Source organism: Janthinobacterium sp. CG3, from assembly GCF_000344615.1.
In the GTDB taxonomy this organism is placed as follows: Bacteria; Pseudomonadota; Gammaproteobacteria; order Burkholderiales; family Burkholderiaceae_D; genus Janthinobacterium.
The window spans coordinates 843,072-957,938 of sequence record NZ_KB467824.1 but is presented as its reverse complement, the minus strand read 5'-3'; the positions used below and the strand labels follow the sequence as shown (position 1 = coordinate 957,938).

Sequence of the window (114,867 nt, the reverse complement as noted above, 5' to 3'; positions counted from 1 at the left end):
CGGATCGTCGACGTCGCCGCCATCCGCGCCGAAGTGGCGGCGTCCGGCGCCGGTCCACTGTGGTGATACTTGCCAATAAAGCCGTTTCCACCGGCTTATTTCACGCTTTGTCCGGCGACCATGCGCGGTACAATTGCTTTTATACGGCCAAGGTGGTTAAAATTTCAAAAGTACAACAATTAGCGGCCTCTAGGGCGGAACATCAATGAAAATACCTGCTGCCCCCCTGATGCCGGCCCTGTGCTGCGCGCTGCTCGGCGCGTGCGCCGGCCCATCGCTGCCGACCTCCCCCAGCCACATCAGCGAAGCGCCGCAAGCGGCCGGCGCCATCCCCGAGACGGTCCAGCAAAGCACCGCCCTGCGCCCGCCCGCCCCCGCCGCCAAGCTGGAAACCTACAGCGTGACGGTGCACAAGGTGCCGGTGCAGTCGCTGCTGTTCGCGCTGGCGCGCGACGCCGGCATGAACGTCGACATCCACCCCGGCATCGACGGCAGCGTCACGCTGAACGCGCTCAACCAGACCCTGCCGCAATTGCTGACGCGCATCTCCCGGCAAGTCGACATGCGCTATGAAATCGACGGCAAGAACCTGACGGTGCTGCCCGACACCGCCGTCTGGCGCCATTACAAGGTCGATTACGTCAACATCGCGCGCAGCACCAACAGCAGCGTCAACATCGCCACCCAGATTTCCACCGCCGGCGGCGGCTCCAGCGCCGGCGGCGGCGCCGGCGCGGCGGCCAACAGCGGCGGCGCCGGCTCGGCCGGCGGCAACAACAATTCGACGACCTCGGTGCTCAACAAGTCGGAAAACAATTTTTGGTACAGCCTGGAGCGCAATATCCGCGACCTGCTGCGCGAAACCACGCTGGGCGACCCGCTGACGGACCCGCTGGCGCAAATGGCCCAGAGCGGCGCCGGCCAGGGCCAATACCAGAGCCAGTACCAGAGCAGCCAAAACAACCCGAACAACCAGAACCAGGGCCAGAACCCGCTCCAGGGCGGACAGCAGAACCAGGGCCAATACGCGCAGAACCCGCCGGCCGGCGGCCCGAACGCCGTCCAGGGCGGCCAGGGCCAACAGCCGGGCGACGCCTCCGCCGCGCTGAAGATGGCCAACAAGGGCAGCCCGTCGTCGGTGGTGGTCAACGTCGAGGGCGGCCTGATCGCCGTGCGCGCCACCGGCCGCCAGCACGAGAAGATCCAGGAATTCATGGACATCGTGCTCAGCAGCGCCAAGCGCCAGGTCTTGATCGAAGCGACCATCATCGAGGTGCGCCTGAGCGACCAGTACCAGCAGGGCATCAACTGGTCGCGCCTGCGCGGCCCGGACAGCGGCCTGAGCGTGACGCAAAAGCAGGTCGGCAACACCGCGCTGCTGTCGGCCGTCACGCCCGGCGCCACGCCGGGCTTGCTGGTGCTCGACTACCTGAATCCGACCAGCCGCCTGGGCAACATCGCCGCCACCATCCAACTGCTCGAATCGTTCGGCAAGGTAAAGGTCCTGTCGAGTCCGAAAATCAGCGTGCTCAACAACCAGACGGCGCTGCTCAAGGTGGTCGACAACCAGGTCTTTTTCACCATCAAGGTGACGCCGGCGGTGTACGGCCTGAACAACGTCATCACCACCCCGGCCACCTACGAGTCGCGCCTGGAGACGGTGCCGGTCGGCTTCGTCATGAGCGTGACCCCGCAGATCGCCGACAGCGACGAGGTAACGCTGAACGTGCGCCCGACCATCACGCGCATCGTCGGCTACGTGCAAGACCCGAACCCGGAACTGGCCCGCGGTAGCACGCCGGTGGTCAGCAAGGTGCCGGTGATCCAGGCGCGCGAGCTGGAGTCGATCATGAAGGTCAGCAGCGGCCAGGTGGCGGTGATGGGCGGCCTGATGCAGGATTCGGTCGACAACAACAAGGACAGCGTGCCGGGCGTCGGCAGGATTCCCATTTTGGGCGACCTGTTTTCGTACCGTAACGAAAGCAGCAGCAAGACCGAGCTGGTGATTTTCATCCGCCCGGTCGTCGTCAAGGACGCCAGCATCAACGGCGACTACAAGGACTACCGCTATCTGCTGCCGAGCGCGGCGCCGGCCCAGCCCGCGCCCCGGACAGCCCCGGCCGCGCAGGCCTATCCCGCCGTGAGGGCAGACGGAACATGAGCCTACTGATGCAGGCGTTGAAGAAGGCCGAGCGCGCCAAACAGAATAGCGCGCACGAGGACGAGCTGGAAAAGCCGTCCGAGGCGTACGACCAGATCCTCTCGCTGTCGCCGCGCGAGCGGCAGGACGCGCCGGCCGCCGCGCCGACGGCGCTGGCGCTGGAGCCGGTCGACGGCTTGAGCCTGGCGCCGCTGGGCACGGCCGCGGCGGCGGCCGAAGCGCCGTCCTTCGCCGGCCCCGCGGCGCAGGCGCGGTTCGCCGCGCCTGCGCCGGACGCGCCGCGCCCGGCCGCCGCCTTCGAGGCGCCGCGCCAGGAGAGCGCCCGCGCCAAGCCCGAGCCGCCGCCGCGCCCGCGCGCGACGCCGCGCGCCAAGCCGGCCGCCGCCGCGCCCGCGCCGATGTCGGTCGATCCGGCGACGCTGCGCCTGGCGGGGCTGTGCACCGTGCTGGCGCTGGTGCTCGGCGGCTTCGGCTACTGGTACTGGCACGCCACCAACGGCGGCGCCGGCGCCAACCTGCCGATGGTGCCGATGCCGCTGACGGAAGCGCCGGCCGCGCCTGTCGGCGCGCCGGCGGCGCCCCAGGGCGCCGCCGCGTACCCGATTACGCCGGACGGCGCGCCCGCCGGCGACGGCGCCCCCGGCGCCGTGCCGGTCTACCCGGCCTACCAGGGCGCCCCGCCCAACCCGGCCACCCCGTCCAGCCCGCAGCCGCCGCCCGGCTACGAGCCGGGCGCGCGCGAACGCATCGAACAGCAGGCCTTGGCCATGGAACAGCAGCAACAGCAGCAGCAACAGCAGCAGCAACAGCAGCAGCAGGCGCCGCAGCGGCCACCAGCGCAACGGCCAGCGCCGCCGCAGGCCGCGGCGGCGCTGGCGCCGTCCGACGGCGCCGACATCCGCGTGCTGCGCACCGACGTGGCGCCGCAAATCAATCCGGCGCTGGAGGGCGCCTACCAGGCGTTCAACAGCGGCGACACCGGCAACGCCCGCCAGCGCTACGACGCGGTGCTGCGGCAGGAGCCGAACAACCGCGACGCCCTGCTCGGCATGGCCGCCGTCGCGGTGCGCGAAGGCCAGGGGCCGCAGGCCGGCGCGCTGTACCTGCGCCTGCTGGAACTGGACCCCAACGACGGCGAGGCGCTGGCCGGCCTGATCGCGCTGCGCCAGGGCGACCCGGTGCAGGGCGAGTCGCGCCTGAAGGCGATTTTGCAGCGCGCCCCCGACGCCGGCCCGGTGCTGTTCGCGCTAGGCAACCTGTACGCCAAGCAAAGCCGCTGGAGCGACGCCCAGCAATTGTTTTTCCGCGCCTACAACAGCACGCCCGACAACGCCGACTACGCCTTCAACCTGGCCGTCGGCCTGGACCGCTTGAACCAGGCCAAGTTGGCGCTGACCTATTACCAACGCGCGCTGGCGCTGGCGCAGAACGCCCCCGGCAGCTTCGACCGCGCCGCGGTGCGCCGGCGCATGCGCGAACTGGCCGGCGCCGGCGCCCGCGCCACCACCGAATAAGAGCGTCATGGCAGAACAAGCAAAACTCCCGCTCGGCAAGCAGCTGATCCAAAAAGGCGTCATCAGCGAGGACCAGCTGCGCATCGCGCTGATCGAGCAAAAACGCACCCCCGAGCCGCTCGGGCGCCTGCTCATCACGCTCGGTTTCGTTACCGAAGCCACCGTGCGCGAGGCGCTCAGCGAAAACCTGCACCAGCAAAGCGCCGACCTGAGCAGCCTGGTGGTCGACGCCATCGCCCTCAAGTTGATCCCCAAGGAAGTGGCCAAGCGCTACCGCGTGTTCCCCATCGTCTACGAGCGCGACAAGGACAACCTGATCCTGGCCATGGCCGACACCAGCAACATCGTCGCCCTCGACCAGATCAGCGCGATGCTGGTCAAGGGCATCAGCATCACGCCGCTGCTGGTCAACGACTCCGACATCTCGCGCGCCATCGACCAGTACTACGGCTTCGAGCTGTCGATCGACGGCATCCTGCTGGAGATCGAGACCGGCGAGGTCAACTACCAGAGCATGGGCGCGGTGTCGGACGAGTACAGCCAGCCGATGGTGCGCCTGATCGACGCGCTGCTGGCCGACGCGGTGCAAAACGGCGCCTCCGACATCCATTTCGAGCCGGAGCAGTCGTTCCTGCGCATCCGCTACCGCATCGACGGCATCCTGCGGCAAATCCGCAGCCTGCACAAATCGTACTGGCCGGCCATGGTGGTGCGCCTGAAAGTGGTCAGCAATATGAACATCGCCGAGTCGCGCGCGCCGCAGGACGGGCGCATCTCGATCAAGTTCTCCGGCCGGCAGATCGATTTCCGCGCCTCGGCCCAGCCCACCACGCACGGCGAAAACTTCGTGCTGCGCGTGCTCGACCGCCAGAAGGGCCTGGTGCCGCTGGACGCGCTGGGCCTGGCCGACGCCGAACTGGCCCGCCTGAAGCTGATGATCGCCCGCCCCGACGGCGTGATCCTGGTGACGGGGCCGACCGGCAGCGGCAAGACCACCACGCTGTACTCGATCCTCAACCACATCAACACCGAGAGCGTCAACATCATGACGCTGGAAGACCCGGTCGAGTACCCGATGACGATGATACGCCAGACCTCGATCAACGAGTCGGCCAAGATGGGCTTCGCCGACGGCATCCGCTCGATGATGCGGCAAGACCCGGACGTGATCCTGGTCGGCGAGGTGCGCGACAAGGAAACGGCGGAGATGGCCTTCGCCGCCGCCATGACCGGGCACCAGGTCTACACCACCTTGCACACCAACTCGGCGATCGGCTCGATCTCGCGCCTGCTCGACATCGGCATCCTGCCCGACGTCATGGCCGGCAACATCATCGGCATCGTCGCGCAGCGCCTGGTGCGCCGCCTGTGCCCGCACTGCCGCACGGCGCACACCGCCGACGCCGTCGAGCGGCGCCTGCTCGGGCTGGCGCCGCAGCGCGACGAGCATGCCACATCCGGCGACGCCGACGCCGACGCCGGCGCCGTGACGATCTACCGCGCCCAGGGCTGCGAGCGCTGCGCCCACCAGGGCTACAAGGGCCGCATGGCGCTCATCGAGCTGCTGAAGATGACGCCCGAACTCGACGAAATGGTGGCGCGGCGCGCCTCGTCGCGCGAGCTGAAGAACGCCGCCCGCGCCGCCGGCTTCCACGCGCTGGTCGACGACGGCGTGCGCCGCGTGCGCGAGGGCGCCACCACGCTCGACGAGGTGGCGCGCGTGGTCGACCTGACCGACCGGCTGGCCTGATGGCGCAATACGCCTACCGCGCAATGGACCCGGCCGGCCAGATGGTGCCGGGGGTGATGGACGCGAGCAACGTGCCCGACCTGGAACTGCGCCTGCACCGCATGCAGTTGGACTTGATCGACTTCAAGCTCAGCAGCCAGCAACTGGTGCTGCTGGGCGCGCGCGTGGTGCGCCGCGCCGACCTGATCAACTTTTGCTTCCACATGGAGCAGTTGACCGGCGCCGGCGTGCCCATCCTGGAGGGCTTGAACGATTTGCGCGACAGCACCGACCACCCGCGCCTGCGCGAAGTCATCACCGAACTGGTCGAGGGCATCGAGGGCGGCCTGAGCCTGTCGGCGGCGCTGGCGGTGCATCCGGACATTTTCGACAACACCTTCACCAGCCTGATCACCGCCGGCGAGCACAGCGGCAAGATCGCCGAGGTCTTCAAGAACCTGTCGGAGAGCCTGAAGTGGCAGGACGAGCTGGCCGCGCAAAGCAAGAAGATCGTCATGTACCCGGCCGTGGTCGGCCTGGTCGTGGTCGCCGTCACCTTCTTCCTGATGATCTACCTGGTGCCGCAGCTGACCGCCTTCATCAAGAACATGGGCGGCGCGCTGCCCTTCCACACGCGCGCGCTGATCGTCGTCTCGAACGTCTTCATCGACTACTGGTATCTGCTGCTGGCGCTGCCGGTGGCGGCCTGGTTCGGCGCCCGCGCCTGGATCGCCCGCAGCGAGGCGGCGGCCTTCGCCTTCGACGGCATGAAGCTGCGCGTCTGGCTGGTCGGGCCGGTGCTGCACAAGATCATCCTGGCGCGCTTCGCCACCTTTTTCGCGCTGATGTACGCCTCCGGCATCACCATCCTCGACTGCATCCGCCTGTCCGAGGGCATCGTCGGCAACCGCGTCGTGGCCGCCGGCCTGCGCCGCGCCGCGCAACTGATCTCGGAGGGGCAGGGGGTGACGGCGGCGTTCCAGAACACCGGCATCTTCCCGCCGCTGGTGATCCGCATGCTCAAGGTCGGCGAGGCCACCGGCTCGCTCGACACGGCGCTGCGCAACGTCAGCTATTTCTACAACCGCGAGGTCAAGGACATGATCGAGAAGGTGCAGGCGATGATAGAGCCGGCCATGACGGTGGTCCTGGGGCTGCTGCTGGGCTGGATCATGCTGTCGGTGCTGGGACCGATCTACGATACGATCAGCAAGATCAAAACCTGAGGACCGGCCTTGTTGCGCACCCAATTATTCTACGTCACCAACGACCAGCTGTGCGCCTACGACTGGCAGCGCGGCCACTTGTCGGGCGGCCAGTGCTTCGGCGCCGACGCCGCCGGCGTGGCCGCCTTCGCGCGCTACCTGGCGGAGCGGGCGGCGCTGCCGGCCTACCTGCTCACCGACCTGATCGAAGAGGATTTCCAGCGCCAGTTGCTGCCGCACGTGGGCGGGCGCGCCGGCCGCGGCCTGCTGCAGCGCCGCCTGACCCAGCTCTACCGCGACACGCCCTACCGCGCCGCCACCGTGCAGGGCCGCGAAAGCGCCGGCCGGCGCGACGACCGGGTGCTGTTTTGCGCGCTGACCAACCCGTCCCTGCTGCAACCCTGGGTCGACGCGCTGGAACAGCGCAAGGTGCCGCTGGCGGGGATTTACTCGAGCAGCCTGCTCAGCGCGGCGCTGGTGGGCGCGCTGGCGCTGACCCAGCCGCACATCCTGCTGGTGACGTTCCAGTCGGGCGGCCTGCGCCAGAGCTATTTCCAGAACGGCCAGCTGCGCTTTAGCCGCCTGACCCCGGCCATCGACCGCGACGGCGTCGCCGTCGACGTTGCCGGCGAAACCGAGAAGACCCGCCAGTTCCTGGTCAGCACGCGCATGCTCGAACGCGGCGAGGTGCTGCACAGCGTCGTCGTGGCGCCGGCGCCGCAGGTGGCGCGGCTGCAGCCGCTGTGCCGCAACGCCCCCGAGACCGAGTTCCGTTTCGTGACGATGGAACGGGCCTGCGCCAAATTGCACCTGGCCGAGGTGCCGGCGCTGGCCGACCCGCTGCTGTTGTCGGTGCTGGGACGGCGCCGCCCCCCCAGCCATTACGCGCTGGGCCAGCGCGCCCGCTTCTACCAGTTGCTGCTGGCGCGCCTCGGCCTGTTCGCCGGCAGCGCGGCGATCGCCGTGTTTTGCCTGGTCTGGCTGGCGGCGAACATCTGGGGCATCGTCGACGCCGCCCGCTCCCAGGCGGCGCTGGCGGCCGAGGCGCAATCGTACGAGCAGCGCTACGACGCCATCATGGCGTCGCTGCCGCCGCAGGTCGACAAGACCCAGAACATGAAGGCGGCGGTGCTGATCGAGCGCATGGTGACGAGCCGCGCGCCGGGTCCGCAAACGATGTTGGCCATGCTCAGCGCGGCGCTGGAGGGCGTGCCCGACGTCAGCCTGGTGCAACTCGACTGGAAGGTGCGCCTGCCGGAGAACCGCGCCGGCTCGGCGCAGCCGCGCGCCGACAACGCCGCCGCGGCGCCGGTGTCGTCGCTGCTGATCGGGCTGCCGGCGATGCCGCCGCAAAGCCTGCACGTCGAGGCCGAGGTGCTGCTGGCGCAAAACAACTACCGCGCCGCGCTTGACAGCATCAACCGCCTGACCGCCGAGCTGGCGCGCCAGCCGCGCCTGACCGTCGAGCTCGAGCAGACCCCGCTGGACGTGCGCCCGAGCGTCAAGCTGGCCGGCAAGGCCGCCACCACGGCGGCCGACAGCAAGGTCAAGTTCACCCTCAACCTGAGTTGGATACCATGAGCGCCCTTCCGTCCGGCATGCCGCCGGCCGCGCCCGCGGCCGGCAAGAAAACCATCCGCACGGTCGCGCTGCCGCTGTGGATGAACGAGCTGGCGCTGATCCGCCTGGCCCTGCTGTGCTTTGCCACCGCGCTCAGCGTCGGCAGCCTGCTGGTGCTCGTCAGCAGCTGGTACCTGAACCAGCGCGGCGCGGCGCTGGCGCGCACCCAGCAGTTGCGCAACGTCGCCTACGACAAGTTCGCCCACGTCGAGAACGAGAAGCTGGAAATCCGCGACTACCAGCCGCAGTTCCTGGCGCTGCGCGAGCGCGGCCTGATCGGCGAGGAAAAGCGCCTCGAATGGATCGACGCGATCCGCCAGATCCAGGAGCGGCGCAAGCTGCTGCCGATCAGCTACGAGATCGACGTGCAGCAACCGTTCCGCCTCGAAGCCCAGGCCGCCATGGGCGATTACAGCCTGCGGGGCAGCCGCATGGACCTGCACATGGACCTGCTGCACGAAATGGACCTGTTCGACTTCCTGCACGAACTCAAGCAGCGCAACTATTACACGATGCAGGATTGCTCGATCAAGCGCAGCGCCACGGCGGCCAACGGCGCGCTGGCGTCGACGCTGTCGGCCGACTGCACGCTGTACTGGCTGACCCTGGCCACGGCCGCGCCCGCGCCGGCCGCGCGGAGCCGGCCATGACGGCGCCGCGCCTGCGGGCGCGCCTGTCGCTGTCGCTGTCGCTGGCGCTGGCGTGCGGCGCCGCGCAGGCGGCCAGCGCGCCGCTCGGACGCCTGTTCGCCACCCCGGCCGAGCGCGCCCAGCTCGACGCCCGCCGCGACGGCCATGCCGGCGCCGGCGCGCCGGCCGCCGCGCCGGCGCCGCCCGCCGCCGCCGTCGAAAGCGCGCCGGCGCCGGCGCCGGCGCCCACCACGCTCGACGGCGTGGTGCGGCGCAGCGGCGGCAAGTCCACCGTCTGGCTCAACCAGATGCCGCAAAGGGAAGCGGACGACCGCCTTGGAGCGGACCCGGCGGCCGCCGCGCTGTCGCTGCAACTGCCGTCCGGCCAAACCGTGATCCTCAAGCCGGGCCAAAGCTACAACCCGACCGAGGGCACGGTGCGGGAAAGCCATGCGCAGTAAGGCCTTGCGCCAGCGCGCACGTCCGGCGCGCCAGCGCGGCGCCGCGCTGTTGCTGCTGCTCAGCGTGCTCGGCCTGGGCCTGGCGACGCTGTTGATCAACGCGCTGGGCAACAACACCCAGCAGGCGGCGCGCGAACGGCGCACGCTGGCCACGCTGGCGCGCGCCAACGACGCCCTGGTCGGCTTCGCCGCCACCTATGGCAGGCTGCCGCGGCCGGCCCGCTCGGCGCTGGACGGGCGCGAAAACCTGCTCGACTGCGAAGGCGAGCAGGACTGCGCCGGCTTCCTGCCCTGGGTCACGCTGGCCGTCGACGGCGCCGACAGCTGGGGCAAGCTGCTGCGCTACAGCGTCGCGCCGGGGCTCACCCGGGCGCCGGTGCAAAGCGGCGTGGTGATGGTTGGCAAAACCGTGCGCGCGCGCACCCCCGACGGCAAGTTCTATTACCTTGGCGGTCAGAGCGTCTGCGCCCCGCGCACGCCCTGCCTGCCCTTCGTGCTGTTGTCCAGCGGCCGCAACAATCTCGGCACCGGCGTCACCGGCGTGGCCCAGGCCAACGCCGCGCGCGGCAACGTCGACGAACTCGCCAACCAGGCGGCCAGCGCCCATTTCATCGCCCGCGTCAGCAGCGCCGATCCGGCCCAGCCGGGCGGCGAATTCGACGACATCGTCACCTGGGTGCCGCTGCAACGGCTGTACCAGCGCATGCGCGCGGCCCGCAACCTGCCATGAACACTATGTCTACGCCATTACAACGCGGCTTCAGCCTGGTCGAACTGTCGATCGTCCTGGTCATCGTCGGCCTGATGATAGGCGGCTTGATCACGCCGCTGGCGATGCAACTGGAACAGCGCAAGGGCAACGAGACCCGCGCCACGCTCGAGGCGGCCAACGAGGCGCTGGTCGGCTACGCTCTGCGTTACGGCAATCTGCCCTGCCCGGCCGTCTCGGCCAGCAACGGCCTGGAGGACCGCCGCGGCACGCGCTGCGGCAAGCGCGACGGCTTCCTACCCTGGGTCACGCTGGGCGTGGGCAAGAGCGACAGCTGGGCCAATTTGTTGCGCTACAGCGTCACGCCGGCCTTCAGCGACAGCGCCGTGCGCTTCACGCTGAACACGCGGCGCGACATCAGCGTCATGACGCGCGACGGCACCGGCCGGCCGATGCCGGCCACCGCGCCCAACGACATCCCGGCGGTCGTCATGTCGCACGGTAAAAACGGCTTCGGCGCCAGCGGCGAACAGGGCGTGCGCGTGGCCGTCGCGCCGGCCAGCAACGGCGACGAGCGCATCAACGCCGGCGCCGGCACCGCCTTCGTCAGCCGCCCGCTGAGCGAGGACGGCAACGCGCCGGGCGGCGAGTTCGACGACATCGTGCTGTGGCTCTCGCCGAACATCCTGTTCAACCGGATGGTGGCGGCGCAGCGCCTGCCGCAATGATGCTGCGACCGACCCTGACCATTGCCGCCTACACGCTGCTGGAGGCGCTGCGCAACCGCCTGCTATGGCTGCTGTTGCTGGCGGCGCTGGCCGGCGTCGGCCTGGCCGGCTTCCTGCACGAGCTGGCGCTGACCGAGGGCCGCGAGGTACAGGCGGCGCTACTGGCGGCCGCGCTGCGGCTGGCGGCGGTGTTCCTGGTCGCCACCTTCGTCGTCACCAGCGTGGTGCGCGAGGCCGACGACAAGGGCCTCGACATGCTGCTGGCGCTGCCCATGCCGCGCGCCGCCTACCTGTTCGGCAAGCTGGCCGGCTTCGCCGCGCTGGCGCTGCTGCCGGCGCTGCTGTTCGGCGCCCTCAGCCTGCTGTTCGCGGCGCCGGCGCAAAGCGCGCTGTGGGGCCTGTCGCTGCTGTGCGAGCTGTGGATCGTCGCCGCCTTCAGCCTGTTGTGCGCGCTCAGCTTCAGCCAGGCGCTGCCGGCGCTGGCCGGCGTCGCCGGCTTCTACCTGCTGGCGCGCGTGATCGGCGCGCTGCAACTGCTGGGCCACGGCCAGGGCGGCGCGCGCTCGCACGGCCAGCGCGCCATCGGCGCCGGTCTCGACCTGGTGGCCGCCGTGCTGCCGGCGCTGGATCGCTACACCCGCACCGAATGGCTGCTGTACGGCAGCGGCGACGCCGCCACCCTGCTCGCCATCGCCGCGCACAGCGCGATCTACCTGGCCCTGCTGGCGGCGGCCGCGCTGTTCGACTTGTACCGCAAGAGCCTCTGATGGCCGTGAAACCGGTCGCCGCGGTGCCGCCGGCGGTGCGCTGGGCGCTGGCGCTGGCGCTGGCGCTGCAACTGCTGTGGCACGCCGCGCAGCAGCCGGCAGCGCCGGCGCCGCCGGCGCTGCCGCCGGCGCCGGCGCCGGCCGCGCTGCGCCTGGCCAGCCTGGGCGAGCCGGAGGCGCTGTCGAAGGCGCTACTGCTGTACCTGCAAGCCTACGACGACCAGGACGGGCGCAGCCTGAGCCTGAACCAGCTCGACTACGCGCGCCTGGAAGGCTGGCTGGAGGCTGCGCTGGCGCTCGACCCGCGCGGCCAGTACCCGCTGCTGCTGGCCAGCCAGGTGTACGCGGCGGCGCCCGACCCGGCGCGGGTGCGGCGCATGCTGGCCTTCGTCGAGCGCCGCTTCGGCGACGACCCCGACCGGCGCTGGCCGTGGCTGGCGCACGCGGCGCTGGTGGCGCGCCACCGCTTGCACGACCTGCCGCTGGCGCGCCGCTACGCCGCCGCGCTGCGCCTGCGCGCCACCGGCGCCGGCGTGCCGGCCTGGGCGCGCCAGTTGGAAGTGTTCATCGCCGAGGACATGAACGAGTTCGACAGCGCGAAGGCGCTCATCGGCGGCCTACTGCAAAGCGGCCACGTCAGCGACCCGCGCGAGCTGGCATTCCTGGAGCGGCGCCTGCAGGATATTGCCGCCCGTCAAAAAGAAACGCGCGCGCGCCCATAACGCGCCGATTTGCTTTAAAATTGCAAGTTAATTGTGCAGTTACTGCAATATGTATTGTCGTATTATAAAGGAACCATTATGCCCGCCCTCCGCCACCGACAGCAAGGCTTCACCCTGGTTGAAATCGCCATCGTGTTGGTCATCATCGGCCTGCTGCTGGGCGGCGTGTTAAAAGGCCAGGGCCTGATCGACAGCGCCAAGGTAAAGAACATCATCCAGCAGTCGAACGCGCTGTCGGCGGCGGTGAACGCCTACCAGGACAAATTCCGCGCCCTGCCCGGCGACGACATCCAGGCCACCAGCCATGTGCCGAACGCGGCCGGCAACGGCAACGGCGACGGCCAGATCGGCGACGGCCAGCCGCGCGAATTCGCGCTGGCGCCGCAACACCTGGCGCTGGGCGGCTTCATCACCGGCTCCTACAACGGCTCGACCCAGTTCATGACCAGCTCCCAGGGCGGCGCGGTGTACCTGTACAACGACGAAGTGGGCGGGCGCTCGGGCAACGGCATCCGCTTCGACAACCTGCCGGAATCGTTCGCCGAGCAGATCGACAGCAAGCTCGACGACGGCGTCGCCACCACCGGCTCGGTACGCGCCAAGGCGCCCTACGGCAACACCGGCGCCATCATCACCCGCACCGCCGTATTTTTCTAGCGCGGCGTCGCCCAAGGGCGTGTCGTATTGTCGGGTTACGCCCGCTGGGCTTACCCGAGCTACCAAACCTTCCCGCAGCCCTTCACAGCGCCGTCGCGCCACGTCGCTTCGCTTGAAAATAAATAGTACGGGCGTGCGTTTCCATGGTTTAGAATAGACCCACCACGACAGGGCCCAAGCCCGAGGGAGACGAGATGTTTGAGGAATTCATGGGCACCAAGCCCGTGTCGGAGCGGCAGAAATTCGATATCGCGGCGCTGACCGTGTATTTGCGGCGGCACGTGGCCGGCTACCCCGGCGGCGAGCCGACGGTGGAACAGTTCAAGGGCGGCCAGTCGAACCCGACCTTCAAGCTCAGCGTCGCCGGCCAGCACTACGTGCTGCGCACCAAGCCCGGCCCTGCCGCCAAGCTGCTGGCGTCGGCGCACGCGATCGACCGCGAGTTCCGCGTCATGGACGCGCTCAACAAGGCCGGCTTCCCGGCCGCGCGCCAGTACGCGCTGTGTCTCGACGAAGGCGTCATCGGGCGCGCCTTTTACATCATGGAATTCGTCGAGGGCCGGGTGCTGTGGGACCAGGCCCTGCCCGGCATGACGCCAGCCGAGCGCGGCGCCATCTATGACGAACTCAACCGCGTGATCGCGCAGCTGCACACGGTCGACTACGCGGCCATCGGCCTGGCCGACTTCGGCAAGCCGGGCAATTACTTCCAGCGCCAGATCGAGCGCTGGACGCGCCAGTACCAGGCCTCCGCGACCGAGGACATCGCGCCGATGAACCAGCTGATGGCCTGGCTGCCGGCGCACATTCCGCCGGGCGAGGACACCAGCATCGTGCATGGCGACTTCCGCCTCGACAACATCATCTTCCATCCGACCGAGCCGCGCGTGCTGGCCGTGCTGGACTGGGAACTGTCGACGCTGGGGCACCCGTTCGCCGACTTCTCCTACCACTGCATGAGCTGGCACATCGAACCGGGCCAGTTCCGCGGCATCGCCGGACTCGACTTGGCGGCGCTGGGCATCCCGTCGCAGCAGGAATACATCCGCCGGTACGCCGAGCGCACCGGCAAGACCATCCGCCTGGAGGATTTCAACTTTTATCTGGCCTTTAATATGTTCCGCCTGGCCAGCATCATGCAGGGCATCATGAAACGTTACGTCGACGGCACGGCCGCCAGCGCACAGGCGCTGGAGTCGGGCAAGATGGCGCGACCCATGGCCGAACTGGGCTGGGCCTACGCCGGCGGCAAACCAATCTAACCAGGGGAAACAGATGAATTTCGACTATTCCGAGCGTTGCCAGAGCTTGCGGCACAAGTTGCTGCAATTTATGGAGCAGCACATCTACCCGAACGAAGCCGCCTTCAAACAGGAAGTCGACCGCAACGGCGTGGAAAAAGGCAACCGCTGGATTCCGACCGAGCTGATCGAGCGCCTGAAACCGCTGGCGCGCGAACAGGGGCTGTGGAACCTGTTCCTGCCGCAGTCGGCGCGCGCGCCGGAAGGGCTGTCCAACCTCGACTACGCGCCGCTGTGCGAGATCATGGGCCGGGTCGGGTGGGCGCCGGAGGTGTTCAACTGCGCCGCGCCCGACACCGGCAACATGGAAACCATCGAACGCTACGGCTCCGAGGAGCATAAGCACACCTGGCTGGAACCGCTGCTGCGCGGTGAGTTCCGTTCGGCCTTCGCCATGACCGAGCCGGGCGTGGCCTCGTCCGACGCGACCAATATTGAAACCCGCATCGAGCGCGACGGCGACGACTACGTGATCAACGGGCGCAAATGGTGGATTTCCGGCGCCGGCGACCCGCGCTGCAAAATCTTCATCACCATGGGCAAGACCGACTTCGGCGCGGCGCGCCACCAGCAGCAGTCGATGATACTGGTACCGGCCGACACGCCCGGCATCACGATCCTGCGCCCGCTGCCGGTGTTCGGCTACGACGACGCGCCCCACGGCCACTGCGAAATCCTGTTCGAGAACGTGCGCGTGCCGGCCTCCAACTTGTTGCTGGGCGAAGGGCGCGGCTTTGAAATCGCCCAGGGCCGGCTGGGGCCGGGGCGCATCCACCACTGCATGCGCGCCATCGGCGTGGCCGAGCGCGCGCTGGAACTGATGTGCCTGCGCCTGAACCGCCGCGTCGCCTTCGGCAAGAAGCTGTCGGAGCAAGGCGTGTGGCGCGAGCGCATCGCCGAGTCGCGCATCCAGATCGACACGGCGCGCCTGCTGACGCTGAAGACGGCGTCGCTGATGGACACCGTCGGCAACAAGCACGCGCAGGCGGAGATCGCGATGATCAAGGTGCTGGCGCCGAACGTCGCGCAGCAGGTGCTGGACTGGTCGATCCAGGCGCACGGCGCGGCCGGCGTATCGGACGACTTCCCGCTGGCCGCGCAATGGGCCGGCAACCGCACGCTGCGCCTGGCCGACGGCCCGGACGAGGTGCACCGCAACGCCATCGCCAAGCTGGAACTGGCCAGGCACGGCACGCTGGCGGAAGACCTGGGCCTGCCGATTACGCGCAGCTAGTTCCACAAGCAAACCGACGGCGCAAGGCCGGGGTCAGACCTGAAGGTCTGACCCCGCGATTTGGCGCCGGTTTGAAGCGCGTTTCTCCCCCCCTTATTTCACTTCTAGGCGGGTGGAATATGCTTCATACCGATAAGGTGCCGAGTTTGCATATCTCTTGGGCGGAGTGTGGAAGAACATCGTTTTTCAGTCCGGGACGCTCTTGGTGTCAGCACTGAAAAACGATGTGTATAACGATATGGCCCAACCCCAGCGCGTGCAGTGGGTAGTTACGGATAGCGGCGCATCAGGAACTCGGCCACGCAGACCGGCTTGTCGCCGCCCTCGCGCTCGATCGCCACGCCCCAGTCGATCTGCGCGCCGTCGGCCAGGTCGTGCACCGCCAGGATCGACAGGCGCGCCCGCAGGCGGCTGCCGACCGGCACCGGCGCCGGGAAGCGCACCTTGTTCAAGCCGTAGTTGATGGCCATGCCGACGTCCACCAGCCGCAGCGCGTTTTGCAGCATCGCCGGCACCATCGCCAGCGTCAAAAAGCCGTGCGCGACGGTGGTGCCGTAGGGCGACTCGCGTTGGCAGCGCTCGACGTCGACGTGGATCCACTGGTGGTCGTTGGTGGCGTCGGCGAAGCCGTTGATGCGCTCCTGGGTGATCTCGACCCACTCCGACAGCGCCACCTCCTGCCCGACCAGCGCCTTGGTGTCGGCCAGGTTGGCGATCTCACGCATCGCCAACCTCCGCGGCCGCGCCCGGACGGCGCCGGAACATGCCCATGCCCTCGATGGTCGCCACCACCTCGCCGTGCTGGTTAGTCGCCTGCCACAGCGACACCACCACGCCGCGGTCCGGCTTCGACGCCGACGGCCGCACTTCCTTGGTGATGTAGGCAACGCTCAGCGTGTCGCCGCCGCGCACCGGCTTGATCCAGCGCACGCAATCCAAGCCGGGCGAACCCATGCTCGACGAGCCGCCCAGCACGCCGTCGACGACCATCCGCATCATCATGCTGCAGGTGTGCCAGCCGCTGGCGATGACGCCGCCGAAGATCGACTGCGCCGCCGCCTCGTGGTCGATGTGGAAGGGTTGCGGATCGAACTGGGCGGCGAAGACGATGATTTCCTCCTCCGTCACCAAGCGGCTGCCCATGTCGAGCTGCTGGCCGACGAAAAAATCCTCGAAATACATGTAGTTCGTGCCTGCCATATGCTGTCCCTTGTGCGCTTACGCGGTCTGTTTAAAACCCGGCTGGGCGATGAAGCGCTCCAGGTGGTGGTCGCTGTCGCCCAGGGTCAACTCTATCATCGTCAGACGCTTGAAGTGGTGCGCGGCCGGCAGCTCGTTGGTCACGCCGATGCCGCCGTGCAGCTGCACCGCCTGCTGGCCGACGAACTTGGCCGCCTGGCCGACCCGGACCTTGGCCGCCGACACCGTGCGGCGGCGCTCCTCGGCGTCGCTGGAGCCGACTTTGCCGGCCGCCAGCATCGCCATCGAACGGGCCTGTTCCAGGTGGATGAACATGTCGGCCATGCGGTGCTGCAGCGCCTGGAACTTGCCGATCGGCGCGCCGAACTGGGTGCGCGTCTTCAGGTATTCCAGCGTCGCCGCGAAGATCGCGTCCATCGCTCCGACCGCCTCGGCGCACAGCAGTGTGGCGCCGTAGTCGGCCGCCGCGTCGAGGATGTCCCAGCCGGCGCCAGCCGCGCCCAGCAGGCTGGCCGCCGGCAGCCACACCTGCGTGAAGGTGATGCTGGCGGCGCGCTGGCCGTCGATGGTGCGGTAGTCGCGCACGCCGACGCCGGCGCTGTCGGCCGGCACCACGAACAGGGAGATGCCGGCGCTGTCGCGCTGTTCGCCGCCGCTGCGCGCCGAAACGATCAGCGCGCCCGCCTGCGCGCCGTGCAGCACCACGCTCTTGGCGCCGTCGAGCAGGTAACCTTCGCCGGACGGCGTGGCGCGGGTGCGAATGTCGAACAAGTCGTGGCGCGCCTGCTTCTCGCCCAGCGCGCAGGCCAGCTTCAGTTCGCCGGCGGCAACTTGCTGCAGCAGCGCGTCGTGGCCGCCGCCCAGGCGCAGGAACTCGGCGCCCAGCACGGTCGCCAGGTAGGGCTCGACCACCAGGCCGCGGCCCAGTTCCTGCATCACCACCAGCATGTCGACGGCGCTGCCGTTGAAGCCGCCCTGCGCCTCCGGCACCGGCAGCGCCGTCATGCCCAGCTCGGCCAGCGTGGCCCAGGCGGCGTCGGACACGCCGGCCTCGGAATGGATGATCTTGTTACGCGCCTCGAAACTGTAGTCTTTGTCGACCCAGCGACGCAGGGCGTCGGCGAACTGCCGCTGCTCTTCTTTGAAGGTGAAATCCATGTCGTCTCCTCACAGGCCCAGAATCATCTGGGTGATGATGTTTTTTTGAATCTCGTTCGAGCCGCCGTAGATCGAGGTCTTGCGATAATTGAAGTAGTAGCCGGCCAGCGGCGCGGCGGCGTCGTCGCCGGCGGCGCTGTGCCCGGCGCGGCCCTCCAGATACGCCGGATCGAAGGGCAAGGCGTCGGGACCGAGCGCCTCGACCATCAACTCGGTCAATTGCTGCTGGATTTCCGAGCCGCGCACCTTGAGCATCGACGCCTGCGGACCCGGCGCCTGGTTCTCCTGGGCGATCACGCGCAGCACCGTCATCTCCAGCGCCATCAGCTCGATCTCCAGCGTGGCGACCTTGGCCGCGAACAGCGCGTCGTCGAGCAAGGGTTCGCCGCGCTTGTGGTGCTGCGTCGCCAGGCGCTTGAGGAACAGCAGCTCGCGGCGCGAACGGCCTACGGCGGCGATGCCGGTGCGCTCGTGGCCGAGCAGGTATTTGGCGTAGGTCCAGCCGCGGTTTTCCTGGCCGACCAGGTTCTGCACCGGCACCCGGACGTCATCGAAGAACACCTCGTTGACCTCGTGGTCCTCGTCGAGCATGATGATCGGGCGCACCGTGATGCCGGGCGTCTTCATGTCGATGAGCAGGAAGGATATGCCCTCCTGCTTGCGCACGCCGCTGTCGGTGCGCACCAGGCAGAAAATCATGTCGGCGTGCTGGCCCAGCGTGGTCCAGGTCTTCTGGCCGTTGACGATGTAGTCGTCGCCCTGGCGCTCGGCGGTGGTGTTTAGCGACGCCAGGTCGGAGCCGGCGCCCGGCTCCGAATAACCCTGGCACCACCAGTCGTCGCAATGGAGGATGCGCGGCAGGTAATGGGCTTTCTGCGCCTCGTTGCCGAAGGCCATGATCACGGGCGCCACCATGTTGACGCCGAACGGCAGGATGGGCGGCGTGCCGGCGCGGGCGCACTCGTCTTCCCAGATATGCCGCTGCACCGCGTTCCAGCCGGTGCCGCCGTGCTCAACCGGCCAGCCGGGCGCGGCCCAACCCTGTTTGGCGACAATCTTATGCCAGCGCACGATGTCGTCCTTCGACAGGCGCAGATGGTGGCGCACCTTTTGCTGCAGCTCGGCCGGCAAATGGGCGTCGAGGAAAGCGCGCGCGCTGGCGCGGAACGCCGTATCCTCGGCGGTATAGTTCAAATCCATGCTGTCTCCTTGTCGGAACCTCGAAAAACCCGATGGTGGCGCAATGTCGAGGCCATCTTTGTTATCGGCACTTAAAAAAGCACGACCGTTCACAATGATTGTACCGCATAAATTCAAGCTGTTTTACACCCCGGCGTTAAATTCATCAAAACCAAGGGCATAAGCCCGGGGCCAGACCTGAAGGTCCGAGCCCGGGGTTATGCATTGGGATGATTTTCAGCGTAGCGGCCCGCTAGGCTACCGGCGGATTCAACCCCGCCTTCGGGCGCTGGCGGGCTTAGCGTGTCGGCGCGGCGGCCAGCTTGAGGGATGGAAGCGCCAGCGCCGCGCTAGCGCTGACGCTGTAGCGGCCGATGCTGCCGTAGTTGGTATACCCGGTTTTCAGCGGATCGCCGACGCCGGCGCCGGTGACGCTGACGTAGTAGGTGCCCGGCAGGGCGAGGTTGACGCTCAGGCTGGCGTCGAGGCCGTCGACCGGGTTGGCGCTGGCCAGCAGCCGGCCGGCGCCGTCGTACACCTGCAGCAGGATGTCGACGTTGCTGCCGAGCGCGGCGCCGGCCGCCTTCAGGGTCAGCATGCCGGCACCGGCGACGAAGCGGAACATGTCGACGTCGCCCGGCACGCCGACGAGACCGCCAAAGTTCAGGTTCGACAGGCCGTTGGCGTTGACGCCGGTTAGCGTGGTGGCCAGCGCCGGCGCGCCGCCGTGGTCGTCGACGCGCGCTTTCAGACCCTGGCGCGCCATCACCGCATAGGCGTCTTCCTTGTTGTCGGCGCCCAGGTACTGGCCCTTCGACCACTGGGTCAGGTTCTTATAGTAGCCGACGCCCATGATGGGCGCCCAGCCGGTCTGGCCGTCGCCGTGGCCGGTGTAGTAGGCGGTGGCGGCCGTACCCTGGTGGCGCAGGCCCAGCGTGTGGCCGGCCTCGTGCGAGACGCATTCGGCGATCGGCTTTTCGCTGTTCGCCAGGTTGTTCGGGAAGCAGAACGCCGGCGCGGCGTTGGCGGCGAAAGCGGCGAACGAATTCAGGTAGGCGTAGCCGCCGGCGCTACTCGTTTGCGGCGTCACCAGGACGGTCGCGCCGATCTTGCCGGCGACGACGGCCGGCGCCTCGGTGGTGACGTCGACATCGAAGGCGGCGAAGTCTTCCGCCACGCGCTGCCACACTTTTTGAATCAGCAGGCGTTCGGCGGTGCTGTAGGTGGCGGCCACTTTGTCGAGGTCGAACCCCGGATTCGCGTCCTGCCCGTTGAAGTCGATAAACAGCACGCGCGTCGAGTCGGGCTTGGTATGCAGCTTGAAGGTCTGGTCGAGCGGGAACGGGGTGCTGGCGGCCGTCGCGGTGCCGGTGGCGGCGGTGGTCGCCTCGGCGGTGGCGCCGCCGGCGGTGGCGCCGACGCCCTCGTCGATGTGGACGATGCGGCCCTTGCGGTCCAGGTGCACGCTGGCGTCGCTCAGCAGCAGTTGGCTCAGCGAGGCGGCCGTCATGCCGTACCAGTTGGCCACCGGCGCCAGGTCGGCGCCCAGCAGGTCGATGGCGCGCTGGCCCGACGAGAATTCGGCCAGGCGGATGCGGGCGAACGGCGCATTCTCGGTCGCGCCGTCGGCGCTGACCGGCACGAAGTCGGCCGGCATTTCCATTGTTTCGTAGGCCGCCGGTTCGGCCTTGCGCTGCGCCTGCGGCCCGGCTACCGGCTCGGCGGCGGCGAGGCGTTTCGGCCCGGCCGCGTTCAGCCTGCCGAACGGCGACAGCGGAAACACCGACGGCGCGGCCAGCGCCGGCGCCACTGCGCCTGGGGTAGCTGCGCCCGGCTGCGCGCTGGCCGCCACCGGCGCGGCGGCGCGGGCCGGGTCCCGCGGCAGCGCCAGCGCGGCAATGCCTACCCCGGCCAGTATCGCCACGGCGGCGATGGCGTAGGCGCCGTTGCGCAGGCGGCGTTGCTGCGTTGGCTTGTGCGGCTGATGCTGTTTCATGATGCTGTCTCCACTGGGAGGGCGAACCCGACCTACGAACATACTTAATTGAGCGGTATCAGGTTCCTGCTACCTCCTTGCCTTCCAGCAAGTTCCATCGCCACAAGTATTGTCTACGTATTGCCGAGAGTCAAGTTTTTTCCGCCGCCGGGCGCCGCCGCAGGCACCCTATTTCAACGAAAAAAAGCCCGCTGCGAAGAGCGGGCTGAATCTATAATCTTGGAGGAAAATAGAGGAGACAGATGCATTATGCTGCGGCGCGACATATAAAACCACTTTATTTCCATGATGATAGAGATAAAATTTGGTGATATCTCCGCAGGTAAAGACTCCGCGCCCGGGTAGACGAATGGCTTATTTCGGACGGTAGATTGCGCAGAGCTTATTGCCGTCCGGGTCACGAACATAGGCCAGGTGCATGGCCCCCATGGCGCCGTCACGCAGGCCCGGCGGGTCTTCAATCGACTGGCCGCCATGCGCGACCGCAGTGTCGTGAAATTGCTGCACTTGTTCGGGCGAGCTGCATTTGAAGCCTATCGTGCCGCCGTTCGCACACGTCGCCGCTTCCCCGTCGATCGGCTCGCTGATGCAAAAAGTACTGCCGTCGTGCCGGTAGAAGAGGCGCTTGTGACCGGAATCTGCTTGATTACGGAATGGCTCGCCCGCCCCGAACGTTGCGAGGACGGCGTCATAAAAATGCTTTGCCTGTTCGATGTCGTTCGAACCAATCATTACATGACTGAACATCATATCTCCTTGTATCCGTGGGATTACCAAGCCAAATGATAATATAAATGAGGCATTTAGACACGACAGTCCGCTTCGGCCGACTAGCGCCCAGTGCCCCCGGAGAGCTGGAACCGCCACAACTTGACACAGCGCAAGCCGCGCGCCGCCCACTACCGGCTACGGCATGGCCGGCTCGCGGCGAGATTTTCACCCGCAAGAGTGCGCCCATGCCGCGCGCATAAAAAAAGCCCGCTACGGAGAGCGGGCTGAATCTATTTTCTTGGAGGAGAATAGAGGAGACAGATGCAGTATGCTGCGCCGTGACATATAAATCCAATTTATATGCATGATGTCACCGATAAGCCTGATGAATATCTTGGCGCGGCCGCGCGTCAACGTTGGGCGGGCGGCACTTCGCGCAGCTTGGCCAGCAGTTCGCCATGCACGGCGGCGTCAACCGGCCGGTGCTTGCGCACGGTGGCGGCCGGGTCCGCGCCGAGATAGTTGTTGCCCTTCCAGTTGTGCGCCGGCCGGACCGGGCGCGCAATGAAACCACCGCCGCAGTTCGGGCAGACGTTGTGCAAGACGGTGTCGACGCAGGAGACGCAAAACGTGCACTCATAAGTGCAAATGCGCGCCTCCGCCGAGGCTGGAGGTAGATCGATGTCGCAGTGCTCGCAGCTTGGTCTGAGTTCCAGCATGGTGATGGCTCCTTGAAAATGGTGGGAAAGCCCCGATCGGCTGTATCGAGGCACCCAGGTATTCTAGGGCGACCGCGAGTTGGCGCAAATGACAGTAATAAGATTATTCCTGCCAAACCGCCCGACGGATCAGCGCGGCGCCGCCGCCATGCCGTCGCGCAGCATCGCCTTGATGCCGCGCAAGCCCTGGCGGATGCGCGCCTCGTTCTCGATCAGCGCGAAACGCACGTAGTCGTCGCCGTATTCGCCGAAGCCGATACCGGGCGAGACGCAGACCTTGGCCTCGGCCAGCAGGCGCTTGGCGAACTCCAGCGAGCCAAGGTGGCGGTAAGCCTCGGGGATCAGCGCCCAGATATACATCGACGCCTTCGGCTTCTCAACCGGCCAGCCGGCCTCGATCAAGCCCTTCACCAGCACGTCGCGGCGGCTCTGGTACTGCGCGCAGATGTCGCTGACGCCGCTTTGGTCGCCCTCCAGCGCGGCGATCGCGGCCACCTGCACAGGCGTAAAGCTGCCGTAGTCGTGGTAACTCTTGATGCGCGCCAACGCCGCCACCAGTTCGCTGTTGCCGACCATGAAGCCGATGCGCCAGCCGGCCATGTTATAGCTTTTCGACAGCGTGAAAAACTCGACGGCGACGTCGCGCGCGCCCGGCACCTGCATGATCGACGGCGCCTTCCAGCCGTCGAAGGTGATGTCGGCGTAGGCCAGGTCGTGCACCACCAGGATGTCGTGCTGCTTGGCCAGCGCGACGACGCGCTCGAAAAACTCCAGCTCGACGCACTGCGCGGTCGGATTCGACGGGAAACCCAGCACCATCATCTTCGGCTTCGGATAGCTTTCGCGGATCGCCCGTTCCAACTCGGCGAAGAAATCCACGCCCGGACTCATGCGCACCGAACGGATGTCGGCGCCGGCGATGACCGCGCCCCAGATATGGATAGGGTAGCTCGGGTTCGGCACCAGCACCGTGTCGCCGCGGTCCAGCGTGGCCAACATCAAATGCGCCAGGCCCTCTTTCGAGCCGATGGTGACGATCGCCTCGGCGTCGGGGTCGATGTCGACGTCGTAGCGCTTCTTGTACCAATGCGAGATGGCCCGGCGCAGCCGCGGAATGCCCTTCGACGCCGAATAACCGTGGGTGTCGGGGCGCTTGGCCGTTTCAACCAGTTTGTCGACGATGTGGGACGGCGTGGCGCCGTCGGGATTGCCCATCGACATATCGATAATATCCTCGCCACGGCGGCGCGCCGCCATCTTCAGCTCGGCGGTGATATTGAAAACGTAAGGGGGAAGGCGATTGATGCGCGAAAAGCTGCGCGGAGTTGGGGATTGTGTCATGAAAAAGCTCTACGTAAGCGCCCGGAACCGTCCGAGCGACGTGGCGCAATGAGTGCGCCTGACTTATCGTAATGGAAGCTGGCGAAAAAAACAATCCCCGATTGAGCGCGTCGCGGGGCGTTCGGCGCAAGGAAGAATACGTCGCTGGAAAACAGTGTTAACCGCAACCGGCGGCGGCGCCGACGGCGAAAAAAAGCCCCGTACGATGCACGGGGCCCTTGGCCGATGGCAAGTCGCTGGCGTTACTTGGAGGCGGCCGGTTCCGGCACGTAAGGCAGCACCCGCGAGGCCAGCCGGGTATCCGTCTTGATCAAGCCCACTTCGTCGGCGAGGATGCGCACCGCTTCGTTGAGCAGCACGTCCTTGGCGCTTTTGGCCGCCTTTTCGGCGTCCAGCTCGGCCGTCAGCGCCCGTTCGTCGCCCTGCAGGCCGTCGTCGGTATGCATCGCGCCCTTCATGGCGGCGATCTGGCGCGCGGTTTTGGCCGAGGTCTTGATGTTCAAGGCCTTGTTGAGCGCGTCTTTCGGGTCCGGCAGCACCGTCAGGTCGTCGCTCGCGGCGGCGGCCAACAGGCGCCGTTCACGGGTTTTCGAACGCGCCTCCTGGCTGTCGCGCTCCTTGCGGCGCACCGTTTCGTTGAGCGAGATCAGGTTTTCCTTGCGCAATTTGGCGACCAGGGCGAGGTCTTCCTGCAAATACTGGAAGTCCTTGTCCTTCGACACGCGCGCCTCGTGCTTACGTTCGAGCAAGGGCACGATATCCTTCAAGTCGCCGGCCGGCACGAACAGCGCCGGCTTGATCGAGGTCCACGGCAACGCGTTGTCGTAGCTCGACTCGCCGAAGTTCTCGCTGTCGGACATGGCCGGCAGCTTGATGTCGGGCGTGACGCCGCGCAACTGCGTGGTGCCGCCGTTGATGCGGAAGAACTGCGCGATCGTCATCTTCAGCTCGCCGAAGCGGGCCTTCTCGTTGCCGCCGAAGCGGTCCAGGTTGATCAGCGTTTGCACCGTGCCTTTGCCGAAGCTGGCCTCGCCGATGATCACGCCGCGGCCGTAATCCTGCAGCGCGGCGGCGAAGATTTCCGACGCCGACGCCGAGCCGCGGTTGATCAGCACGCCCACCGGGCCGTCCCAGGCCAGGCCGGCGTTGGTGTCGCTCTCAATGTCGACCTTGCCCTCGGCGTTACGCTGCTGCACCACCGGCCCCTTGTCGATGAACAGGCCGGTCAGCTCGACCGCCTCGTTGAGCGAACCGCCGCCGTTGTTGCGCAAGTCGATCAGCACGTTGTCGACCTTGTCCTTCTTCAACTCGCCGAGCAGGCGCGCAACGTCGCGGGTGGCGCTCTTGTAATCCTTGTCGCCCTTGCGGCGCGCCTCGAAGTCCTGGTAGAAGGTCGGCAGGGAGATCACGCCGACGCGGCGCTTGACGCCGTTGTCCTTGACCTCGATCACGGTCTTCTTGGCGGCCTGCTCCTCCATGCTGATTTTCTTGCGCACCAGCGCGACGGTGGCGTGCTTGGCGTCGGGACCGGCGTCGGCCGGCAGCACGTCGAGGCGCACCACCGAGTCCTTGGCGCCGCGGATCTGCGTGACGACGTCGTCGATGCGCCAGCCCAGCACCTCGGTGAACGGCCCGCTTTCCCCCTGGCCGACGCCGACGATGCGATCGCCAACCTTCAGCTTGCCCGACAGGCCGGCCGGACTGCCGGGCACGATTTCGCGCACCACCGTGTATTCGTCGCGCGTTTGCAGCACCGCGCCGATACCCTCGAGCGACAGGCGCATGGCGATGTCGAAATTGTCCGACGCCCTCGGGCCGAGGTAGTTGGTGTGCGGCTCGATCGACATCGCGTAGGCGTTCATGAAGATCTGGAACACGTCTTCATTGTTGAGCTTGCGCGAGCGGCTGGTGTAGCTCTCGTAGCGCTTGTCGAGCGTCTCGCGGATCGCCTTGTCGTCCTTGCCGGCCAGCTTCAGGCGCAGCCAGTCGTTCTTGACGCGCTTGCGCCACAGTTCGCGGGCCTCGTCGTCGCCCTTCGGCCAGGCGGCTTTTTCGCGGTCGTACTGGTAGCTTTCGTCGACGGTGAAATCGAATTTGCTTTTCAGCAGCTCGCGGGCGAAGCCGATGCGCTCGTCGAAGCGCTGCTGGTACAGATTGTAGATGGCGAACGGCACCGCCAGGTTTTCACCGGTGATGGCGTCGTCGAGCTTGGAGCGCACGCCGGCGAACTGGTCGAGGTCGGCCTGCACGAAAAACAGTTTTTCGGCGTCGAGCGACTTGAAGTAACGGTCGAAGATCTTCTCCGACATGGCGTCGTCGAGCGGGGTGGCCTTGTAATGGTAGCGCGACATCACCCGCGAGGCCCACAGGGCGGCCTGGGTTTGCTGCGCCTGCGGCTTCATGGTGGGCGCCGCGATCTTTTCCGACTGGGCCGCGCCGGCCTGCGCTGACATTGCCACCGCCAGGACGACCAGCATCATTTGCTTCTTCATCGGCTTCTCCGAAAAGTGATATACGATTTACCGGCGCCGCGGCGTTGCCGCGGCCGCCGTTGAAACTGGGGCTGCGCCCGCGATCCGAGCACAATTCTACAGTATACGGCAGGGCAAAAGTCTGCCTTGCGGACCAAGTTTGCGCGAACAAGCTTAAGCCCTCGTTAAGGCGCGCGTTTTAACCGGCCGGCGTGGCGCCGCGTTCAGCCGGCGTAGAAGCAGCGGCCGCAAGCCTGGCGGTAGCGCTCGTTGCCGCCGATGCTGATCTGTTCGCCAACCTTGATGCGCTTGCCGTGTTCGTCGACGCGGATGTTCATCGTCGCCTTCTTGCCGCAGGTGCAGATGTTCTTCAGCTCCTCGATGTCGTCGGCCAACGCCAGCAGATAGGCCGAGCCGGGAAACGGCTCGCCCATGAAGTCGCTGCGCAAGCCGTAGCAGATCACCGGCACGCCCTTGACCTGCGCCAGCTGGTGCAGTTGCTGCGCTTGGCGCGTAGCGAGGAATTGCGCCTCGTCGACCAGCACGCAGGCGACCTTCGGGAGGTCGGCCAGGAAGTCGGTGTCGGCGTCGAACACGTCGACCTCGCGCTGCGGACCCAGGCGCGAGGTGACCCGGCCGACGCCGTAGCGGCTGTCGATCGCCGCCGTGTACAGGCGCACCGCCTGGCCCTGCTCTTCGTAATTGTGCGCCACTTGCAGCAGCGCCGTCGATTTGCCGGCGTTCATCGCCGAATATCTGAAATAAAGTTTCGCCATGTTGCCGACCTCTTGCTTGTCTTTCCGAGAGGGCGATTATAAATCGCGGCGGCGCCGCCGCGGCGCTTTAAAACCAAATGCCAGTTCTGGGGTCAGACCTTCTCGCCTTGGCGCCGACGGCCTGCCCCCCCTCGGCGAAAAGCGCATATGTATAAGCGTAAACATTCGTTCCCGCCGCGCGCCGCCGGGCCTAAGATCCGCCTTTTCAAAGGAAGCCGCCGCCGGGCACGAGCCGGCCGCGCCGTTCCACAGCCCAGGAGTTCGTATGCATGCCCACCCTACCCCCGCCCCCGCGCTATTCGGTCTGATCGGCAACACGCCGCTGGTCGAAGTCACCAGGCTCGACACCGGCCTGTGCCAATTGTTCCTGAAGCTGGAGTCGCACAACCCGGGCGGCTCCATCAAGGACCGCGTCGGCCTGTCCATCATCGAGGCGGCCGAGGCCGACGGCAGTCTGCGCCCCGGCGGCGTGATCGTCGAGGCGACCGCCGGCAACACCGGCCTCGGCCTGGCGCTGGTCGGCCTGCTGAAGGGCTACCGCGTGCTGCTGGTGGTGCCCGACAAGATGTCGACCGAGAAGGTGCTGCACTTGAAGGCGCTCGGCGCCGAGGTGCGCAGCACCCGCTCCGACGTCGCCAAGGGCCATCCCGAGTATTACCAGGACTACGCGGCGCGCCTGGCGGCCGAGCTGCCCGGCGCCTTCTTCGCCGACCAGTTCAACAATCCGGCCAATCCGCGCGCCCACGAAACCACGACCGCGCCGGAAATCTGGCAGCAGACCCAGCATGAACTCGACGCCATCGTCGTCGGGGTCGGCTCGTCCGGCACGCTGACCGGCTTGAGCAATTACTTCAAGACGGTGCAGCCGGACCTGGAATTCGTGCTGGCCGACCCGGCCGGCTCTATCCTCGCCGAATACGTCGACACCGGCCGCGTCGCCGACACCAGCGGCGCCTGGGCGGTGGAAGGCATCGGCGAGGACTTCATCCCCGCCATCGCCGACCTGAGCCGGGTGCGCAAGGCCTACACCATCAGCGACCAGGAAAGCTTCGACCAGGCCCGCGCGCTGCTGCGCGCCGAGGGCATCCTGGGCGGCTCGTCGACCGGCACGCTGCTGGCGGCGGCGCTGAAGTACTGCCGCGAGCAAACCACGCCGAAGCGCGTCGTCACCTTCGTTTGCGACACCGGCACGCGCTACCTGTCGAAGCTCTACAACGACGGCTGGATGCGCGACCAGGGCTTGTTGCGGCGCGCCCCGCTGGGCGACCTGCGCGACCTGATCGGCCGCCGCTACGACGAGGGCGAGGTGGTCGCCGTGGCGCCGTCCGACACCCTGCTGACGGCCTTCAACCGCATGCGCAGCGCCGACCTGGCGCAGTTGCCGGTGCTCGACGCCGGCCGCCTGGCCGGCATCATCGACGAGTCCGACCTGCTGCTACAGGTGGCGCGGCGGCCCGGCCATTTCGCCGCCCTGGTGGGCGCCAGCATGACCACCCAGCTGGAAACGCTGCGCCCGGACGCCGGCATCGACGCCCTGCGCGCCACGCTGGACCGCGGTTTGACCGCCGTGGTCGCCGACGAGCAGCGCTTCTACGGCCTGATCACCCGTTTCGACCTTCTCAACCACTTACGCAGGACACTATCTTGAGCCATACACCCACCCCAAGCGCGCGCCAGTCCCGGCTGGCGACCCGCGTCATCCACGCCGGCCAGTCGCCCGACCCGAGCACCGGCGCCATCATGCCGCCGATTTACGCCACCTCGACCTACGTGCAAGAAAGCCCGGGCGTGCACAAGGGCCTCGACTATGGCCGCTCGCACAACCCGACCCGTTGGGCGCTGGAACGCTGCGTCGCCGACCTCGAAGGCGGCGCCCAGGCGTTCGCCTTCGCCTCCGGGCTGGCGGCCATTGCGACGGTGCTGGAGCTGGCCGACGCCGGTGCCCACATCATCGCCGGCGACGACATGTACGGCGGCACCTACCGCCTGTTCGAGCGGGTGCGCCGGCGCAGCGCCGGCCTCGACTTCAGCTACGTCGACTTGACCAAGCCGGAGCTGCTGCTGGCTGCGATCCGCCCGAACACCCGCATGGTCTGGGTCGAAACGCCGACCAACCCGATGCTCAAGCTGGCCGACCTGCGCGCCATCGCCGCCATCTGCCGCGAGCGCGGCATCATCGCCGTGGCCGACAACACCTTCGCCAGCCCGATCGTGCAGCGGCCGCTGGAGTCGGGCTTCGACATCGTGGTCCACTCGACGACGAAATACCTGAACGGCCATTCCGACATCATCGGCGGCATCGCCATCGTCGGCGCCGAGCAGCGCCAGGCCGAATGGCGCGAGCAGCTGGGCTTCCTGCAAAATTCGGTGGGGGCGATCGCCGGCCCGTTCGACAGCTTCCTGGCGCTGCGCGGCGTGAAAACGCTGGCGATCCGCATGGAGCGCCATTGCGCCAGCGCGCTCGCACTGGCGCAATGGCTGGAGGCGCAACCGCAGGTCAAGCGGGTGCACTACCCGGGCCTGGCCTCGCACCCGCAGCACGCACTGGCCAAGCGGCAGATGGACGGCTTCGGCGGCATTATCTCGGTCGAGCTGGCGACCGACCTGGCCGGCGCCCGCCGCTTCCTCGAACGCTGCCAGGTGTTCGCGCTGGCCGAAAGCTTGGGCGGCGTGGAAAGCCTGATCGAGCATCCGGCCCTGATGACGCACGCCAGCATCCCGGCGCCGCAGCGCGCCGCGCTGGGCATCGGCGACGCGCTGGTGCGTTTGTCGGTCGGCATCGAGGCGCTGGAGGATTTGCGCTACGACCTGCAAACCGCGCTCGAGGCGATTTGAGGCGCTTGGCGTTGAGATAGTCACACCAGGAGGACCCGCGGTCGCCCCCCCGGGGTGTGGCCCTCATGCCGCCGCGTTAACTTTCCGTAGGTCGGATTAGATTCTATGGTCCGAGTCAAGGCTTTACTGTCACAAGCAACGGATCAAAGCTCGATTTCCCCTTCGACATCGTGAAAGCGATGCGAAGGTTTTTCCAGCGCTGCCGGCGCGCGCGTCTTAAAACGTCAATCTAGTCGGAAAATCATCTTCCGCACAGGCCCGCTTGCCGTTGTTGACACTTTCACCAATTCGGTGGAAAGTGATGCAACGCAAGTTTCATTGCGGGTCAGGGGGCGGATAATGAAAACGATACTATTTCTGTCGGCCGGCGCGTTGCTGGCGCTGCCCGCCCGCGACCGCCTGCTCAACCAACAGCGGCGTCGTCGGCGGCCGCCCGCTGCTCACGCTGGAGACCGGGCGCCGGCCGAGGGCGACTGCTTGGTCTACCTGCACAAGCGCCACGCGGCGCTGCGCAAGGTGAAGCGCGACGGTACGCACCGGGCCATCGTCGAGGCCATCATGCAGCGCGACGCGCGATAGGGCCGGCGTGCGCTCGCCCCTGCCACCGTGGTTTTGCGAACTGGGCAACAGCGCCATGGGGCGCCGCTTCGCCGTCCTGATCCTGCTGTTCAGCTCGGTGGTGACGCTGCTGTCCACCGCCCTGCAACTGGGCATCGACTACCGCCACGACGTCGGCGACATCCGCCGCCGACTCGAGCAGATCGAGTCCAACTATGCCGACAGCCTGGCGTCGAGCCTGGAGAACACCAACAGCAAGGACGTGCGATCGCAGTTGCAGGGCGCGATGCGCCTGCCCGACATGCAATACCTCGAGGTCTACGCGGAGCGAGAGCAGCTGGTGGCGACGGCCGGCCGGCCCAGGCGGGACGGCGTCATCAGCCATGAATTCACGCTGCGGTTCAGCCACGGCGGGCGCCAGGTGCGCATCGGCACGGTGCGCGCGGTGGCCAACCTGGACGGCGTCTACCGGCGCCTGCAGGACAAGGTCGTGCTCATCCTGGTGGCGCAAACGGTCAAGACCTTCCTGGTGTCGCTGTTCATCCTGCTGCTGTTCCAATACCTGGTCGGGCGCCACCTGAAGCGCATCGCCGCCTATTCCGACCGTCTGTTCGCGGTGCCGACGGCTCTGGTGCCGGCGCCGCTGGCGCTGGCCCGGCGCGGCGGCGCCGACGACGAACTGGACCAGATGGTGGCGGCGTTGAACGCCATGCGCGAACGCCTCGACCTGACCGTGCAGGGGCTGCAGGAGAGCGAATTCCGCTGGAAGTTCGCGCTCGAGGGCGCCGGCGACGGCGTCTGGGACTGGCGCCTGAGCACCGGCGACGTGATGTATTCGCTGCGCTGGAAGGACATGCTGGGCTACCAGGACGGCGACTTGGCCAACCATATCGACACCTACACCAGGCTGGCGCACCCGGACGACCTGAAGCGGGCGCGCGTGCTGCTCGACGCCAATTTCACCGGCCTGGCCGACACCTACAGCATCGAGCAGCGCATGCTGTGCAAGGACGGCAGCTGGAAGTGGGTGATGGCGCGCGGCATGGTGGTGGAAAAGGACGGCGCCGGCCACGCCACCCGCATGATCGGCACCCACACCGACGTCAGCGCGCGCCGCTGCGCCGAGGACGCGGTGCAGGCGCTGCTGGTGCAAACCGAGCACGCGCGCGCGGCGCTGCGCGCGGCCAACGCCGCCATGGAGGCGCAGGTGCGCGAGCGCACCGCCCAGCTGGAGCTGGCCAACAAGGAGCTCGAGGCGTTCTCGTACTCGGTCTCGCACGACCTGCGCAGCCCGCTGCGCGGCATCGACGGCTGGAGCCTGGCGCTGCTGGAGGACTACGGCGAACACCTCGACGCCACCGGCCGCCAGTACCTGGAGCGGGTGCGCGGCGAGTCGCAGCGCATGGGCCAGCTGATCGACGACATGCTGCAATTCTCGCGCTTGGGCCGCGCCGCGATGACGCTGCACCAGGTCGACCTGACGGCGATGGCGCGGCAGCTGGTCGAGCGCATCGCCGAGCGCGAGCCCGGGCGCGCCTTCACCTTCGACATCGAGGACGCGCTGGGCGCCTGCGGCGACTGGCGCCTGCTCGAGGTGGTACTGGGCAACCTGCTGGAGAACGCCGTCAAGTTCAGCGCCGGGCGCCAGCTGGCGCACATCAGCGTCGGCCGCGCCAGCGTGGTGGCGCCGGGCGCGGCGGGCGCGGCGCCGGCGTTTTTCGTGCGCGACAACGGCGCCGGCTTCGACATGCTATACGCGCAAAAACTCTTCGGCGTGTTCCAGCGCCTGCACCAGGCCAGCGAGTTCCCCGGCACCGGCATCGGCCTGGCGACGGTGCAGCGCATCGTCCAGCGCCACGGCGGCACGGTCTGGGGCGTGGCCGCCGTCGGCGGCGGCGCCACTTTTTACTTCACCCTGAAAGAGTCGCCATGAGCGCCAAAGCGATCCTGCTGATCGAGGACAACGCCGGCGACGTCGGCCCGGCCGAGCGCGCCCTCAAGAACAGCGACGTCACCAACCCGCCGGTGGCCGGCGACGGCCAGGAGGGGCTGGACTACCTGTTCTGCGAGGGCGTGCACGGCGGGCGCCGCGGTCGACTTCCACCAGTTCGCCGACGTGATGGGCCAGCTCGGCCTATACTGGCTGGCAATCAACGAAAGCCCGAACGGAGCTTGAAACGATGACGACACCCCTTGCCGTGCTGCTGGTCGAAGACTGCGTCAGCGACGCCGAATTGATCCTGCGCTGCCTGCGCCGCGCCGATTTCGAGCCGGAGTGCGAGCGCGTCGAAAGCGAGCCGCAACTGCTGGCGGCGCTGCGCCGGCGCAGCTGGGACGTGGTGCTGTCGGACTTCAACCTGCCCGGCTTTAGCGCCAGCGCGGCGCTGGCGCGCATGCGCGGGCTGGGCCTGGACCTGCCGTTCATCGTCGTCTCGGGCAACATCGGCGAGGAAACCGCGGTGGCGCTGATGAAATCCGGCGCGCACGACTACGTGATGAAGGCCGACCTGGCCCGCCTGGCGCCGGCGGTCAAGCGCGAAATCAACGAGGCGGCGCAGCGGCGCGAGCACCGCCGCGCCGCCGACGCGCTGCGCCAGAGCGAGGAGCGGTGGAGTTTCGCGCTCGAGGGCGCCGGCTACGGCGTCTGGGACTGGGACGTCGACAGCGGCCAGGTGCTGTTTTCGGAGTGCTGGATGGCCATGCACGGCTTCGCCGCCGGCGAAATCGAGGCCAGCATGGCCGGGCGCGAACGGCTGATCCACCCGGACGACCTGGCGCGGGTGCGGGAGGCGCTGCGCGAGCATTTGAACGGCACCACGCGGCGCTACAAGAACGAGCACCGCGCGCTGTGCAAGGACGGCAGCTGGAAATGGGTGCTCGACAACGGCATGATCGTCAGCCGCGACCCCAACGGCGCGCCGCTGCGCATGATCTGCACCCACGTCGACCTGTCGGATCGCAAGCGCGCCGAGGACGCGCTGCGCGAACTCAACGAACAGCTCGAGAGCCGGGTCGACGAGCGCACCCGCGAACTGCGCCAGGCGATGGCGCAAATCATCGAATCGGAGAAGCTGGCCTCGCTGGGCGCGCTGGTGGCGGGCGTGTCGCACGAATTGAACACGCCGATCGGCAACATGGTACTGGCCGCCTCGGCGCTGGGCGACCAGTTGCGCGATATCGGCTACGCGGTCGACGCCGGCAAGCTGACCCGCTCCGGCATGGCGCAACTGCTGGCCGAGTGCCGCGACGCCAGCGACATCATCGTGCGCAACGGCAACCGCGCCAGCGACCTGATCGACAGCTTCAAGCGCGTCTCGGTGGACCAGACCAGCCAGCGCCGGCGCCGCTTCGACCTGCGCACCACGGTGCAGGACAGCCTGAACGCGCTGGGCGCGGTGACGCGCCGGGCCAAGGCGACGGTCGAGCTGCGCATCCCCGACGGCATCGAGATGGACAGCTTCCCCGGCCACCTGGAGCAAATCGTCAACAACATCATCATGAATTCGATCACCCACGGCTTCGAGGGCAAGAGCGGCGGGCGCATCGAACTGGCCGCCAGCGTGCAGGACGGCGTGATCGAGCTGCACTACCGCGACGACGGCCAAGGCATCGCCCGCGCGCTGCAGCACAAGGTGTTCGAACCGTTCTACACCACCAAGCTGGGCCAGGGCGGCTCCGGGCTGGGGCTGTCGATCGTGCACAACCTGGTGCAGGCAATCTTCAAGGGCCGGCTGCGGCTGGAAAGCGACAGCGGCCAGGGCGTGCAATTGTTTTTCACCTTCCCGGCGGTGACGCCGCAGTAGCGCCGCCGCGCAATGCAACGCCGACGTGTCTGTGCGCCTGTCGCCCGTGGCGGCGGCATGCCGACAGCCGATGGCCATCGTCGCCACTTCGGCGGGGTCGCGCGCGCCACTGAACGGCATGGGGGGCCGCCCCCGGCGCGGCGCCCGCGCCTTGGCTCAGGAGGCGTCGACCAGCACCGCGATGCGTTCGTTGAGGGCGGCGTTTTGCGTCCTCAGCTCGGCCACGCGCTCTTGAAGCTGCGCCACTTCGGCGCGCAGCCGCTCCAACTCGGTCGGCGCGGCGCGCTCGTCCGCGTCGCCCTGCCCCGGCTCAACGCCTTCCTTGGGCGCCTTCGGCGGGCGCGCCGCGGCCCGCTGTTCGCGGATTTCCTTGGCCGCCTGTTGCAACTGCTTCCTGCCGCCGGCCACCGCGGCGACCTGCTCGGCCTGCGGCAACGACGCCACCGTGGCCGCCGCGTTGATCGAGATGGTGCCCGAACGCACCGCCTCGACCAGTTCCGGCGTCGCCGCCTTCTGGATCTTTTCAATCTGGCCGATCTGGTTGCTGCTCAGGCGCGCCGCCCTGGCGATGTCTTCGCGCGTGCTCAAAGGCGGCGTATCGTCCCACGGCGGGCCGGCGCCGTCGTCGGCCGCCGGCGCCGGCGCCACGGTCTTCGCCGCCACGATGTCCTTCTTGCGCAGCGCCAGCACGCCGCGCTGGAAGTCGGACACGCTGCGGCGCGCCAGGTGGTTGTCGATCATCCACAGCATGACGTCGTCGAGCGACGCGAAGCCGATGTTTTGCACCGTCTTGTAGGTAATGTTGTGCTTGCGGCAAATCGCGTAGCGGTTGTGGCCGTCGATCAGCACGTCGTTCCACAGTACCAGCGCGTCGCGGCAGCCCTCGGCCAGCAGGCTGCGTTCCAGCGCCGTGTACTCGCTGTCGGTGAGCGGGTCGATGAACGAGCGCAGCGTTTCGTTGATTGTAATATCCATAATTATCCTTAGTAATGCGGGCGGCGGGCGGGCGGCGCGCGCCACGCGGCGGCGCCGCCCGTTGTCGCGCCGCCCGAATGCTACACCATCGCGGCCGCCGGCCCGCTGCCGGCGGCGCTAAAAAAATCGCATTTTTGTGCATAATTCCCGCGCCCGCGGCTATACTCGTTCCTGTTGTAAATACAACTACCAGGAAACTCGAACAAGCTACGTCGTTTGATCGGCAACGGCCCGGCCACGGCGCGGCGGGCGCCTTATTGATTGCAGCGTGAAACTATCATGAGTCATATTCGAACCTGCGCACGGCGCGCTATCCGGGCGGCCAAGCGGCCGTGCGGACCAGGCGGGCATTGATTGCGCGCCTGACAGGGGCGCGCGCGCCGCGCGCCGCGCCGCCCCGACGGGCGCCGCCGCCGGCGCCCTGGCGGGCGCTGCTGCGGGTCTGTCTGTGCGGCTGCTTGTGGGCCGGCGCGGCGCGCGCCAGCCCGGCGGCGGCGCCCGAGTGGCCCGGCGCGCCCGCTGACGCCACCGCCGCCACGCTGCGGCGCGCCGCGCCGACCGTGCTGGCGCAGTTGGCCGAGCCGGCCCGGCCGGCGCCCGCCGCCAGCGAGCCAATCGCCGTGCTGTTCCCGGACATCGGCGAACCCTACCGCAAGGTCTTCACCGAAATCATCGAGGGCATCGAGGAGCACGCCCGCGTCGCCGTGCGCAGCTATCCGGTCGGCGCCAACGCCGACGCCGCCGAATTGCAGGCGGCGCTGAAGCGCCACGGCAGCCGCGTCGTCATTGCGCTCGGGCGCCAGGGCGTGAAGGCGGCCGGCGCGCTCGACGCCGGCATCGGCGTGGTGGTCGGCGGCGTCAGCTCGGTGCCCGAACCGGAACGCCTGACCGGTATCAGCCTGACGCCCGACCCGGCGCTGCTGTTCACCCAGCTGCGCGCGCTGCTGCCCGAGGTGCGCCGCGTCATCGTGGTCTACAACCCGCAGCACAACGAGGCGCTGCTCAAGCTGGCGCGCGAGGCCGCCCGCGCCCAAGGCTTGGAGCTGGCCGCGCTGGAGGCGCGCGACCTGGCCGGCGCGGCGCGCCTGTACGACAGCGCGCTGGCGGGCGCCGACGGCCGCCGCGACGCGCTCTGGCTGCCGCAGGACCCGACCACCGTCGACGAGGCCACCATCTTGCCGATCGTGCTGAAGCAGTCGTGGAGCCGCAACGTGGCGATTTTCTCCAGCAGCTTCCTGCACGTCAAGAAGGGCGCGCTGTTCGCGCTGTACCCGAACCACGCCGAACTGGGCCGCGGACTGGCCCGGCTGGCCATCGCCATGCTCGGCGCCGAGCCGCCCAGGCGCGGCGTGCTGCCGCTGCGCGAGGTGCGCGGCGCCATCAACCTGCGCACCGCCGGCCATTTGGGACTGAGCATCGGCGCCGGCCAGCAGCGCGGCTTCGACTTCGTCTTCCAGGAACCGTGAGGCGGAAACCACAGCCCCTGGCGGGCGCGGCAATAATTGCTTTCCGGCACGCCAAAGTTCTTTTCAATTTGCCAAGAGCAAGCTTATACTACTACCGGTACTCGATGGCCCCGTCCACCGCTCTCCGCACTTGCGTCCCAGGGACCCCACCAGACCGCTAATGAACAAGAATCCGACCTTCGCCGCCGCCGTTGCGCGCGCCCTGCTGTATTTACCGCTGCTGCTGCTGGCGCCGGGCTGGTGCGCCGGTTCCACCGGCCTGCCCGGCGGCGCCGCGGCGCGCAGCCTGCAAATCGAGCTTCCGGGCGGCGCCGGCCAGGGCGCCGGGCTGCCGGCGTTCGCCCCGCTGCCCGCCCTGCCCGGCGTGTTCGACCCGGCCCAGGCGCCGGCGTTCGGCCCGGCCGCCTTCAAGCCGGTCACGCTGGCCCAGCTCGAGGACCAGTTGCGCCGGCCCGAGCTGCAGGCTTCGATCGGCAAGGGCGGCAGCATCGCGGTGCTGTACCCGAACGTCGACGAGCCCTTCCGCAGCGCCTTCGTCGGCATGATCCAGGGCATCGAGGAACGCACCAAGCTGCGCGTGCGCAGCTACGCGCTGGAGCCGAAGGTCGACGCCGCCGAGCTGAACGCCACCCTCAAGCACAACGGCACCCGCGTCGTCATCGCGCTGGGGCGGCAGGGCTTGAACGCGGCCGCCACGCTGGACCGCGAGATCACGGTGCTGGTCGGCGGCGTGCTGCTGCTGTCGGACAGCGACAACGTCGCCGGCATCAGCCTCACGCCCGACCCGGCGCTGCTGTTCGCGCGCCTGCGCGCGCTGCTGCCGGAGCTGCGCCGCGTGGTGGTGGTCTACAACCCGAAAAAGAGCGACTGGCTGATCAAGCTGGGGCGCGAGGCCGCCCGCGCCCAGGGCCTGGAGCTGTCGGCCCACGTCGCCGGCGACCTGGCCGAGGCGGCGCGCCTGTACACCGGCCTGATCGGCGCCGCCGACAACCGCCGCGACGCCGTCTGGCTGCCGCACGACACCACCACCGTCGAGGAAACCACGATTTTGCCGCTGGTGTTGCGCGAATCGTGGAACAGCGGCGTGCCGATTTTTTCCAGCAACGTGCTGCACGTGAAAAAAGGCGCGCTGTTCGCGATGATGCCCAACAACGTGGAACTGGGCCGCACGCTGGCCAGCTCAGCGCTGGGGGTGATCGCCGGCGACGGCCGCCGCCGCAGCGTGGTGCCGCTGCGCGAGCTGCACTCGGCGATCAACCTGCGCACCGCCAACCATATCGGCCTGAACCTGGGCCAGCAGCAACAGCGCAACTTCGACGTCGTCTTCCCCCAACCCTGACGCCCGATGCCGCTGCCGTTCAACCTCCGATGTAAGCATCGATTTCCGAGCCCGGCACCTATGTTGCAACAATATTTACGCCGTACCGGCTTCCGGCGCCAGCTGACCGTCATCGTCTCGGCCGCCATCATTTGCCTGGCGCTGTTTTCCTCGCTGATGAACTCGTGGGAGGCGAGCGCGCGCATGCGCGACTATTTCGTCGAGCAGGGCCAGCGCGTGGCCGAGAATCTGGCGCGCCAGAGCACGCTGGCGCTGCTGTTCCATTCGGCCGAGAACGCCCGCGAGGTGGTCGCCGCCACCCTCGCCTTCCCCGACGTCGAGGGCTTGCAAATCAGCGACACGCGCCAGCGCGTGGTGCTGGCGCAGGCCAAGCCGGGCGCGCTGTTTTCCGCCGCGGCGCGCGCCGCGCCCGGGCGCGCCCGCCTGGTCGGCGAAACCGCCGACGCCTGGCTGTTCGGCGCCCCGGTCTACGGCGGCCAAGCCGAGGCCTCGCCGTTCGAGTTGCAGGAGCGCGACGCCCAATTGATCGGTTACGTCCACGTGCAGGTCGGCAAGGGCACGCTGAAGCGCCTGACCTGGTCGCTGTTGCTGGGCAACCTGGCCATCACGCTGTCTTTCGCGGTGATCCTGCTGGTGTTGCTGCGCCTGCTGACGCGCCACCTGATCGGCCCGCTCAACGCGCTCTCGGCGCTGATGCGCCGCGCCCAGTCCGGCCAGTCCGGCATGCGCGCCGCGCCGGAGGGGCCGCGCGACCTGATCGAAATGGCGTCCGCCTTCAACCAGATGATGAGCGTGCTGGAACAGCGCGAGGCCGAGTTGAAGGACTCGCGCGACGCCGCCGTCAGCATGGCCCAGGTCAAGGCGCAGTTCGCCGCCACCGTCAGCCACGAGGTGCGCACCCCGCTCAACGGCGTCGTCGGCATGCTCGACTTGCTCAAGGAAATGGGTTTGAACCGGCGCCAGCAGGAATGCGTCGACGTCGCCTGGACCTCGTCGCGCACCTTGATCGAGCTGATCAACAACATCCTCGATTTTTCCAAAATGGAGGCCGGCAAGGTCACGCTGGAGGAGGCCGACTTCGACCTGCGCACGCTGGTCGAGGAAGCCATCGAGCTGGTGGCCCGCCAGGCCCAGCAAAAAGACCTCGGCCTGGGCTACCTGTTCGAACCGGGCGTGCCCGAGCGCGTGCGCGGCGACTCGCTGCGGCTGCGGCAAATCCTCATCAACCTGCTCGGCAACGCCGTCAAGTTCACCGAGCGCGGCGAAGTGGCCGTGCTGATCGGGCTTGACGCCGACGCCGCCCACGGTTGCGGCTTGCGCTTCGCGGTGCGCGACAGCGGCATCGGCATCAGCCCGCAAGCCCAGCAGCACCTGTTCGAATCGTTCGTCCAGCCCGACCCGTCGACCACCCGGCGCTACGGCGGCACCGGCCTGGGCCTGGCGATCTGCAAGCAACTGGTGGGCCTGCTGGGCGGCGAGATCGGCCTGCACAGCGCGCCCGGCGCCGGCACCACCTTCACCTTCACGGTGCGCTGCCAGCCGGCCGCCGACGCGGCGCCGGCGCCGGCGCCGTTGGCCGCGCTGGCCGGGCTGCGCGTGCTGCTGGTCGAGCGCAGCGAAATCGTCCGCGACTTCGTCCAGCTGACGCTGGCGCAGCAGGGCGTGCCCTGCTTCGCCAGCAACTGCCCCCAGGCGGCGCTGGCCGAACTGCTGGCGGCGGCGCGCGCCGGCGAGCCCTACCACGTGCTCGTCGTCGAGGCCGGCCCGGACGGCGACGGCGCCGCGCTGGCGCGGCGCATCGACGCCGCCGTGCCGGCGCCGCAACTGCTGGTGCTGGGCGGCTACGGCGCCGCCGCCGCCGACGGCCACGCCACGCTGAACAAACCGCTGCGCCAGCGCCGCCTGCTGGGCGCGCTGGCCGAGCTGCTGGCCGGCCCGCCCGCCGCCGACCCGCTGGCCGCGGCGGCGCCGGCCGACGCCGCGCCGGCGCAATTTCGCGTGCTGGTGGCCGAGGACAACCGCACCAACCGCATGGTCGCCGGCGGTATGCTGGCGATGAACGGCTGCGTCTGCGAATTCGCCGCCGACGGGCGCGAGGCGGTCGAGGCGGCCCAGCGCGGCCGCTTCGACCTGATCCTGATGGATTGCAGTATGCCGGAAATGGACGGCTACGAGGCCACCGCCCGCATCCGCGCCGCCGAACAAGCGCTGGGCCGGCGCACGCCGCTGCTGGCGATGACGGCCAACACCCAGCGCGGCGACGCCGAGAAATGCCTGGCCGCCGGCATGGACGACTACCTGGCCAAGCCGATCACGCTGGCCGAACTGCGCCAAAAACTCGACAAATGGCTGCCGCGCGGCCAGGCGGCCGCCGCCGCGCCGGCGCACGCTGAAGACGACGCCGCCGGCGCCGACGCCCCGGCCGGCGCCGGCCCGGTCGACCGCGCCGTCTTCGACAAGCTGCGCGAGCTCCTCGGCGCCGCCCTGCCGCAGGCGGTCGAGCCGTTCCTGGAAGACGCGCCGGGCTACCTGCTGGAACTGGAGCGCGCGGTGCGCGACGGCGACGGCGAGTCCGCCCGCGCCAGCGCGCACGCCCTCAAGGGCGCCTCCGGCAACCTGGGCGCGGCGACACTGGCGCAACTGGCCGGCCAGGCCGAGCAACTGGCGATCGGCCGGCGCGGCGGCCACATCGCCCCGCTGCTGGCGCCGCTGCGCGCCGCCTACGACGAGGTGGCCACCTTCCTGGCGCTGGAAATGGCGGCGCAGTTGCACGACGCCGCCGCCGCGCCCGAGGAGCAGGCGCTGGTGCTGATCGTCGACGACGACCGCAGCACCCGCAGCACGCTGCGCCACACGCTGCAGCGCAACGGCTTCCGCGTCGAAGAGGCCGCCGACGGCGCCCAGGCGCTGGCGCTGCTGGCGCACTTCCAGCCGGACGTCATCCTGATGGACGCGGTGATGCCGGTGATGGACGGCTTCAGCGCCTGCGCGCGCATGCAGGCGCTGCCGGGCGGCAGCGCGGTGCCGGTGTTGATGATCACGGCGCTGCAAGACAACGCCTCGGTCGAGCGCGCCTTCGCCGCCGGCGCCAGCGACTACATCCCGAAACCGATCCACTACGCCGTGCTGTCGCAGCGGGTGCGCCGCATCATCGAGGCCAACCGCGCCGAGAAGCGCATCCGCCACCTGGCCTACAACGACGTGCTGACCGGGCTGCCCAACCGCACGCTGTTCTTCGAACTGCTGGCCGGCGGCATCGCCCAGGCCGGCGCCGCCGACGCCCAGCTGGCGGTGCTGTTCCTCGACCTGGACCGCTTCAAATACGTCAACGACAACCTCGGCCACGACGTCGGCGACCGCCTGCTGGTGGCGGTGGCGCAGCGCGTGCGCCGCTGCGTGCGCGCCGGCGACACCGTGGCGCGCCTGGGCGGCGACGAGTTCACCGTGGTGCTGGGCGAGATCGACGGCCCGGCCGCGGCGGCCGCGACGGCGCAGCACATCGTGCGCGCGCTGGCGGCGCCGTACCAGATCGACGGCCACGACATCTTCGTCACCAGCAGCATCGGCATCGCCCTGTATCCGCGCGACGGCGGCGACGTCGCCACGCTGGTCAAGCACGCCGACAGCGCCATGTACCGCGCCAAGAAGACCAACACCGGCTTCCAGTTTTACGAAGCGTCGATGGCGCAATTGATCTCCGAGCACGTGCGCCTGGAGAGCGACCTGCGCCACGCGCTCGAAAACCGCCAGTTGCAGGTCTACTACCAGCCCCAGGCCAGGCTGGCCGACGGGCGCGTGATCGGCATGGAGGCGCTGGTGCGCTGGCCGCACCCGACCCGCGGCATGGTCTCGCCGGTCGAGTTCATCGCGCTGGCCGAGGAAACCGGCTTGATCAATCCGCTCGGCGACTGGGTGCTGCGCACCGCCTGCGCCCAGTTGCAGCAATGGATCACCGAGGGCCTGCCGCCGATGCGCGTGGCGGTCAACCTGTCGGTGCGCCAGTTGCTGCAGAAGGACTTCGCCGCCTCGGTCGAGGCGGCGCTGGCCGACACCGGCCTGGCGCCGCACCTGCTGGAGCTGGAAATCACCGAAAGCACGCTGATGGAATACGCGCAGGACACCTTGATGGCGCTGCACCGCCTGCGCGCGCTCGGCGTGCGCCTGTCGATCGACGACTTCGGCACCGGCTACTCCTCGCTGTCCTACCTGAAGCGCTTCCCGGTCGACATCATCAAGATCGACCGCTCCTTCGTGCGCGACCTGCCGCAGGACGCCGACGACGCCGCCATCGTCGCCGCCATCATCGCGCTGGCGCACAGCCTGCGCCTGGAGGTCGTGGCCGAGGGCGTGGAGACGGCGGCGCAGCTGCGCTTCCTTCAGGAGAACCGCTGCGACATACTGCAGGGCTATTACCTGAGTCCGGCGGTACCGGCCGCGCAGTTCGCCCAATTGGTACGCCAGCGCGCCCCGACGCCGCTGCTGGCCTGAACCCGCTGCTAAGCCCGGCCGCTGTGGCGCGCGCCGCCCGGCGGCCTGTTCGACGCATTCGCCGTCGCGCCAATTGAGCGCCGTCAAAGGTCGCGCGGAAAACCCGCGGACGTGGCAGTTTCAGCCAAGCTTCATCAAAGGAACACTCGGACATTGGCAAAAATCTGGCTACACTGATGGCATGAATCGTAGTCTAGCAAAGCGCCTTTTTCCTGGTTCGGGCCGCGGGCGCGTCGCCGACGCTGCACCGCGGCTTGGACGCCGATGAGCGAACCGGTGGCCGTTGCCGCCCCGGTTCTTCCCTGCCACAAGGAACCCTGTCTATGAAATACGCTGCCACCCTCACCGCCGACGCCGGCGGCTACGTCGTCACCTTCCGCGACATTCCCGAGGCCATGACCCAGGGCGACGACCACGCCGAAGCGATGTTCATGGCCCGCGAGATACTCTGCGAGGCGATCCGCGTCTATTTCGACGAAAAGCGGCCGGTGCCGCTGCCCTCGCCGCCGCGCAAGGGCGAGCGCCTGGTGGACCTGCCGATCAGCGTCGCCGCCAAGGTACTGCTGCTCAACGAAATGCTGACGCAGGCGGTGACGACGTCGGAGCTGGCGCGGCGCCTCGACACCAACCGCCAGGAAGTGAACCGCCTGATCAATCCGGCGCACGCGACCAAAATCGACCGCATCGAAGAGGCCATGAAGGCGCTGGGGCGGCAACTGGACGTCGTCGCCGCCTAGGCTGCCGGGCCGCCGATCGCGGTGTACCCGTAAAAGCCGCCGAGGTAGGTCGACTTGCGCACCGCCGTTGCCGGCGCGAACTCGTTTTCGCCGCCCGCCCCCGCCACGCCCGCGGCCGCGGCGCCAGCTGCACGCGGTGTCGAAACCCTAGAAATCGTGGCTCATGCCCATCACCCAGCCGGTTGGGCTGGCGCCCGGGCCGGCGGCCGCCGAATTCAAGCCGTTGGTGCCGAAGCGGTAGTTCGCCCTGGCTTCGTTGGCGATGCGGGTGGCGTAGGCATACAGTTGCGTGCGTTTCGACAGATTATGCTCGTAACCGAGCACATACGTCGTCGCCCCCGACCGCGGCCCCTTGACGAGTCGCGCACCGTCGCTGCCGACCTGGGTGGTGGCGCCGTCCGGCGCCGATCCGCGGCCGTCGCCGGCGGCGCCGTATTTGGCCGAGAGCACGCCGGCGCCGACCTTGTAGCCGAGCGAGACGGTCCAGTAGTCGCGCGTGACGTCGCCGCTGGCCAGCTGGTAGCTGAGGCGCGTCACGCCGCCCGCCACGTCGACGACGCCGAAGTCGTACTTGGCGCCGAGGCGGTAGGCCATGTCGTGGCGGCCCGGCAGGAAGTTGTCGTGGCGCCCGAGCCCGGCGCCAAGCTTGAGCTTGCCCCGGCTGTACGAGGCGGCCGCGGTCAAGGCCGTCTTGCCGCCGTGCTGCTCGTCCTCCAGGCCGTACTGCAGTTCGCCCTTGAAGCCGTTGACGGTGGGCGAGTCGTAGCGCAGCGAATTGACCTGGGTGCGGGTGAAGCCACCGCCGCCGCCGCCGAGCGTGGCGATGGTGGCGTCGTTGCCGATGCCGGTGCCCTTGTAGCGGTCGGTGTATTCGCCCATGCCTTTGAAGACGTCGTCAAAAAAGCCCAGCCGCAGCCTGCCCCAGCCGCCCTCCAGGCCGACGAAGGTGTCGCGTCCGGCCAGCGTGCCGCTGCCAGAGTCGACGCCGACCGAGGCCTCGATCTGGTAGATGGCCTTCAAACCGTCGCCCAGCGCCTCGACGCCGCGAAAGCCCAGCCGCGAGGAATTGCTCGACAAGCGGGTCACGTCGCCGGAGGTGGCGCCGGTCGGCTTGCTGAAGCTGATATGCTCGACGTCGACGTTCAGGCGGCCGTAGACCTGCACGCTCGATTGCGCTTGCGCGCCCTGTACGCAGAGCGCGGATACGGCCAGGACGGACGCTGCCGCCGCCAGATTCTTCTTGTTCATTTTCCATCTCTCCATTCGGGCGATCAGGTCGCCCGTGTTGTTGTAGTGAAACCGATGCGCTGTTGAGCGCCCGGCCGACATCCCGTCGGTGCCGCCGGCCCGGCCGCGCCGATGCGGCGGACGGGTCGGCGGCGTGTGGCAGCTTGGCACCCGACTTGAGCGCAGTCTAGAACGGATTTTTTGGAATAGCGAGCGGCGGCGGCCGCGCCGGACGCCGTTTCTTGCAAGCCGCTGTCAACTACCTTTCAGTCAGCTTTCACTGGCGCGGGCGGCGCGCCGGCGCGGCGTGCCCTTCGCCTGTATAAAGGGATCAGCCAAGCGATCGGGACGACATGCCAGCGTTGCCGCTGGCGCGCGGTGTCCGCGCCGCGACCGTGCGGGCGCGCCGCTTGCGCAGCCAGATCAGCAGTCCGGTCACGCTAAGCATTGCCACCAGCGCGCCCATCACCGAGATCATGATGCGCCCGGGCATACCGATGATGCGCCCCGAATGCAGTGGAAACTGGGCCTGCAGGAAAATGTCGCCGGCGCTGCCGGTGCCGGGGACGCTGGCGCCGGCGGCGCTGCCGTCCTTGCCGTCGAAATACAGCCAGTTGTTGCCCAGGCCGCCGTCGCCATGGTCGTTGCCGGCCTCGAAGAAGCCGACGCCGTACAGGCCGAACGCCGACGAGTAGAACACGCCGCCGGCCGGCAGCGTCCAGCCGCGCCGCCGCGCCTCGGCCCGCGCCAGCGCCATCACCTGCTCGCGGCTCACTTGCGCCTCGATCGGCCGCTCCGGCGGCTGCTGCTGGCGGCTGTCGAAGGCGCTTGGCGTCAACGTCGACAACGCCTCGACCAGCGGGCGCATCACCTGGCGGTTCAGGTTCATCGACACCGACGTCACCGCCAACAGCAGCAGCAACAGCCAGACCCAGACGGCGCCGGAGCGGTGCAGGTCGAAATTGAGCTTGTGGCCGCCCTGGCGCCAGCGGAAGGCGAACGACTTGCGCCAGCTGCGCCAGTTCGGAAACGACAGCCACAGCGCGATCAGGCAATCGGCCACCCAGACCACGGCGATGATACCCATCAGCCAGACGCCCAATTCGATACCCCAGCCCTCGGGAATATGCATCGTGTAGTGCAACTTGTACAGGAAGGGCAGCAGGTTTTCGCGGTTCAGGCCGATCTCGCCCCACAGGCGCCGGCCCTGCTCCCGGCCGGTGACCGGGTCGAGCGCGATCTGGTTGAAGCCCAGCTCGAACGGTTTGCCGGTGGCCGGGTCGATGCGGCCCTCGACCTGCAGCAGCGAGGTGTGGCCCGGCTCGACCGCGGTCAGCACGTAGCCGACGCGCACGCGCGGGTCGGCCCGCTCGACCTGGCGCGCCAGGTCGACGCCGAACATTTGCGCCCCGGCGTCGCCGGCGCTGCGGGCGTCGAACAGTTGCGGGTTGAGCCAGGCGTCAAGCTCGTGGTCCCAGGAGATCACCGCGCCGGTGGCGCCGGCGATGAACAGGAAAATCGCCGCCGCCAGCCCGAACCAGCGGTGCAGCAGGACCAGCACGGGCCGCAATGGAGTCAGCGCCGCCATGTCAGTACTGCCAGCTCAAGGTGGCGCTGGCGTTGCGCGGCGCCGCGTAGTACGAGGCCGCCCAGTACAGGCTGTTGATGTAGCGCTTGTCGGTGACGTTGTTGGCGTTCAGCGCCAGGCTCAGCTTGCGGTCGATCTCGTAGCGCGCCATCAGCCCCAGCACGGCGTAGGCGCCCTGGCGCGTGACGACGCCGGGCTGCTCCTGCTTGCGCTCGATCGCGCTCTGCCAGTTCAGCGTGGCGCCGACCTTCAGCGGCGTGAAAAACGGGACGCGGTAGGTGCTCGACAGGCGCAGCATTTTGCGCGGCAGATAGGTCTTGGCGGCGGCGCCGTCATTGTCCTCGATCGACAAGCGGGTGTAGCCGGCGCTGCTCTGCCAACCTTTTGCCAGCTCGCCCGACATCTCCAGGTCGACGCCGCGCGACTCGGCCTTGATGCCGCGGTAGTAAGCCCTGGCGCCGATGACGCCGGCCTGCTCGGCGGCGTTGCTCTGCCTGGTCTGGAAGACGGCGCCGGACAGGTTCAGCTTGCGCTCGAACAGCTCGCCCTTCAGGCCCAATTCGGCGGTGCTCCCCATGACCGGGGCCAGCGTCTTGCCGGCGATGTCGACTTCGCTTTGCGGGTTGAAGATTTCGGTGTAACTGGCGTAGGCGGAGGCGTTGTTGCCGATGTCCAGCACGGCGCCCAGATACGGCGTGGTCTTGCTGGCCGACTTGGCATGGTTCGCCGCGTACGCCGTGCCGCGCGATTCGGCCTTGGTCGCGTTGACGCCGGTGAGCAGTTTCACGTCGTCGCCCAGGTTGAAGCGCGCCGCGACATAGGCGCCGCGGCGCTTGTCCTCGACTTCGCTGCCGTCGCTGGAGGCGTTGAACAGCGGTTCGGGATAGCCGCCGCCGAGCGCCTGCCGCTCGCTCAACGGCGCGCCGATGACGCCGTAGTGCGAGACGTCGTCCAGCGTCGAGCGCGACAGGCTGGCGCCGACGCTCAGGTCGTGGCGCCGCCCGGCCAGCGCAAACTGCCCGGTCGCCGACACGTCGAGCAGGCTCTGGCGGACATGCGCGGCGTAGCGCGACGGATAGGCGAACAGGCCGGTGCCGCTGGCCCTGTCCGGCGTGCCGTAGACGTAAAACAGCTGGGAGTTCGACGTCGCGGTGTTGTGGGCCAGGCTGCCCCTGGCGCTCCAGCCCTTGTCGAACTGGTGGCTGAGCTCGGCGAAGGTGGCGCCGGTTTCGGTCCGCCAGTTCGACCACTCGGCCGAGGTGCTGGCCGAGACCGGATACCGGGTCGGGCTGCCGTCGCTGTAGTACATCGGCAGCGCGCCCCACAAGTTGCCGACCGGTTTGTTTGTCTGGTGGCTGTGGCCGACGCTGAGCAGGGTGCGCGGCGCCAGACGGGCCTCGACGATGCCGTAGGCGACGGCCTTGTCCATCGAATACCGGTCGAGGTAGGAGTCGTTGCTTTGCCTGGCCAGCACCGCCCGCGCGCTGACGCTGCCGCTGGCGTTCAACGGCGCCGACACGTCGGCCTCGACGCGGCGCTTGTTCCAGGAACCCAGCGTTAGGCTGGCCGACGCCATCAATTGCGCGCTGGGGCGCTTGCGGATGAAGTTGACGGTGGCCGACGGGTTGCCGGTGGCCGACATCAGCCCGTTGGCGCCGCGCACCACGTCGACGCGCTGGTACAGCAGCGTGTCGACGTCGCCATTCAGGTTGCCGAACACGGCGGGCAGGCCGACGCCGTCGTACTGGAAATTGGTGATGTCAAAGCCGCGCGAGGTGAAATAGGCGCGGTCCGTTTCAAACTGCTCCACCGTGACGCCTGTGGTGTTGAGCAACACCTCGCTGACGTTGCTGAGCTTGAAATCGTCCATCTTCGCGCGCGTGACGACCGATACCGACTGCGGCGTTTCGCGCAGCGTCAGTTCCAACTTGGCGGCGGACGCGCTGCGGCGCGCCGCGTAGCCCGGTTCCGACGCCCCGGTAACGGTCACCACCGGCATCGTCAGCGGCGCGCCGCCGCCCTCTTCCGGCGCGGCGGCCAGCGCCATGCCGGACTGGCTCAGCGCCAGCGCCAGCGCGAGGGGATGCCGGCGCAATGCGCTGCGACGGTAGGGCGGGACGGACAAAGGGATACGGCGGGACATGTTGCGGCTCCTGAAGCGTGAAAAATCCGTCACTGGCTGGGAACCGCACCTGGCTTGTTTTACGGGAAATGTGCACCACCCAATAGGTAAATGCGAATCACTCTCATTATACTCATTGCAACGGTGGGCGACAATCATCAACTACACCAACGACCCGCCGCCGCACCGGGCCAACGCGCGAATTCGGCCCGGCCAACGCTGCGCCGGTCCCGCGCCCCATCAGCGTATAGTATCGAAAACACCAAAAACCCCTCCCCCGCCGACGCGGCGCGGACAGGAAAATAAACGCACACACGCTGGAGTAAACAATATGAAATGGGAAGGCAATCGTGAAAGCGACAACGTCGAAGACCGCCGCGGCGAAGGCGGCGGTGGCGGTGGCGGTGGCGGTGGCTTCGGCTTCGGCGGGCGCTCCATCGGCATCGGCACCATCGTCATCGCCCTGGTCGGCTCGTACGTGCTCGGCGTCAGCCCGCTCACCATACTCAATATGCTCAGCGGTGGCGGCGGCTCGGTCAGCACCGGACAGCAAGCGCCGTCGCACGCGCCGCCGGCCAACGACAACGTGGCGAAATTCGTCTCGACCGTGCTGGCCGACACCGAAGACACCTGGACCGAGCTGTTCCGCTCCCAGGGCGGCAACTACGTCAAACCCAAGCTGGTGCTGTTCTCGGGCAGCACGCCGACCGCCTGCGGCGCCGGTCAAAGCGCCAGCGGGCCGTTCTACTGCCCCGGCGACCAGAAAGTCTACATCGACCTGAGTTTCTTCAAACTGATGCAAGAGCGTTTCAAAGTCACCGGCGAATTCGCCGAAGCCTACGTCATCGCCCATGAAGTCGGCCACCACGTGCAAAACCTGATGGGCGTCAGCGGCAAGGTCGACCAGGCGCGCCAGCGCTCGTCGGAAAGCCAGGCCAATGCGATGTCGGTGCGGCTGGAGTTACAGGCCGATTGCTTCGCCGGCGTGTGGGCCTTCCATGCGAACCAGGCGCGCAGCATCCTTGAAAATGGCGATGTCGAAACCGCGCTCAACGCCGCCACCGCCATCGGCGACGACGCCTTGCAACGGCAGTCGCAGGGCCACGTGGTGCCGGACTCGTTTACCCACGGCACCTCGGCGCAGCGCGTGCGCTGGTTTAGCAAGGGCATCGAGAGCGGACAGATCGCGCAGTGCAACACTTTCGAGGCGCGCCAGCTGTAGCATGTCGCCTGTTTTTCCACACGCAACCCACATTCAAACATGACGCCAAGCTTGAACACCGCCGTGACCGGAGCGATCCAGGTTCGCTCCGCCGAAAAGGAGGATTTCCCGGCGTGGCAGCCATTGTGGCTAAGCTATAACGCGATGTATGGACGCCATGGCGAGACGGCCCTGTCCCCCGAAATAACGCAGACAAGCTGGACCCGGTGTTTCGATGCAGGTATCGCCGGCAAGCTCATTGAGGAAATCCATGCGCGCGCGAACACCGCCGGCTGCGGCAGGGTCTACTGGCAAACCAACCCTGGCAACACATCCGCGGTGAAGGTGTACGACAAGATTGCTCAAAGATCGGAGTTTATCGTATATCGGAAGACGCTGTAGGAAGCGCACATGCACCGTTACTCGGACTGCGTTTTCGCCATTCCGGACTTTATTACAAAGGCAGAGTCCGCGGAATTGATCGCCCTCGCCGAGACGCGGGGATTCGAGGCGGCATTGGTGCGAACACAGTTGGTGCTGAAACCGATGGCGAACGTGCGCAACAACCAGCGGCTCGTCTGTGAATTGCCCGCATGGCGGGAGCGGCTTTGGACTCGCCTTGCCGCCACGGAGCTACCCGTACTGGATGGCGGCGCCACGGCAGTCGGCCTACCGGCGCAACTGCGCTTTTACAAATACAAGCCGGGCCAGCGCTTCAAGATGCACAAGGACGGCCCCTGGTCCGAAGGCGGCCTTGCCAGCAAATTGACATTGCTTGTCTACCTGAACGACACATTTTCCGGCGGCGCGACCGACTTCCGGGATTTCATTGTCCGGCCCGCCACCGGCATGGCCTTGCTCTTCATCCATGACACCTGGCACGAGGGTGAACAAGTAAGCTCGGGCACGAAGTACGTGCTCCGATCTGACGTGCTGTATACAACGGGCGACGCCGCCCCCTGAAAAAGCCGGGTGCTAGATAGCGCGGTCCCGGACTACTTCGGCGTTCTTTTCTTTTTCCGCGGGGTGGCGGCAGCCCCCAGCCATGCCTCGGCCCAGGCGCTGCTCATTTGCCGGACATTCTTCGCCGCTTCCCGCTTCACCGCCGCGGTGGCCTGCGCTCTGGCCGACCCTGCGGCACGATTTGCCGCGCTAAGGAACACGCTCATAAACGGATTTTTCATCTCGCACCTGTTATGGAATGAATAATTCATCCACTGTACGGTCCGGCAATAAGGGCGACTGTTCGCTGGCTAACGGATGGCAACGACACCCTGGGGGCAAGCGAGCGCTGTTGACAGCTATCAAGCTCAGGCAGGCGGAGCGGCGCGCGCGGCGTCCTCGCTGGCTTCCAGGCGCTCCTTGAGCCCGATGAAGTTACGCATAGGCTGCAGGGCGGTCGGGCCTTCCTCAGCCGGCGAAGCCGTCCGCCACCAGCGCGCGCAGCCAGCGGCCGCCCTCATCCAGGTTATAGCGGCGGTGCCAGAACATATTGGTCTGCAGCGTCGGCAGGCGCAGTGGCGATTTCACATACTCGAGCTGGAACGCCGCGGCGGCGCGCTCGGCCAGCTTTTGTGGCACGGTCGCCACCAAGTCGGTGCTGCCAACGATATAGGGTACGGCGGCAAAATTCGGCACGCTGAAGCTGCTGCCGGGCGCAATGCCGGCGTCGGCCAGTGCCTGATTGATGCCGTCGTAGGGACTTTCCATGGAGGTGACCAGCAGATGGCGCGCCGCGCCCAGGCGCTCGACCGTCAGCGCCCCCTCGCCGAGCGGGTGGCCACGACGGAACATGCACACATAATCCTGGCGAAACAGGCGGCGCTGGTACAGCACGGCCGGGGCGTCGTCGAAGGCGCCAATGGCCAGGTCGACCCGGCCCGCTTCCATCTCGACCCGCAGGTCAACCAGGCCGGCCCGTACCGAGACAATATCGACATGCGGGGCCGCCGCCGTGCAGGCGGCGATCAGCAGTGGCATGAAATACATCTCGCCGGCGTCGGTCATGGCAATGCTGAAACGGCGCCGGCTGGTGGCCGGCTCGAACGGCTCGTCGGGGTTGAACGCCTGTTCCACATGCGCGAGCGCCGCGGCGACCGGTCCGGCCATGCGCTCGGCGTAGGGCGTGGGCTGCATGCCGCTCGTGGTACGTACAAACAACTCGTCGCCGGTACTGCGGCGCAGCCGCGCCAGCGCGTTGCTGACCGCCGACTGCGTCAACCGCAGGCGCTTGGCGGCAGCGGAAATCTGGCGTTCGCGGAACACTTCGTGAAACACCACCAGCAAGTTCAAATCCAAGTCGCGCAGCTGCATGCCACCTCCATTTACATTATGAATAGTCATAATTTTTGTATTTATATCGTAAAAATAGCGCCGCTGCACTACATTGTTCATATACCGACCTCCAGGAGACAGCATGAGCCCTTCTTTCGAACACCCCGGCTACCAGTCCGGCTTCGGCAACGAGTTTGCCACCGAAGCCCTGCCCGGCGCCCTGCCCGCGCATCAGAATTCGCCGCAGCGCGCGCCGTACGGCCTGTATGCCGAGCAACTGTCCGGCACCGCCTTCACCGCCCCGCGCGCACACAACCGGCGCAGCTGGCTGTACCGCATCCGCCCGGCGGCGATGCACCAACCGTTCCGCCAGATCGGCAACGGCCGCATTGTCAGCCGTTTCGATGACGTCGCCGCGCCGCCAAACCAGCTGCGCTGGGACCCGCTGCCCATGCCGCAGGCGCCCGTCGACTTCATCGACAGCTGGGTGACGATGGCCGGCAACGGCTCGCACGCGCAGCAAAGCGGCTGCGCCATCCATCTGTACGCGGCCAACCAGTCAATGGACAAGCGCTACTTCTACAACGCCGACGGCGAGCTACTGATCGTGCCGCAACAGGGGCGGCTACGCATCGCCACCGAACTCGGCGTGCTCGACGTGGCGCCGCGGGAAATCGCCGTGGTGCCGCGCGGCGTGCGCTTCCAGGTCAGCCTGCCGGATGGCGAGGCGCGCGGTTACATTTGCGAAAACTACGGCGCGCTGCTGCGCCTGCCCGACATGGGCCCGATCGGCTCGAACGGCCTGGCCAACCCGCGCGACTTTCTGACGCCACGCGCCTCTTACGAGGACCGCGAAGGCGATTTTGAACTGGTCGCCAAGTTCGGCGGCAACCTGTGGTCGGCCGCCATCGCGCATTCGCCGCTGGACGTGGTGGCATGGCATGGCAACTATGCGCCGTACAAGTACGATTTGCGCCACTTCAACACCATCGGCTCGATCAGCTACGACCATCCGGACCCGTCCATCTTCCTGGTGCTGCAGGCGCCGTCGGACACGCCGGGCGTGGACACGCTGGACTTCGTCATCTTCCCGCCGCGCTGGCTGGCCGCCGAACACACCTTCCGTCCGCCCTGGTTCCACCGCAACGTCGCCAGCGAATTCATGGGCTTGATCGAAGGCGAGTACGACGCCAAGTCCAGCGGATTCCGCCCGGGCGGCGCCAGCCTGCACAACTGCATGAGCGGGCATGGACCGGACGCGCCGACCTTCGACAAGGCCAGCGCGAGCGACACCAGCGTGCCGCACAAGGTGGATGCGACCATGGCCTTCATGTTCGAGACGCGCGACGTGATCTGCCCGACCGCCCACGCCTTGGCCTCGCCGCAACTGCAGCCCGACTACTACCAGTGCTGGATGGGCTTCACCAAGCATTTCAATGGCACCGTGTAGTCGTCATATCTAACATGACTTGCGTTTGCCAAGCGGGATGCCGGCGACGCGGTCCGACCCTCGGGGTCTGCCCCCCAGTGTGACGCCCTTGGTTTCGACTAATGCACTCCGACCGCGTACCGCATCGGATTATGAGTCGGGTCGATAACAACTATGAGCACCAGCTGAGATTGCTCGCCATTCCGACCACCAGGCGCAGCACGGTCCCTACATTGCGCTGTGCACAATCCGCGGCGTTGGCGCTACTGTCGCTGGCCACCGCGCCGATCTTCTCGGCGCTGCCGATTTTCTGGGCCATTCCAAGCGCGCAGTTGCCGCCATCGGCGTGCGCTGCGGGGATTGCCATGATCAGCAGTGTCGGCATTACCAGCGACATTGTCGCGCCGTGGGTAATCGGCCAAATCAAGGTCGCCACCGGCAGCATGGACAACCCCTTGTACATACTTAGCGCCTTGCTGGTGCCGAGCGCCGTGGCGCTACTTGGCGGAATACGCCGCGCCAGTGCCTGGGCCTTCGTGTCGAATGCCCCTGAATACCTGGTGCCGAAAACCATCACGCGATGCCGACATACCTTGCCGTCTTTTACTGGTGCCGCCATTTTTGCCAAACCCCTTGCCAATTTTTGCCAACCGATAGGGTGATTTAACCTGTTTTGATCTGGCATAAGCCAAGCGTATAGGCGTAAAAAAACCCGCCTTCCCCGTGAGAACTGGAAAAGGCGGGCTTTACTCTTTACTGGACTTCGTCCAAATGTTCGTTGGTGCCCGGGACCGGAATCGAACCGGTACGCCCTTACGGACACGAGATTTTAAGTCTCGGGTGTCTACCAGTTTCACCACCCGGGCAACGAGGCAAGATTCTAGCACAGGTTGCGGGAACGCTACCATAGCAATCGGCCTGCCGGTCGGTGCTACAGACCGGAAAGAGAAGCTGCGACTCGAACGCTTATAGCAGCGGCGCCAAGGCGAGAAGCTCAGCCCCTTAAGCGTGCGCCGCGGGCTTGCGGCGCCCTACTCGCTGCCATGGCTGTTGGCCGCCGCGGCGGCCTTGGCGTCGCCCGCCGAGCCGGCGCCGTTGAAGTACAGGTTGAGCAGGACGGCGGCGAGCGCGGCCAGCAGGATACCGCTGTGCAGCAGCGGCGACAGCACCTTTGGCATGTGCTGGGCATAGTTTTCGGCAACCAGCGGCACCATGCCGAAGCCGATCGACAGCGCGACGATGAACAGGTTGTTGCGCTTGCCTTGATAGTCGACGCCGGCCAGGATGCGGATGCCGGTCGCGGCAACCATGCCGAACATCACCAGCCCGGCGCCGCCCAGCACGAACGAGGGGATCGCCTCAGCCGTTTGGGCAATTTTCGGCAGCACGCCCATCACCACCAGGATCGCCCCGGCGGCCACGCAGACCCAGCGGCTGCGCACGCCGGTGACGCCGACCAGGCCGACGTTTTGCGAGAACGAGGTATAGGGGAAGGTGTTGAAGACGCCGCCGAGCAGCGTGCCCAGGCCGTCGGCGCGCAGGCCGCGGCTAATGTCGTCGCGTCCCACCGGCTTGCCGGTCATCTCGCCGAGCGCGAGGAACATGCCGAGCGATTCGATCATGACCACCACCATCACCAGGCTCATGGTAAGAACCGCGACCAGATCAAAAGTCGGCCAGCCGAACTGGAACGGCGTGACGATGGCGAAGGTTTTGGCGCCCGCCACCTTGGCAAAGTCGACCTTGCCCAGCGCGAAGGCCAGCGCGGTGCCGGCGGCGATGCCCACCAGCACAGAGATGTTGGACAGGAAGCCGCGGCCATATTTGGCCACCAGCAGGATCACCGCCAGCACGAACAGCGCGATGCCCAGGTGGTCGAGCGCGCCGTAGGCCGGGTTCGCCACCATCGGCGCCGCGCCGGCCGGCACGGGCGTGCCGGCCGCGTTGGCCGCCGCCACCATGGCGAGGTGGGCCGGATCGACGATTTTGGCCATGGCCGGCGGGCCGCCCATCGCCCAGTTGACGCCAACGCGCATCAGCGACACGCCGATGACGGTGATGATGGTGCCCGTCACCACCGGCGGAAACAGGCCGAGGATGCGGCCAATCAAGGGGGCGATCAGCATCGAAACGACGCCGGCGCCGATCACCGCGCCGAAGATGCCACTCAGGCCCAGTTCCGGGTTGCCGGCCATTGCCAGCATCGGGCTGACCGAGGCGAACGTCACCCCCATCATCACCGGCAGGCGGATGCCGAACAGCTTGCCCAGGCCGAGCGACTGGATCAGCGTGACCAGGCCGCAGCAGAACAGGTCGGCGCTGATCAGCGCGGCCACTTGCTCCGGCGCCAGTTTGAGCGCGCGCCCGACGATCAGCGGCACGGCGATGGCGCCGGCGTACATCACCAGCACGTGCTGCAGGCCGAGGGTCAGCAGTTTTCCCGGCGGCAGCATTTCATCGACCGGCGACGGGACGGGCGCGGCACCGTCCGGCGCGGCGGGGGGTGTGGCCAAGTGCAGTTTCATCACGGCAGGCTCCTTGAGTTAACGATCAACGTTGATACGTGGTTCACAAGCATGATTCGCGCCAGCACCCGCCCGCCCCCGGCGTCGCGGGAAACGCGCGTGGCGCGCGGCTGCGCGCACCATTGACGGACGGCAGGCGCCAAGCCTGCCCCGCGCCTGCCACTCTTTGGTGCTCGCCCTGCCGACATCGGCCAACCCCGGCGCTGGGCGGAAAGGCGTCACTGAGTCTTTCCTAGTGTAACGTCATCCGTTCGCCTCCACTGATGTGATTTATCCACACCGGCGGCGTGCCGCCGTACCCGGCGATGTTGCCGCCGCCGTCAATCCGCATATAGGGGATTTGGCGCCACGTAGGCTTTCACCGAGTGCGTCAGCGCCCCGCGCGGCGCGATTTGGTTGAGGTCGATCGCGCCGGCCACGTCGATGCCGTCGAAATTCCAGGCGAACTCGCGATCGCCGGAGACGAATCGGACGACCTCGCCGCCGGTCACGTTGACCCAGCGGGTGTCCTGGCCGACCCGGACGGTGCGGGTGGCGGCCGACAGCGGCGCCGGCTCCCCGAGCAAATCGGTACGCACGGCCGCCTGGGCCGCGCCGGCGCCGGCGCTCGACAGCAGCAACGCCACGACGGATGAAAGTAGCAATCTAGGTTTCATACAACCCCCTTGGTAACACACTATGGATTGCCGGCGCGCTGGCGCGGGCCGGCGCCGAACTACAGTTTTTAGACGCGGCCGCGCTTTCGTTGGTTCCGGCGCCGGGCCACCCCTGCGCGCCCGGCTCAGCCGCTCGGCGCCATCGAGCGGTCCAGCGACAGCGCCATGTACTGGTAGCTGTTGGACAGGCCCTGCACCAGAATGTCGACGTATTTCGGCTCGGCCCGCCTGCCGATCAGCGAGCAAATGATCTCCAGCGCCTCCCACGGGTGGGTGTCGTCGTACTGGGCGTGCAGCCGCAGCCAGCGCGTGGCCGGCCGCCGCAGTTCCGGCGCGAACGAATTTTCATAGGCGTCGGACGAGCAGATCAGGTTGGCCCACTCGCCGGTCGCGCCCTCGATGGCCAGGTTGGTGACCGCCATGCTGGTCGCCAGCGAAGCGCGCTCGCAGCTGTGCCAGCACCAGTGGTTCAGCGCCTGGCTTTCCACCGGCGCCTGGCTGTCGAACAGGTCGCGCATGCTGATGCCGCAGGCCTTGGCCCACTCGACCCAGTGGTCGGCGTGGTTTTGCTCGACCCGTATATTGCGCATCAGGTAGCGGCGCGCCATGTTTTCCCCGGCCGAGCGGCCATACTGGATCTTGCACAGGTTGACCGCCATGTACTGCGGGAACTGCTCGATGACCGGCCAGCCGCCGACCAGGAAATTATAGGTGGCCTGGGCCGGCAGGCTGGCCTCGCGCATCCGCGCGAACAACTCGTGCGCCACCACCTTGTTCTTCGCCGGCGCCGTGGCCAGCACCATGTCCTGCGCCCATGCAGGATAACTGTTCAAGTCCATCAGCGGACCACTGCGTTGAAACTGTTCATACATAGCGACGCTCCTGTGATTCCACCCGGCAATTGCCCGGCGACGAATAAATATTGGACCAGCCCGCGCGCCGCAGGTTCCACCACGGTGGCGCGGCGTCAATGGATGATTTGGCTCAGCAATAGCGACACTGCCCGGCGCCAGGGGGAACGTCTGCGCCGCATCGGCGGTCTACCGTTGGCGCACCTACGTCGCGTCGACCGTCGTGCAGCCCCGTGAGGAACACATGATCAGCCCAAGAGATTTTCCATCCGTTGCCTTTTCGCTCAACGCGGCCGGCCGCATCACCAGCTGGAACAGCGCCTGCCAACGCCTGCTGGGCTATACCGACGCCGACATTTTGCTGCGGCCGCTGGCCAGTATCCTGCCCGACGTCGACCCGCGCGCCTGCGGCGGCTATCTGGCGGCGGCGCGCAGCCACAGCAAGAGCGTGGAAACGAGCATCGTCGTCGCCGACGGCCAGCGCTGCCCGTTCAACCTGACGCTGGCGCCGCAGTCCGGCAAGGGCGGCAAGTTCCACAGTTTCTGCGTCATCGTCACGCCGGCCGCGCCCTGCGGCGAGGAGTCGGAACACGACCTGATCGGCCGCACCCCGCTCAAGGAGATGGTCGATTTCCTGGCCGGCACCTTCCATGTGGTCAACCAGAGCGGCCGCCTCGTCATGTGGAACAAGCGCGTCGAGCAGGCCAGCCAGCGCAGCGCCGAGGAGCTGCTGACCTTCGACGTGCTCAAGCTGTTCAGCGACGCCGACCGCGGCGCCGTCGCCGAAAAGCTCCAGGCCGTCTTCGAGCACGACGGCGACGAGGCGGTCGAGGCCAGCCTGGTGGCCAGGGACGGCAGCAGCCGGCCGTATCTGTTCTCCGGCTCGCGCTTCAAGGTCGGCGAGCGCCACTACCTGTGCGGCATGGGCCTGGACATTTCCGAACTGCGCCGGCAGCAGGAACAGTTGCGCCTGCGCGAGCGCGCGCTGCACGCCAGCGGCAACGGCATCGTCATCACGCGCTGCGCCGGGCGCGACAATCCGATCGAGTACGTCAACCTGGCGTTCGAGCGCATCACCGGCTACGCCGCCGCCGAGGTGATCGGGCGCGACCCGCGCTTCATGACCGCGCCCGGCCTGGACGAGGCCGAACGCAACACGCTGCGCCTGGCCGTCGCCGCGCGCGAGGAAAGCCATGTGATCTTCCGCAACCAGCGCAAGGACGGCGAGCTGTTCTGGAACGACCTGACCATCACGCCGGTACTCGACGAGCAAGGCAGGGCCACCCATTTCATCGGCGTCGTCAACGACGTCACCGCCAATATACACCGCACCTCGCACCTGGAGCACGCGCTGAACCACGACCTGCTAACCGGCCTGGCCACCCGCAGCCTGCTGTGGGACCGGCTCGACAAGGCCCTGCACCTGGCGCAGCGCAACAAGACCCTGGTGGCGACGGTGCTGGTCGACCTGGACAACTTCAAGGACATCAACGACACCCTCGGCCACGACGCCGGCGACGAGGTGCTGCGGGTGGTGGCGCGGCGCCTGCAGTCGTCGGTGCGCGACACCGACACGGTGGCGCGCCTGGGCGGCGACGAGTTCGTGCTGGTGCTCGACAACCAGCCGTCGCTGCGCTTCACGCTGCGCATGATCGAACGGCTGCGCCACGACATGGCCAAGGCCGCGCTGGTGTGCGGCAAGCAAATCGAGATCGGCACCAGCATGGGCGTGAGCATCTTCCCGCACGACGGTTCCACCGTGCTGGAGCTGATCCAGGCGGCCGACGTGGCGATGTACCACGCCAAGGCGGCCGGGCGCAATGACGTGCATTTTTTTTCGGCCGAGATGAAGCTCACCAGCGAGGCCAAGAACAAGCTGGAGGCGAGCATGCGCATCGCCATCGACAGGGACGAGATGTTCCTGGTATTGCAGCCGCGCATCTGCCTAAAAACCGGCGCGATCCTCGGCGCCGAGGCGCTGCTGCGCTGGCGCCACCCGGAACAGGGCGTCCTGCTGCCGGAGGCCTTCCTGACCGAGGCGGAGGAAAACGGCCTCATCGTTCCGCTCGGCGAATGGGTGTTCGACTCCATTTGCACGATCCTGCAGCGCCTGAACGCGCTGGGCTACCAGCAACTGGTGCTGTCGATGAACGTGTCGTTCCGCGAGCTGAGCCAGAAAAACTTCGCCACCCTGATCGGCAAGAAGCTGCACGACTCGCACCTGCCGCCGGGCATGTTCGAACTGGAAATCAAGGAAGCCTATTTGCTGCGCAATCCGCAACTGGCCAAGGAAGTGTTCGAGGAAATCAGAAAGATGGGCATCAAGCTGACCATCGACGACTTCGGCGCCGGCGTGTCGAGCCTGAGCAACCTGCAGAAGCTGACCATCAACCACCTGAAGATACCGAAATCGTTCATCGCCAGTATCACCGAGCACGGCCTCGACGGCGTGATGGCGAAAACCATGATCGGCATCGGCCACAACATGAGCATCGACGTCATTGCCGAAGGCGTTGAAACGAGCAGCCAGCTAAATTTCTTGAAAGCCAACAATTGCGACGAAATGCAGGGAAACTACTTTAGCGAGCCGGTCAGCCTGGCCTCGTTCGAGCAAATGCTGGGCAACGCCGCCAAGTGAAGGATTTCCGTAGGTCTCTGGCCCGCTCGCCCCGATCGGCAGCGCCTTCTGTGCGATTCGTGCTCTTCGGCTCATGATTGACGACCCACGTTTCCTTCACACGAGGAGTGGTCCCATGCTGGGCGCACCAAAAAAACGCCCCGGGCTGGCGGCCAGGGGCTGTCCGATCGCGCCGTTTGCCGCGCTCTCCCAGCGCGGCGAAGGTTTAATGCGCGGCGGCGGTGGCCGCGCCGATCCCGGTTTCCGAGCGCATTTCCTGCGCCTCGTAGCCGGCCCGGTCCAGGCGCGCGCGCGGACTCTTGTCGAGGATCGAGAACAGCCAGATGCCGACGAAGCCGGCGCTCATCGAAAACAGCGCCGGCGAGGCGTACGGGAACAAGGCCTCGGCGTTGCCGAACACGTCGACCCACACCGATTTCGACACCACCGTCAGAGCGACCGCCGTGCCCAGCCCCAGGAAGCCGCCGATGGTGGCGCCGCGGGTGGTGCAGTCCTTCCACAATACCGACATGAACAGTACCGGGAAGTTGGCCGAGGCGGCGATGGCGAAGGCCAGCGAGACCATGAAGGCGATGTTCTGCTTCTCGAACAGGATGCCCAAGGCGACGGCGATGACGCCCAGCGCGATGGTGGTCAGGCGCGAGACCCGCAATTCGTTGGCGCTGGTGGCCTTGCCCTTCTTGAAGACGGTCGCGTACAAGTCGTGCGACACGGCCGAGGCGCCGGACAGCGTCAAGCCCGCCACCACCGCCAGGATCGTCGCGAACGCCACCGCCGAAATGAAGCCGAGGAAGACGTCGCCGCCAACCGCCTTGGCCAGGTGGATCGCCGCCATGTTGTTACCGCCCAGCAGTTTGCCGGCGGCGTCCTTGAACTCGGGATTGGTGCTCACCAGGACGATGGCGCCGAAGCCGATGATGAAGGTCAGTATGTAGAAATAGGCGATCCAGGTGGTGGCCCAGAACACCGACTTACGCGCCTCTTTCGCGCTCGGGACGGTGAAGAAGCGCATCAGGATGTGCGGCAGGCCGGCGGTGCCGAACATCAGCGCCATGCCGAAGGAAATCGCCGAAACCGGGTCCTTGATGAAGGTCCCCGGCCCCATGATGGCCTCGCCCTTGGCGTGGATCTCGACCGACTTGGCGAACAGCGCCTCGGGACTGAAATTGAACTGCGACAGCACCACGAAGGCCATGAAAGAGGCGCCGGCCAACAGCATCACGGCTTTGATGATTTGCACCCAGGTGGTGGCGGTCATACCGCCGAACAGCACGTAGACCATCATCAGCGAACCCACCAACACCACCGCGATCCAGTATTCCAGGCCAAACAGCAGCTTGATCAACTGGCCGGCGCCGACCATCTGGGCGATCAGGTAAAACGCCACCACCACCAGCGTACCGGAGGCCGAGAAGATGCGGATCGGCGCCTGTTTGAAGCGGTAGGCGGCGACGTCGGCGAAGGTGAAGCGGCCCAGGTTGCGCAGGCGTTCGGCCATCAGAAAAGTGATCACCGGCCAGCCGACCAGGAAGCCGATCGCGTAGATCAGGCCGTCGTAGCCGTTTAGGAAAACGGCGGCGGAAATACCCAGGAAGGACGCCGCCGACATATAGTCGCCGGCGATCGCCAGGCCGTTCTGGAAACCGGTGATGCCACCGCCGGCGGTATAGAAGTCGGAGGCCGACTTGGTCTTGCCGGCGGCCCATTTGGTGACGAATAGGGTGAACACGACGAAGGCGCCGAACATCAGGATGGCGGTCCAGTTGGTGGCCTGCTTCTCGGCCTGGCCGAGGTCGGCGCCGGCCGCGACGGCGGCGCCGGCCGCGCAGGACAAGGCCAGCGCGACGAGTGGGGTGTTCAGATGCTTCATGCCGCGGCCCGCAGGCGGATGGCGGCGGTCAGCTCGTCGTAGGCGCCGTTGGCGCGACGCACGTAGACGCCGGTGACGACGACCGTGAAAACGATCACGAACAAGCCGATCGGCATGCCCCAGGTCATCACGCCGGCGCCTGTTTTTGCGCTCAACAATTCCTTGTTGAAGGCGATCAGCAGGATAAAACCGTAGTACACCGCCATCATCGCCCACGTCAGCGTCCAGCCGAAAGTGGACCGCGCCGACACCAGCTTGCGGTAATTCGGATCGGCCTTGATTTTTTGCACCATATCGTCCTGCATACTTGTCTCCTTGATTTTTATGTGGCCCCGTGAGGTTGAAACCAGCGTAACGCCGCTGGCTTACCCGCCCCTTACGCGGCGCAAAAAAATCAAGGAGCCGCGCAATCGATGCCGCGTAAAAAAACCAACGGCATACAGTCCTTGCCGTTGGTTCTTTTGACGTTCGCAGCGCCCGGACGCCAACTGCCACTAGGCGCTCAGCGCCCCCTTAATCTGCTGCAGCGACAGCGGGTCGTCAATCACGCTCAGGTCGCCCGGATCGCGCCCTTCGCAGATCGCCTGGATCGAACGGCGCAGCAATTTACCCGAGCGCGTCTTCGGCAACTGGGCAACGAAGTACACCCGCGCCGGCCGCGCCAGCGCGCCCAATTGCCGGTCCACCACGGCCATGATGTCGCGCTCCAGCGCCAGCCGCCCCTGCGGCGTGGCGGCCTGCTCGGCGTGCTTCAAAATCGCGAAGGCGACCGCCACCTGGCCCTTGAGTTTGTCCTCGACGCCGACCACCGCCACCTCCGACACGTTGGCGTGGCTGGACAGCGACTCCTCGATTTCGCGCGTGCCGAGGCGGTGTCCGGCGACGTTGATGACGTCGTCGGTGCGGCCCAGGATGAAGTAGTAACCGTCGGCGTCGCGCACGCCCCAGTCGAAGGTCGAATACACCTGCCGGCCCTCGAAGGTCGACCAGTAGGTAGCGACGAAGCGCGCGTCGTCGCCGTACACGGTCTGCATGCAGCCGGGCGGCAGCGGCCCGTCGATCACCACCACGCCCTTCTCGTTGGCGCCGCACTCCGCGCCGGTGGACTCGTTGAGCAGCTTCACCTTGTAGCCGTACATCGCCACGCCCGGACTACCCAGGCGGGTCGGCTTGTCCTCCACGCCCTTGGCGATCGACAGGATCGGCCAGCCGGTTTCGGTCTGCCAGTAGTTGTCGATGATGGGCACGCCCAACTCGTCCGAAATCCACTGCGAAGTGGTTTCGTCGAGCGGCTCGCCGGCCAGGTACAGCGCCTTCAGCGACGACAGGTCGTGCTTGCGCATGAACTCGACCGGCTGCTTGCGCAGCACCCGGATCGCGGTTGGCGCCGAGAACATGCGCGCCACCCGGTATTTCTCGACGATGCCCCACCAGACGCCGGCGTCCGGGCTCAGCGGCGTGCCCTCGTACATGATGGTGGCCATGCCGGCGATCAGCGGACCGTAGACGATGTAGGAGTGCCCCACCACCCAGCCGATGTCGGAGGTGGCGAAGAAGGTGTCGCCCGGCTTGCCGCAGAAGTTGTACTTCATCGACGACGCCAGCGCCACCGCGTAGCCGCCGACGTCGCGCTGCACGCCCTTCGGCTTGCCGGTGGTGCCGGAGGTATACAGAATGTAGGACGGCTCGTTCGACTCCAGCCAGGTCACCGGCACGCGCGCGTCGATGTGCCGCGCGCGCAGCGCGGCGTAGTCGACGTCGCGTCCGGCCACCAGCGCCATCGGCGCCAGGCCGCGGTCGACCAGCAGCACCTTGGCCGGCTTGGACGCGGACAGGCCGATGGCTTCGTCCAGCAGGTGCTTGTACGGAATCGCCTTGCCGCCGCGCGAGCCGGCGTCGGCCGAGACGATCAGCACCGGCTTGGCGTCGTCGATGCGGCTGGCCAGGCTGTTGGCGGCGAAGCCGCCGAACACCACCGAGTGGACCGCGCCGATGCGGGCGCAGGCCAGCATGGCGAAGGCCGCCTCGGCGATCATCGGCAGATAGATCAGCACGCGGTCGCCGCGGCCCACGCCCAGCGCCAGCATGACGGCGGCGCAGCGCTCCACCTCGGCCTGCAGCTGGGTAAATGAATAGGTTTTTTCGCAGTTGGTTTCGCTCGAAATGGCGATCAGCGCGGCCTTGTCGCCCTGCGTGGCGGCCCAGCGGTCGACCGCGTTGTGGCACAGGTTGGTGTGGCCGCCGACGAACCATTTGGCGAATGGCGGGCGCGAATGGTCGAGCACTTGCGAAAACGGGGTGTTCCAGTCGACCAGCTTCGATTCTTCTTGCCAGAACAGCTCAGGCGCATTGATCGATTGCTGATAGAAGTCGGCGAAATTCATATCTCCTCCGTTGGTCATACGAATATGGGGGGACTGCACAAGGGCCGCGAACGCCCACTCGAACCAAGGGCATACCCCGGGGGGGGGCAGACCTTCCCGCCTTGGCGCGAGGGGTCTGACCCCAGCTCGATGTCTTTGGTTTTTGAGGTTCGCGGCAGCTAGAAGCCGCAGCGTCTTAGAACGAATCGCCGGGCACGCGCACCCAGCCTTCCATCAGCACGCGGGCGCTGCGGCTCATGATGGCCTTGGTCACGCTCCATTGGCCGTCGACCTGGCTCGCCTCCGCCCCCACCCGCAAGGTGCCGGACGGGTGGCCGAAGCGCACTTCGTTGCGCGCGCCGCCGCCGGCGGCCAGGTTGACCAGCGTGCCGGGAATGGCCGCGGCGGCGCCGATGGCGACGGCGGCCGTGCCCATCATGGCGTGGTGCAGCTTACCCATCGACAGCGCGCGCACCAGCAGGTCGGCGTCGCCGGCGCCGACCCGCTTGCCGCTGGAGGACACGTAATCGGCCGGCGCGGCGACGAAGGCGACCTTCGGCGTGTGCTGGCGCGTGGCCGCGTCGTCGACGTGCTGGATCAGGCCCATGCGCACGGCGCCGTGGGCGCGGATCGTCTCGAACAGGGCCAGCGCCTTGGCGTCGCCGTTGATGGCGTCCTGCAGTTCGGTGCCGGTGTAGCCGAGCGCCGCCGCGTTGACGAAAATGGTCGGGATGCCGGCGTTGATCATGGTGACCATGAACGCGCCCACGCCCGGCACCTCAAGGTGGTCGACCAGATTACCGGTCGGGAACATCGCGCCGCCCCCGCCCTCCTCCTCGGCCGCCGGGTCGAGGAATTCCAGCTTCACTTCGGCGGCCGGAAAGGTCACGCCGTCGAGTTCAAAGTCGCCGGTTTCCTGCACCTCGCCGCCGCTGACCGGCACGTGCGCGATGATGGTCTTGCCGATATTGGCCTGCCAGATCCGCACCGTCGCGATACCGTCGCGGGGAATCCGCGCGGCGTCGACCAGACCGCCGCTGATGGCGAAGGCGCCGACGGCGGCCGACAAGTTGCCGCAGTTGCCGCTCCAGTCGACGCAGGCCTTGTCGATGGCGACCTGGCCGAACAGGTAGTCGACGTCGTGCCCTTCCCTGGCGCTGCTCGACAGGATCACCGTCTTGCTGGTGCTCGACGTCGCCGCGCCCATGCCGTCGATCTGCTTGCCGTACGGGTCGGGGCTGCCGATCACCCGCAGCAGCAGCGCGTCGCGCGCCGCGCCCGCCACCTGCGCGGCCGCGGGCAGGTCCTGCAGGCGGAAGAAGACGCCCTTGCTGGTGCCGCCACGCATAAAGGTGGCGGGGATTTTGATTTGCGCTTGGTAGCTCATCTTAGGCCGCCTTGGTGGAGTCGAGGAAGTCCTGGGCGAAGCGTTGCAGCACGCCGCCGGCCTCGTAGATCGACACCTCCTCGGCGGTGTCGAGGCGGCAGATCACCGGCACGTCCACCCGTTCGCCGCCCTTGCGGTTGATAACCAGCGTCAGCGTGGAACGCGGCGTGCGTTCGCCGACCACGTCGAAGGTCTCGCTGCCGTCGATGCGCAGGGTGTTGCGGTTGACGCCGGGCAGGAACTCCAGCGGCAGCACGCCCATGCCGACCAGGTTGGTGCGGTGGATACGCTCGAAGCCTTCGGCCGCGATGGCCTCCACGCCGGCCAGGCGCACGCCCTTGGCGGCCCAGTCGCGCGAGGAACCCTGGCCGTAGTCGGCGCCGGCGATGACGATCAGCGGCTGCTTGCGCTCCATGTAGGTTTCAATGGCTTCCCACATGCGCGTGACGGTGCCTTCCGGCTCGATGCGCGCCAGCGAACCGGCTTTCACCTTGCCGCCCTCCAGCACCATTTCGTTCTTCAGCGTCGGATTGGCGAAGGTGGCGCGCTGGGCCGTCAGGTGGTCGCCGCGGTGCGTCGCGTAGGAATTGAAGTCCTCCTCCGGCAGGCCCATTTTCGCCAGATACTCGCCGGCGGCGCTGTCGAGCATGATGGCGTTCGACGGCGACAGGTGGTCGGTGGTGATGTTGTCGCCCAACACCGCCAGCGGACGCATACCCTTGAGCGGACGGGCGCCGGCCAGCGCGCCCTCCCAGTACGGCGGACGGCGGATGTAGGTGGTCTGCGCGCGCCAGTCGTACAGCGGGCTAACCGCCTCGCCGTCGTCGGCCTGCTTGGCGAACATCGGAATGTAGACCTTGCGGAACTGCTCCGGCTTGACGCTGGCGGCGACGATGGCGTCGATTTCCTCGTCGCTCGGCCAGATGTCCTTCAAGGTCACCGCGTGGCCGTCGGCGTCGATGCCCAGCACGTCCTTCTCGATGTCGAAGCGGATCGTGCCGGCGATGGCGTAGGCCACCACCAGCGGCGGCGACGCCAGGAAGGCTTGCTTGGCGTAGGGATGGATGCGGCCGTCGAAGTTGCGGTTACCGGACAGGACGGCGGTGGCGTACAGGTCGCGCTCCACCACCTCCTTCTGGATCAGCGGGTCGAGCGCGCCGGACATGCCGTTGCACGAGGTGCAGGCGAAGCCGACCACGCCGAAGCCGAGCTGCTCCAGCTCCGGCAGCAGGTTCGCTTCCCGCAGATACAATTCCACGGTTTTCGAACCGGGCGCCAGCGAGCTTTTCACCCAAGGCTTGCGGCTCAGGCCGCGGCGGTTGGCGTTGCGGGCGATCAGGCCGGCGGCGATCATGTTGCGCGGGTTGTTGGTGTTGGTGCAACTGGTGATGGCGGCGATGATGACGGCGCCGTCGGGCATCTTGCCCGGCTCGTTCTCGACCACGCCGCTGATGCCGCGCGCGGCCAGTTCGGAGGTCGGCACGCGGCTGTGCGGGTTCGACGGGCCGGCGATGTTGCGCACCACCGAGGACAGGTCGAACGTCAGCACGCGCTCGTACTCGGCGCCCTTCAGCGTGTCGGCCCACAAGCCCGTTTCGCGGGCGTACAGCTCGACCAGCTTGACCAGTTCGTCGTCGCGGCCGGTCAGCTTCAGGTACTTGATGGTCTGCTCGTCGATATAGAACATCGCCGCGGTCGAACCGAACTCCGGCGCCATGTTGGAAATGGTGGCGCGGTCGCCCAAGGTCAGGTGGGCGGCTCCCTCGCCGAAGAATTCAAGGTAGGACGAGACCACCTTTTGCTTGCGCAGGAACTCGGTCAGCGCCAGCACGGTGTCGGTGGCGGTAATGCCCGGCTGCGGTTTGCCGCTCAACTCCACGCCGATGATGTCGGGCAGGCGCATCCAGGAGGCCCGCCCCAGCATCACGCTTTCGGCCTCCAGGCCGCCGACGCCGATGGCCAGCACGCCCAGCGCGTCGACCATCGGCGTGTGCGAGTCGGTGCCAACGAGCGTGTCCGGGAAAGCCACGCCGTCTTGCACCTGCACCACCGGCGACATGCGCTCCAGGTTGATCTGGTGCAGGATGCCGTTACCCGGCGGGATCACGTCGACGTTCTTGAACGCCTTCTTGGTCCAGTTGATGAAGTCGAAGCGGTCCTCGTTGCGCCGGTCTTCGATGGCGCGGTTCTTGTCGAAGGCGGCCGGGTCGAAGCCGCCGCACTCCACCGCCAGCGAGTGGTCCACCACCAGCTGGGTCGGCACCACCGGGTTGACCAGCGCCGGGTCGCCGCCCTGCAGGGCGATGGCGTCGCGCAGGCCGGCCAGGTCGACCAGCGCGGTCTGGCCGAGGATGTCGTGGCAGACCACGCGGGCCGGGAACCACGGGAAGTCGAGGTCGCGGCGGCGTTCGATGAACTGCGACAGCGACGCGTTCAGCGTCTCCGGCGAGCAGCGCCGCACCAGGTTTTCGGCCAGCACGCGCGAGGTGTAGGGCAGCTTGTCGTAGGCGCCGGGCGCGATCGCGTCGACGGCGGCGCGCGTGTCGAAGTAATCGAGCTTGGTGCCGGGCAGGGCTTTGCGGTGCAGGGTGTTCATCATGGACGCTCCTGGATCGGTACGAATGCCAGCTCTTCCGGGCCGACGTAGTTGGCGCTCGGGCGGATGATCTTGTTGTCGATGCGCTGCTCGACGATGTGGGCGGCCCAGCCGGAGGTGCGCGAGATCACGAACAGCGGCGTGAACATCGCCGTCGGCACGCCCATCATGTGGTAGGACACGGCCGAGAACCAGTCCAGGTTCGGGAACATCTTCTTGACGTCCCACATGACGGTTTCGAGACGCTCGGCGATGTCGAACATCTTCGTCGAACCGGCTTCCCGCGACAGCTCGCGCGCCACTTCCTTGATAACCACGTTGCGCGGGTCGGAGATCGTGTAGACCGGGTGGCCGAAGCCGATCACCACTTCCTTGTTGGCGACGCGCTCGCGGATGTCGGCTTCGGCCTCGTCGGGGTTCTCGTAGCGCTTCTGGATTTCAAACGCCGCCTCGTTGGCGCCGCCGTGCTTCGGTCCGCGCAGCGCGCCGATGGCGCCGGTGATGGCCGAGTGGATGTCCGAACCCGTGCCGGCGATGACGCGGCCGGTAAAGGTGGAGGCGTTGAACTCGTGCTCGGCGTACAGGATCAGCGAGGTGTGCATCGCCTTTTCCCAGGATTTGGACGGTTTGACGCCGTGCAGCAGGTGCAGGAAATGGCCGCCGATCGACTCGTCGTCGGTCTCGACGTCGATGCGCTTGCCGTTGTGGCTGAAGTGGTACCAGTACAGCAGCATCGAGCCGAACGAGGCCATCAGACGGTCGGCGATGTCGCGCGCGCCCGGCGCGTTGTGGTCGTCCTTTTCCGGCAGCGCGCAGCCCAGCACCGACACGCCGGTGCGCATCACGTCCATCGGGTGCGAGGCGGCGGGCAGCGCCTCCAGCGCCGCCTTGACCGACAGCGGCAAGCCGCGCAGCGACTTCAGCTTGGCCTTGTAGCCGGCCAGTTCGGCGACGCCGGGCAGCTTGCCGTGCACCAGCAGGTAGGCGACTTCCTCGAACTCGCAGGTGGTGGCGACGTCCAGGATGTCGTAGCCGCGGTAGTGCAAATCGTTGCCGGTCTTGCCGACCGAGCACAGCGCGGTGTTACCGGCGGTCACGCCCGACAGCGCGACGGATTTTTTGGGCTTGAAGGGTGCTGCTGCTTGTTGTCCACTCATGGTGCTCTCCAGATGTTTATCGTGTTGATTACTTCTTCTGCGCGGCGAACAGCGCGTCGAGCTTTTGCTCGAAGGTGTGATAGTCGATGCGTTCGTACAGTTCCATGCGCGTCTGCATGGTGTCGACCACGTTCTGCTGGGTGCCGTCGCGGCGGATCGCCGTATAGACGTTCTCGGCCGCCTTGTTCATCGCGCGGAAGGCCGACAGCGGGTACAGCACCAGGCCGACGTCGGCGCCCTTCAGCTCATCGGTGGTAAACAGCGGGGTCGCGCCGAACTCGGTGATATTGGCCAGCACCGGCACCTTGACGGCTTTGGCGAACTGCGAATACATGGCCAGGTCGGTGATCGCCTCGGGGAAGATCATGTCGGCGCCGGCTTCGACGCAGGCGATGGCGCGCTCCAGCGCCGCCTCCAGGCCCTCGACGGCCAGCGCGTCGGTGCGCGCCATGATGACGAAGTTCTCGTCGGTGCGGGCGTCGACGGCGGCCTTGATGCGGTCGACCATTTCCTGCTTGCTGACGATCTCCTTGCCCGGACGATGGCCGCAGCGCTTGGCGCCGACCTGGTCTTCGATGTGCATGGCGGCGGCGCCGAACTTGATCATCGACTTGACGGTGCGGGCGACGTTGAAGGCCGACGAGCCGAAGCCGGTGTCGGCGTCGACCAGCAGCGGCAGGTCGCACACGTCGGTAATGCGGCGCACGTCGGTGAGCACGTCGTCCAGGCTGGAAATGCCCAGGTCCGGCAGGCCGAGCGAGCCGGCGGCGACGCCGCCGCCCGACAAATAGATGGCCTTGAAGCCGGCGCGCTTGGCCAGCAAAGCGTGGTTGGCGTTGATTGCGCCGACCACCTGCAATGGGGATTCCTCTTGTACTGCCTTGCGAAAGGCGGCGCCTGCGGAGTATTGGCTCATGTATTCATCCTTTGCTTGCATGGTTGCGTTGATAAGTATTGAGTATGGTATTGCAAGCGCCGTGCCAAGGAGGCCGCGCGGCCCGTACCGCGCGCCGTTTCTGAACAAATTGGCCGCATAATCAAAGGGTTAACATTGCAAGAGGAAATATGGCCGAATTCTCACCAGGCATCATATTTTACTGTAACGTTCCATATTTTGTTTCACGGTGAAACGATGCAACGCCGCATGCACCACGAGTGGAACGCGGCCCACACAGTAAACCAGCGGCGCCACCCCAGCTCGTGCCCTTGGCTATATGCTCCCCCGCCCTCAAAACGGAGTCGACATGGCAAACATCTACATCGGCATTTCCGGCTGGCGCTACCCGCCGTGGCGCGGCGCGTTCTACCCTGCCGGGCTGGCCCAGGCGCGCGAACTGGAATACGCGTCGCGCGCGCTGCCCAGTATCGAACTGAACGGCTCGTTCTACGCGCTGCAGCGGCCGCAGAGCTACGCCGCCTGGTACGCGGCGACGCCGCCGGGTTTCGTCTTCAGCCACAAGGGCAACCGTTTTATCACGCACGTCAAGCGCCTGCGCGACATCGACGGCCCGCTGGCCAACGTGTTCGCCTCCGGCGTATTCAATCTGCGCGGCAAGCTGGGACCCTTCCTGTGGCAGTTCCCGCCCAGCTTTCGCTACGACGCGGCGCTGGTCGAAGAGTTTTTCAGCCTGCTGCCGCACGACAGCGAACAGGCGCTGGAACTGGCGCGGCGTTGCGAGCCGCGCATGCGCGAACGCAGCGAGCTGAGCATCGACCAGAAACGCCCGCTGCGGCACGCCATGGAAATTCGCCACGCCAGCTTTGAAGACGCCTCCTTCGTCGCCCTGCTGCGCAAATACCGCGTGGCGCTGGTGGTCGCCGACACGGCCGGCAAGTGGCCCTACTGCGAGGACGTTACGGCGGACTTCATGTATCTGCGCCTGCACGGCGACAAGGAACTGTACGCCAGCGGCTACACGGACGAGGCCTTGGAGCGCTGGGCCGCCCGTATCGCCGTCTGGAGCAAAGGCGCTGAGCCGGCGGACGCGCGCAAGATCGCCGACGCCAAGCCGCCCAAGCGCGCCAGCCGCGACATCTACTGTTATTTCGACAATGACATCAAGGTCAAGGCACCGTTCGACGCCGCGCGCTTGATAGAGAAATTGATTCAACTTGGCGTAATGCCGGCAACCGCGGCGCGATCACTGGACGATTTCTAGAAGCTGACTTTTGTAAGAAAAAAAGATGTGGCACGCGCGATAAATTGCTTTCAAGTAGCGGCCAGCCAACACTCGGCCCGCGCCCCGGCGAAGTGTTGCTAGAATACCTTTCCAAATTACTATTTGCAGCATCTCCACCGATTAAAAGGAAGCCAATGCCAACAGCCGCTCCGAAAAAAACCGCCGCCGAGGCCGACGCGCCGCGCATCCACGCCGCCGGCAAGCCGCGCAAGCTGGTCACGCGTGCCGACTCGATCGATTTCCGCGACATCATGTACGTCGCCACGCTGGTCGAGGTACCGTTGCGGCGCGAACTGGAGCAGTACCAGCGCGCGCTGGTACCCATCCTCGACCAAGGCAGCGAAGGCGCCTGCACCGGCTTCGGCCTGGCGACGGTGGCGCACTACCTGCTGTGCACGCGGCGCGACAGCGCCGACCTCGGCGCGGTCAGCCCGCAGATGTTCTACGACATGGCGCGCCGCTACGACGAGTGGGCCGGCGTCGACTATGAGGGATCGAGCTGCCGTGGGGCGATCAAGGGCTGGTACAAGCACGGCGTCTGCGCCGAACCCTTGTGGAGCCGCGCCCCCGGCAAGCAAATCGGCGTGCTCAGCGACGCCATCGTGCGCGACGCCGCCGCGCGCCCGCTCGGCGCCTACCGGCGCGTGAACCATAAAAACCTGGTCGACATGCACGCCGCCATCACCGAGGTGGGCGTGCTGTACGCCAGCGCCAGCGTGCACAAGGGCTGGCAGCAGGTCCAGGCCGACGGCCTCATCGAGCACGACCCGGTGATGATCGGCGGCCACGCCTTCGCCATCGTCGCCTACGACGAGCACGGCTTCTGGATCCAAAATTCCTGGGGGCCGGACTGGGGCCGGCAGGGCTTCGGGCGCATCTCCTACGCCGACTGGCTGCAGAACGGCAGCGACGTCTGGGTGGCCCGGCTGGGCGTGCCGGTCCTGCTGCCGAGCGGCCTGCCGCGGGACGGCCTGGCGGCGGTCGGCGCGGTGCGCGCCAAGTCCTTCCTGTACAGCGAAATCCGGCCGCACGTGGTGGCCATCAAGAACGACGGCCAACTCAACGAGCACGGCGAGATCGCCACCTCGGCCGCGATGGTGCGCCAGATCCTGCAGCAGGATTTCCCGCGCATCACCGCCGGCTGGAAAAAGAAACGCCTGGTGCTGTACGCCCACGGCGGCCTGACCGGCCAGGACGCGGCGCTGCAACACCTCGCCGAATACCGCAAGGCCCTGCTCGACGCCGAATGCTACCCGCTGGCTTTTATCTGGCGCACCGACTACTGGACCACGCTGGCCAATATGCTGAGCGACGCGCTGCGCCGGCGCCGCCCCGACGGCGCGCTCGACAGCGCCAAGGACTTCATGCTCGACCGCCTCGACGACCTGCTCGAACCGGTCGGGCGAGTCTTCACCGGCAAGGCCCAGTGGAGCGAAATCAAGGAAAACGCGCTGTTGGCGACCAGTTCGCCGACCGGCGGCGCGCGCATCGTCGCCGACGAGATCGCCCGCCTGGTCGGCGCCGACGCCGACGTCGAAATCCACCTGGTCGGCCACAGCGCCGGCGGCATCTTCCACGCGGCGCTGCTGCAATACCTGTGCACCAGGGGCGCCTTCAAGGGCGGGCCACTGGCCAGGAGCCGCAGCGCCGGCCTGGGCTTGAGCGTGGCCAGTTGCACGCTGTGGGCGCCGGCCTGCACCATGGAGCTGTTCCACCAGACCTATCTGCCGGCGATCAAGGACAAGAGCGTGAAAAAATTCGCCCTGTTCACGCTGACCGACCGCGCCGAGCAGGACGACAACTGCGCCAGGATCTACAACAAGTCGCTGCTGTACCTGGTGTCGAACGCGTTTGAAACCATTTACCGCAAACCGCTGTCGCACCCGGACGGCGAACCGCTGCTGGGCATGGAAAAATTCATCCGCCAGGACGCCGCGCTGGCCAAGCTGTTCGCCGCCGGCGCGGCCGACTGGGTGCGCTCGCCGAACACGCACACGCCCGGCCACGCCGACGCCGCCCAAGCCGCCCGCCACGGCGACTTCGACGACGACGTGGCGGCGCTGAAGGCGACCATCGCGCGCATCACCGGCAGCAGCCAGCGCGAGGCGCCGGCGGCGCTGGCCGAACCGACGGCCACCGCGCGGGCGCGCCTGCGCCACCAGATCGACCTGGCGACCAAGGCGCCAAGTTAAGGATTTTCGTCGGATTACGCGTACCGCCAATCCGACCTGAGGGTTTTCGGCGTTCGCGGCATAGGCACTAAGCGACATTAGACACAAGAGGACAGAGCATATGTGCGGACGATTCGACCAGAACCAGACCGCCGCCAGCCACGTGAGCGCCTTCGGTTGGACCGACGCGCTGTTCGACAGCGCGGCCGCGCCCAGCTACAACGTCGCGCCCGGCAGCTACCGCCCGGTGCTGCACATCGCCGACGGCCGGCGCCGCGTCGACGACCTGCACTGGGGTTATCGCTCGCCGTGGGGCGGCGCCAAGGGGCTGGGCATCGCCTCGTGCGCGCGGCAGGAAAAAATCCGCAACGGCTACTGGGGCGCGCTGCTGAAAAACGGCCGCGGCATCGTCGCCGTCGACGGCTGGTACGAGTGGACCGGGCCGAAATCGCAGCGCCAGCCGTGGCACATCCACCGCCGCGACGGCGGCCCGGTGTTCCTGGCGGTGCTGGCCAACTTCGGCCCCTTCCACGAACACAAGGCCGAAGCCGGTTTCGCGCTGGTGACGGCCGACGCCGAGGGCGGCATGGTCGACGTGCACGACCGCCGCCCGGTCGCGCTAGACCCGGCCGACGCGGCGCGCTGGCTCGACCCGGCGCTGTCGCCCGAGCAGGCCGAGCACCTGCTGCGCACGGCGGCGTTGGGACCGGACGCGTTCGCCTGGTTCCCGGTCGGCGCGGCCGTCAACCGGGCCGCCAGCGAGGGGCCGGAACTGGCCCGCGAGCAGCCCGCAGTGGAGCCGGAGCAGCCGGCGCAGGGCCAGTTGTGCTAACTAAACGAGGCCGCTGCGCAGGTCCGCAGACGCTACCGGTCAGGCGGCCAAGATCTGCAACAACATGCTGCTCGGCGCCCCGGGCGCAACTGGGCGCTGGAATTGTACAAGCCGTGGCCCGGCGTGCTGGATGCTTCGCCGGCACCTCTCGGTCCGCGCCGCGTCAGGCCAAGCGCACCAAGGGGTTGGCGATGATGTTGTCGATCTGGCGGATGGCCTCGTCGCAGGCGGCGGCGATGGCATCGTCCTCGCTTTCGCGCACGAATTGCATTGTCGCGCCCTCGAACACCTCGACGCCGTCGGCGCCGGCGCGCTCGATGTCGCAGCTAGCGCTCCACTGCCGCTCGCCGGCCGGCAGCGCCAGCGGCACGATTTCCCATCCCTTGTAATGAATCTTCGAACCGCCATCCATGATCGCCTCCTTGTGAATAACGGAAATCCTAGCACGAAGCCCGGCGCGGCGTGCTTCGTTATCGCCAAAAGGGCTAAACGGTTTATTTTTGCTCAAGCGCGAGCAGGTTGTCGACCTCGATCTTGGCCACCTCCCAGCCCGCCAGGCGCGCCACCTCGGGCGCCGGATAGCCGCCCAGCGTCTGACTGCGCGTGATGTCGCCGGCCGCCCGCGCCGCCGCGTCCCGGCCGTCCCGTACAATGCGGTATTCGAAGTCCCACAGGTCGTCGTGGTCTTTGACCGGCGTGACGGAAATCGTGAAGCCGCGGTATTCATTCTGTTCCACGGCCCGTTGTGCGGCGTTGTCCTGCCCGTTGTCCTGCGCGTTGTCCGGTTGTGCTGCGTTCATGGGCATCTCCTTGGTGAGCCCGCAGCCTAACACCGGGCGCCGCTAGCGGGCGCACAGCAGGGACGCCATATGCGCTTTCCGCATAACGGCGCGCGGCATGCGTGTATTTACAACTATAATGCTGACAACATTTCAGATCGCCCATCCGCCATGAAGCCACAAATACAAGCGTTTTTCGACCCCGCCACCTCCACCGTCACCTACGTCGTCTACGAGGCCGACGGCCTCGACTGCGCGGTCATCGATTCCGTGCTCGACTACGAGCCGAAGTCGGGCCGCACCGCCACCGTCTCGGCCGACAAGGTGGTCGCCTTCGTGCGCGAGCACGGCCTGGTTTGCCGCTGGCTGCTGGAAACCCACGCCCACGCCGACCATTTGTCGGCCGCGCCCTACCTACGGCAACAGCTGGGCGGGCGCATCGGCATCGGCGCGGCGATCCGCACCGTGCAGCGGGCCTTCGCGGCGGTCTTCAACCAGCGGCCGGCGCTGCTGGACGGCTCCCAGTTCGACCACCTGTTCGAGGCTGGCGAGGTGTTCCAGATCGGCCGCCTGGAGGCGCGCGCGCTGCACGTTCCCGGCCACACCCCGGCCGACATGGCCTACCAGATCGGCGACGCCGTCTTCATCGGCGACACCCTGTTCATGCCCGACGTCGGCACGGCGCGCTGCGACTTCCCCGGCGGCAGCGCCAGCACGCTGTACCAGTCGGTGCAGACCCTTCTGGCGATGGCGCCGGAGACGCGCCTGTTCATGTGCCACGACTATCCGCCGGCTGGACGCGCACCGCGCTGGGAGGTGACGGTGGCCGAGCAGCGGGCCGGCAACATCCACATCCGCGACGGCGTCAGCGAACAACAGTTCGTCGACATGCGCAGCCGCCGCGACGCCACGCTGGAGATGCCGACGCTGATCCTGCCGGCGATCCAGGTCAACATCAACGCCGGGCAACTGCCGGCGGCCGAAGAAAACGGCGTGCGCTACCTGAAGATCCCGCTAAACGCGATCTAACGCCGCGCTCCCCCGCAGGCAGTATCGTAGGTCGGATGAGCGGAACGCGTAATCCGACCTGCAAACCTGCCCTACTCCACCTGCGCCGGCGCGCGCCCGATCGGCTGCTCCATATTCGCCAGGAACCAGGTCAGCGAACTTATCACCGCGACGTGGCGGCGCACATTCTCCGGCGCCACCTTGTCGAGCGTGTCGGCGGCCGTGTGGTGGTAATGGAAATAGTCGTGGGTATCGACCAGCGGCTCGAAACTCGGCACCCCGCCGCTCTCCAGCATGTGCAGGTCGCCCGTCTCGAGCGCGTCGCGGCGCGTGAAGGCGTGCGCGCCGATCGGCGTCAGCGCCGCGCGCAGCGGCGCGAACAGCTTCTCGGCCCGCGGCCCGACGCTGGCCAAAATCCCGAACGGGCGGCCGCCGCCGGAATCGCTCTCGATGGCGGCGACATGGCGCTCCAGTTGCGCCTTGTTGGCATCGAAATAGGCGCGTCCGCCGCGCCCGCCGTTCTCCTCGTTCATCCAGGCGATCATACGGATGGTGCGGCGCGGCTGCAGCTTGAGCCGGTGCAGCGTTTCCAGCACCGCCATCGCGCCGGCCACGCCGACGGCGTCGTCGTGGGCGCCGGTGGCCAGGTCCCAGGAGTCGAGGTGGCCGGAGACGATCACCACCTCGTCGGCCTTGTCGCTGCCCGGCAGGTCGGCGATGACGTTGAAGCTGTCGGCGTCCGGCAGGATCTGCGGCGTCAGCGTCAGGTGCATGCTCAGCGGGCCGCGCGCGGCCAGGCGGCCCATCAGCAGCGCGTCCTCCACCGTGACGGCGGCGGCCGGAATGCGCAAGCCGTCGTCCAACATGGTCGCGCCGGCGTGGGCGATGCGATAGTCGGCGCCGCCGACCGAGCGCACCAGCGCCGCCACCGCGCCCAGTTCCGCGGCCGCCTTCGGCCCGGCGAAGCGCACCCGCGCGCCCTGGCCGTAGGCCGGGCCGGCCAAGCCGCGGTCGGCCATCTGCTGGTCGAACGGCACGTCGAGCAGCACGATGCGCCCCTTCACCTCGGCCGCGCGCGCCTTTAGCTCGTCCATGCTACGCACGATCAGCAGCGGCGCGGTCAGGCCCGCGGCCGGCGTGGCACCCGAGCCGCCCAGCGCCGTCAGCACCACCCGCTGGCTAACGCCGGCCGGACGGCCCGCGTACTCAACCAGTTCGGCGCTCTCGGCGCCGCGCACCCAGTGCGGCACCTTGACCGGCTGCAGCGTCACCTTCGCGCCCAGCTTGCGCATGGCCGCGGCAACCTGCTCGACGGCCGCGGCGGCGCCGGCCGAACCGCTCAGGCGCGGCCCGATCAGGTCGGTCATGTCGGCCAGACGCTGGTAGGCCCAGTCGCTCTGCATCGCGCTGTCGCGGATCTGCGCCAGCGTGGCGGCGTCGTTGCCAGGCATGGGTGTGGGTGTGGGCGTGGCCGCGGCGGCGCCGGCGCTGAACAGACAGGCGACGAGGACGCTCAACAGGTGGCGGCGCGGGATGAAATGGAAAACGGCTGGCATGCGGGTCCTCGGGAAGTGGCATTGACGGAAATGACTGGCACCCTGGCGCTGGGCGAGGGATCGCAAACAATAGCGCATTTAGCAAGTTTGCGCAGCAGTTTTTGGCGCCGCGCCACGGCGTTTGCATTGCTATTTTGATTCGACTAACATGAGGGCCGAACCGCGTTTGAAAGCCCCCATGCTAAAAGGCCCCCGTTGCACCGTGCGCCACGTGTTGAGCGCCGACCTGAACGTCTTCATCGCCCTGACCAACGACCTTGCCTCGCGCGGCGAGTACTTTTCGTCGCAGTTCAAGTCGCCCGAGGCGATGCGCCGCGACTTCATGCTGAACGGCTTCGTCACTGAGGAAAGGGAGATGTTCGTCATCGAGGACAATCTGCACCACATCGTCGGCGCCATCCTGCATTTCGAGGGACGCACCCCGCAGTGCCGCGAAATCGGCTACCGCCTGTTCACGCCTAGCCTGGCCGGACACGGTTACACCACCGAGGCCACCCGGCTGCTGGTCGACCACCTGTTCAAGGCCTACCAGTACCATCGCCTGGAGCTGATGATGGACCCGCTCAACCTGGCCTCGGAACGGGTCGCGCAAAAATGCGGCTTCACCGAAGAGGGCACGCTGCGGCAGACGTTTTTCGTCAACGGCACGATGCGCGACGCCAAGCTGTACAGCCTGCTGCGTCCGGAGTGGCGCGGCGGCGCCGCCTTGTAAGCGCGGCATGCCACTTGTAAGGAGTTGTATAAGGCATGGTTTTTTCGGGGCGGCACGTTATAGTGAGTTCATACGGAGATCATTCAGGTCACACCGAAGTGAAGGAAACGCCATGTTGAACAACATTATTCTGAGCGCGGTCGTGCTGGTCGCGGCCACCGTCTCTTCGGTGGCCGCCGCTGGCGACCGTCAATTTAACACCGTGGCGGGTGCTGTCGTTGGCGCGGCCATCGGCCATAACACTGGCGGACGCGACGGCGCCATCGTCGGCGGCGTGCTCGGCGCGGTCGTCGGCAACAGCATTGGCGGCGGCCACCGTTCGTCGAACTACAACGGCGGCTACTACGAGACCCGCGCCTACCAGCCGGCGCCGGTGTACTATGAGCGCCCTGCCCCGGTGTACTACGAGCCCCCCGCCGCGGTGTACTACGAGCGTCCGGCACCGGTATATTACGAGCGTCCGGCAGCGGTCTACTACGAGCCGGCGCCACGTTATTACAGCCCGCCCGCCGTGGTCTACGTTGAACAGCGCGGCTACGACCGCGGCTACTACCGTGGCCATGGCCATGGCCACGGTCACGGCCGCGACTGGGACGACCGCGGTGACCGCCACTACGGCCACAACCGCTGACCCCGCGACAGCGCGCCCGCAATTCCGCTGCAACCTTGATATATTCAAAACCAACGGCGTAACCCTGGGGTCAGGCCTTAAAATCTGACCCCGGCTTTTTTGTCTTTGCTTTTTTGACCACGCTGTCTCTTTCCCCCTCCCCCGACTAATTCCGCATGACGGCGACCGCCGTCGTCGCGACACGGGGGAAGCATGTTGGCAGCGGGCGCAATCATCACACTGGAACGCGGGCATTACCGCCTGCGCGAACAGATCGCCAGCTCCGCCTATGGCGTCGTCTGGCGCGCCAGCGGTCCGCATGGCCTGCGCGAGGTCGCCCTCAAACTGGTCAACCAGCCGCAGATGGCGCTGGCCCAGCCGCGCCAGCGCGTCCGCTGGGTCGCCAGCGCCGCCAATGAAATCGCCTTTCTGCAGTCGCTGCAAGCATGGGACCAGCGCCACATCGTACGCCTGCTCGACAGCGGCAGCCACCAGGGCTTGCCGGTGCTGGCGCTGGAACTGCTCGACGGCGACCTCGGCCAGCACGTCGCCGGCCTGAAAAGCGCCGGCCACGCCGTGCCCTTCGCGCGCCTGCTCGACTGGACCGGCCAGCTCAACCAGGCGCTGGCCAAGGTGCACCAGTACGGCTGGCGCTACCTCGACCTGAAACCGGCCAACGTGCTGCTCGACGCCCGTCAACACAGCGTCAAGCTGGCCGACTTCGGCACCAACCGCGCGGCAGCCGAGGCGGCGCCGCAGACCTACGCCGGCACCGCCAGCTGGCAGGCGCCGGAGCAGTTCTTCCCGCAGGCCGGCGGCGGCTACGCCAGCGACGCCCGCAGCGACTACTTCGCGCTGGGCGCGCTGTTCTACTTCCTCGCCACCGGCGGCACCCCTCTGCGCTTTTGCGACGCCTGCGGCCAGGCCTACCGCGACCACCAGGCCGGTGGCGCCGCGCTATTGCTGCGCCACGGCGGCGGCGCCATGCCGGCCACGCTGGAGCCGGTTGAGGAGGCGCTGTTCAGCCGCCGCGTGGCACTGGCGGCTGGCGCCGCCTGCGCCCGCGCCGCACTGGCCATGCTGCGGGCGCTGCTCGACGCGGCCCCCGCCGGGAGGCCGGACAACGCGCTGCAAATCAGCCGCATGCTGGCGGCCATGCGCGCCGGCCTGCCCACGGCCACGTCGGGGCCGGCATGATGGCGTTGCGGCCAACGCCGCGCGCCGCCACCGCCTGCGCGCTAGCCTTGCTGTTGCTGCTGCAGGCCTGGAGCCTGTGGCGCGCGCCCGACGCCTGGTTCCCGGCGCGCATCACGGTCAGCCTGGACGCCGGCGGCAGCGTCGCACTGGGCCGCCACGAGCTGGCGGCGGCGCAGGCCGACCATAACCATATCGCGTTGCGGCGCGACGGCGCCGGCGCCTGGTGGTTGCGCAACCTGAGCGCCGCCAAACAGGTGGTGCTGCACAGCGCGGCCGGCGAGCGGCGCATGGGCAGCGCCAGCCTGGCGGCGCGCCAGGCCTTTCAAATCGGCGCCGCCCGCTTCGAAGTTGAGGACGCCGACGCCGCCAGCGTCGGCTTCGCCCGCGACGGCCACCACTGGCGCTACGACGGCGCGGTGCTGTACCGCGACGGCCAGGCGCAGGCGCCCTGCGCCGACGCCCGCCTCGGCGCGCGCGCGCTGGCGCTGTGGAACCGCGCCCTGCCGGCGATACTGACGATAGGCCGGCCGCTGACCTTCGGCGGCAACGTCCACTGCGCCAACCGGCTCGGCCTGGCCGACGTCACGCCAGGCGCGGCCTGGCTGGCGCGCATCGACGGCCGCCTGCAACTGGCGGCCGGCAACCCGGACGGCGAACGCGCCGCGCTGACCCTGTCGGCGCACGGCCTCGACACCGACCTGCGCCGGCAGGAACTGCCACTGGACGGCGTGCAGGCCATCGTCGTCGGCCACACCCGCTTCCAGCTCGGCGCCGCCGACGGGCAATTGCAATTGCTGCCAAGCCGGCGCGTGACCCTGTTCAGCGCGCCGGACCTGCAGTTGCCGCCGTCGCTGAGCTGGCAATGGCAGCGGCGCGCGCTCTGGAGCGGCGCCGCCGCGGCGCCGCTGTGGTGCGCCCTGGCGCTGGCGCTGGCGGCGCTGCTGGCGGCCACGTTGCGGCCGCAGCCGCCGGCGCGCTCATGGCGCGCCGACGCGCTGGCGTGCGCCGCGGTACTGCTCGGCGGCGTCGCCGCGCTGGCGCTACAGCGCGCCGGCCACGCCCCCGCCGCGGCCCAGTCGATGGCGCTGGCCGGCGCCGCGCTGTGGCTATGGCTGGCCCTGCCGGGACGCCTCACGCTGGCCGGCGCCGCCGCCGTGCTGCTGCTGGCGGCCGGCCTGCTGGCGCAACTCGAACTCGGCCTGGGCGGCATGGAAACCTCGTGGCTGCGCTATTACCAGAAAAGCGCCGCCCTGCTGGCCATCGGCGCCGGCCTGGGCGGCGCCTGGCGCTTGTGCGGCCCGCGCCACACGGGCGTACCCAGCCAGCGCGGCGTCGAAGCGGTTCTGGCCGCGCTGGCGGCGCTGGCCTTGCTCGCGCTGGCCATGCAGGTGCTGTGGGGCGACGAAACCGGCGTCTTCGACCTGCAACCGGTGGAACTGGCCAAGCTGGCCCTGACCGCCCTGAGCGCGCACTGTCTGGCGCTGCGCCTGGGCTGGCATGGCGACGACCACCACCGGGACAGCCGCGCCGCGCGCTGGCTGCGCCTGGTCGCGCCGGCGCTGCTGTTCCTGGCCCTGCTGGGCGTGGCGCTGGTCCAGGTCGACGACTACTCGCCGCTGATCCTGCTGCTGGTCTGGGGCACCGCGATGGCGTTCGCCTACGCGCTGGCGGCGCGCAACCGCGCTCTGGCGGCGGCGTTGGCCCTGCTGGTGCTGCTGGCGGCCGGCGCCATCGCCGGCATGCACGGCGGCGCCGACCCGGGCGAGGCGGCGCCGGCCGGCGACTTCTACGCCGACCGCTTCCAGGCCTGGCTGGCGCCGGCGCTGCATCCGCACACCGGCCAGCAACTGCTGCTGGGCGCGCGCGCCATCGGCGACGGCGGCTGGTGGGGCGCCGACGCCATGCTGGGCCTGGCCGGCCTGGGCCAGGGCGCCGGCGCCGCGCTGCTGATCCCGGCGGTGCAGGACGACTTCGCGCCGGCCTTTTTCCTGAATCGCCACGGCCTGGTCGGCGCCCTGCTGCTATGGGCGTTGCAAGCGGCCTTCATCGTCGGCCTGCTGCGCACGGCGCTGCGCGGCCACGCCGCCGGCGCCGCCGCGCGCGACCACCGCCACGCCTGGCTGGGCCGCTTCCGCTACTTCACCCTGTGCGGCGGCGCCGCCTTCGTGCTGGGCCACCTGCTGCTGTCCTGGGGCACCAACCTGGCGATCCTGCCAATCATGGGGCAGCCGATGAGCTTCCTGTCCGCCGGCGGCAGCCACCTGCTGTTTTTCCTGTGCCCCCTGCTAGCGTTCAGCGCGGCCAGCGCATTATCTTTAGAGGAGAATCCATCATGCCGATCTACGTCCAGCACGAAGTCATAGGCAAAGTCCCCGACGTGTTCAACGGCGAGGCGATCTGGCAGGCGCCCGGCCTGGCGTTGTTCGCCCGCCGTCCGCTGCTGCGCGACCTGCTCGAACGCAGCCCGCGCGAACACAAGGGCCGCGCCGCCACGCGCTGCTTCTCGCACGTGACGCTGATGCTGCCGCAGGAGGAGGTCGAGGACGACTACCACCTGACCCGCGGCGCCAAGACGCGCGAACTGGCGCAGACCCTGACGGCGCTGCACCAGAAGGATTTCGGCGACCTGCTCGGCGCCGACCAGGTACGCTACGACGTCGTCGGCGCCGAGGCCCTGCGCGCCGGCCAGATCGAAGTGCGCTTCGGCCACGCCGTCTACCTGCCGGCGGCCGACGAAAAAATCCTGTACAACGTCAGCGTCTCGCGCGACAGCGCGGTGTGGCAGCCGGTTTGCCCGATCTACCCGAACCAGCGCCTGGCGCTGATCGGCGGCGACGGCGGCCACGCCAGCTTCGCCGCCGCCGGCTGGCCGTTCGGCGAGGACGGCGCCGTGCTGCTCATCAACGACGGCCCGGACGCGCCGCTGGAGGTGCAAATGCGCCCGAAGGACGCCTTCGAGTGCCGCTTCGACGCCGCCCGCGGCCACTACACCATCAGCTCGAAACGCGAGGCCGGCGCGCGCCTGCTGCTGAAAATCGCCCGGGTCGGCGCGCCGCGGGTGATGCCACACTCGGCGGCCGTCGCGCCCGTGCCGCTGCCGCCCAAGGCCGTCAAGCCCGCCGTGTGGCAGCCGCGCCCGTCGGCGCACCCGGCCGCGCCGGGGCTGGAACCGACCGCGCTGCCGCTGAGCCACCGCCCGCAGACGCGCGCCGCCGAGAGCGACGCCACCTATGCGCCGCTGGCGCAGCAACGCGTCAGCGTGGTGGCGCTGGCGCTGCCGCGCCTGAGCCGCTACCGCGACAGCGGTGCCAGCGCGCTGGAAATCCCGTTTGACGGCGCGCTGGCGCTCACCGGCGGCGCCGGGCCGGCCATCTGCTTCAGCGTCAACGCCGCCGACGAACTGTACGCCAGCACCGCAGCCGGCCGCCAGCGCATCAGCGCGCCGGCCAGCTTCACCCCGGTCGACGCCCGCGCGATCAACCTGCTGGCGGTCGGCCCGGAACTGGCCGACCGCTACTGCGCCACGCTCAGCCTGGCCCAGCCGGTGGGCCTGGCGGTGGCCGGCGGCGCCCGCTTCGTGTTCGGCCGCAACGCGCCGGCGCTGGCGGCGCTGCGCCTGCTCGACGGGCCGCGCTTCCTGCAATGCGGCGACGGCGCCGACGGCGCCAGCGCCGACCGCATCGGCCTGTCGCGCAACGCCTTCAGCTTCGAGGCTACGCCGCAGGGCTTCCACATCGGCCGCATCGCGCCGGCGCAGGCGCTTTACCACCTCGACGAGGAGCTGCGCTTCGTCGCCAGGATAGGCGACGCCGGCGCCGACGCGCCCTACCTGCTGCCGCCCGGCCACCACCTGGTGGCCGGCCACTACGTGCTGCGCTTTGACGTTTAGACGGCGCGCCGGGAGCTTGCATGCAACCAGATACCCTGTATCGCCTCGCCGCCTATGCCGCGGGGCTGTGCCTGACACTGATCCTGGCGGCGTGGCTGACGCCGCGGCGCTGGTGGCGCCGCCCGACCGCGCGCGCGTTGCTGCTGCTGGCCGGCGGCACCTGGGGTCTGGGCAGCCTGATGTTGCCGCTGTTTCCGGTTACGGTTACGGCGCCGGACGGATCGCCGACGGTTAATCCGGCCGCGGCGCCGGTCGCCGGCCAGGCCTACCGCGCCCACCAGGACTTGAACCTGCGCGCCGGCGCCGGCGTGAACTCGGCGCGCATCGCCACCATTCCGGCTGGCGCCGCGCTGACGCCGACCGGCGTGCGCGACGGCGACTGGTGGCAGGTCAGCGTCAATGTCGACGGCCACGCCAGCGTCGGTTGGGCCAGCAGCCTGTGGCTGCGCCGCGCCGCCGAGGCGCCGGCTCCGTAATTCATTCAAACCAACGGCGCGCGTTGACCTGGGCGCTGCGACGACAATATTTCCGCGGCCGCAAGCCATTTTTCGGCTAAGCTATATCAGATGATTAACGCGACAATATTTCGCCCGCCAACATGCCATTGACAGACACGCTCGACTTCGGACCCGGCCTGGACGTGGCGGCGCGCAGCTGCGCCGGCGCCGGCCCGCCGCCGCTGCCGGAAAACCAAGACAATTTGCTGCTGATCGACGGCAACGGCCGCGCCGCGTTCCTGCTCGACCAGCGCCAGCAGAACCGGCAAGTGTCCGGCTGGCCGGCCGGACAGGTGCGCATCGCCGTGCTCGACGGCATGGGCGGCCACGGCCACGGGCGCCAGGCCGCCGAAGCGGTGGTGCAAGGCCTGTTGCTGGTGCCGGCTTGCGCCACGCTGGAACAACTGGCCGAGCGGCTCGACGCGCTGCACCAGACGCTGCAGGCGCGCTTCGCCGCGATGGACGGCGCCCAGGCCAAGCGCCCCGGCACCACGCTGACGCTGCTGGAACTGCGGCCCGGCCAGGCGCCGCTGCTGTACCACGTGGGCGACTCGCGCCTGTATGAAATCACCGCGCGCCAGGCCACGCCGCTGACGATCGACCATGTGCCGGCCACCACCTTCGCGCTGCACGGCCTGCTCGGCGAGGCCGAGTGGTGGCAGCAGGTGCATGGCGAGCACCGCCCGCAAATCTCGCAGGCTTTCATCCTCGGCAACGCCATCAGCGACCCGCAGGTGCTGGCCGGCCCGCTGTACGCGCTGGCGGACGCCAACCTGCCGCCGTTCCTGCGGCAACTGGGCGACCGCCGCGCCCTGACTGTGCGCGCGGACGCGCTCTACCTGCTCGCCAGCGACGGTTTTTGGGCCTGCGCCCGGCCCGACCGCTGGGTCGCGCGCTGGCCGGCGCTGCTGGCCGGACTGGACGCCGCCGGCGCGCTCGACGCGCTGTTCGACAGTTTCCTCGACAACCCGCCGGCCGGCCTGCACGTCGATAACCTGAGCGCGCTGGCGCTGCGCTTCCGCCCGCAGCGGCCCGCGCGCAATCTTGACGAAACGGCACTGCCGGGAGAGGCCCGCCCGCGCGCCACCTAGCACGACAGTTGCGCAACAGTTACGCAACTGTTGCGTTGCTGGCGCGGCCACGATCTGGCGCAAAAATATCCGTTTCTATTGTCGAGAAAGTTGCCACGGGCCACCAAAAGCGCGTAAGCTCTGGTTTACCTTGTCCAGCCAAGCGCCTCCGTCACCCCCGCCATGAAAAAATGTTGTAACCCGGATCACCCGCACTGTACGCTATGGGTAATGCCTGGGGAAAACACTTGCGCCAGCGGCCACGCGCAAACCGCGCCGCCGCCGTCGAGCTACGAGCTGCTGCGCACGCTGCGCGGCGCACGCGGCGGCGTTCCCGCGCCCGCGCCGAGCGGCCCGGCGGCAGCGACGCCCCCCGCCCTCGCCGCCGGCCGCGCGCCGGCGCCGTTCAAGGAACTCAACCACGCCCATCTGCACATCAGCGGCTTCGACCCGCGCGCCGCCGGCGGCCGCCAGACCCTGAAAATGGAATTGCGCGGCATGCCGGCAAACTGCCCGCCGCAGATCACCATGCAATTGCAGTCGGACCTGATCACCCACGGCGCGGCGCGCCAGCAGTTCGTGCGCACCACGCGCGGCGACTGGCGCCCGGTGTTCGTCGAATTCTCGTCGCGCAACAAGGAGCACGGCCAGTACCAGATCGAGGTCGAAGTGCTCAGCGCCGCCGACGCCGCCGCGCAGGCGCAGAAATGGGTGTGCACCTTCGTCATCCTGGTGCCGCGGCGCGACGCCACGCTGACCGAAATCCACCAGATTTTCCTGAGCACGCACAAAAACGTGCGCGTCATGGCCGACGACGCCTCGATCGCCCGGGTCAGCGCGCCGGCCGGCGGCGGCTACGACCTCGACGTCACCGCGCGCAACGCCGGCATCGCCCACGTCGACCTGAGCGCGCCGCAGGGCAAGATCGACATGGGCTTCACCACCATCGCGTGGGACGAGGAGCTGATTGAAATCGACCTGCCGGGCGCCAGCCGGGCGCACCCGCATCCGAGCCGCGCCGCCTGCCTGGTCAACGCCGCGCCGGAAGCCGGCGCGCAGCGGCAAATCCGCCTGTTCGCGCTGGACGAGTGCGTGCTGGGCCGCTTCGAGCTGGTCGACCCGGAATCGGACGTCTTGCTGAGCCATTTCGGCGACGACGGCCAGGACAACAGCGGCCTGACGCGGCGCCTGTCCGGCCGCCACGCGGCCATCCGGCGCTGCAACAACGGCTTTGAAATCGAGGACGTGTCGCGCTATGGCATCCTGCTCGACGGCGTATGGCCGGGTAAAAACAAGCCGACGCCGCTGCGCCTGGGCATGCGCATCGAACTCAGCGCCAGCATCAAGGGCATCGTCGTGTTGTCGGTCAGCGCCATCATGCCGCACGGCGTCATCCTGCACCGCATCGACCAGGGCGCGCAGGCCGAATGCTTCTACCTGCTGGCGCCGGACCGCCATCCCGGCTATCCGCTGCCGGCCTTCGCCGCCGCGCCGAACGCTGCCGCGCTGCCGCTGCTGTTCCACCACGACGGCGGCTTCTGGCACCTCGACCAACTGACCGGCAAGGAAACCGCGCTCGGACCCAGCACCACGCTCGACAAACTGAGCCGCGTCGCCAAGCACAACCGCTTCGCCAGCGAACCGTATCCGGAATGCTGGATCATCCGCACCGGCGCCGACGATCTGCACAGCACCATTGCCGCGCACGCCTTGTCGACCGCTTGAGCCGGTATGGCGTAACCGGGCACGCCCGCGTCACGCCGGCGTTGTCGGATTACGCTACGCTAATCCGACCTACGAAATGACATAATTACCGCGGTATCAGCACGAAGAAAATCAGCGACAAGCCCGCCAACATGATGGCCTCCAGCGTCAACACGATTGCCGGAATTTGCAGATTCTTGGGAATTTTCATGGCCGCCTCCCGCGACGATTGCACTATCTGTTAGTGCGCGCCGGGGCGGAAAAGTTCGTTCACGCCAGCCCGGCCCACGGCACGCAGGCGCGTTGCAGACGCCGCAGCAGCCAGTCGAAGCCGAAGGCGATGACGGCGATCACCAGAATACCCATCACCACCACGTCCGTGACCAGGAACTGCGCCGCCGACTGGATCATAAAGCCGAGGCCGCGGGTGGCGGCGATTAGCTCGGCCGCGACCAGGGTCGACCAGCCGACCCCGACGCCGATGCGCACGCCGGTGAGGATATCCGGCGCGGCCGACGGCAGCACCACGAAACGCACCAGTTGCCAGCGCGTGGCGCCCAGCGCCATGGCGGCGCGCAGACGGCTCTGCTCGACCCGGCGCACGCCCTCGACGGTGGCAATGGCCAGCGGCGCGAAAATCGCCAGGTAAATCAACAGCACCTTGGACAGCTCGCCGATGCCGCACCAGATAACAATCAGCGGCAGGTAGGCCAGCGGCGGAATGGGCCGGTAGAACTCGATCAAGGGGTCGAACACCGCGCCGACCCGCGCGCTGGAACCGATCAGCACGCCCAGCGGCACCGCCGTCGCCACCGCCAGCAGCAAGGCGGCGCTCACGCGCGCCAGGCTGGTCAGCGTGTGCTGCCACAACGTGGCGTCGACAAACCCGTCGGAGGCGACCGCGCGCAGCGCCGCCAGCACGTCGGCCGGCCCCGGCAGGAACAAGGGCGGCACCGCGCCAAAGGCCGTCACGGCCCACCATAGCGCGAACAGGCACAGCACGGTCAGCGCGGTGATGCCGCGCTCGGACAGGCGCCACGGCCGGCGCGACGGCGCGGCTGGCCCGGCCTCGTCCCAGTGGGCAAAAATAGAATTTAACTCACTCATGCCGCCAACTCCTCGGGGTATGCGTCCTCGTTACCCAACAGATCGTGCAAAATCGCTTCGCGCAACTCGACGAAACGGCGGTCCGACTTGATGCTGCGCGCCGGTTCGCCCGCCACGAAGCGGGCGCCGAAATCCAGCCGACGAATACTCTCCACCCGCCCCGGCCTGGCCCGCAATAGCACCAGGTCGGTGGCCAGGAACAGCGCCTCCTCGACGCTGTGCGTAATCATGAACAGCCCCTTGCCGGAAGCCTGCCAGACCCGCAACAAATGTTCCTGCATCCGCTCGCGGGTAAGCGCGTCGAGCGCGCCGAGCGGCTCGTCAAGCAGCAAAAAGCGCGGATCGACCGCCAACGCGCGCGCCAGGCCGACGCGCTGGCGCATGCCGCCCGAGATCTTCCAGATCGGATAGTCGGCGTAGCGCTCCAAACCGGTCAGCAGCAGATACTCGCGCGCCCTCGCCTTCCGCTGCGGCTTCGGCACGCCGGCCAGGTGCAGGCCGAAGGCGACGTTTTCCAGCACGCTCTGCCAAGGCAGCAGCGCGTCGTCCTGGAACACCACGCCGCGGTCGGCGCCCGGCCCGGCGATGGCACGGCCGTCGATGGCGACGCTGCCGGCGGACGGCGCGACGAAGCCGGCGATCAGGTTCAGCAGCGTGGTCTTGCCGCAGCCGGAGGCGCCGATGACGACGTTGAAACTGCCGTCCTGCAAATCGAGTGAAATATCGCGCAGCACCTCGACGGCGCCGCCGGCGGCCTCGAACGTGACGCCAGCCTTGTGCAAGCGGATCATCGCGCCACCTTTAGCGGGCCGAGGCCAGCTTGGCGAAACGCGGCGTGACGAAGGCCTGATAGCTGGCCAGCACCTTGTCGGCCTTCTTCTGCTCCTTCAAGAACAGCGACGTGTCCGACAGCGTGCGCACCGTGCCGCCGCCCAGCAGCCTGGCCGAAGCCTGCTCGTCGAGCGTGGGGAACTGGCTGCCGGCCAGCAGCAGCGGAATGTCGGCCTTGCTGGCGCCGGTCAGGCGGGCGATCTTCTCGGCCTGGGCTGAATCGGCGCCCCAGCTCTTGCCGTTCTTGCGGTACTCGGCGTAAGCCTTGCCCGTGACGCGCACGAAGGCCGTGACGAAATCAGGATGCTCGGCGGCGAAGTCCTTGCGCACGATCCAAGCGTCGAAGGTCGGCGCGCCCCACTTCGCCACCTCGGCCGAGTCGGTCAGCACCTTGCCGCTCTCCTTGGCCTTGCCCAGCGCCGGGTCCCAGACATAGGCGGCGTCGATATCGCCGCGCTGCCAGGCGGCGGCGATCTCGGTAGGCCGCAGGTTCAGAATCTGCACCGACTTCGGATCGATCTTCCAGTGCTTGAGCGCCGCCAGCAGGCTGTAATGCGTGGTCGAGACGAACGGCACGGCGATCTTCTTGCCGACCAGGTCCTGGGCCTTGGTGATGCCGCTGCCGTCGCGCACCACCAGCGCTTCGGCGTCGCCGATTTCGGCGGCGATGAAAATGGTCTCGATCGGCAAACCCTTGGTGGCCGCGGCCGCCAGCGGGCTGCTACCGACATAGCCGATGTGGATATCGCCGGAGGCCACGGCGGTGATCACATCGCCGCCGCTGGCGAACTTCTTCCAGTTGATCTTCCAGCCGCTGGCCTTCTCATACTCGCCGTCGGCCTGCGCCACCTTGGCCGGCTCGACCACCGTTTGAAACGCGATGTTAACCTCGCGGTCGGCGGCGAACACCGGTCCGGCCAGCGCGGCGGCGGCCGCCAGCGCCAATACGCTCTTCAAAAAAATTCTCTTCATGGTGCGCCCTCACAGTGCGTTACAGTCTTTGGCGGCGCGTCCGACTGGACCGCGCAACCCCGAACTCAAACTGTAATCACTGCGCGACACAAACCAAACGACTCATTTCGACCAACGATATCTGATTTGCGCATTCAGACGGTAATGCCGCCAAATCAAGGATTTCGTAGGTCGAGTTAGCCGGAACGGCGTAACCCGACTGTCGTCGCCAGCGGCCAGGCGTCGGCTTACGCTAAGCGAATCCGACCTGCGGCAGCGGCACTACGTTCAACCGGCCATGCTCTTTTCCAGCACCTCGATCATCAAACCGTCGCGCAAAGGCACGCCGACGCCGGCGGCCAGCGGAAAGGCCGACACGTCGCCGGTTTTCCGGTAGCCGCGGCGCAGGTAAAACGCCAGCAGCTCCTCCCTGGCCGAGACCACCACCATGCGCGTCGAGACGGCGCCGAACGCGCTGCGGGCGAACTCCTCCGCGCGCGCCAGCATGCACTTGCCGGCACCGGCCGTCTGCAACGCCGGGTCCACCGCCAGCATGCCTATGTAACTGCTGTCGCCCTCCTTTTCCACATGGACGCAAGCCACCAGACGCCCTTCGGAAAACCCCAGCAGCAGCGCCGACTGCTGCTGGTCGAGCATCGCGGCGACCCTGGCCGCGTCGATGCGCTCCCCCGCCACCAGATCGGACTCGTGGGTCCAGCCTGCCGCGCCGGCGGGCGGACGGTAGGCTAGGTTGACCAGGCGGGCAACGTCGGCCACATCGGCGGCGGCGGCGTGGCGGAAAGTATCAATTTTCATCTGTGTCCTATCGTTTGTATTGAGTGGCGGCGCTCACAGCGCCCGTGCGACATAGACGATCAAAAACGCGGACGGAACCAGCAAGACCTGCGCCAGAAGCGTGCCTGCGAGGCGGCTGCCGACCAGCCAAACCACCGCCTTGCGGAACTGCGACTCGCTGACCCTGCCCTCCACCACATCGTCGGTCATGCCGGACATGTGCGGATCGATGAAGATGGCCATCGCGATGGTGGCGCCGCCGTTAATGATCGACGACAGCGTGCTCGAGGTCACGCGCACGTCCGGGTCGAGCACGCCGGCGTACAGCGCGGCGAACACGCCGACCGTCCACAGCGCGACGGCGCCGACGTTGAGCAGGCTGATACGCAGCGACACGCCGTAGCCCTTGTGCAGCGTGGTGACGTTGGCGGCGGCCGGCAAGCTGGCCGAGTCCTTCACATACGACAGCCCGCCCTTGAAGAAACCATGCAGTATCAACTTGGGCACCGAGCGGTGCACTTGGAAGTGCAGCACGGCGCGGCAAAACACGCGTTGGAATGTCGGGATCAGCAGCGCGCCAACCACGGTGGCGATACTGGCCGACAGCAGCAGCCAGCGGAAATCCGACAACAGGCCGCCGGCGGCGTCGAGGCCCGGCAGGTTCGACTCCACCCGCTTCGCCAGCAAAGGACTGAGGAAGGAGTTCGAGGTGCGCGACACCAGCACCAAAATACTGAACAGCGCGAACGACACCGCGATGCGCCGGGTGCGTACACCGGCAATGCGCACCGAGTAGGCCAGCGTGCCGATGATATGGATGACAAAGGTAAGGAAACAAACAAAAAGCAACTGCTTATCCATCGGTAGACGCTTTCAAGACAGGTACGGATGGCGAATGCGCCACATGATACAACAAATCAGTTGTAAAATAGTTACTACCAGTTCTCCCGTGCGAAAACATGTTCACAATTTGCCAAAAACTATCTTGTTTTAAAACAATAAATTTGAAAGTTAATTTAAAGATATTTTCTTTGTTCTCCCGTAAAATTAATTCTTTTGGTGAATTTACGGGAATTTAAAATGAAATATCAACATGCAACAGTGGCCGCTTCCTTATTATCGATACTACTGGCCGGTTGCGGCGGCGGCGATTCGATAGCTAGCGCAGAAGGCGTGTATGAAGGAACTATCGACAACGCCGCCGTCCACTATACGGTCGTGTTGGAGGACCATGAATTTTACACGCTGTTTGGCGCACCACTTGTCGGTGGCGGCCTCGCGGTCGGCGGCTTCATTCAAGGCAGCGGCAAGGTCGATAATGGCAACCTGACCTCGACCAATCTGAAAGAGTTCGTAGCAGACGGAACCGTCCTGTCAGGCACCCTCAACACCAAATATGTGCCGAAGACGAGCTTGAACGGTACTGTGACGGAAGGCCCGATCGAATACAAATTTGTCGGCAGCACCACTTTACCGAATTCGACCTACTTGTACGATACCGAGGCCAAGCTCGCCAATATCGCCGGGGCGTGGAATCTGACCGACCTGCTGGGCAAGCCGGTTACGTTGACTGTCGCTGCGACTGGCGCCTTCACCGGCTCGTCCAACGGCTGCTCGTTTAGCGGCGCCATGAAGCCGCGCGCATCGGGAAAGAATATATTCGATTTCACGCTGGCGTTTGGTTCCGCGCCCTGCAGCACGGCTGGACAGAACGCTAGCGGTATTGCGGTGGAATATCCGCTTGCCAACGGCCGGCGCCAATTGCTGATCGCTGGCACGGACGCGTCGCGCAACCACGGAACCGCTTTCCTCGGCATTCGCTAAGTAAAGTCTAAGATAAAAAAACCTGTGGCAATTCCGTAAAGTGAAATTGCGGTAGCCACAGGGCGAGCGCCATAGTCCAGAAAATCGACAATGTGGTTTCAAATATTCCCACAATAATTCCCCGATAGCGCTGACAGTCCGCAAACGCCCCAAAGCGGACTTTGGAATATACAACGCTTGAGATTGAAATGCCTTCGATCCAAGACTTACCAACCGTCGAAGCCGCGTGTGCAGGACAATGAAAAAAATGCGAATCTCAACCTGCATACCTATTTAGCTTCCTGCTCCGCAGTTGGAAACTTTAGACGTGAAGCGTCAACGATGAGCTCGTACTGGACCGGACACACTGGTTTAAGCTTTGCTTGCACCAACATCATCGGTGGAAAATCAGGCAAGGTCGCATCAATACAGCCGACTAACATCGTTTCCGCGAATCAACTAAGGCCTCTACCATAATCGGCATCTCTTCAGCAATGGAAGTGGGACTTTGTCCGTCCAAATACCACAAAGGCACATGCACTTCATTGGTCGGTAGTAGCGCAAAATTCTCAATAACGAGCGTTGCGCCCTTCGTTGTGGCCCCATGTTCTTGCCCGTTTCGAAATGCGATAATCCTTTTGATGCTATCGGCTTTCTCTTTGAACCAGATGACCATTCGGTGTTCGTTGCCAAGACGGGGTACCAATTCCTTGTCGAGAAGATAGTCGAGTGAACTATGAGTTTGCTTCGTATCCAAAAAGTGAACAGGGATTTGGCATACGTCAGTAATGATTCGCCGAGCGGAGATAAGGAAATTCGTAACCGTTGATTCGATGTCGGGAACAACAGGGAAGTTTGCGTATGCTCGGGTACTGCCTCCTTGAACTGTATTCGCAAATACCTCAGCTTGCTCTTTCTCAGCTTCAATGTAAGTGGCCGAGGAGTGGCTGCATTGCAAAAGATTGTTCTTGATCTTATGCATTAGCAGGAGCACGTTTTTTATCTTCTGATCATCGCTTAACGGAATACGGCTTCTCAGCATGTCATGCGCCATGATAAGTGTCCTTGCCACTATGGGAGAAGACGATCCAACATCTGCAATCTTTGCTGTAACCCACATTGCATGCGGATTTGTCCTTTCGGGATCTACTGATTCGGGACTCTGAACTTTAAACGTCTCTTCCTCAGTGAACATTTCAGCAAACTCCCCAAGTGGGATCATTCGCTGAATCGTCCCTTCTTTTTCAGAGGGCAATTTAAATGAGGCGGCGCCATCCCGTGGATACATTGGAACTCGGTTCTTAGTCATGTAAACAGTTCGAAATTAATGCAAATTTATCTGAGCATAATCGCTAGCGATTATGCCATGCTGGCACCGCTTATCAATTGGTATCGAATACAGCAGCAGCTTGCCCTGCAATCTCGCTTGGAAGCACAATTGCCGTAGTGTCCCGGGTGTTCGTCGCCCAGGCATCTGCTTGTCGCGACCGACTGCTTCCGACCCGAAGCGGACCTTGTCGCCATTAGCTCATCCAGTTACGTTATTGACTCTAAGAAAGAAAGTATTCGATCGTATCCGGAGGCATGTGTATTCTCGTTCCTCTATATTCCCGGTACTGTCTTTCCATGCGCGAGAATAGATTCATGTTGATGTTAAAATATGCTTCAATATCAAGGTTGATCGAATTTGGAGTCTTTACAATAGTGCCGTCATGCAGGACCATGTCTATCAACTTCAGACTCGGCAGGGCGATTGAACCAATAGGGCGATTGCCTATGATCTTTCTATTCTGAAAATTCTCTGCTGCAAGCATTGCATCGCATAACGTGGTTTGATACTTACCTAGTCCTTCCAGAGATTTTTCGAAAAGAAACTCGAAGCTGTCACCGAAATCTTCGATATCCATCCCTTTGTATTTGACCCACATTTCTACCATTGCGGCATGTGGATCGGACTCCACTAAGGCGAGATATATGTATTTGTCCGCTGGGCAAAGCAACTCCTTCCATTCGTACATAAAAAGTACGGTCTTAAAAAAAATCAACGCCCTTTGAGAGTTTCGTCTTAATTCCATCGAAAGAAAGTGGCCAAGACGGAGGTTCGAAAATGTTTCTTCAATTCGGTTGGCAATTATTCCAATTCTGATGAAATTCGCGTCCAAAGCGAAGCGCGCTAAGGTCGAAATCATCGCCATAAGCGACTTAAGACCGAGATCAGGGAAATGAATCCTGGCTAGGTTAAGTAGGACGGAATATTCGATCCTTGATACGTCGTCGAGCAGATCATCAAAGCTTTCTCGTGTTTCTCGATTGATAATTGCAGCATCAACTGGATCGCTGGTCGTCGCTGCATACTCGAGAATACATAGGAATTCGTTGGCTGTGGCGTGCGCTTCTAGCAAAGAAAGAGTGCTGAGAGGAACCTGATGATGGATCGTATCGCCATTGCAGTAGTTTATTATCAAAACCACGCCAAATTTTTCTTCGTACTGCAGCTGATGAGTGAGGCGCTGACAGGCCGTTGGCGGTAGCGTTCCTTCGACAATTAGTTCTTTGTGTATATCGATTTCTCCTGTCTCTACGGCAAATACGGCCAGCCTGTCGTCCACGTCTAGAAGGTCTCTTGCCAATGACTGAGCGAAGTTAAGTTTGCGCACTACATATTGACGGCCCCAGAAAGTTGTGTGCAAATCTAAAAAATGGGTTATCTCGTGATATACAAGAGCACGGATTTTCAACATCCGTCGATCCATCGGCTCACCGAACTTCCAATTTATTGCGGCATGAATGTCTGCGGAATCGATTTGAGTGTATTGTAAAAGTGTGAGGACGTTAGAGAAGTAGTCAAAAGTGCCATCAGAATCGGGGGCAGAGAGAAATCGTGCGTACATGGCTTTTCATAAAGTTAAAGTGTCGTGCGTCCAGTGTTTTTCAACCATCTGTTGCCGGAATGTGGAGCTCACTCTACACGAGCTTATTTTATCCGATTAGCGGATTATCGACTAGCTCAGCTCTCGATTAAAGCCACATAATAAATTCCTGAGGCCGATATTCCGCGCCCATCTCGTCACATATTTCGCGCCCATCAAAACACTCTAACACTTCTTTGGGAACAGGCCTTCCGTGAGGATTTTGGATAAAAGCCTTCCAAGGGAATTGGCCCTGTTTCCCATAATCTAGCGGATGAGAAATCCCGTCCATCAATGGTTCGTCCCTACAAGCCCTAACTAGTTGATATAGGTGGCGAATTAAGATTATTCCAGAAATATTGTCGAATCGATGAGGACGTCCATCTTGATCTCTAAAAAAAGAATTCTCTGTCAGGAGGCCGCAGTCTGGCTGGATAAGTGAAGAGATTGGCTCATATATGTGATCGTCCCAACAAATTACGAGAATGCCGATGAATCCCGGGTCCCTCGAGGCAAAGCCGGAGAATTTTTCATTTGCGCTAATTAAGAAGTCCTTAACCGGATTATCGCGCGGCAGAGTTGACGACTGGTCACCTACCAACTTTTCAATGACTTCTTTAGGCGCAAAGCGCGAAGCAAATTGGATGGGGTTTCCGGAACGCGATTCCCAATGCTTGAAAATTGCTGGGGCTTTTACCTCGACACCAACGTTCTGTGTAGCAGTAGAGAACAGGATTTCGGGGTTTTTTTTCGATTGTTGCGTAGTCGGTTCGAGTTCAAACGTAGCTAGTCCCTCACCGTACCAGCTTGCAACCCAAGAGATTACATGAAGTTCGGCGAGCTGCTGAAGAAGTTGCTCCCAATCTGGCATATGCTTCTCCCTCCCCGACACTCCTGCCAAGCGCTCAATGAATTGCGGCGCATAACCGGGCATCTTTGCTTCGCAAATCAGGCAAGCCGAAATTACTGCCTGAGCCAGTGGATGAGGTCTGCCGTTAATTTGACTTCCGAAGTGGTAGCTTAACCAGTGCCAATTCTTGAAAATCTTCGAGGAAGCGATAACGCGCAACAATTCCTTCTCATCCATGCCATTCCTTTGAGTTTAGTGATAATGTCGGGCGCACTCCTGTCTCGATGTCCGCCAAAACACACGTCCGCATCACGTTATCTACGATGTCCGCTTTTGGCCGATAGCTGACGGTCATTCCCATAGGCACTGAGCATTTGCCCCCAACCGACGAAAGCAACTAGAAGTAATGCCGCCAGTCTGCCAGCCATGCCGGGAATTCGTCCACCGGCATCGGCTTAGCGATGTAGTAGCCCTGGGCGTAGGTGCAACCCAGCCCTTGCAGGAAGTCCCAGTCCTCGCGGGTTTCGACGCCCACCGCCACCGAGCGCCGCTCCAGGCTGCGCGCCAGCCCCAGGCAGGAGCTGAGCACGGTGCCCAGCGCCCGGCTTTTGGAGGCGCCATCGACGAAGCTGCGGTCGATCTTCAATTCGGTGAAGGGGATGCGCGCCAGCAGTTGCAGGTTCGAGCGCGAGGTGCCGTAGTCGTCGATGGCCAGGCCGAAGCCCTGGATGCGCAGCCGCAGCAGCCGTTCGAGGAAGTGCGGCTCGGAGCTGAGCACCGCCGATTCCGGCATCTCGAAGGTGATGTAGTCGGCCAGTATGCGGTGCCGCGCCAGGCAGGCGTCCATCTGCGCCATGAAGGCCGGCTGCCCCAGCGTTTGCGGCGCCACGTTGATGGCGATGGAGATCGGGATGCCCTGGTCGTGCAGCCGGCGGCAGGCCGCCACCGATTTGTCGATCATGCTCCAGTCGAGGAAGTCGACCCGCTTGTTTTCCTCCAGCGCGTCGATGAAGGAGGCCGGCCCCAGCGTGCCGTGCTCCGGGTGCAACCAGCGGGCGAACATTTCCAGTCCCTTGACCTGGCCGGTCGCCAATTCGATCTTGGGTTGGAAGAACGGTTCGAACTGGCGCGCCTGCAAGCCCTGCCCCACCTGCGCGAAGCTGAACACGGGATGCTCGACATGGGCGGCGGCGACCGCTCCGGCGTGCTGGAAATTGCCGATCAAGTCTTCCAGCGCGGCCGCGGTGACCGGCTTGGCGATGGTGCCGAGCATGTTGACGCCGTAGGCCTGCGCCATGGTTTCGACGGAAAACAGCACGGCGTCGGTTTGCGCGCCGATGACGATGATGCCGGCCGCGCAGCGCGCCTCGGCCAGGCGGCGGATCAGCTCCAGGCCGTCCATGCCGGGCAGCGCCAGGTCGATGATGCCGATGTCCAGCGTCGGCACGATGCCGGCCTGGAAGCTGCGCAGCGCCGTGTGGCCGTCGGCCACGTCGGTGACGCGGGCCGCGCCCAGGTGCGCCAGCAGCTCCAGCAGCGCCTTGCGCTGGGCCGGGTCGCCCTCGGCGACGAGAAAGTGCAACTGCGCGATATCCATTGCTGCTCCGGTTGGCTGCGGCGCCAGGTAAAACCAAGGGCGTGGGCTGGGGTTTGATCCTCATGCCGCCAAGTTAGGCTGTCGTAGGTCGGATTAGCGAAGCGTAATCCGACGCCGGGCCGCTGCCGACGCCGGTCGGGTTACGCCGTTCCGGCTAACCCGACCTACGAATTGATTAACTTGGCGGCATTGGGGTTGACCCCGGTTCGCAGCCGTTGGTGTCGATTGCCGTTTCGGGCGCTTTATTGCTCCACCTTACCTTAGATTGGCCGGGGCTTATACCTGATTTTGCCGTACTTGCTCAAAAAAACATACGGCGGCGCAGGCCGCGACGTTGAGCGACTCGACCTGGCCCTGGTGCGGAATCACCACCCGGTGCGTCGCCAACGCCAGCAGGTCGTCGGCGACGCCCTGCCCTTCGTGGCCCAGCAACCAGGCCACCGGTTGGCGCAGGTCGACGTCGTACAGGCGCTGTTCGGCGTAGCCGCTGGTGGCCAGCACCGCGATGGCGGAATTCGACACCAGCGCGCCCAGGTCGACGCCTTCGTAGACGTCGAGCACGAAGTGCGCGCCCATGGCCGCGCGCAGCACCTTCGGCGACCAGCAAAACGCCGTGCCGCCGCTGCAGTAGACTTGTTTGATGCCGGCCGCCGCCGCGCTGCGCAGGATCGAGCCGACGTTGCCCGGGTCTTGCAGGTTGTCGAGCAGGACCGCCGACTCGCTCAGCGCGGCCGTGACGGCGCGCTGCGGCGTCTCGATGACGAACAGGATGCCGACGCCGTGCTCGACCTGGCTGAGGGCGCCGTACAGCGCGTCCGGCATGGCGATGCAGTTGGCGTGTTGCGCCTCCAGCCGCGCCACCAGGTCGGCCACCTCGGCGTTTTGCAGCGCGCTTTCGCTGACGATGCACTGCGGCGGCACGCCGCGCAGGTTCAGATAGGTCTGGCACAGATGCACGCCGTCGAGCAGCGTGCGGCCGGCCTTGCGCCGCGCCGCCGAGCTGCCGGCCAGGTGCTTGAGGTCTTTGTAGAGCGCGTTTTCGCGCGAGGAAATCAGTTTCATGTGTTTTGGTCCAGCAGTTTGCGCACCGGCGCGTACGAGCGCCTGTGCACCGGCGAGACGCCGTGTTCGCGCAGGCGCGCCAGGTGCATCGCGGTCGGGTAGCCCTTGTGCTGGTCGAAGCCGTAGTGCGGGTAGCTGGCGTGCAGCACCAGCAGCGCGGCGTCGCGCGCGGTCTTGGCCAGGATCGAGGCGGCCGAGATCGAGTCGACCTTGTCGTCGCCCTCGACGATGGCGATGGCCTGGATCCGCATCACCGGGCAGCGGTTGCCGTCGATCAGGGCCAGCGTCGGCGCCGTCGCCAGCGCCTCCACCGCGCGGCGCATCGCCAGCATGGTCGCCTGCAGGATGTTGAGGCTGTCGATTTCCGCCTCCGAGCATTCGGCGATGGCCCAGGCCACCGCGTGCTGCTTGATCAGCGGAACCAGCGCGTCGCGCTGCACCGCCGAGAGTTTTTTCGAGTCGCGCAGGCCGGCTATCGGCCGGGCCGGGTCGAGGATCACGGCGGCCGCGAAGACCGGGCCGGCCAGCGGGCCGCGGCCGGCCTCGTCGACGCCGCAGATGATTTCGTCGAGCGAGAATGGCAGGTCGTCAAACAAGCCGGGATAGAGAGTTTTCACTTACGCCTTTATTGCGTCATGCCGTACAACTACAGGCGGGTGGAGGATGCCGACGAGGAGGACGAGGCGATCACTTGCATGACCGCCGCCGCGCTCTCCCGCGCGCTGTCGCGCAGCAGGCTTTGGTGCATGTCGGTGAAGCGCTGCACCAGGCGCAGGCGGCCCGGCACGTCGCTCAGTTGCTGCCACATGGCCTCGGCCAGCGCTTCCGGGCTGGCGGCGTGTTGCAGCAGTTCCGGCACCAGGAATTCGCGCGCCAGGATGTTCGGCAGGCCGATCCACGGCTGGTAGCCCATGTGGCGCATGATTTCCCACGAGGCGCGCATCATTTTGTAGGCGATCACCATCGGTTTCTTGAACAGCGCCACCTCCAGCGAGGCCGTGCCGGAAGCGACCAGCACCGCGTCGGCGGCGGCGATCGCGGTGTGCGACTGGCCGTCCGTGAGCAGGATCTCGACGTCCTGCAGGCCGGCCTGCGCCACCAGTTCGAGGAAGTACTGGCGCTGCTTCTCGCCCGCCATCGGCGCCACGAAGCGCAGCGAATGGTCGCGCCGCAGCAGCAGTTTGGCGGCGCCGACGAAGGCCGCCACGTTGTGTTTCAGCTCGCCCATGCGGCTGCCCGGCATCAGCGTGACGACGTTGGCGTCCGCCGGCAGGCCGAGCAGCGCGCGCGCGGCCGCCTCGTCCGGCTGCAGCGGGATCATCTCCGCCAGCGGGTGGCCGACGTAGGTGACCGGCACGCCGGCCTGGCGGTAGATCTCCTCCTCGAAGGGGAAGATCACCAGCATGTGCGAGACCGCCTTGACGATTTTCTTGATGCGGCCGCCGCGCCAGGCCCAAATCTGCGGCCCGATGTAGTGCACGGTGGGGATGCCGGCCGCCTTCAATTGCATCTCCAGGCCCAGGTTGAAGCCCGGGTAGTCGGCGCCGATGAAGACCGCCGGCCGCTCGGCCAGCAACTGGTCGCGCAACTCGTTCTGGATGCGCTTGATGCCGCGGTAGCGCGGAATCACCTCGAACAGGCCGCGCACGGTCAGGCTTTCCAGCGGCCAGTGCGACTCGAAGCCGTGCCGCGCCATGTGCGGCCCGCCGATGCCGTGGAAGCGCGCCCGCGGCAGCAGCGGCCGCAGGCCCGACAGCAGGCTGGCGGCCAGCAGGTCGCCCGAGGCCTCGCCGGCGACCAGCGCCACCGACAGGTCAGCGGACGATGCCACGGGTCGCACCGTTGAGGAACTCGCGCATCGCTCGGATTTGTTCGGCCGCCTCGGGGTTGGCCATCTCCTCTTCGAACAAGGCCGCCTTGGCCTCTTCCAGCGTCAGGTTGGAGCGGTAGATCAGCTTGTAGGCGGCGCGGATGCCGTCGATCTGCGCACGGGTGAAACCGCGGCGTTTCAAACCCTCGATGTTGACGCCGTGGGCCGCCGCCGGATTGCCCGACAACAGCACGTAGGGCGGCACGTCCTGGGTCAGGCTGGTGCTCATGCCGACGAAGGCGTGCTCGCCGATCTGGCAGAACTGGTGCACGTTGGCGAAGCCCGACAGGATCACCCAGTCGCCGATCTTGACGTGGCCGGCCAGCTGGGCGTTGTTCGAGAAGATCGTGTTGCTGCCGACCTGGCAGTCGTGCGCCAGGTGGACGTAGGCCGAGATCCAGTTGTCGTTGCCCAGCCGCGTCACGCCGGCGTCCTGCACGGTGCCGGTGTTGAAGGTGCAGAATTCGCGGATGGTGTTGCGGTCGCCGATTTCCAGGCGGGTCGGCTCGCCGGACCATTTCTTGTCCTGCGGCGCGGCGCCGATCGACGAGAACTGGAAGAACTGGTTGTCGCTGCCGATCGTGGTGTGGCCTTCGATGACGACGTGCGGTCCGACCTTGGTGTTGGCGCCGATGCGCACGTGCGGGCCGATGACCGAGTACGGTCCGACCTCGACCGAGCTGTCGAGCTGCGCCTTCGGGTCGACCACTGCGCTAGGATGGATCGCCGTCATGTCACTGCCCCGCTGGCTGGCTCGCGTCGCTGGCGCTGCGGATGGTGCACATCAAATCCGCTTCCACCGCGACTTTGCCGTCGACGCTGCCGACCGCCTTGTATTTCCAGATGCCGCGCGAGACGCGCACGATCTCGACGTCCATCTTCAACTGGTCGCCCGGCTCGACCGGGCGCTTGAAGCGGGCGTTGTCGATGCCGACGAAGTAGACCACCGAATTCTCGTCCGGCTTGATGTCCATCGTCAGGAACGACAGGATCGCCGCGGTCTGCGCCATCGCCTCGATCATCAGCACGCCCGGCATCACCGGCTTGTGCGGGAAGTGGCCGTTGAAGAACTCCTCGTTGACGGTGACGTTCTTGATCGCCGTGATGGTCTTGCCCGATTCCCAGTCCAGCACGCGGTCGACCAGCAGCATCGGATAGCGGTGCGGCAGATACTGTTTGATCTGGTGGATGTCGAGGGTTTTTTTCGTGCGTTCTGTGGTGGTGGTCATTTTTGCTCTTGATTCGTCAGTGTTTTGATGGTTTTTTCCATTGCCCGGATTTTATCGCGCATGCCGGACAGGTTGCGCACGATGGCGGCGCTTTTTTCCCAGTCGGCGTTCTTGGCCAACGGGTAGAAGCCGGTGTACTGGCCCGCTTCGAGGATCGAGCGCGACACCATGCTGCCGGAGCCGACGTGGACCCGGTCGACGATGGTGAGGTGGCCCAGCACCATCGCGGCGCCGCCGAAGGTGCAGTACTTGCCGATGACGGCGCTGCCGGCCACGCCGACGCAGCCGGCCATGGCCGTGTGGGCGCCGATGCGGCAGTTGTGGCCGATCTGGATCTGGTTGTCGAGCTTGACGCCGTCCTCGATCACGGTGTCGGCCAGCGCGCCGCGGTCGATGGTGGTGTTGGCGCCGATGTCGACGTCGTCGCCGATCATCACGCGGCCGGTCTGCGGGATTTTGATATACACGCCGCCCTCGTTGGCGAAGCCGAAGCCGTCGGTGCCGATGACGGCGCCGGAGTGGATGATGCCGCGCGCGCCGATCTGGCAGCGGGCGTGGAACGTCACGTTGGCGAACAGGTGGGTGCCGGCGCCGATGACGGCGTCGCGGCCGATCACGCAGCCGGCGTCGATGACGCAGCCGGGGCCGACGCTGGCGCCGGCGGCGATGGTCACGTGCGGGCCGACATGGGCGCTGGCGTCCACCGAAGCGCCGGGCGCGACGCTGGCGCTGGGGTCGATGCCGGGCGCCGGCACGAAGGCGCCGAGCGACTCGAAATACTGCGCGGCGCGGGCGAAATACGCGTAGGGGTTGGCGGTGACGATGCGCGCGCCGGCGTAACCGGGCGCGACGACGGCGTCGTCGGCGGCCGACAGGATCAGCGCGGCGGCCTGGCTTTGCGCCGCCTGGGCGCGCAGTTTGCTGTTGCTGAGGAAGCTGATGTGCGCGGCGCCGGCCTCGGCCAGCGGCGCGATACCGCTGACCGCCAGGTTCGGGTCGCCGTGCAATTGCCCGCCGAAGCGTTCGACCAATTCACCCAGTCGAGTTGCGCTCATAGTGTATCCTATCTTGTTGTGTTACCGGGGCCAAGCCGAGCCGGCGGCGCGGCCGGGCTCGGACCCCGCGGGCCCGAGCCCGAGCCCGTGCTGGCGCCGCTGGCGTTGGCGCCGGTCCGGTTGATACGGTTACTTGTCGAGCGCCTTGAGCACGCGGTCGGTGATGTCGATGCGCGGGTTGGCCCACAGCGCCTCCTGCAGCACCACGTCGTAGCCTTCGACGCGCGCCATCTGCTGGATGATGGTGTTGGCCTTCTCGGCGATGGCGCCGCGCTCCTCGTTGGTGCGCTGGTTCAAATCTTCGCGGAATTCGCGCTGGCGGCGCTGCAGTTCCTTGTCCAGCTCGAAATATTCGCGCTGGCGCTTGGCGCGGTCGGCCTCGTTCAAGCCCGGCAGCTCCTTCTCCAGCTTGTCGCTGGCGGTCTTGAAGCGCGCGGCCAGTTCCTGCACCGCCTTCTCGCGCGCCTTGAACTCCTCGGCCAGCTTCTCGCCGGCCAGCTTGGCCAGTTTCGACTCGTTGTAAATGCGCTCGGTGCTGACCCAGGCGATCTTCGAATCCTGGGCCTGCGCCTGCACCGGCGCCATCGAACACCAGCACAATGCGAGCGCGGCAAGATACTTCGGCAGGTTAGCGGATGCGGTCTTCAACTTGATTCTCCGTGGTCAAAATAATGAATGCTCAAGGCCGCCGGTCAGAAACCGGTGCCCATCTGGAACTGGAAGCGCTCGATACGGTCGCCCGGCTTCTCGTTCAGCGGCAGCCCGTAGCTGAGTTTCAGCGGGCCGACCGGCGAAATCCAGCTGATGCCCAAACCGGCAGCATAGCGCAATTCCGAGGCGCGCAGTTTGGCGCCCTCCTGGTAGACCTGGCCGCCGTCGACGAAGGCGAACCAGCGCAGGCTGCGGTCCGAGCCGGAGCCGGGGAACGGCATTTGCAGCTCGACGTTGCCGATCAGGCGCGCGGCGCCGCCGAGGGCGTCGTTGGTGCTCGGGTCGGCCGCGCCCAACGAGCTGCTCTGGTAGCCGCGCACGGAACCGATGCCGCCGCCGTAGAAGTTCTTGAACACCGGGAAGGCGTTGCCGCCGATGCCGTGGCCGTAGTCGAACTCGCCGCGCAGCGCCAGCGTCACGCTGCGGAACAGCGGCCGGAAGTATTGGTGGTCGTAAATGGCGCGGTAATACTTCTGGTTGCCGATCAGGTCGATTTCCAGGTTGACCCGCTGGTAGCGGCCGATCGACGGCGTCAGCGCGCTGTCGCGGCTGTCGCGCTGCCACGACGCCGTCAGCGGCACCGCGTTGGTGGCGGCGCTGCCGATGCCGTCGGCCGGGCCGCCGTTGTCGCGCACGTAGTTCTTGAAGCGCACCGGGCTGGTGGTATCGGTTTCAATGCGCGTCTTCTCGACGCCGGCGCCGAAGAAGATGGTGTCGCTTTCCGAGAACGGCACGCCGAACTCGATCTTGGCGCCCTGCTGCTTGACCTTGTAGCTGCCGATGTTGACGGCCGGCGGGATGGTCGTGCGCAGGTACACCTCGAAGCGGCGCGAGACGCCGTCGTCGGTGAAGTACGGGTTGGTCTGCGAAAACGCGATGGTGCGGCTGTAGTGGCTGGTGTTGATCTCCAGCCCGACGGTGTTGCCGCTACCGGCGAAGTTGGCCTGCGAAATGGCCGCCGACAGCGTGAACTTCTCCGACTGCGAGAAGGCGCCGCCGATCAGGAAGTTGCCGGTCGGTTTTTCGACGACGGTCAGGTTGACGTCGACCTGGTCGTTGGTGCCCTGCGCCTCCGGGGTGTCGATGGTGACGTCCTTGAAGTAGCCGAGGCGGTCGACGCGGTCGCGCGAGAGCTTGATCTTGTTGCTGTCGTACCAGGACGACTCGAACTGGCGGAATTCGCGGCGGATCACCTCGTCGCGCGTGGTGCTGTTGCCGGCGATGTTCATGCGCCGCACGTAGACGCGCTTGCCCGGGTCGACGAAGAAGGTGAACGACACTTCGCGCTTGTCGCGGTTGATCTCCGGGTTGGCGTTGACGTTGGCGAAGGCGTAGCCGAAGGTGCCGAGGCGGTCGGAGATGCGCTTGTTGCTGGCCGTCAGCAGCTCGCCCGAGTACACGGCGCCCTTCTTGAGCAGCAGCAGCGACTTCAACTCCTCCTCGCGGCCGAACATTTCACCCTCGAACTTGGTGTCGCCGATGCTGTACTTCTCGCCCTCGGTGACGTTGATCGTGATGTAGATGTCCTTCTTGTCGGGGGTGATCGAGACCTGGGTCGAATCGACCTGCATCTCGATGTAGCCGCGGTTCAGGTAGTAGGACTTGAGCGACTCGATGTCGCCGCTCAACTTGGTCTTCGAATACTGGTCGGCCTTGGTGTACCAGCTGAACCAGCCGCCGGTGTTCAAGGCCAGCTGGTCGCGCAGCTCCTTGTCGGAGAAGGCCTTGTTGCCGACGATGCTGATCTGCTTGATGCGCGCGACCTCGCCCTCGTCGATGGCGAACACCACGTTGACGCGGTTGCGCTCGATCGGCGTGACGGTGGTGGTGATCTTCACGCCGTACAGGCCGTGCGACAGGTACTGGCGCTTGAGTTCCTGCTCGGCGCGGTCGACCGAGGCCTTGTCGAAAATCTTCGCCTCGCCGACGCCGATTTCCTTGAGCGCCTTGACCAGGATGTCTTTTTCAAATTCCTTCGAGCCGGTGAACTCGACGCTGGCGATGGCCGGGCGTTCCTCCACCAGCACCACCAGCACGTCGCCGTCGGCTTCCAGGCGCACGTCCTTGAAGAAACCGGTGGCGTACAGCGCCTTGATGGCGGCGATACTCTTCTCGTCGTCGAAGCTCTCGCCGACGCGCACCGGCAGGTAACTGAAGACGGTGCCCGCCTCGGTGCGCTGGATGCCCTCGACGCGGATGTCCTTGACGGTGAACGGCGCCACGGCCAGGGCCTGGCCGGAGCAGAAGGCCAGCACGGCGGCGCCGATCAGGCTGAGACGAAAGGAAGGCGAGGCGAAACGATCAGAGTGTAATTTCATTGGCTAAATCAATGGGTAAATCATTGGACAACACGCACAAAAGAATGCCTGTGGGAACGGCGCCGACGGTCAGGTCAGCAGCCGCGCAACGTCATTGAAGACGGCAAGCGCCATCAGGGTCAGCAGTAAACCCACGCCAAGGCGCTGGGCCAGCTCGCCAACCCGCTCCGGGATCGGGCGTCCGGTCAAAACTTCCAGCGAATAATACAGCAAAAGCCCCCCATCTAAAACCGGAATGGGTAGCAAATTCATCACGCCCAAACTGATGCTGATGAAGGCGATGAAGCTCAGGTAGCTGACCGCGCCGACGCGCGCGGTCTGGCCGGCGTAGTCGGCGATCGTGATCGGCCCGGTGAGGTTCTTCCACGAGGCCTGCCCGGTCAGCATCTTGCCCATCATTTTCAAGGTCAGCGCGCTGGTGTCCCAGACCTTGACGACCGCCTTGGCGGTGGCCGCCAGCGGCGCCGCTGCCACCACGATCATATCCGGCGCCTGGGCGACCTCGGCCTTGATCTTACCAACTGTTACAGCTGCGCCCGCCTCGGCGTCCGGCGTCACCGCCACATCGAGTTCCTGGCCGGCGCGGCGCAGCCGCACGGCCAGCGTCTTGCCGGGCGCGGCGCGCACCAGCTCGACGAAGGCCAGGCCGTCGGCCACCGCCCGGCCGTCGACGCTGAGGATCAAGTCGCCCGGGCGCAGCCCGGCGCGTTGGGCGGCGCCGCCGTCGACCACCCGGCCGAGCACCGGCGCCGGGCGCGCCGGCGCGATGCCGGCCTGGCCGAGCACGTCGGCGTCGAGGTCGAGCGCGGCCAGCGCCGCCGCCGGCAGCAGCGCGTTGACGCGGCCCTGGCCCGGGCGCTCCAGTTGCAGGTGGGCGTCGCGCTTGTCGAGCGCCGCCTGGATCACTTGCCAGCGCAACTCCGGCCAGGTGGCCACCGTTTCGCCGTTGACCGCGGTGACCAGGTCGCCGCGGCGCACGCCGGCCGCCTCGGCGGCGCTATGCGCGGTGGCGGCGGCGAGCCGGCTGGCCGGTTCGGCGATGCCGTACATATACAGGCCGGCGAACAGCGCGATGGCCAGCAGGAAATTGGCGAGCGGCCCGGCGGCGACGATGGCGATGCGCCGCCAGACGTTCTGGCGGGTGAATTCGCGCTGCAAATCCTGCTCGGAGAGCGCGCCCAGGTCTTGCTCGCGCCCGTCCAGCATTTTGACGTAACCGCCCAGCGGCAGCGCCGAGATGGCCCACTCGGTCTGGTCCGGGCCGAAACGGCGCGACCAGACCACCTTGCCCATGCCGACCGAAAAGCGCAGCACCTTGACGCCGCACCAGCGCGCCACCCAATAGTGGCCCAGCTCGTGGATGACGATCAGCGATCCCAGCGCGACCGCGAACGCCAGCAGCGTTTGCAGGAAATTCATCGGCCCGGCCGCGCCGCGACGAAGCGCTCGGCGGCGCCGCGCGCCAGCGCGTCCTGCGCCATCACCGCCTCGATGCTCGAGGCGGCGCCGTGCGCCACGCTGTCGATCACGTGGCGCACCACCTGGTCGATCTGGCGAAAGCCGATGCGCAGGTCGAGGAAGGCTTGCACCGCCACCTCGTTGGCGGCGTTCAGCAGCGCCGGCGCGGTGCCGCCGGCTTGCAGCGCCTCGAAGGCCAGCGCCAGGCAGGGGAAGCGGGCCAAATCGGGGCGCTCGAACTGCAGCGCGGCCATCTGCGCCAGGTCGAGCTGGGCCACGCCGGAGGCGATCCGCTCGGGATAGGCCAGCGCGTGGGCGATCGGCGTGCGCATGTCCGGGTTGCCCAGTTGCGCCAGCACCGAACCGTCGACGTAGGAGACCATCGAATGGATCACGCTTTGCGGGTGGATCAATACCTCGATCTGCGCCGCCGGGGTGCCGAACAACCAGTGCGCCTCGATCACTTCGAGGCCCTTGTTCATCATGGTGGCCGAGTCGACCGAGATCTTGCGCCCCATCACCCAGTTCGGGTGCTTGCAGGCCTGCTCGGGCGTGACCGCGTCGAGCGTGTCGACGGCGCGCGCCAGGAACGGGCCGCCGGAGGCGGTCAGCAGGATCTTGGCGACGCCGGCGTCGGCCGGGCTGCGCCCGTAGCCGCGCGGCAGGCATTGGAAAATCGCGTTGTGTTCGCTGTCGACGGGTAGTAGCACGGCGCCGCTGGCGTGCGCGGCGTCGATGAACAACTGGCCCGACATGACCAGCGCCTCCTTGTTGGCCAACAAGACCTTCTTGCCGGCGCGGGCCGCCGCCAGCGTCGGCGCCAGGCCGGCGGCGCCGACGATGGCGGCCATCACGGCGTCGACCCGGCTGTCGGCGGCGATGGCGCACAGGGCGGCCTCGCCGTAGTCGACGTCGGTGTTCAAACCCTTGGCGCGCAGCAAGGTGCTCAGCTGGGCGGCGGCGGCGGCGCTGCCGACGACGGCGCGCTCGGGGCGGAAGCGTTCGCACTGCCCGGCCAGTTGCTCGACCTTGCTGTGGGCGCTCAGCGCGAACACGCTGTAGCGTTCCGGGTGGCGCGCCAGCACGTCCAGCGTGGACACGCCGATCGAGCCGGTGGCGCCGAGTATGGTGATGCGTTGCATAGGGTAGTCCTTCACAGCCAGGCGCCGAGCAGCGCGGCCAGCGGCAGCACCGGCACCAGCGCGTCGATGCGGTCGAGTACGCCGCCGTGGCCCGGCAGCAGATGGCTGCTGTCCTTGATGCCGGCGCGGCGCTTGAGCATGGATTCAAACAGGTCGCCGACGACGCTGGCGGCCACCACCAGCACCAGCAACAACAGCGCCTGCGGCCAGCCGAAGGCCGCCTGCAGGCGCACCGCGAAGGTGTCGGCCAGCGCCGGCGCGGACGGCGCCAACAGCACGCTCAGCGTCGACAGCGCCAGCACGGCGACGCCGCCGCCGATGGCGCCCTCCCACGACTTGCCGGGAGAAATCGACGGCGCCAGCTTGCGCTTGCCGAAGGCCTTGCCGGAGAAGTAGGCGCCGACGTCGGCGATCCACACCAGCGCCATCACCGACAACAGGTACGCCGCCGAGTGGCGCATCAGCGCGACGATGGCGACGAAGCTGCCGACGATGGCGATGGCGTAGACCACGCTGAGCATGGTGTTGCCGGCGCCCTCGGGCGGCGGCAGGCCGGTCGCCAGCGCCGGCGCGAAGCGCAGCAGCCAGATGGCGCAGCACAGCGCGAACCAGAACTGCGGCTGGGCGTCGACGCCGCTGTACAGGAAGGTGTAGGCGAAGGCGCCGGCGCAGACCAGCGCCAGCGGCAGCGCGTAGCGGTTTTTAAACAGGCGCAAGCTTTCCCACACGGCGGCGCCGAGGAACAGCGTCGCGGTGGCCGCGAAGGCGGGGAAGTAATTGAAGAACAGAACCGGCAGCAAGACCGCCAGCAGGACGACGGCGGTGATAATCCGAGTTTTCAGCATCAGTTTGTCTTTTCCGCCAGTTGCGCGCCGGTGCGGCCGAAGCGCCGCTCCCGTTGCTGGTAGGAGGCGATGGCCGCGTCCAGGCTGGCGTTGTCGAAATCGGGCCAGTAGGTGTCGGTGAAGTACAGTTCGGTGTAGGCGAGCTGCCACAGCAGGAAGTTGGAGACGCGTTGCTCGCCGCCGGTGCGGATGAACAGGTCGGGCTCGGGCGCGTAGGCCATCGCCAGGTGCGGCGCCAGTTGCTCTTCGGTGAAGTCCAAGGCGCCGGGGCGCGCGGCCGCCATTTTGTTGACCGCCTGCATGATATCCCAGCGTCCGCCATAGTTGGCGCAAATGGTCACGGTCAGGCGGCTGTTGTTGGCGGTCTTGCGCTCGGCGTTGGCGATCATGCCGCGCAGCTTGTCGTTGAAGCGCGACAGGTCGCCGACCACCTTCAGGCGGATGTTGTTGGCGTGCATTTTCGCCACTTCGCGTTCGAGCATCGTCACGAACAGGCGCATCAGCAAGGACACCTCCTCCTCGGGCCGGCGCCAGTTTTCGGAGCTGAAGGCGAACAGCGTCAGGTACTCGACGCCGCGATCGACGCAGGCCTCGACGACGCGGCGCACCGCGTCGGCGCCCTTGACATGGCCGGCCACGCGCGGCAGGAAGCGCTTAGTTGCCCAGCGGCCATTGCCATCCATGATGACGGCGACATGGCGCGGCACCCGCGGCGCTTCCGGTACGGCTGTGGTGGAACTCGTATGTATCATGAAAACATTATGGCAAGAAAAATGAAATGGGTGCGCTCTTTAGTCGAACGCGAACGCGGAACGGCCGCGCCGCCGGGCGGCGCGGCCGGCGCAAACGCTAGACGGTCAGCACTTCTTTTTCCTTGTCGACGACCATGCGGTCGATGTCGGCGATCGCCTTGTCGGTCAGCTTCTGCACCTCGTCGGAGGCGCGGCGCTCGTCGTCTTCGGAGCAAGCCTTGTCCTTGACCAGCTTTTTCAGCGACTCGTTGGCGTCGCGGCGGATGTTGCGCACCGCGATCTTGGCGTCTTCCGCCTCGGTCTTGACCAGCTTGACCATTTCCTTGCGCCGCTCCTCGGTCAGCGGCGGGGTCGGCACGCGGATCATGTCGCCCTGCGACGACGGGTTCAGGCCCAGGTCGGCGTCGCGGATCGCCTTCTCGATGGTGGCGGCCATTTTCTTCTCGAACGGCTGCACGCCGATGGTGCGGGCGTCCATCAGGGTGACGTTGGCGACCTGCGACAGCGCGGTCGGGTTGCCGTAGTACTCGACCATCACATGGTCGAGGATGCCGGTGTGGGCGCGCCCGGTGCGCACCTTGGCCAGGTCGGCCTTCAGGGTGTCGAGCGACTTGCTCATGCGTTCCTGCGTGTTCTTTTTAACGTCAGCTAAGGACATGCTGCTCTCCTGTGTGTTAATTAAATAATAGTACTAACATAAAACTTAAACGTGGACCAGTGTACCTTCATCTTCGCCCATGATGACACGCATCAGCGCGCCCGGCTTGACGATGGAAAACACCTTGATCGGCAGTTTCTGGTCGCGGCACAGCGCGAACGCGGTCGCGTCCATCACCTGCAGGTGCTTGGAAATGGCTTCGTCGAAGGTGATGGTTTCAAAGCGGGTGGCGTGCGGGTCCTTTTTCGGGTCGGCCGTGTAGACGCCGTCGACCTTGGTTGCCTTGAGCACGATTTCGGCGCTGATTTCCGAACCGCGCAGCGCGGCCGCGGTATCGGTGGTGAAGAAGGGGTTGCCGGTGCCGGCGGCGAACACCACCACCTTGCCCTCTTCCAGGTATTGCAGCGCTTTCGGGCGCACGTAGGGCTCGACCACCTGCTCGATGCCGATGGCCGACATGACGCGGGCGGTGATGCCGACGTGGCGCATGGCGTCGCCCAGCGCCAGGGCGTTCATCACCGTCGCCAGCATGCCCATGTAGTCGGCGGTGGCGCGGTCCATGCCCTGGGCGCCGGGCGCGACGCCGCGGAAGATGTTGCCCCCGCCGATGACGATTGCCAGTTCCACGCCCAACTTCGCCACCTCGGCCACGTCGGCGACCATGCGCTCGATGGTGGCGCGGTTGATGCCGTACGGGTCGTCGCCCATCAGGGCTTCGCCGGACAGTTTGAGGAGGACGCGCTTATAGGCTGGTTTTGACATGAGCTGGTGCTCCATAAATAAGGTTATTCGAGTATGACATGCCCGCGGCGCCACACGATAGCGCCCGGCACCTCCGCCGGCGTCCGGGCAGGGCCGGGAGCGGCGGGCAAATGGGCGGCGGCGTTGCCGCCTGCCGCCGCGCGCCGCCCCGGCCCGGGAGGCCGGCGCGGCGCGCCAAAAAAACGGGCCTCTCGGCCCGCTTTCTAATTACGCTCCCTGGGAGGCGGCGATTTGCGCCGCGACTTCGGCGGCGAAGTCGTCTTGCTTTTTCTCAATGCCTTCGCCGACGACGAACATCGTGAACGATTTCACGCTGGTGGCGGCCGCTTTCAGCATCTGCTCAACCGACAGCTTGTCGTTTTTCACGAAAGCCTGGTTCAGCAAGGATACTTCCTTCAGGTACTTCTGCACGGAGCCTTCCAGGCGCTTCGCCAGGATCTCGGCCGATTGCGCCGGCTTGCCTTCGGCCGCGGCCTTGACGGCGTCTTCTTCGGCTTTCAGTTTTGCCACCGAACGCTCTTTTTCGATCAGTTCGGCGGGCACTTCGTCCGACGACAGCGACACCGGCTTCATCGCCGCGATGTGCATCGCCACGTCTTTACCGACTTGCTCGTCGGCGCCGTCGTATTCGACGATCACGCCGATGCGCGCGCCGTGCAGGTAGGAGGCCAGCTTGGCGCTGGTGTCGAAACGCTGGAAGCGGCGGATCGACATGTTCTCGCCGATTTTGCCGATCAGGGCGGCGCGCACCTCGTCCAGCGTCTTGCCGTCCAGCGGCAGGGCCAGCAGGGCGGCGACGTCGGCCGGGTTGTGCTCGGCGACCAGGCGCGCGGCGTTGTTCGCCAGTGCCAGGAAGTCGTCGTTTTTGGCCACGAAGTCGGTTTCGCTGTTCACTTCAACCAGGGCGCCAACGCCGCCGGCGATGAACGTCGCAACCACGCCTTCGGCGGTGATGCGCGAGGACGCCTTGGAAGCCTTGCCGCCCAGTTTGACGCGCAGGATCTCTTCCGCGCGCGCCATGTCGCCTTCGGCCTCGGTCAGCGCTTTTTTGCATTCCATCATTGGTGCGTCGGTCTTGCCGCGCAATTCGCCTACCATCGCTGCTGTAATCGCTGCCATGTGTTTCTCCTGATTCGGTGGATGTGATGAGGGGGGATCAAAAGTGTCGGACCCGCCGCGCCCCATACTATTTTGATTAAAAAAAAGGGGGAGCTGCTGCCACCCCCTTCTTCTCTACTGCATTGTCAAGCTATCGAACGACAGACTTGCGCTTACGCTTGCTCGCTCACTTCAACGAATTCGTCGCCAGCGCCGGCCTTGATCATTTCAACGACTTCGTTGCCGGCCGCGGCACGGCCTTCGATGATGGCGTCAGCCACACCGCGGGCGTACAGCATGATCGCTTTGGACGAGTCGTCGTTACCAGGGATAACGAAGTTCACGCCTTCGGGCGAGTGGTTGGTGTCAACCACGCCGATGACCGGGATGCCCAGTTTCGCCGCTTCGGTGATGGCACCCTTGTGGTAGCCGACGTCGACGACGAAAATAGCGTCAGGAACGCCACCCATGTCCTTGATACCGCCGATGGACTTTTGCAGCTTGACCATTTCGCGTTCAAACATCAGCGCTTCTTTTTTCGACAGCTTCTCGACGGAGCCGTCTTCGATTTGCGCTTCCATGTCTTTCAGGCGCTTGATCGAGGTCTTGATCGTTTTGAAGTTGGTCAGCATACCGCCCAACCAACGCTGGTCGACGAAAGGCACGCCGGCGCGTTGCGCTTCAGCGGCGATGATCTCGCGCGCTTGACGCTTGGTGCCGACCATCAGGATGGTGCCGCGGTTGGACGCCAATTGACGCACATGCTTCATCGCTTCCTGATACATAGCCATCGTCTTTTCCAAGTTGATGATATGGATCTTGTTGCGGTGACCGAAAATGAACGGGGCCATTTTTGGGTTCCAAAAACGGGTTTGGTGACCGAAATGGACACCGGCTTCCAGCATTTCACGCATTGTTACGGACATAGTAAACTCCAGGGTTGGGTCTGGAATCCGATCAGTCACCATAGAGGCACCCTTGTCGACCGGATTCGCATTATTTATAAACTACTTAAACTAACTTTTGGTTGATTTACAACATTGCTCAAAAACCTGATTCAAGCAACCCGAGATTGTACTCCACAACCGCCGCGCAGATCAAGCGTTGCGCGCCGCTGGAATTTTCCGCGACGGCGATGGGCAATCCTGCTAGCATGACATATATCAAGTCCGCAGGCGGCGGACGCGGCCGTGTTTGCCCGTCACGGCGCCTGCCCGCCACCGCCACCATGCTCCACTTCCGCGACAGGAGGAACCCAGCGATATGAGCGTGCGCAGCGCCTTACTCGGACTCGGAATGGCCTGCTGGCCGCTGGCGGCGGCGCAATACTTCTATATTGCGCCGCAATTGCTGCGCATTCCCGCCGACTACGCCAGCGAGACCAGCTTCGACGCCAGCACCCGCGCGCGCGAGCACGCCGACGCGGAATGGACCAGCTCGTCGCTGGTGGCGCGCCGGGTCGACCAGGCGCTGGTGAGCTCGGCGGGCCACGCCATCATCCAGGGCGACATGCACTGGACCAACAAGGCCGGCGTCGTCGAATACGAGAGCAGCGCCATTTTCGGCGTCGACCGCCACACCCGCCGCAACCTGCCCGGCTACGGCGGCGCGGTGCGCGGCGGCCAGTTCCTGTTCCCGCGCCACGCCGACGCGAAGAACTTCGACTATTGGGACACCCAGTTCATCGGCCTGTGCCGCGCCACCTTCGAGCGCGCGCTGGAAATGGACGGCGTGCTGGTGCACATGTACCACATCGGCGCCACCGGACTCGACGAGACCGACGGCT

The 114,867-nt window shown here is 66.5% G+C and carries 99 protein-coding genes and 1 tRNA gene (2 of these 100 running past the window's edge); 45 read left to right on the top strand and 55 right to left on the bottom strand.

What is annotated here, in order from left to right:
• The 15 genes from JANGC3_RS0104240 to JANGC3_RS0104170 form a co-directional block, all read left to right on the top strand.
• Positions 1-66, top strand: the final stretch of a protein-coding gene (locus JANGC3_RS0104240) for an ExeA family protein (protein ID WP_017875241.1). Its footprint begins 1,209 nt before the window's first position; the window shows 66 of its 1,275 coding nt (coding positions 1,210-1,275); its start codon lies off the left edge, out of view; it ends in the stop codon at positions 64-66.
• A 139-nt stretch (positions 67-205) separates the two neighbouring features.
• On the top strand, positions 206-2,161 hold the full coding sequence (locus tag JANGC3_RS0104235) for a type II secretion system protein GspD (protein WP_026132528.1): 1,956 nt from the start codon (positions 206-208) through the stop codon (positions 2,159-2,161).
• Entirely contained in the window at positions 2,158-3,675 is a 1,518-nt protein-coding gene (locus tag JANGC3_RS0104230) for a tetratricopeptide repeat protein (protein ID WP_035787538.1), read from the top strand. The genes JANGC3_RS0104235 and JANGC3_RS0104230 overlap by 4 nt, the downstream gene beginning before the upstream one ends.
• 7 nt (positions 3,676-3,682) lie before the next feature.
• Complete coding sequence (locus JANGC3_RS0104225) at positions 3,683-5,425, top strand: GspE/PulE family protein (protein ID WP_017875239.1); 1,743 nt, start codon at positions 3,683-3,685, stop codon at positions 5,423-5,425.
• Positions 5,425-6,630, top strand: coding sequence for a type II secretion system F family protein (locus JANGC3_RS0104220; RefSeq protein WP_017875238.1), 1,206 nt, complete (start codon positions 5,425-5,427; stop codon positions 6,628-6,630). The genes JANGC3_RS0104225 and JANGC3_RS0104220 overlap by 1 nt, the downstream gene beginning before the upstream one ends.
• Before the next feature lie 12 nt (positions 6,631-6,642).
• Complete coding sequence (locus tag JANGC3_RS0104215) at positions 6,643-8,190, top strand: hypothetical protein (RefSeq protein ID WP_232429651.1); 1,548 nt, start codon at positions 6,643-6,645, stop codon at positions 8,188-8,190.
• On the top strand, positions 8,187-8,879 hold the full coding sequence (locus JANGC3_RS0104210; RefSeq protein ID WP_035787537.1) for a hypothetical protein: 693 nt from the start codon (positions 8,187-8,189) through the stop codon (positions 8,877-8,879). The genes JANGC3_RS0104215 and JANGC3_RS0104210 overlap by 4 nt, the downstream gene beginning before the upstream one ends.
• Positions 8,876-9,319 carry a hypothetical protein gene (locus JANGC3_RS28340; protein ID WP_017875235.1) on the top strand — a complete coding sequence of 148 codons (444 nt, stop codon included), beginning with the start codon at positions 8,876-8,878 and terminating at the stop codon, positions 9,317-9,319. The genes JANGC3_RS0104210 and JANGC3_RS28340 overlap by 4 nt, the downstream gene beginning before the upstream one ends.
• Positions 9,309-10,049: a hypothetical protein gene (locus JANGC3_RS0104200; protein WP_017875234.1), complete on the top strand. Its 741-nt coding sequence runs from the start codon at positions 9,309-9,311 to the stop codon at positions 10,047-10,049. Before JANGC3_RS28340 ends, JANGC3_RS0104200 begins: the two co-directional genes overlap by 11 nt.
• Positions 10,050-10,054: 5 nt before the next feature.
• Positions 10,055-10,756 carry a type II secretion system protein gene (locus JANGC3_RS0104195; RefSeq protein WP_017875233.1) on the top strand — a complete coding sequence of 234 codons (702 nt, stop codon included), beginning with the start codon at positions 10,055-10,057 and terminating at the stop codon, positions 10,754-10,756.
• Positions 10,753-11,523: an ABC transporter permease gene (locus tag JANGC3_RS0104190; RefSeq protein WP_017875232.1), complete on the top strand. Its 771-nt coding sequence runs from the start codon at positions 10,753-10,755 to the stop codon at positions 11,521-11,523. Before JANGC3_RS0104195 ends, JANGC3_RS0104190 begins: the two co-directional genes overlap by 4 nt.
• Positions 11,523-12,245, top strand: coding sequence for a hypothetical protein (locus JANGC3_RS0104185; RefSeq protein ID WP_017875231.1), 723 nt, complete (start codon positions 11,523-11,525; stop codon positions 12,243-12,245). Before JANGC3_RS0104190 ends, JANGC3_RS0104185 begins: the two co-directional genes overlap by 1 nt.
• Positions 12,246-12,323: 78 nt before the next feature.
• Positions 12,324-12,902 carry a prepilin-type N-terminal cleavage/methylation domain-containing protein gene (locus tag JANGC3_RS0104180; protein ID WP_017875230.1) on the top strand — a complete coding sequence of 193 codons (579 nt, stop codon included), beginning with the start codon at positions 12,324-12,326 and terminating at the stop codon, positions 12,900-12,902.
• Positions 12,903-13,096: 194 nt separating this feature from the next.
• Positions 13,097-14,164 carry a phosphotransferase gene (locus JANGC3_RS0104175; protein ID WP_026132524.1) on the top strand — a complete coding sequence of 356 codons (1,068 nt, stop codon included), beginning with the start codon at positions 13,097-13,099 and terminating at the stop codon, positions 14,162-14,164.
• 13 nt (positions 14,165-14,177) lie between these two features.
• Positions 14,178-15,437, top strand: coding sequence for an acyl-CoA dehydrogenase family protein (locus JANGC3_RS0104170; RefSeq protein WP_017875228.1), 1,260 nt, complete (start codon positions 14,178-14,180; stop codon positions 15,435-15,437).
• A gap of 269 nt (positions 15,438-15,706) precedes the next feature.
• Here the strand turns inward: JANGC3_RS0104170 and JANGC3_RS0104165 are convergent, their stop codons facing one another.
• The 10 genes from JANGC3_RS0104165 to JANGC3_RS0104120 all read right to left on the bottom strand — a co-directional run bounded on the left by JANGC3_RS0104165 (position 15,707) and on the right by JANGC3_RS0104120 (position 26,988).
• A complete protein-coding gene (locus tag JANGC3_RS0104165; protein ID WP_026132523.1) occupies positions 15,707-16,162 on the bottom strand; it encodes a MaoC family dehydratase in 456 nt (151 codons plus the stop codon).
• Entirely contained in the window at positions 16,155-16,637 is a 483-nt protein-coding gene (locus JANGC3_RS0104160) for a MaoC family dehydratase (protein WP_017875226.1), read from the bottom strand. Before JANGC3_RS0104160 ends, JANGC3_RS0104165 begins: the two co-directional genes overlap by 8 nt.
• An 18-nt stretch (positions 16,638-16,655) precedes the next feature.
• The gene (locus JANGC3_RS0104155; protein WP_017875225.1) at positions 16,656-17,795 is read right to left on the bottom strand and encodes an acyl-CoA dehydrogenase family protein; all 1,140 of its coding nucleotides are present in this window, start codon (positions 17,793-17,795) and stop codon (positions 16,656-16,658) included.
• 9 nt (positions 17,796-17,804) lie between these two features.
• Positions 17,805-18,995 carry an acyl-CoA dehydrogenase family protein gene (locus tag JANGC3_RS0104150; RefSeq protein WP_017875224.1) on the bottom strand — a complete coding sequence of 397 codons (1,191 nt, stop codon included), beginning with the start codon at positions 18,993-18,995 and terminating at the stop codon, positions 17,805-17,807.
• A gap of 277 nt (positions 18,996-19,272) precedes the next feature.
• Positions 19,273-20,970: a hypothetical protein gene (locus tag JANGC3_RS28335; protein ID WP_051068216.1), complete on the bottom strand. Its 1,698-nt coding sequence runs from the start codon at positions 20,968-20,970 to the stop codon at positions 19,273-19,275.
• 354 nt (positions 20,971-21,324) lie between these two features.
• A complete protein-coding gene (locus JANGC3_RS0104140) occupies positions 21,325-21,717 on the bottom strand; it encodes a VOC family protein (protein WP_026132522.1) in 393 nt (130 codons plus the stop codon).
• A gap of 374 nt (positions 21,718-22,091) precedes the next feature.
• A complete protein-coding gene (locus tag JANGC3_RS0104135) occupies positions 22,092-22,400 on the bottom strand; it encodes a DUF1272 domain-containing protein (protein WP_026132521.1) in 309 nt (102 codons plus the stop codon).
• Between the two features lie 129 nt (positions 22,401-22,529).
• Positions 22,530-23,741 carry an alanine transaminase gene (gene alaC / locus JANGC3_RS0104130; RefSeq protein ID WP_026132520.1) on the bottom strand — a complete coding sequence of 404 codons (1,212 nt, stop codon included), beginning with the start codon at positions 23,739-23,741 and terminating at the stop codon, positions 22,530-22,532.
• 242 nt (positions 23,742-23,983) lie between these two features.
• The gene (locus JANGC3_RS0104125) at positions 23,984-26,233 is read right to left on the bottom strand and encodes a carboxy terminal-processing peptidase (RefSeq protein WP_017875220.1); all 2,250 of its coding nucleotides are present in this window, start codon (positions 26,231-26,233) and stop codon (positions 23,984-23,986) included.
• Positions 26,234-26,436: 203 nt separating this feature from the next.
• A complete protein-coding gene (locus tag JANGC3_RS0104120; protein WP_017875219.1) occupies positions 26,437-26,988 on the bottom strand; it encodes a thymidine kinase in 552 nt (183 codons plus the stop codon).
• Between the two features lie 265 nt (positions 26,989-27,253).
• Between JANGC3_RS0104120 and JANGC3_RS0104115 the strand changes: the two genes are divergently transcribed.
• The 6 genes from JANGC3_RS0104115 to JANGC3_RS0104090 all read left to right on the top strand — a co-directional run bounded on the left by JANGC3_RS0104115 (position 27,254) and on the right by JANGC3_RS0104090 (position 34,184).
• Entirely contained in the window at positions 27,254-28,636 is a 1,383-nt protein-coding gene (locus JANGC3_RS0104115) for a pyridoxal-phosphate dependent enzyme (protein ID WP_017875218.1), read from the top strand.
• Positions 28,633-29,823, top strand: a complete 1,191-nt coding sequence (locus tag JANGC3_RS0104110) for a trans-sulfuration enzyme family protein (RefSeq protein ID WP_017875217.1) — start codon at positions 28,633-28,635, stop codon at positions 29,821-29,823. The genes JANGC3_RS0104115 and JANGC3_RS0104110 overlap by 4 nt, the downstream gene beginning before the upstream one ends.
• Positions 29,824-30,162: 339 nt before the next feature.
• A complete protein-coding gene (locus JANGC3_RS0104105) occupies positions 30,163-30,402 on the top strand; it encodes a hypothetical protein (protein ID WP_017875216.1) in 240 nt (79 codons plus the stop codon).
• Positions 30,403-30,409: 7 nt separating this feature from the next.
• Positions 30,410-32,314: a PAS domain-containing protein gene (locus tag JANGC3_RS30595; RefSeq protein ID WP_157406440.1), complete on the top strand. Its 1,905-nt coding sequence runs from the start codon at positions 30,410-30,412 to the stop codon at positions 32,312-32,314.
• A complete protein-coding gene (locus JANGC3_RS32310) occupies positions 32,311-32,565 on the top strand; it encodes a hypothetical protein (protein WP_017875214.1) in 255 nt (84 codons plus the stop codon). Before JANGC3_RS30595 ends, JANGC3_RS32310 begins: the two co-directional genes overlap by 4 nt.
• Positions 32,562-34,184, top strand: a complete 1,623-nt coding sequence (locus JANGC3_RS0104090) for a hybrid sensor histidine kinase/response regulator (protein ID WP_157406439.1) — start codon at positions 32,562-32,564, stop codon at positions 34,182-34,184. The genes JANGC3_RS32310 and JANGC3_RS0104090 overlap by 4 nt, the downstream gene beginning before the upstream one ends.
• Positions 34,185-34,340: 156 nt before the next feature.
• Here the strand turns inward: JANGC3_RS0104090 and JANGC3_RS0104085 are convergent, their stop codons facing one another.
• A complete protein-coding gene (locus JANGC3_RS0104085; protein ID WP_017875212.1) occupies positions 34,341-35,159 on the bottom strand; it encodes a hypothetical protein in 819 nt (272 codons plus the stop codon).
• 350 nt (positions 35,160-35,509) lie between these two features.
• Here JANGC3_RS0104085 and JANGC3_RS0104080 point away from each other — a divergent pair, with 350 nt between their 5' ends.
• The 4 genes from JANGC3_RS0104080 to JANGC3_RS0104065 all read left to right on the top strand — a co-directional run bounded on the left by JANGC3_RS0104080 (position 35,510) and on the right by JANGC3_RS0104065 (position 43,189).
• Positions 35,510-36,625, top strand: a complete 1,116-nt coding sequence (locus JANGC3_RS0104080; protein WP_232429650.1) for an ABC transporter substrate-binding protein — start codon at positions 35,510-35,512, stop codon at positions 36,623-36,625.
• Positions 36,626-36,785: 160 nt separating this feature from the next.
• On the top strand, positions 36,786-37,964 hold the full coding sequence (locus tag JANGC3_RS28320; protein WP_017875210.1) for an ABC transporter substrate binding protein: 1,179 nt from the start codon (positions 36,786-36,788) through the stop codon (positions 37,962-37,964).
• Positions 37,965-38,024: 60 nt separating this feature from the next.
• Positions 38,025-42,452, top strand: a complete 4,428-nt coding sequence (locus JANGC3_RS33490) for an EAL domain-containing protein (protein ID WP_017875209.1) — start codon at positions 38,025-38,027, stop codon at positions 42,450-42,452.
• Positions 42,453-42,775: 323 nt separating this feature from the next.
• Positions 42,776-43,189 (top strand): hypothetical protein, encoded by a 414-nt coding sequence (locus JANGC3_RS0104065; protein ID WP_017875208.1) that lies wholly within the window; start codon positions 42,776-42,778, stop codon positions 43,187-43,189.
• 147 nt (positions 43,190-43,336) lie between these two features.
• On the opposite strand, the gene JANGC3_RS0104055 is transcribed toward JANGC3_RS0104065, so the two are convergent.
• From JANGC3_RS0104055 to JANGC3_RS0104045, 3 genes are all read right to left on the bottom strand, one after another.
• Entirely contained in the window at positions 43,337-44,437 is a 1,101-nt protein-coding gene (locus tag JANGC3_RS0104055) for a porin (protein ID WP_017875206.1), read from the bottom strand.
• Between the two features lie 310 nt (positions 44,438-44,747).
• Positions 44,748-45,986, bottom strand: a complete 1,239-nt coding sequence (locus JANGC3_RS0104050) for a PepSY-associated TM helix domain-containing protein (protein ID WP_026132518.1) — start codon at positions 45,984-45,986, stop codon at positions 44,748-44,750.
• 19 nt (positions 45,987-46,005) lie between these two features.
• Complete coding sequence (locus JANGC3_RS0104045) at positions 46,006-48,147, bottom strand: TonB-dependent siderophore receptor (protein ID WP_232429649.1); 2,142 nt, start codon at positions 48,145-48,147, stop codon at positions 46,006-46,008.
• A gap of 310 nt (positions 48,148-48,457) precedes the next feature.
• On the opposite strand from JANGC3_RS0104045, the gene ypfJ reads away from it, so the two are divergent.
• The 4 genes from ypfJ to JANGC3_RS0104025 are packed head-to-tail and all read left to right on the top strand — an operon-like array spanning position 48,458 to position 50,536.
• Positions 48,458-49,348: a KPN_02809 family neutral zinc metallopeptidase gene (gene ypfJ, locus JANGC3_RS0104040; protein WP_017875203.1), complete on the top strand. Its 891-nt coding sequence runs from the start codon at positions 48,458-48,460 to the stop codon at positions 49,346-49,348.
• Between the two features lie 51 nt (positions 49,349-49,399).
• A complete protein-coding gene (locus JANGC3_RS0104035; protein ID WP_442789069.1) occupies positions 49,400-49,729 on the top strand; it encodes a hypothetical protein in 330 nt (109 codons plus the stop codon).
• Between the two features lie 9 nt (positions 49,730-49,738).
• Entirely contained in the window at positions 49,739-50,290 is a 552-nt protein-coding gene (locus tag JANGC3_RS0104030) for a prolyl hydroxylase family protein (RefSeq protein ID WP_017875201.1), read from the top strand.
• Between the two features lie 9 nt (positions 50,291-50,299).
• Positions 50,300-50,536 (top strand): hypothetical protein, encoded by a 237-nt coding sequence (locus tag JANGC3_RS0104025; protein WP_017875200.1) that lies wholly within the window; start codon positions 50,300-50,302, stop codon positions 50,534-50,536.
• Positions 50,537-50,737: 201 nt separating this feature from the next.
• On the opposite strand, the gene JANGC3_RS0104020 is transcribed toward JANGC3_RS0104025, so the two are convergent.
• Positions 50,738-51,640 (bottom strand): LysR family transcriptional regulator, encoded by a 903-nt coding sequence (locus JANGC3_RS0104020; RefSeq protein ID WP_017875199.1) that lies wholly within the window; start codon positions 51,638-51,640, stop codon positions 50,738-50,740.
• 103 nt (positions 51,641-51,743) lie between these two features.
• Between JANGC3_RS0104020 and hmgA the strand changes: the two genes are divergently transcribed.
• The gene (gene hmgA, locus JANGC3_RS0104015; RefSeq protein ID WP_017875198.1) at positions 51,744-53,051 is read left to right on the top strand and encodes a homogentisate 1,2-dioxygenase; all 1,308 of its coding nucleotides are present in this window, start codon (positions 51,744-51,746) and stop codon (positions 53,049-53,051) included.
• A gap of 151 nt (positions 53,052-53,202) precedes the next feature.
• Here hmgA and JANGC3_RS34200 read toward each other — a convergent pair whose 3' ends face one another.
• From JANGC3_RS34200 to JANGC3_RS28315, 5 genes are all read right to left on the bottom strand, one after another.
• On the bottom strand, positions 53,203-53,715 hold the full coding sequence (locus JANGC3_RS34200) for a hypothetical protein (RefSeq protein ID WP_157406438.1): 513 nt from the start codon (positions 53,713-53,715) through the stop codon (positions 53,203-53,205).
• Between the two features lie 94 nt (positions 53,716-53,809).
• Positions 53,810-53,896 (bottom strand) — tRNA-Leu (locus JANGC3_RS0104005).
• Between the two features lie 165 nt (positions 53,897-54,061).
• Positions 54,062-55,555, bottom strand: coding sequence for a nucleobase:cation symporter-2 family protein (locus JANGC3_RS0104000; RefSeq protein WP_017875196.1), 1,494 nt, complete (start codon positions 55,553-55,555; stop codon positions 54,062-54,064).
• Between the two features lie 320 nt (positions 55,556-55,875).
• Positions 55,876-56,211: a CzcE family metal-binding protein gene (locus JANGC3_RS0103995; protein WP_026132516.1), complete on the bottom strand. Its 336-nt coding sequence runs from the start codon at positions 56,209-56,211 to the stop codon at positions 55,876-55,878.
• Between the two features lie 125 nt (positions 56,212-56,336).
• Complete coding sequence (locus JANGC3_RS28315; RefSeq protein ID WP_017875194.1) at positions 56,337-57,083, bottom strand: TenA family transcriptional regulator; 747 nt, start codon at positions 57,081-57,083, stop codon at positions 56,337-56,339.
• 223 nt (positions 57,084-57,306) lie between these two features.
• Between JANGC3_RS28315 and JANGC3_RS0103985 the strand changes: the two genes are divergently transcribed.
• On the top strand, positions 57,307-59,700 hold the full coding sequence (locus JANGC3_RS0103985; RefSeq protein ID WP_017875193.1) for a sensor domain-containing protein: 2,394 nt from the start codon (positions 57,307-57,309) through the stop codon (positions 59,698-59,700).
• Between the two features lie 205 nt (positions 59,701-59,905).
• Here the strand turns inward: JANGC3_RS0103985 and JANGC3_RS0103980 are convergent, their stop codons facing one another.
• The 7 genes from JANGC3_RS0103980 to prpB form a co-directional block, all read right to left on the bottom strand.
• Positions 59,906-61,570: a cation acetate symporter gene (locus JANGC3_RS0103980; RefSeq protein ID WP_017875192.1), complete on the bottom strand. Its 1,665-nt coding sequence runs from the start codon at positions 61,568-61,570 to the stop codon at positions 59,906-59,908.
• The gene (locus JANGC3_RS0103975) at positions 61,567-61,875 is read right to left on the bottom strand and encodes a DUF485 domain-containing protein (RefSeq protein ID WP_017875191.1); all 309 of its coding nucleotides are present in this window, start codon (positions 61,873-61,875) and stop codon (positions 61,567-61,569) included. Before JANGC3_RS0103975 ends, JANGC3_RS0103980 begins: the two co-directional genes overlap by 4 nt.
• Positions 61,876-62,064: 189 nt before the next feature.
• Positions 62,065-63,954, bottom strand: a complete 1,890-nt coding sequence (locus JANGC3_RS0103970; RefSeq protein ID WP_017875190.1) for a propionate--CoA ligase — start codon at positions 63,952-63,954, stop codon at positions 62,065-62,067.
• A 175-nt stretch (positions 63,955-64,129) separates the two neighbouring features.
• Positions 64,130-65,320 (bottom strand): 2-methylaconitate cis-trans isomerase PrpF, encoded by a 1,191-nt coding sequence (gene prpF / locus JANGC3_RS0103965; RefSeq protein ID WP_017875189.1) that lies wholly within the window; start codon positions 65,318-65,320, stop codon positions 64,130-64,132.
• Between the two features lies 1 nt (position 65,321).
• Positions 65,322-67,916 (bottom strand): Fe/S-dependent 2-methylisocitrate dehydratase AcnD, encoded by a 2,595-nt coding sequence (gene acnD, locus JANGC3_RS0103960; RefSeq protein ID WP_017875188.1) that lies wholly within the window; start codon positions 67,914-67,916, stop codon positions 65,322-65,324.
• The gene (gene prpC, locus JANGC3_RS0103955) at positions 67,916-69,073 is read right to left on the bottom strand and encodes a bifunctional 2-methylcitrate synthase/citrate synthase (protein WP_026132514.1); all 1,158 of its coding nucleotides are present in this window, start codon (positions 69,071-69,073) and stop codon (positions 67,916-67,918) included. The genes acnD and prpC overlap by 1 nt, the downstream gene beginning before the upstream one ends.
• Before the next feature lie 28 nt (positions 69,074-69,101).
• On the bottom strand, positions 69,102-69,989 hold the full coding sequence (gene prpB, locus JANGC3_RS0103950) for a methylisocitrate lyase (protein WP_026132513.1): 888 nt from the start codon (positions 69,987-69,989) through the stop codon (positions 69,102-69,104).
• Positions 69,990-70,317: 328 nt separating this feature from the next.
• On the opposite strand from prpB, the gene JANGC3_RS0103945 reads away from it, so the two are divergent.
• From JANGC3_RS0103945 to JANGC3_RS0103935, 3 genes are all read left to right on the top strand, one after another.
• On the top strand, positions 70,318-71,232 hold the full coding sequence (locus tag JANGC3_RS0103945; protein ID WP_017875185.1) for a DUF72 domain-containing protein: 915 nt from the start codon (positions 70,318-70,320) through the stop codon (positions 71,230-71,232).
• Positions 71,233-71,387: 155 nt separating this feature from the next.
• Positions 71,388-73,445, top strand: coding sequence for a C1 family peptidase (locus JANGC3_RS0103940; protein ID WP_017875184.1), 2,058 nt, complete (start codon positions 71,388-71,390; stop codon positions 73,443-73,445).
• 100 nt (positions 73,446-73,545) lie between these two features.
• A complete protein-coding gene (locus JANGC3_RS0103935) occupies positions 73,546-74,256 on the top strand; it encodes an SOS response-associated peptidase (protein ID WP_017875183.1) in 711 nt (236 codons plus the stop codon).
• A 163-nt stretch (positions 74,257-74,419) separates the two neighbouring features.
• Here JANGC3_RS0103935 and JANGC3_RS0103930 read toward each other — a convergent pair whose 3' ends face one another.
• Together JANGC3_RS0103930 and JANGC3_RS0103925 are read right to left on the bottom strand one after the other, a co-directional pair.
• A complete protein-coding gene (locus tag JANGC3_RS0103930) occupies positions 74,420-74,668 on the bottom strand; it encodes a hypothetical protein (protein ID WP_017875182.1) in 249 nt (82 codons plus the stop codon).
• Between the two features lie 82 nt (positions 74,669-74,750).
• Entirely contained in the window at positions 74,751-75,056 is a 306-nt protein-coding gene (locus JANGC3_RS0103925) for a hypothetical protein (RefSeq protein ID WP_017875181.1), read from the bottom strand.
• A gap of 150 nt (positions 75,057-75,206) precedes the next feature.
• Between JANGC3_RS0103925 and JANGC3_RS0103920 the strand changes: the two genes are divergently transcribed.
• A complete protein-coding gene (locus JANGC3_RS0103920; RefSeq protein WP_017875180.1) occupies positions 75,207-76,064 on the top strand; it encodes an MBL fold metallo-hydrolase in 858 nt (285 codons plus the stop codon).
• A gap of 71 nt (positions 76,065-76,135) precedes the next feature.
• Here JANGC3_RS0103920 and JANGC3_RS0103915 read toward each other — a convergent pair whose 3' ends face one another.
• Entirely contained in the window at positions 76,136-77,599 is a 1,464-nt protein-coding gene (locus tag JANGC3_RS0103915) for a M20/M25/M40 family metallo-hydrolase (RefSeq protein ID WP_017875179.1), read from the bottom strand.
• Positions 77,600-77,777: 178 nt separating this feature from the next.
• Here JANGC3_RS0103915 and JANGC3_RS0103910 point away from each other — a divergent pair, with 178 nt between their 5' ends.
• From JANGC3_RS0103910 to JANGC3_RS0103870, 8 genes are all read left to right on the top strand, one after another.
• The gene (locus tag JANGC3_RS0103910; RefSeq protein WP_035788167.1) at positions 77,778-78,311 is read left to right on the top strand and encodes a GNAT family N-acetyltransferase; all 534 of its coding nucleotides are present in this window, start codon (positions 77,778-77,780) and stop codon (positions 78,309-78,311) included.
• Between the two features lie 112 nt (positions 78,312-78,423).
• Positions 78,424-78,942 (top strand): glycine zipper domain-containing protein, encoded by a 519-nt coding sequence (locus tag JANGC3_RS30590; protein ID WP_017875177.1) that lies wholly within the window; start codon positions 78,424-78,426, stop codon positions 78,940-78,942.
• 192 nt (positions 78,943-79,134) lie between these two features.
• Positions 79,135-80,118 carry a serine/threonine-protein kinase gene (locus JANGC3_RS0103895; RefSeq protein WP_017875176.1) on the top strand — a complete coding sequence of 328 codons (984 nt, stop codon included), beginning with the start codon at positions 79,135-79,137 and terminating at the stop codon, positions 80,116-80,118.
• Entirely contained in the window at positions 80,115-82,481 is a 2,367-nt protein-coding gene (locus JANGC3_RS0103890) for an FtsW/RodA/SpoVE family cell cycle protein (RefSeq protein ID WP_026132512.1), read from the top strand. Before JANGC3_RS0103895 ends, JANGC3_RS0103890 begins: the two co-directional genes overlap by 4 nt.
• Positions 82,451-84,007, top strand: coding sequence for a hypothetical protein (locus JANGC3_RS0103885; RefSeq protein ID WP_017875175.1), 1,557 nt, complete (start codon positions 82,451-82,453; stop codon positions 84,005-84,007). The genes JANGC3_RS0103890 and JANGC3_RS0103885 overlap by 31 nt, the downstream gene beginning before the upstream one ends.
• 20 nt (positions 84,008-84,027) lie before the next feature.
• Positions 84,028-84,483, top strand: coding sequence for an SH3 domain-containing protein (locus JANGC3_RS0103880; RefSeq protein WP_017875174.1), 456 nt, complete (start codon positions 84,028-84,030; stop codon positions 84,481-84,483).
• 122 nt (positions 84,484-84,605) lie between these two features.
• The gene (locus JANGC3_RS0103875; protein ID WP_026132511.1) at positions 84,606-85,595 is read left to right on the top strand and encodes a PP2C family protein-serine/threonine phosphatase; all 990 of its coding nucleotides are present in this window, start codon (positions 84,606-84,608) and stop codon (positions 85,593-85,595) included.
• Between the two features lie 210 nt (positions 85,596-85,805).
• Positions 85,806-87,299 carry an FHA domain-containing protein gene (locus tag JANGC3_RS0103870; protein ID WP_017875172.1) on the top strand — a complete coding sequence of 498 codons (1,494 nt, stop codon included), beginning with the start codon at positions 85,806-85,808 and terminating at the stop codon, positions 87,297-87,299.
• 249 nt (positions 87,300-87,548) lie between these two features.
• Here JANGC3_RS0103870 and tauC read toward each other — a convergent pair whose 3' ends face one another.
• From tauC to JANGC3_RS0103840, 5 genes are all read right to left on the bottom strand, one after another.
• Positions 87,549-88,385 carry a taurine ABC transporter permease TauC gene (tauC, locus tag JANGC3_RS0103860; RefSeq protein WP_017875170.1) on the bottom strand — a complete coding sequence of 279 codons (837 nt, stop codon included), beginning with the start codon at positions 88,383-88,385 and terminating at the stop codon, positions 87,549-87,551.
• Positions 88,382-89,176: a taurine ABC transporter ATP-binding protein gene (locus JANGC3_RS0103855; protein WP_017875169.1), complete on the bottom strand. Its 795-nt coding sequence runs from the start codon at positions 89,174-89,176 to the stop codon at positions 88,382-88,384. The genes tauC and JANGC3_RS0103855 overlap by 4 nt, the downstream gene beginning before the upstream one ends.
• 10 nt (positions 89,177-89,186) lie before the next feature.
• The gene (gene tauA, locus JANGC3_RS0103850) at positions 89,187-90,188 is read right to left on the bottom strand and encodes a taurine ABC transporter substrate-binding protein (protein ID WP_026132509.1); all 1,002 of its coding nucleotides are present in this window, start codon (positions 90,186-90,188) and stop codon (positions 89,187-89,189) included.
• Positions 90,189-90,455: 267 nt separating this feature from the next.
• Positions 90,456-90,983 carry a GNAT family N-acetyltransferase gene (locus JANGC3_RS0103845; protein ID WP_017875167.1) on the bottom strand — a complete coding sequence of 176 codons (528 nt, stop codon included), beginning with the start codon at positions 90,981-90,983 and terminating at the stop codon, positions 90,456-90,458.
• A gap of 33 nt (positions 90,984-91,016) precedes the next feature.
• Positions 91,017-91,823: a lipid II flippase Amj family protein gene (locus tag JANGC3_RS0103840; RefSeq protein WP_017875166.1), complete on the bottom strand. Its 807-nt coding sequence runs from the start codon at positions 91,821-91,823 to the stop codon at positions 91,017-91,019.
• 219 nt (positions 91,824-92,042) lie between these two features.
• Between JANGC3_RS0103840 and JANGC3_RS0103835 the strand changes: the two genes are divergently transcribed.
• Positions 92,043-92,786, top strand: coding sequence for a hypothetical protein (locus JANGC3_RS0103835; RefSeq protein ID WP_157406437.1), 744 nt, complete (start codon positions 92,043-92,045; stop codon positions 92,784-92,786).
• A gap of 415 nt (positions 92,787-93,201) precedes the next feature.
• Here the strand turns inward: JANGC3_RS0103835 and JANGC3_RS32295 are convergent, their stop codons facing one another.
• The 20 genes from JANGC3_RS32295 to rpsB form a co-directional block, all read right to left on the bottom strand.
• On the bottom strand, positions 93,202-94,074 hold the full coding sequence (locus JANGC3_RS32295) for a hypothetical protein (protein ID WP_157406436.1): 873 nt from the start codon (positions 94,072-94,074) through the stop codon (positions 93,202-93,204).
• A gap of 241 nt (positions 94,075-94,315) precedes the next feature.
• Positions 94,316-95,656 (bottom strand): hypothetical protein, encoded by a 1,341-nt coding sequence (locus JANGC3_RS32290; RefSeq protein ID WP_017875163.1) that lies wholly within the window; start codon positions 95,654-95,656, stop codon positions 94,316-94,318.
• A gap of 127 nt (positions 95,657-95,783) precedes the next feature.
• Entirely contained in the window at positions 95,784-96,761 is a 978-nt protein-coding gene (locus JANGC3_RS32285) for a hypothetical protein (RefSeq protein WP_157406435.1), read from the bottom strand.
• Between the two features lie 160 nt (positions 96,762-96,921).
• The gene (locus JANGC3_RS0103820) at positions 96,922-98,121 is read right to left on the bottom strand and encodes an EAL domain-containing response regulator (RefSeq protein ID WP_017875162.1); all 1,200 of its coding nucleotides are present in this window, start codon (positions 98,119-98,121) and stop codon (positions 96,922-96,924) included.
• Positions 98,122-98,397: 276 nt separating this feature from the next.
• A complete protein-coding gene (locus JANGC3_RS0103815; RefSeq protein WP_017875161.1) occupies positions 98,398-99,183 on the bottom strand; it encodes a TrmH family RNA methyltransferase in 786 nt (261 codons plus the stop codon).
• Positions 99,180-99,800, bottom strand: a complete 621-nt coding sequence (rnhB, locus tag JANGC3_RS0103810; protein WP_051068214.1) for a ribonuclease HII — start codon at positions 99,798-99,800, stop codon at positions 99,180-99,182. Before rnhB ends, JANGC3_RS0103815 begins: the two co-directional genes overlap by 4 nt.
• 29 nt (positions 99,801-99,829) lie before the next feature.
• The gene (gene lpxB, locus JANGC3_RS0103805; protein ID WP_026132507.1) at positions 99,830-101,014 is read right to left on the bottom strand and encodes a lipid-A-disaccharide synthase; all 1,185 of its coding nucleotides are present in this window, start codon (positions 101,012-101,014) and stop codon (positions 99,830-99,832) included.
• Positions 100,998-101,786 carry an acyl-ACP--UDP-N-acetylglucosamine O-acyltransferase gene (gene lpxA / locus JANGC3_RS0103800; RefSeq protein WP_026132506.1) on the bottom strand — a complete coding sequence of 263 codons (789 nt, stop codon included), beginning with the start codon at positions 101,784-101,786 and terminating at the stop codon, positions 100,998-101,000. Before lpxA ends, lpxB begins: the two co-directional genes overlap by 17 nt.
• Before the next feature lies 1 nt (position 101,787).
• Complete coding sequence (fabZ, locus tag JANGC3_RS0103795; protein ID WP_017875157.1) at positions 101,788-102,282, bottom strand: 3-hydroxyacyl-ACP dehydratase FabZ; 495 nt, start codon at positions 102,280-102,282, stop codon at positions 101,788-101,790.
• Entirely contained in the window at positions 102,279-103,337 is a 1,059-nt protein-coding gene (lpxD, locus tag JANGC3_RS0103790; protein ID WP_035787536.1) for a UDP-3-O-(3-hydroxymyristoyl)glucosamine N-acyltransferase, read from the bottom strand. Before lpxD ends, fabZ begins: the two co-directional genes overlap by 4 nt.
• A 129-nt stretch (positions 103,338-103,466) precedes the next feature.
• A complete protein-coding gene (locus tag JANGC3_RS0103785; RefSeq protein ID WP_081611751.1) occupies positions 103,467-103,985 on the bottom strand; it encodes an OmpH family outer membrane protein in 519 nt (172 codons plus the stop codon).
• A 44-nt stretch (positions 103,986-104,029) separates the two neighbouring features.
• Entirely contained in the window at positions 104,030-106,366 is a 2,337-nt protein-coding gene (gene bamA, locus JANGC3_RS0103780; protein ID WP_017875154.1) for an outer membrane protein assembly factor BamA, read from the bottom strand.
• Positions 106,367-106,435: 69 nt separating this feature from the next.
• A complete protein-coding gene (gene rseP, locus JANGC3_RS0103775; RefSeq protein WP_017875153.1) occupies positions 106,436-107,785 on the bottom strand; it encodes an RIP metalloprotease RseP in 1,350 nt (449 codons plus the stop codon).
• Entirely contained in the window at positions 107,782-108,966 is a 1,185-nt protein-coding gene (gene ispC, locus JANGC3_RS0103770) for a 1-deoxy-D-xylulose-5-phosphate reductoisomerase (RefSeq protein WP_017875152.1), read from the bottom strand. The genes rseP and ispC overlap by 4 nt, the downstream gene beginning before the upstream one ends.
• Positions 108,967-108,977: 11 nt before the next feature.
• Complete coding sequence (locus tag JANGC3_RS0103765; RefSeq protein WP_017875151.1) at positions 108,978-109,811, bottom strand: phosphatidate cytidylyltransferase; 834 nt, start codon at positions 109,809-109,811, stop codon at positions 108,978-108,980.
• Positions 109,811-110,563, bottom strand: a complete 753-nt coding sequence (uppS, locus tag JANGC3_RS0103760) for a polyprenyl diphosphate synthase (protein WP_026132505.1) — start codon at positions 110,561-110,563, stop codon at positions 109,811-109,813. Before uppS ends, JANGC3_RS0103765 begins: the two co-directional genes overlap by 1 nt.
• A 97-nt stretch (positions 110,564-110,660) precedes the next feature.
• The gene (gene frr / locus JANGC3_RS0103755; protein WP_026132504.1) at positions 110,661-111,221 is read right to left on the bottom strand and encodes a ribosome recycling factor; all 561 of its coding nucleotides are present in this window, start codon (positions 111,219-111,221) and stop codon (positions 110,661-110,663) included.
• A 45-nt stretch (positions 111,222-111,266) separates the two neighbouring features.
• Positions 111,267-111,983 (bottom strand): UMP kinase, encoded by a 717-nt coding sequence (gene pyrH / locus JANGC3_RS0103750; protein ID WP_017875148.1) that lies wholly within the window; start codon positions 111,981-111,983, stop codon positions 111,267-111,269.
• A gap of 207 nt (positions 111,984-112,190) precedes the next feature.
• On the bottom strand, positions 112,191-113,102 hold the full coding sequence (gene tsf / locus JANGC3_RS0103745; protein ID WP_026132503.1) for a translation elongation factor Ts: 912 nt from the start codon (positions 113,100-113,102) through the stop codon (positions 112,191-112,193).
• A gap of 152 nt (positions 113,103-113,254) precedes the next feature.
• Complete coding sequence (rpsB, locus tag JANGC3_RS0103740) at positions 113,255-114,007, bottom strand: 30S ribosomal protein S2 (RefSeq protein WP_017875146.1); 753 nt, start codon at positions 114,005-114,007, stop codon at positions 113,255-113,257.
• A gap of 337 nt (positions 114,008-114,344) precedes the next feature.
• On the opposite strand from rpsB, the gene JANGC3_RS0103735 reads away from it, so the two are divergent.
• Positions 114,345-114,867, top strand: the 5' portion of a protein-coding gene (locus tag JANGC3_RS0103735) for a porin PorA family protein (protein WP_081611750.1). The gene runs 353 nt beyond the window's last position; the window shows 523 of its 876 coding nt (coding positions 1-523); it begins with the start codon at positions 114,345-114,347; its stop codon lies beyond the right edge, outside the window.

Excerpts from the sequence above, each read along its gene's own strand:
- JANGC3_RS0104235 (WP_026132528.1), top strand. The coding sequence starts at position 206 with ATGAAAATACCTGCTGCCCCCCTGATGCCGGCCCTGTGCTGCGCGCTG.
- JANGC3_RS0104230 (WP_035787538.1), top strand. The coding sequence starts at position 2,158 with ATGAGCCTACTGATGCAGGCGTTGAAGAAGGCCGAGCGCGCCAAACAG.
- JANGC3_RS0104225 (WP_017875239.1), top strand. The coding sequence starts at position 3,683 with ATGGCAGAACAAGCAAAACTCCCGCTCGGCAAGCAGCTGATCCAAAAA.
- JANGC3_RS0104220 (WP_017875238.1), top strand. The coding sequence starts at position 5,425 with ATGGCGCAATACGCCTACCGCGCAATGGACCCGGCCGGCCAGATGGTG.
- JANGC3_RS0104210 (WP_035787537.1), top strand. The coding sequence starts at position 8,187 with ATGAGCGCCCTTCCGTCCGGCATGCCGCCGGCCGCGCCCGCGGCCGGC.
- JANGC3_RS28340 (WP_017875235.1), top strand. The coding sequence starts at position 8,876 with ATGACGGCGCCGCGCCTGCGGGCGCGCCTGTCGCTGTCGCTGTCGCTG.
- JANGC3_RS0104200 (WP_017875234.1), top strand. The coding sequence starts at position 9,309 with ATGCGCAGTAAGGCCTTGCGCCAGCGCGCACGTCCGGCGCGCCAGCGC.
- JANGC3_RS0104195 (WP_017875233.1), top strand. The coding sequence starts at position 10,055 with ATGTCTACGCCATTACAACGCGGCTTCAGCCTGGTCGAACTGTCGATC.
- JANGC3_RS0104190 (WP_017875232.1), top strand. The coding sequence starts at position 10,753 with ATGATGCTGCGACCGACCCTGACCATTGCCGCCTACACGCTGCTGGAG.
- JANGC3_RS0104185 (WP_017875231.1), top strand. The coding sequence starts at position 11,523 with ATGGCCGTGAAACCGGTCGCCGCGGTGCCGCCGGCGGTGCGCTGGGCG.
- JANGC3_RS0104180 (WP_017875230.1), top strand. The coding sequence starts at position 12,324 with ATGCCCGCCCTCCGCCACCGACAGCAAGGCTTCACCCTGGTTGAAATC.
- JANGC3_RS0104175 (WP_026132524.1), top strand. The coding sequence starts at position 13,097 with ATGTTTGAGGAATTCATGGGCACCAAGCCCGTGTCGGAGCGGCAGAAA.
- JANGC3_RS0104170 (WP_017875228.1), top strand. The coding sequence starts at position 14,178 with ATGAATTTCGACTATTCCGAGCGTTGCCAGAGCTTGCGGCACAAGTTG.
- JANGC3_RS0104165 (WP_026132523.1), bottom strand. The coding sequence starts at position 16,162 with ATGCGTGAGATCGCCAACCTGGCCGACACCAAGGCGCTGGTCGGGCAG.
- JANGC3_RS0104160 (WP_017875226.1), bottom strand. The coding sequence starts at position 16,637 with ATGGCAGGCACGAACTACATGTATTTCGAGGATTTTTTCGTCGGCCAG.
- JANGC3_RS0104155 (WP_017875225.1), bottom strand. The coding sequence starts at position 17,795 with ATGGATTTCACCTTCAAAGAAGAGCAGCGGCAGTTCGCCGACGCCCTG.
- JANGC3_RS0104150 (WP_017875224.1), bottom strand. The coding sequence starts at position 18,995 with ATGGATTTGAACTATACCGCCGAGGATACGGCGTTCCGCGCCAGCGCG.
- JANGC3_RS28335 (WP_051068216.1), bottom strand. The coding sequence starts at position 20,970 with ATGAAACAGCATCAGCCGCACAAGCCAACGCAGCAACGCCGCCTGCGC.
- JANGC3_RS0104140 (WP_026132522.1), bottom strand. The coding sequence starts at position 21,717 with ATGTTCAGTCATGTAATGATTGGTTCGAACGACATCGAACAGGCAAAG.
- JANGC3_RS0104135 (WP_026132521.1), bottom strand. The coding sequence starts at position 22,400 with ATGCTGGAACTCAGACCAAGCTGCGAGCACTGCGACATCGATCTACCT.
- alaC (WP_026132520.1), bottom strand. The coding sequence starts at position 23,741 with ATGACACAATCCCCAACTCCGCGCAGCTTTTCGCGCATCAATCGCCTT.
- JANGC3_RS0104125 (WP_017875220.1), bottom strand. The coding sequence starts at position 26,233 with ATGAAGAAGCAAATGATGCTGGTCGTCCTGGCGGTGGCAATGTCAGCG.
- JANGC3_RS0104120 (WP_017875219.1), bottom strand. The coding sequence starts at position 26,988 with ATGGCGAAACTTTATTTCAGATATTCGGCGATGAACGCCGGCAAATCG.
- JANGC3_RS0104115 (WP_017875218.1), top strand. The coding sequence starts at position 27,254 with ATGCATGCCCACCCTACCCCCGCCCCCGCGCTATTCGGTCTGATCGGC.
- JANGC3_RS0104105 (WP_017875216.1), top strand. The coding sequence starts at position 30,163 with ATGAAAACGATACTATTTCTGTCGGCCGGCGCGTTGCTGGCGCTGCCC.
- JANGC3_RS32310 (WP_017875214.1), top strand. The coding sequence starts at position 32,311 with ATGAGCGCCAAAGCGATCCTGCTGATCGAGGACAACGCCGGCGACGTC.
- JANGC3_RS0104090 (WP_157406439.1), top strand. The coding sequence starts at position 32,562 with ATGACGACACCCCTTGCCGTGCTGCTGGTCGAAGACTGCGTCAGCGAC.
- JANGC3_RS0104085 (WP_017875212.1), bottom strand. The coding sequence starts at position 35,159 with ATGGATATTACAATCAACGAAACGCTGCGCTCGTTCATCGACCCGCTC.
- JANGC3_RS28320 (WP_017875210.1), top strand. The coding sequence starts at position 36,786 with ATGAACAAGAATCCGACCTTCGCCGCCGCCGTTGCGCGCGCCCTGCTG.
- JANGC3_RS33490 (WP_017875209.1), top strand. The coding sequence starts at position 38,025 with ATGTTGCAACAATATTTACGCCGTACCGGCTTCCGGCGCCAGCTGACC.
- JANGC3_RS0104065 (WP_017875208.1), top strand. The coding sequence starts at position 42,776 with ATGAAATACGCTGCCACCCTCACCGCCGACGCCGGCGGCTACGTCGTC.
- JANGC3_RS0104055 (WP_017875206.1), bottom strand. The coding sequence starts at position 44,437 with ATGAACAAGAAGAATCTGGCGGCGGCAGCGTCCGTCCTGGCCGTATCC.
- JANGC3_RS0104045 (WP_232429649.1), bottom strand. The coding sequence starts at position 48,147 with ATGTCCCGCCGTATCCCTTTGTCCGTCCCGCCCTACCGTCGCAGCGCA.
- ypfJ (WP_017875203.1), top strand. The coding sequence starts at position 48,458 with ATGAAATGGGAAGGCAATCGTGAAAGCGACAACGTCGAAGACCGCCGC.
- JANGC3_RS0104030 (WP_017875201.1), top strand. The coding sequence starts at position 49,739 with ATGCACCGTTACTCGGACTGCGTTTTCGCCATTCCGGACTTTATTACA.
- JANGC3_RS0104020 (WP_017875199.1), bottom strand. The coding sequence starts at position 51,640 with ATGCAGCTGCGCGACTTGGATTTGAACTTGCTGGTGGTGTTTCACGAA.
- hmgA (WP_017875198.1), top strand. The coding sequence starts at position 51,744 with ATGAGCCCTTCTTTCGAACACCCCGGCTACCAGTCCGGCTTCGGCAAC.
- JANGC3_RS34200 (WP_157406438.1), bottom strand. The coding sequence starts at position 53,715 with ATGCCAGATCAAAACAGGTTAAATCACCCTATCGGTTGGCAAAAATTG.
- JANGC3_RS0104000 (WP_017875196.1), bottom strand. The coding sequence starts at position 55,555 with ATGAAACTGCACTTGGCCACACCCCCCGCCGCGCCGGACGGTGCCGCG.
- JANGC3_RS0103995 (WP_026132516.1), bottom strand. The coding sequence starts at position 56,211 with ATGAAACCTAGATTGCTACTTTCATCCGTCGTGGCGTTGCTGCTGTCG.
- JANGC3_RS28315 (WP_017875194.1), bottom strand. The coding sequence starts at position 57,083 with ATGTATGAACAGTTTCAACGCAGTGGTCCGCTGATGGACTTGAACAGT.
- JANGC3_RS0103985 (WP_017875193.1), top strand. The coding sequence starts at position 57,307 with ATGATCAGCCCAAGAGATTTTCCATCCGTTGCCTTTTCGCTCAACGCG.
- JANGC3_RS0103980 (WP_017875192.1), bottom strand. The coding sequence starts at position 61,570 with ATGAAGCATCTGAACACCCCACTCGTCGCGCTGGCCTTGTCCTGCGCG.
- JANGC3_RS0103975 (WP_017875191.1), bottom strand. The coding sequence starts at position 61,875 with ATGCAGGACGATATGGTGCAAAAAATCAAGGCCGATCCGAATTACCGC.
- JANGC3_RS0103970 (WP_017875190.1), bottom strand. The coding sequence starts at position 63,954 with ATGAATTTCGCCGACTTCTATCAGCAATCGATCAATGCGCCTGAGCTG.
- prpF (WP_017875189.1), bottom strand. The coding sequence starts at position 65,320 with ATGAGCTACCAAGCGCAAATCAAAATCCCCGCCACCTTTATGCGTGGC.
- acnD (WP_017875188.1), bottom strand. The coding sequence starts at position 67,916 with ATGAACACCCTGCACCGCAAAGCCCTGCCCGGCACCAAGCTCGATTAC.
- prpC (WP_026132514.1), bottom strand. The coding sequence starts at position 69,073 with ATGAGTGGACAACAAGCAGCAGCACCCTTCAAGCCCAAAAAATCCGTC.
- prpB (WP_026132513.1), bottom strand. The coding sequence starts at position 69,989 with ATGAGCCAATACTCCGCAGGCGCCGCCTTTCGCAAGGCAGTACAAGAG.
- JANGC3_RS0103945 (WP_017875185.1), top strand. The coding sequence starts at position 70,318 with ATGGCAAACATCTACATCGGCATTTCCGGCTGGCGCTACCCGCCGTGG.
- JANGC3_RS0103940 (WP_017875184.1), top strand. The coding sequence starts at position 71,388 with ATGCCAACAGCCGCTCCGAAAAAAACCGCCGCCGAGGCCGACGCGCCG.
- JANGC3_RS0103935 (WP_017875183.1), top strand. The coding sequence starts at position 73,546 with ATGTGCGGACGATTCGACCAGAACCAGACCGCCGCCAGCCACGTGAGC.
- JANGC3_RS0103930 (WP_017875182.1), bottom strand. The coding sequence starts at position 74,668 with ATGGATGGCGGTTCGAAGATTCATTACAAGGGATGGGAAATCGTGCCG.
- JANGC3_RS0103925 (WP_017875181.1), bottom strand. The coding sequence starts at position 75,056 with ATGAACGCAGCACAACCGGACAACGCGCAGGACAACGGGCAGGACAAC.
- JANGC3_RS0103920 (WP_017875180.1), top strand. The coding sequence starts at position 75,207 with ATGAAGCCACAAATACAAGCGTTTTTCGACCCCGCCACCTCCACCGTC.
- JANGC3_RS0103915 (WP_017875179.1), bottom strand. The coding sequence starts at position 77,599 with ATGCCAGCCGTTTTCCATTTCATCCCGCGCCGCCACCTGTTGAGCGTC.
- JANGC3_RS0103910 (WP_035788167.1), top strand. The coding sequence starts at position 77,778 with ATGCTAAAAGGCCCCCGTTGCACCGTGCGCCACGTGTTGAGCGCCGAC.
- JANGC3_RS30590 (WP_017875177.1), top strand. The coding sequence starts at position 78,424 with ATGTTGAACAACATTATTCTGAGCGCGGTCGTGCTGGTCGCGGCCACC.
- JANGC3_RS0103895 (WP_017875176.1), top strand. The coding sequence starts at position 79,135 with ATGTTGGCAGCGGGCGCAATCATCACACTGGAACGCGGGCATTACCGC.
- JANGC3_RS0103890 (WP_026132512.1), top strand. The coding sequence starts at position 80,115 with ATGATGGCGTTGCGGCCAACGCCGCGCGCCGCCACCGCCTGCGCGCTA.
- JANGC3_RS0103885 (WP_017875175.1), top strand. The coding sequence starts at position 82,451 with ATGCCGATCTACGTCCAGCACGAAGTCATAGGCAAAGTCCCCGACGTG.
- JANGC3_RS0103880 (WP_017875174.1), top strand. The coding sequence starts at position 84,028 with ATGCAACCAGATACCCTGTATCGCCTCGCCGCCTATGCCGCGGGGCTG.
- JANGC3_RS0103875 (WP_026132511.1), top strand. The coding sequence starts at position 84,606 with ATGCCATTGACAGACACGCTCGACTTCGGACCCGGCCTGGACGTGGCG.
- JANGC3_RS0103870 (WP_017875172.1), top strand. The coding sequence starts at position 85,806 with ATGCCTGGGGAAAACACTTGCGCCAGCGGCCACGCGCAAACCGCGCCG.
- tauC (WP_017875170.1), bottom strand. The coding sequence starts at position 88,385 with ATGAGTGAGTTAAATTCTATTTTTGCCCACTGGGACGAGGCCGGGCCA.
- JANGC3_RS0103855 (WP_017875169.1), bottom strand. The coding sequence starts at position 89,176 with ATGATCCGCTTGCACAAGGCTGGCGTCACGTTCGAGGCCGCCGGCGGC.
- tauA (WP_026132509.1), bottom strand. The coding sequence starts at position 90,188 with ATGAAGAGAATTTTTTTGAAGAGCGTATTGGCGCTGGCGGCCGCCGCC.
- JANGC3_RS0103845 (WP_017875167.1), bottom strand. The coding sequence starts at position 90,983 with ATGAAAATTGATACTTTCCGCCACGCCGCCGCCGCCGATGTGGCCGAC.
- JANGC3_RS0103840 (WP_017875166.1), bottom strand. The coding sequence starts at position 91,823 with ATGGATAAGCAGTTGCTTTTTGTTTGTTTCCTTACCTTTGTCATCCAT.
- JANGC3_RS0103835 (WP_157406437.1), top strand. The coding sequence starts at position 92,043 with ATGAAATATCAACATGCAACAGTGGCCGCTTCCTTATTATCGATACTA.
- JANGC3_RS32295 (WP_157406436.1), bottom strand. The coding sequence starts at position 94,074 with ATGACTAAGAACCGAGTTCCAATGTATCCACGGGATGGCGCCGCCTCA.
- JANGC3_RS32290 (WP_017875163.1), bottom strand. The coding sequence starts at position 95,656 with ATGTACGCACGATTTCTCTCTGCCCCCGATTCTGATGGCACTTTTGAC.
- JANGC3_RS32285 (WP_157406435.1), bottom strand. The coding sequence starts at position 96,761 with ATGGATGAGAAGGAATTGTTGCGCGTTATCGCTTCCTCGAAGATTTTC.
- JANGC3_RS0103820 (WP_017875162.1), bottom strand. The coding sequence starts at position 98,121 with ATGGATATCGCGCAGTTGCACTTTCTCGTCGCCGAGGGCGACCCGGCC.
- JANGC3_RS0103815 (WP_017875161.1), bottom strand. The coding sequence starts at position 99,183 with ATGAAACTGATTTCCTCGCGCGAAAACGCGCTCTACAAAGACCTCAAG.
- lpxA (WP_026132506.1), bottom strand. The coding sequence starts at position 101,786 with ATGACGGCGATCCATCCTAGCGCAGTGGTCGACCCGAAGGCGCAGCTC.
- fabZ (WP_017875157.1), bottom strand. The coding sequence starts at position 102,282 with ATGACCACCACCACAGAACGCACGAAAAAAACCCTCGACATCCACCAG.
- lpxD (WP_035787536.1), bottom strand. The coding sequence starts at position 103,337 with ATGAGCGCAACTCGACTGGGTGAATTGGTCGAACGCTTCGGCGGGCAA.
- bamA (WP_017875154.1), bottom strand. The coding sequence starts at position 106,366 with ATGAAATTACACTCTGATCGTTTCGCCTCGCCTTCCTTTCGTCTCAGC.
- rseP (WP_017875153.1), bottom strand. The coding sequence starts at position 107,785 with ATGAATTTCCTGCAAACGCTGCTGGCGTTCGCGGTCGCGCTGGGATCG.
- ispC (WP_017875152.1), bottom strand. The coding sequence starts at position 108,966 with ATGCAACGCATCACCATACTCGGCGCCACCGGCTCGATCGGCGTGTCC.
- JANGC3_RS0103765 (WP_017875151.1), bottom strand. The coding sequence starts at position 109,811 with ATGCTGAAAACTCGGATTATCACCGCCGTCGTCCTGCTGGCGGTCTTG.
- uppS (WP_026132505.1), bottom strand. The coding sequence starts at position 110,563 with ATGATACATACGAGTTCCACCACAGCCGTACCGGAAGCGCCGCGGGTG.
- frr (WP_026132504.1), bottom strand. The coding sequence starts at position 111,221 with ATGTCCTTAGCTGACGTTAAAAAGAACACGCAGGAACGCATGAGCAAG.
- pyrH (WP_017875148.1), bottom strand. The coding sequence starts at position 111,983 with ATGTCAAAACCAGCCTATAAGCGCGTCCTCCTCAAACTGTCCGGCGAA.
- tsf (WP_026132503.1), bottom strand. The coding sequence starts at position 113,102 with ATGGCAGCGATTACAGCAGCGATGGTAGGCGAATTGCGCGGCAAGACC.
- rpsB (WP_017875146.1), bottom strand. The coding sequence starts at position 114,007 with ATGTCCGTAACAATGCGTGAAATGCTGGAAGCCGGTGTCCATTTCGGT.